Source organism: Micromonospora sp. RHAY321 (assembly GCF_023896955.1).
In the GTDB taxonomy this organism is placed as follows: Bacteria; Actinomycetota; Actinomycetes; order Mycobacteriales; family Micromonosporaceae; genus Micromonospora.
Map to the genome: position 1 here is coordinate 283,502 of NZ_JAMHIW010000001.1, position 115,343 is coordinate 398,844.

Here is a 115,343-nt window from a genome sequence, read left to right on the forward strand (position 1 = left end):
CCGCGACCGAGCTCGACCGTCGCGAGCTTGTCCCGCACGTCAAAAGATATCTTCGGCCCTCTATTGCTGCGCAGCCAGAACGAGTGGTAGGCAGTTCGGAGCAGGTTGATCACCAACCGACCCGGGAGGCGGCGATGATCGTTGCCGTACCCAGGCCGACCGGCCACCACCCCGCCACCAACCAGCCCTCCGACGGCGTCGCCGCGTCCAGCCACCCAGACGCACGGCGGTCGGCACCGCGACCACGTCTGTCCGGTAGGGATCGACCGGCCAGTGTTCGGATCCTGTGACCGGATCAGCGCACCGACGCATCGGGACACGGGTGGCGGGCGCCGCAGCCGCGACGGCGTTCCCGATCACTGGCCAGGGGTCGGGGCTTGCCCGTGGCGCCAGCGAGCGCTGGTGGGGCGCCCTTCGGGCGCGCCCCCCACCGCGCCGATCGCGCACGATCCCTTTGACCCCCCCGAGAAAGGTGGACCACCTCATGAACCACCACCAGACCGAAGGGCTGAGCCGGCGCCGCATGCTGGGCGGAGCAGCCGGCCTGGCCGCTGGAGCCGCGACCGTCGCGGCGGGGCTGCCGTCCGGCGCCGCCGCCGCTCCCGCTCAGACCGGGCGCGACGTCGCCCGCTGGCGCAAGCAAGCGGCGCACGTGACGATCACCCGCGATGACTGGGGTATCCCCCACGTGGTGGGCAAGGCCGACGCCGACGCGGTGTTCGGGATGATGTACGCCCAGGCCGAGGACGACTTCAACCGGATCGAAAGAAACTATCTGGTGAGCCTCGGCCGCCTCGCCGAGGCCGAGGGCGAGAGTGCGATCTGGCAGGACCTCCGCCAGCGGCTGTACGTCGACCCCGAGGTGCTGAAGAGGGACTACGCGTACAGCCCGTCCTGGCTGCGCAAGCTGATGCAGGCCTGGGCCGACGGGTTGAACTACTACCTCGCGACACACCCCGAGGTGCAGCCACGTGTGATCAGCCGGTTCGAGCCGTGGATGCCGCTGAGCTTCTCCGAAGGCAGCATCGGTGGCGACATCGAGCGGGTGCCGCTCACCCAGCTCGAAGCCTTCTACAGCAAGCGAACGGTGCCGATGACCGATGAGGAGCGGGGGCTGCTGTTCCGCGAGCCCAGCGGCTCGAATGGCATGGCGATCGCGCCGAGCCACACCCGGAACGGCCACGCTCTGCTGCTGATCAACCCGCACACCAGCTTCTTCTTCCGCTCGGAGCAGCACGTGACGAGCCGGGAAGGGCTCAACGCCTATGGCGCGGCCACCTGGGGGCAGTTCTTCATCTACCAGGGCTTCAACCCGAACACAGGGTGGATGCACACGTCGAGCGGCGTCGACAACGTCGACGAGTTCGCCGAGACGATCGTGACCAGGCCGGATGGCCGACACTCCTACCGCTACGGCAACGCCCTGCGGCCGGTGACGACGAAGACGATCATGCTGTCGTATCGCACGGCGGATGGCGGGCGGGCTCGCCGCAGCTTCACCACCTTCGCCACGCACCACGGTCCGATCGTCCGAGAGGCGGACGGCAAGTGGATCGCGTTCGCGCTGATGAACAAGCCCGTCGAGGCGCTGCAGCAGAGCTTCCTGCGCACCAAGACGCGGGACTACGCGGACTTCATGCAGGTAGCGGGCCTCAAGGCCAACAGCTCGAACAACACGCTCTTCGCGGACTCCAAGGGTGAGACCGCCTTCCTGGTGCCGCAGTTCATGCCGGTCCGCGACGATCGCTTCGACTACCGCAAGCCCGTCGATGGCAGCGACCCGGCGACCGACTGGCGCGGACTGCACAGCCTCAGGAGCCTCCCGCAGGCGGTGAATCCGAAAAACGGCTGGGCCTTCAACACGAACAACTGGCCCTGGACCGCGGCCGGCCCGGACAGCCCCGACGCCGACGACTATCCGCGCTACTTCGACCAGGCCGGTGAAAATCCACGGGGACCGCAGGCGATCCGGGTGCTCAGCGCGCGGAACGACTTCACCCCGCAGACGCTCATCGCGGCCGCCTTCGACACCTACCTCACCGCCTTCGCCCGGCTCGTGCCCGGGCTGATCGCAGCGTGGGACAAGCTGCCCGAGGGCAACGAGCAGAAGGCGACGCTCGCCGGCCCGGTCGGCGTGCTGCGCGGCTGGGACTACCGCTGGAGCGCGCAATCGACCGCGACGTCGCTGGCCGTGTTCTGGGGCGAGGCACTCTGGGCCCCCCTGGCGCAGGCGGCGCGAGACGCGGGCATGTCGATGTGGGACTACCTGGCCGAGCGCGCCACCGACGCGCAGCGGCTCACGGCGCTCGAAGCGGCAGCGGAGCGGCTGACGCAGGATTTCGGCAGCTGGCAGGTGCCCTGGGGCGAGATCAACCGCTTCCAGCGCAACGACGGCGCGATCGTCCAGACGTTCGACGACGCCAAGCCGAGCAGCCCGGTGCCCTTCACCTCCGCGCAGTGGGGCTCGCTCGCCTCGTTCGGGGCGAGGCGCTACCCGGGAACGAAGCGCTACTACGGCACCAGCGGCAACAGCTTCGTGGCGGTCGTGGAGTTTGGGCCGAGGCTGCGCGCCTGGGCCGTGACGGCGGGGGGCGCGAGCGGCCACCCAGACTCGCCGCACTTCAACGACCAGGTGGAACGCTACGCGAGCGGCAACCTCCGGCCCGTCTACTTCTATCCCGACGACCTCGAGGGCCATATCGAGCGAAGCTACAAACCGGGCAGGTGATGAGTCGCCGAAGGGGACCTCATCGGCGGGGCGCTCCTCGAGATCGGGAACGCTGACACCGACGTAGGACAGTTCGTCGGCGCCGTCGCGTGCCCAGGCCGGGCATCCGCTCGGTGCACGCCTCGGCGTCGGCGCTGGCCCTCGCCAGCCTGTCATCCCCCGATACGCCGTCTGGGGGGGAAACTTGTCCGCGGTCGCACGCCCTCGTGGACTCTACATTTCAGGTCACGGGCCCCCCATCCGCGGCCGGTCCGAGGGAGACCGCCGTCGCACCTACCTGCGCCTGCGACCGACGTAGCGCCGCTCCGGCCGGGCCCTCTGGGCGGGATGGCCGCCTGCGGCACCGGTCAGGCTAAGACGGGTATCCCCGTCGACATCTGCGTGTGGAGTGATCATCACACGCTCGGCATGGTGACCTTCATCGGTTTCGCGAAGACGGATGACCCGCATGGTGTGTTCGGCCAGATCCGCGCAGAGCTGGAGCAGCCAGCGCGGTGACTTGACCTCAAGCTCGAATGAGGTCCGAGTCTCCGCTATAGGAGGTAAGGCAGCTCATCCTGGTGGGGCGTGTTCGATCCAAGCTCCGGCGATCATCGACCAGACATGCATCAGGTCCAAGCCTCCATTAGGGGCGAAGGTGGAGAGCACCAACACCACGCAGCAATTGGCGGGCCGAGGCAACCATCTGCGACGGCACCGGTGACCATAAGGGTCACTATGGTGTCTACTGCGGCCTCAGCTCTGCGGGTTCCCTGACTCTATAGAGAAGCAGGGGGCCTGACGAGCGCAGCCAGGCGGATCCCAAACTAAGACGTGGTGCCGGCGCGGTCCTGGTCGGCCATCGCGGCGGCCAACGACGGACGTACCGGCAGGTAAAGATCCTTGCCGTCGTGCCGGACTATGAAAATCCGGTCGAGGTAGTCGCACTCGTCCGGCTCGGGCTCGTGCTCAGCAAACCACGCCGCGGCGTCGGTAATGGTTCCTGGAACCCAGAGCAGGTCGGCCGGGTAGCGGGTCACTTCGCTCCGGGAGTCGTAGTGGCGCAATTCGGGGTCACTCACGCACTCGTCGGGATTGAAGACAGCACGCAGGATGACACATTCCCACGGGCGGTCGTCGGGGTCGACGAATCCGGCGAAGGCGTCGGCGGCGATGACGGTGCACGACTCGCTCCCGTCGGTTGGCCAAGCCATCACGACGACCTCGCGGCGCAGCGGTGCCGGGTACAGCCGTCTGGGGTGGGTAAGCCCCATAGCTGGTTGATGATCTCGGCCAGATCGCGAAGTGTGCACGCTGCCTCCACGGGACCGGTGAGGGGCCATCCTCGCCTCAGCCGGCGTCTCCAGCGTCGGCGACGGCATGTTCCTCGCCGCCGTCCCGCTCACCGCCGCCGCCCTCACCCGCAACCCCACCGCCGTCGCAGCCGTCACCGCGATCGGCTACCTCCCGTGGGTGCTGATCGCACCGTTCGCCGGCGCCCTGGTCGAGCGGTGGCCATACCGGGCCACCGTGCTGACCGCCGACATCACCCGGGCGGTCGCCGTCGCCGGCCTCGCCGCTGCGGTGGCCCTGGACGTGGCCACCGTCTGGGTCCTCGCCGTCATCGCCGCCGTGGTCGTGACCGGGCAGGTGTTCCACGACATTGCCCTCCAGGCCGCCGTCGCCGAACTGGCTGATCGTGACCCCGAGACCCTCCATCAGGTCAACGGCCGCATGTTCTCGCTCGACACCGCCGGTAAGAGCCTGATCGGCCCGCCGGCCGGCGCCGCCGCGTTCACCGCCGCCCGGGTGGTCCCCTACGCGGTCGACGCGGCCAGCTTCGCCGCCAACGCTGCTCTGCTGACCCGGCTTCCCCGTGGCCTCCGAGCCAGCGGGGACCATACCGCGCCGATTGGCCGCGCCGTGAACGACGGCCTGCTGTGGCTGGCCCGGCACCGCAGGCTGCGAACCCTAGCCCTGCTGGCCGCCGCCGCGAACCTCGCCTACAACTGCGCGTGGGCGGTGTTCGTGCTCTACGCCACCGACCAGGACGGCCTGGCCGTGACCGACACGGGTTTCGGTCTGCTGATCGCGGCCCTCGCCACCGGCGGTGTCGTCATCGGCCCGCTCGCCGCCCGCATCACCCGCCGGGTCGGCGCCGAACGGGCCCTCGTCATCGGGGTGGCCGCGCACGCCGCCGCCTGGCCCATCATCGCTACCACCGGCAGCCCTTGGGTCGCCGCTCCGCTGCTCGCCGCGATCGGTGCGTGCCAGACCCTCATCACCACGGTCAACGCCGGCTTGCGGCAGCTGCTCGTACCCGCGGCCATGCTCGGTCGGGTCATCGCCGGATTCCGCACTGTCGCCAACAGCGCATCCCCCGCTGGCGCAGTCCTGGGCGGGCTCATCGCGGCCGGTGCCGGCCTGCGGGCGCCGATGGTCGCTGGAGGCGTCATCCTCGCCGTGGCGGTGGCATGCGCGCTTCCTGCCCTGCTCCGGAGCGCTGCCAACGACTGATCAACAACTGTTCGGACGGTGGGTACCGTGACGTAGGGATGGTCCCCCACATCGTCCTTTTGCCGGAAGTCCGGCGACTGTCTATAGTGCGCAGCACGGCCCTCAGATGAAGGTTCCTCCCTCAAGGGAGGGGTCTGATTCTTGGAGGAGTCCCGTATGTCGCCGACCACCCGCGCACTGTCGTTCGCCCTCGTCTTCGTGACCGCGCTGCTGGTCGCCAGCTGGACCGGGTTCCTCGTCTGGCTCAACACCCACAAGCCGGTCGACGCGATCCTCCAGTCCGGCGTTGCCTTCGCCGGCACCGTCGGCTTGAGCCTGGCCATCTGGGCGGCCTACCGGCAGAAGTGACCTCGCGCTGGGCCCTGCGCCGTAGCGGCGCGGGCAACCGTTGCTGCCCGCGCCTCCACCACCGGTCCTACTGGGCTGCGCGGGCCCGGTCGACATCGCGCTTACTCATCCCGAACAGCGCGTTGGGGCCGCTTGGACCCTTCCACGGGTACCCGGCCATCAGCGCAGCGGCGATCAACTCGCCGTTGGTGACGTACCGGCCCGTCGCGCTCTCCACCACGTGCTTCATGCCGTAGCTGCCGACCGTCGGGGTCTTCACCGGTGCGATGTTCGTCCGGAGCCACCCACGGATCCGCAGCACGATGTCCTCCCGCGCCCGCAGCTGCTCCCGCCCATCGGCCACCTCCTGCACCCGCTGCTCGACGGGAGTACCGAAGTACGCCCCGAACCCGAACCGCTGCAACGTCGGGTGAGCCTCCATCACCTCCGCCAGCGTCAACGCCGGGCCGAGCTCCACCGCCGGACGGGCGGCCGGAGTCGCCGGCACCGGACGGCGCTGGGCCGGCAGCGGCGGCTCACCGCGGCGTCGCCGGCAGGTGGCGTGGTCACAGTCCTGGCCGGTGGGCACCGAACGGACCGTCAACCGGCGCAACGCGCCGGCCCCGTCGAGCTTCGCGACTATGCCGTCCAGGTGCTCTGCCTTCGTGACGTAGAACGTGCCGAAGGCCAGCCACAACCCGCGCTGCTCGGGTGGCCCCTCCTGGAGGGCGCCCGCTACGGACCTGGCAAGGTCGTCCAGCGCCCACCACCGGTCGCCCTGGCTGATGTTGACGGCGATCAGCGGCCCATGCTCGGCCACGAGCTTCGCCCAAAATCGGCAGGTGATCGGCCGGTTCCAGCTGGCCATCGGCGGCAGCACCGTCACCTTGTCCGTCGCGGGCGGTAGCGGCTCGCTGGGTTGCGGCACCTGCCACCGGGCAGCGGTGTACGAGCCGCCCGTGGCGGCCTGCTGCAAACGGATCTCAACCTTGCGACGTCGGTTCCTGGTCATCGTGAGCTCCATCACGCGAGACGCCACGTCACATCTCGCCATGGGTGCAGTGACCTACGTCGAGTGAGATGCGCGATTCGGAGAACCTACGGCCTCGGCGCGCCGATGGGGACGTGGCCCACGACGCTCGGGTCTGGCAGGCGCTACTGCCGGCCATCACTCTACCCGTCGGGCGGCGAAGCCGACGCTCCACACAGGTCACCCTTGCAACGTCGAGTGCGCGGGTGCGGTATGTGGTCTGCGGTGATGGTGCGGTGGCTCGGCGTCTGGTCATCAAACTGGCGGGCCGCTTCGGTGTCGCGGGTACCGTGGTCGCACCGCGAAGGGGAAGCAGGTGCTGCACTTGGACGGGTTGCCCCGATCCTGTGTCCGTGCAGGACTACGCTTGGAGCGTTGGTCGATATCTGAGGCCAGTGTGACTTCGGTGCGATGCCTGCCAGAATGACACGATGGCTGACGACGCGGGTGTCGCGACGCTTCGTGAGGTCGTGACCCGGGCCGCCCGCGCGATCGCTGACGGAGGCACTCACGCCAAGCTCGACGAGGACCTGGCCGAGGCTGGACTCCCGCCATCGACAGGCGGCGAGACCAAAGCCCAGCGTGGCGCAAGCAGCGCCGCAGCGGTCCCGGACGAGCGACTCCGGGAGGTCGCCATCGGTCTGGTCGAACGGAACACCGGCCTACACATGATCGACCGCATGACGATCCAGGATCTCGTGTGGGCCGACGAGCATCCTCCTCCGATCCCGAAGCGGACACGACGTGACCTCGCCCGGGCCCTGCCGGGGCAGATCCTGGTCGATCACGCCCAGCGATTCCACAACCTCCTGGCCACGCTATTTGACCTTCGCCACAGCGGCATCTCTTTCGGCTTCGAGGACACCAGTCTCAGCGGGCACATCGAACGGCACTTCTACCGCAACGACGACTGGACCGTCGAGCAGCTGTTCGACGAGCTGGATGCGGTCGATCACGCATCTGACCGCAGATTCGCCCTCTTCCTCGAAGGCATGGTGTCCGGCGAGACCGTGCCGGACGAAGACGCCCAACGCCAACTGGTCGACACGATCAATCCGCGGCTGGCCGCCATCGGGCTGGAGCTTCGGGAGACAGGCAACACCGACCGCTACCCGACTTTCCACCTGGTGGCCACCGGATCCAGGACCGGCCGACCCAAGCAGCTCATCTTCGCGTCCCCGAAGAAGCCCGATCTACGGCTCATCGACGTCATCGACAGTGACGTCGAGGTCGTGGATCCCACCGGGGAGATTCTCGTCTACGACCGGCCCATCAGCCCTTCGGGCCTACGCTGGCGCGACCTGCAAAGTTGGTGGTCGGACACCCGCCGGATCAACAATGATCACCACGCCAAGCGGGAGCTGTACCAGCGGCTCGGCAGCAGCGTGCCCCGGGCTCCCCGCAACAGCTGCTCCTGTTCAAGCTCTACCACGACATCTACCGGGCCGCCCTCCAAGACCTTCCCGCCCTCCTACCCGAGGTGTGGCGCCACTGGGACCCGAGAACAATCAAGACCTGCGGCAAATACGCGCTGGTGCAGTTCCGCATGGACTTCCTGCTGCTAGCACCAGCCGGCGCCCGAATCGTGTTGGAAGTCGACGGCCAAACGCACTACGCAAGCGAACAAGCACCTCCCGACGGCCAGCGACGCTGGCTCCCAGATGGCAACGAGTACGCCCGTACCGTGGCCGCCAACCGCGACCTCACCCTCGCCGGCTACGAGGTCTATCGGTTCGGCACGACCGAACTCCACGACGAAGACCAGGCACGCCCCCTAGTCACGGCCTTCTTCAACAGTCTCTTCCGCAGGCACCACATCGCCCTACCGAGGTAGACGAAACAGGCCCGCGCGGGCCACTTGCAGAGATCCCGCCGGCCTTTCGCCCCAGAGGGCCGATCAACTCTTCACGTCGTGCTCGCCGCGTTCCGAAGCCGGATCGAGTACGGCTCGGGCACAGCGACCGGTTTACGCGTTGCCACCTCATGGGCAGAGGTCACTGACCCTCAGGCCCAGGCCACGGCATCAGGAGTCGAGCCGCAAGCGCTGCTGGATCTCGAGGACGGTGGCACCGTAGGGCGACATATACCTCTCCGGCGCCAACGAGCTCAAGCCGCAGGCGCGAAAGAAGGCTATGTGCTCGCTGACATCGTCCGCGCGGCGCTCCTGAGGCATGAGAACCAGGAACGACAGGCCCGCAGCGTGGGCACCCTCGGCAACGCGGCGCATAAGAGCGCGACCGGCGCCCTTGCGCTGACCCTCGGGCGCCACCGCGATGGCGAAGATGTAGGCGTGGTTGTCACCGTGGCCGGACGGCACAGTGGACCCGTAGTCGCCGTAGCTGAAGTCAGCGATGACACCGCCAATGACCTTGTGGACGCGATCGACGCCCGACTCCACGGCCACCCAGCACTGCCGACCCTCAGGGCCACAACCAAGTTCCGCAGCGCTCAGGATGTCCGCCAGCGCCTCCAGGTCGGCCGGGGTCGGCTGTCGCACCTCGATCACCCGGCCACCGTACCGAATCCCCCCGACTTTGCTCTTCGGCTGAAGCAGCTTGCCAGCTGGACCAGTCACCTTCCTGACACCCCGGCATCCGGTCAGCCGATCACCGCCGCCGATCAGCCCCGGCACACTCGCGTAGGTGAAGCCCCTGAAGCCCCTGAAGCCCCTGAAGCCCGCGCAGACGCTCGCACTCACCGCCGCCGCAGTCGTTGGCCTGGTCATCTGCGGGGCAAGCATCGGCGATGACAAACCGGCCGCCCAGAGTCAGCCTCAGCTGTCCGCGTCGGCTCAGGTGCAGCGCATCACCGCCACGAACGCCAGCACCAACAGCCCTGTGGCGATGCCGCAGCCCACCGCCGTCGCCATCGCGCCCACCAAGACGGCCTCGGCCCGCAAGCCGGCACCCGAGCCGCCGCGCGCCAGCAGCGCGCCCGAAACGCCGTACTACAACAGCTGCGACGCGGTACGAGACGCCGGAACCGAGCCCCTCTACCCGGGTGAGCCCGGCTTCCGACCCGAACTGGACCGGGACGGGGACGGGGAGGCGTGCGAACCGGACGGCGGCAACGGCGACACCGGCCCGGCCGCGGACGGCGACGTGTACTACGCCAACTGCACGGAGGTTCGGCAGGCAGGCGCCGACCCGATCCGCAAGGGCGACCCAGGCTGCTCGCGAAAACTGGACCGAGACGGCGACGGCATCGGCTGCGAGTAGCGCCAGGTCGCGACCAAGCCCCGACCTCACAGGATGTTGGGGCTGCCTTCTATCCGGCGCCCGTCGATCGACTAATTCCCAGCAACCGATCACAGCAACACGCCTGTACGACCGATTTTCGGGCTTCAGATCAAGGAACCCGCAGGTCAGCAGCCTGCGGTGGAAGGATACACCGTTTAGGAAGGCGAGTGAGCTAAGCCGCCTACTATGGCCCCTACCTGCGCGTTGGCGCAGCTGTACCCGTCTTGGCCGCTCAGGGTGAGCGCGGTGGTGTTGCGATCCTCGCCCGGTCCGGGGACCGGGCGCGGCAGCTCGTGAACAGCCGGCATTTAGGTCAATCACGGGACCTTGAACGCGCTGCTGCACGGCCTGCGCCTCCAGACCCCGAAGCTGGTCTGATCGACCCGAAGGTCGAGCTGAAGACGGCCCTGCACGCCGACTGATCGGCTCACGACGTGGCGCCGGGCAACTGAAACAGCAGTCGCAGGCTGTGCCCGGCCACCTGATAGTGGGTGAGGCCGCCCGGCGCCAGCGGGTTCGGCAGGACGTGGACCCGGTGCCGCTCGGGTTCGAGGGCGTGGGTGACGAAGAGGATCCAGTACTCCTCGTGCGGTTCGAGGCTCTGGGCGGTGCGTACCTCCGACTCACCGAGAGTGATCTGGGCGGCCGCCTCCTTGGTGGCCTTGACCTCGATCAGCAGCCGCCGGTCGCCTAGCGGGACCTCGAAGTCGTAGCCGAGCGTGTCGTCGGCCCGGCCGTCGGGGAAGCGGCTGCGGCGGTTAGCGGAGACCCAGGTGACCTCGGGTGGCAACCGGAAGTGGTGCTCGATCCACTCGCCGGCAATCAGCTCGCCGGCAAGCCCGATTCGGGCGGTCACCTCGGGTGGTGCCGAGGTGACCTGCCAACCGGAGCCGCCGCGGGCGCGGCCGGAGGATGGTGCGGGCAGCGGCATGGGCGGCAGGGCCGCGGGCAGCGGCTGGGTGTTCAAAACCTCGGGGGGTACGGAACCCCGCACCGCGTCGATGAAAGCCTGCGTCTCCTCGGCCTCCTGGCCGTACTTGCGGCCCCCGTAGACGGTGGTCACCGAGTTGCGGTGGCGCACTACCGAGGCCTGCTGCAATCGCTCCCCGGCTAGGGTCAGGTCCTGTTCGGAGAGCTTAAGCCGGGCGGGCGCGGTGGTAAGGGGCATCGCCGCCGGCCACTGCCCGTGCTCGGCGAGCCAGGTGATCACGTCGTCCTGGCCGATCCGTTTGAAGTCTAGCGCTCCGGCCTCGGCCATCTCCGACGCGACCGTCTCCGGGTTGCCCGGGCGGCCGGTGGCCGGCTCCGGCGATCGGTGCGACCACGCCTCCACCACCAGCCGGGCGCTGGTCACCGCCCGGACGGCGACCCGGCGGCCGTGCTCGCGCAGCGTGTCGACCGGCGGCAGCCCGCTCTCCTCCGCTGACGCGGGCGGCGCACCCTCGTCGAGCCAGGCATCGACCCGCTCGTGCATCACCTCCTCAGGCAGCTCCCAGTAGTGGTCGAGCCATCTCTCGTCGGCAGTCAGACCCCGTAGGTCGCGCAGGCTCAGGTAGCCGGTCAACGGCTCGCCCCGCCGGGCGACCGGGAGGAAGCGGTCCCTCAGCTGGTCCAAGATGGCCGCCCGGTACTGCTGCCGGAACGCCTCAAATTGCCGGGCGTGCCCGCCCCGGCGGTGCAGCGGCGGCAGTCCGCAGAGCCGGAAGGCCAGGTTGGCCTTCTCCAGCGAGACGCCAAGCTCGGTGATCGCGGCGAGCGGGTCGTTACGGTCGGCAAGGGCGAGCACCCGGTCGGCGTCCACTCCGGTAGCGGCGAGCCAGGCGCGCAACTCGTCGCGCCCGCCGAAGCCGTCACTGTGTTCCCGCAGTTCCTGGGCCACATCCAGATCGACGCAGGCGAGCACGGCAACGACGGCGGAATGGTCGGCGTACCGGGTGACGGCTCCGGCGACGGCCGCCTCCAGATCACATGGCGGCACCCGCAGGACGGCCGCGATGTCGGCGATCACCGGGGTCGCCTCGCCGCAGCGCTGGCGCAGGTCGACGAGCGCGAGCCGCAGCGACGGCTCCAACTGCGGGTCACCGGCCAGCTCGGCGAGGGCGCCGCTCGCCGCCTGGAGGACCGTCCACCGGTCCGGTTCGAGGGCGAGAACCACCATGCGCGGGTGGTCGCCGTTGTCGAGCAGGAAAGACAGGGCGCCGGAGTCACCGGCGGCGATCCGGTGCGGACCGATGTGCGCGACGACCGAGGTGGCGGTGGCGAGCCGACAGCGGGACAGTGCCCGGTCGACGTTAACCAGGCGCTGGACGGTGACGGCCCGGAACGAGCTCTGCTGAAGCTCCAGGCAGCCGAGCACAAGAGTGGGCAGCCAGTCGCCGCCGAAAGCACCGAGATCACGAAACGGCAGGTCCGCGGCGGGCACGCCGTCCCCGATGACGTCGACGGCGACCTCGGAGGTGGGCACGAGCCGGTTCGGGCCGGTCCCCAGGAGACGACGGCGGACCCGTTCGGCGAGCGGCCGGGACCGGATCGCCAGCATCGCGACCGGAGTCTGCTGGAGCAGGCGTTCCTTGGCGGCACCCTTCTCGTCGCAGACGTAGACCGGTTCGCCCTCGGCCCGCAGGTCCGCGACCTCCAGCCGGGACTGCCGGGTGACCAGCATGCTCCCGGGCGGCTCGGCGCCCTCGGCGATCTCGTTCCAGGCCTCCTCGTAGGCCTTGCGCACGCCCGGGTTCACCGCCGTGTGCCCGTCGACAAGGCCAGTCAGCTCGTCCAGGCGGCTGCGGGCGCTCGCCGGGTCGTCCCAGAAGCGGACTCCGGCCCTTCGCAGCCGCTCCAGCACGCGCGGGGTAGCCAGGCTCCGCAGCGCGTGCGGCTGGGCGCGCAGATAGTCGGGGGTCGCCTCGTCCCGGACCCACCACGCGTCCGCCGGGACGGCCAGGGTGACTTGGCTGCGCTGGCCGGGCGTGGTCTGCGGGATCCAGTCCGCAGTGGCCAGGAACGAGGAGACGAAAGTCGGCCAGGCCGCCCTGCTGCTGTCGGTGGCCCGTTCGAAAAAGATCTCCAGGACGGAGTCGGGCCAGACCTCAAGCCCGCGCAGGATCAACTCGGCGTAGATCCGCCGGGCCTCAGGGCTGAAGGACAGCCAATCGCCCTGTCCTGGTAGGACCGCGACATCGGTGGCGGGCCGGTAGCGGACCGTCCGTGATTGAGGCAGCCACCGTTTCCACCCGGCGGCCACCTCACGCCAGGTGCATTTGTCGGCGGCCGGAAGATCGACTCCGGGCAGGGGTGCCGCGGCCGGGTTCGCCACCTGTTCGCCGCGCAGTTCGAAGACCCGTTTCGGGTAGTACAGGGGTGTGAGCCCGTGGCTTACCCCGGCCGCTTCCAGGAATTCGCGCCACGCGTCCGGATCGCCGACTTTCAGGTGGGTCGGGGTCGTGCACGCCTCCGCGACTCGGGCGAGGTCGCCGGAGACCTCGGCGGCCGCGGCGAGCAGTCTGGCGAGCTGGGCGTCCGTGTCGGCGGTGGGGCCGCCCCAGCCGGCGCCGAAAGTGGCGGTCTGGGCTTTCCGCCAGCCGGCAGCAGTCGGAACCAGCAGGTTCGCGACGCGCACCACGCTCGGGCTGACCTCCCGGGTGGCCCGGTGCCAGACGTCGAAGGCGAAGGCCAGGCACTCCCGCAGGGCTCCGTGGTCGTCCGGCTCGAGGGCTCGCATGGCGGCGCCGATCACGTCGAGGACCGTCTCGGTGTGGTACTCGCGGACCAGTCTCCGGTTCTCCAACCACTCCCGGCCCGGGCGGCGTGGCCGTTCCGATACGCGCCAGATCCCAGGCAGCAGGAAGGCCAGGCGGGCATGGACGGCGGCGGGTGGTGCTGCGGCTTCGCCGTTCGGGCGTACGAAAACCCGCAGCTCGTCGGTGACCGGCAGCAACCGTCTCCGCTCGCCGATCAGGACCCGCCGCCCTCGCAGTTGTTCCGGGAAGTCGCGCAGCTCGGCGGCCAGGTCGTCGTAGAAGCCCGCCCACACCGCCGGGTTCGCGTCGTCCAGGGCCAGGTCGGCGGCCACCGCCTCGGCCCAGGCGGCGAGCTCCGCCGAGGTGGCCGTGAGCCGCAGGCCGAGGTGCCGGGCAAGCGTCTCGGCGCGCTTGGTCCGCACCGGGCCCAGGGAGCTGTCGGCGAGCGCGACACCGGTGGCCGCCACGGCCTCCGCGCTGATCGTGGTGCCCTTGCCGCGCCACAGCTTGACCCCGTCGAGCGGCACCCGCTCATCCACAACCCCTAGAGCCGGGACCAGCGGCACGCCGGTGAGCGGTACCTCGTCCTCGCCGAAGGCCGCCACCAGCCGGGGCAGCGCCGCTTGCTGCCAGCAGGCCAGGTCGAGCGAAACCCCACCAGGCAGCGCGGAACCGCCACGAACTGCGTCCGCGCACAGGGCCGCGACCTGGCTCAGCAGCATGTCGTTCAGCGGCACCGCCGCGTTCATGCTCTTGCGGTCGAGCTGGGCGAAGAAGGGCGCGTTGACGAAGGCCGGCAGCGGCGCCGCCTCCTCCATCGGCAGGAAGGTGTAGAACCGGCCCTGGTCCAGGGGTTCGCCGAGCGGGACGGCGACGCACACCTCGGCGTCGCCCTCCCAGCGGGCCCAGCGGGAGTTGAGGCGGCTGCTCTCGATCGCGGTCCGCATAGCGGCCTCTGAAACCGGGCGGCGCAGCAGCAGGAAGGTCCTGCCGTCCTGGAGCCGGATCTCCTCGGTCCTGTCGCCGACCGGCCGAGACGTCCTGGTCAGCGCCTCGACCGATTCGGCGCCGTCAGCGGCTCGCGTTCGCACCGTAATCCGCTCGACCCGTTCTAAGAAGAGGTTGAACGGAACCGCAGTCGACCAGACCTGCCTCAGCTGCTCGCGGGTCTGCTCCAGCGCGACGGCCGAGCGCAGGACCAAGCGGACCACGGTCGCGTACCCGGCCGTCTCGAACTCGCCGACCCGCTCCGGAAGGCCGTCCAGCGGTACGGTCACCGTCATCTGCGACACGTTGGCCCGCAGCTCATCGGCCAGGCCGGCACGTTCCGGGGCCACCCGAGCGGCGAGCTCGCCGAAGTCGGACGGCTGGGCGAAGCGAAAGCAAAAGCCGTCGAAGGAGGGCGATCCGGCGGTGGCTCGGCTGTAGACCTCGGGACTCTCCGACAGCTGGAGGACGCTCTTGAACCCGACGCCCTTGTTGCCGATGCCCTGGTCGGGCCGCTTGGGGCTCATCGCGATCCGGCACATGCCCCGAAAGTCCTGCGGCGCAACCGGGCCGCCGCCATTCGCGACGTAGAGCACCCCGTGCTCGGCCTCGTCCTCCGCCAGCAGGAACTCCAGCCGCCCGGTCCGGACCTCGCGCGGATGGGCGTCGTGGCCGTTCTGGAGCAGCTCAATGATCGTCCGGCCGTCGTAGTCGGCCGCGATAATCCCCTCAATGAACTCCTTCTGCTGCCGAGTCATCGGCTGATCCGCCCGTTCGCCGTCCAGATACATCTGGGCGACGCCGTCGGCCTGACGCCGGATCTGCTGCCGGAACTCATTCACTGGCACAGAGTGCCACGCGCTCATGTGTCGGCGTAGCGCCGACGGTTGCCACAGCCTGCCAGTGCGAGGGCCGGAGCAGCGGCGGCGCTGGTTGCCGCACGTCCCCCACGCCAGCTGGGGATGGCACACCGCCGCCGTGACAAAGGAGAGCGCCCGATGAGCCCCACGACGCTGACCTGGATCGAGACTTCAGGGCGGGCGGCGACCGCCGGGCGGCGCCTCCGAAACGTCCTGCGGCAAGGGCGCGCATTAGCCTCCGTCAGCGCCATGGGGCTGATTCGGCAGCACTGGAGAAGGTCTTCCTTGCGGCGTGTCCTGCCAGCCGTCGGACGCGATCGGCTCGTCGGCAGCGCTCGCGAGATGTCCCGGGTCAAGCCGTTCTGGTGCGGACGCCTGGATGCTGAGCCTGACCCGTTCCAGACTCGCCATGGCCGCAGCGACCTTAATCTGCGCAAGCCCGTCAAGCAGCCCTTGCTTCTGCCCTTCCGAGAGAGCCGGACTAGCGAGCGCGTCGTTCACGTCCTTTTCGAACTCGACCATTGCGCGCTGCCGCTGACGACGGTCCGCCCAAGCGTTCCATCGCATCAACCCGTAACCAATCAGGTAGCCCATGGCTGGTGACAGGTAAGTGATGACCGCGCCCCAGGTCCCCCCGATGGTCTGACCGACGAGGATCAGTCCCGTTCCGCCACTCACGCCGGCTGCGCGGGATAGGGTCGCGCCCGCACGGGAGTCGGAGGGCCTCATTGCACGACCTCGCCACGCTGGGCGGGGATCTCGTCGGCAGAGGCAGCGCGTTGCCGTGGCATTGAGGCGCGAGGTCCCCGATGCGGAGGCGACGGAAGCTCGGCAGCGAGCACGCGGACTGCCTCGGCGATCTCGGCTGGATCGCGACTGGCGAGTTCGATCCGCTCCGAGCCGACCGCGATGGTGACGTGGACAGATTCTCGCCGGGCAACTCGTGCCTTCATGATGGCCAAGACCCCGCTGGCGAAAGCGGGCACGAACGACACTGTGGCAAGGATCGTCACCCAGTCTCGCATATTGCCAGCTTAAGGCTCGGGATGAATGAGGACCAGATGTAGTTTTTGAGGCCCCCCGAACACCATCGAGGGGATTGGAGTTCGAAATCGCTGGTAGACGTGGCCGGCCCTTGCCGAGTTCCCTGGCGGGGTGGCCCACTCGTCGGGCGTGCAGCGACACGCGGGCGTTAACGGGCACGACCAGGTTGGGGAGTCACGGCTGCTAAGCGGGCTGACGGCGGCGACGAACGCTACGGCTTAGGGCTAGGGGTCGACGCAGTACTCCGCGACCGGGGGCGTCCAACGGTTCGCCGAGACCACCCTGCCGATCCACTGGAATGGACTGAGTTGCATCCCCCGGCGCCTGAGCTGGCAGATCCGGCCGCCTGCCAGCTCGCTCGGGGCCATGCTCTCCATCCTGGGTGGATAGCCGGTCGAGGCGACGATCGCGTAGCCGTCGTTGACGCTCACCACGAGCACGGATCGTTCCGTCTGCGCGTCGGCGTCTTCGAGGTTCATCCGCGTCAGACCGTCCACCACACGTCCGACCGCGATCCGGGACAAGCTGTAGCGGGGCCAACCGGACTCGGCGCGCCCTTCCTCGACGACCAGAGCCGCGAGCACCGGGCTCGGTGCAGCACCACGGCAGCATCCGCAACACACTGCTGGCGCTGCCCGGCATCACCGGCGTGGTCATGGTGTCCCGTCCCAGCTACCTACCCGTACCGCAACGGTCCTCACGGGCCCGCCGCCGGTCGTCGGGCGCGGCGACACCGTGAACCGGCCACTTCCCGAAAATGCTTTCCGAGAACGCACCCGGCATCCCGGGGCGCTGGCCGGACCGGTGGGTCTCCACCAAGCCCGCCGCCGGGTCGAAGGCCGAAAGACCGTCACGTGTACGACGGCAGGGCGGTGAAGAACACGGTCAGGACCGCCAGGAACGCTGTGCCGCCGACGGCCAGTGCCCGGTAACGGCTCTGACCGGCAACGGCGGCGATGATGCCCGCCGCCAAGGCGATGTTGAGGGCGCCCGACAAGGCGAGGGCCAGCACGAGAAATGTCATGCCGGGACGGTCGGTGAGCACCCGGGCGAGAAGCGACCATCTGGATGGATGAGCAGCTATGCCGTAGTGCTCACCATGGGGCGTCCACGCCTAGGGTGGACGGGTGGACGGCTACGCGGACCGAGTCAGCCAGCTCGCCGCCTTCAGGAGAACGGAGCTGGGCGGCGAGCCGTCGCAGCGCAGCATCGCGCGTGCCATGGGCGTCTCCGCCCAGTCGGTCAAGAACTGGCTCGACCGCGGTGTCAAACCTCAGCTGATCGAGCACATCGTCGGCCTGGTGCATGCGATCGCCGCGGAGGCCCGGGCCCAGGGCAAGCTGGACGACCGCGTCACCGAACTGCTCGACGAGGAGGGCTGGCGCATGGCGTTTCTGACCGAGAACCAGGTGCGGGCCGCGGGCGTCAGCACCGCGCGGATCGCCGCGGCTGCCCGTGCCAGTGATCGACTCGGCCGGCCGGCCCGGCAATGGGCGGAGAACCCGTTCGGCCTCGGCGTGCACGACGCGATCACGGTCAACGGTGCGGTTGACCTGCTGCCGCGCTACGTGAGGCGCCCCCACGACGATGTGCTGGCGGCCGCGGTGGCTCGCGCCGCCGCCGGGGAGACTGTCATCCAGGTTTTGGTGGGCGACTCGTCGACAGGAAAGACCCGCGCCTGCTGGGAAGCGGTTCGTGGTCTCGGCGACGACTGGCACATCTGGCGCCCACTCGACGCGGGCGAGCTGACCGGATCGCTGAGCGCGCTGGGGCCTCGCACCGTCCTCTGGCTCGACGAGATACAGCGGTTCCTGGACGAGGCCACAGCCCTACAGCTGCGCGCTATGGTCGATGACCACGTACGGCGCCCTTTGCTGCTGCTGGGCACTATCTGGTCAGAGAAGTGGGAGCGGTTCGCCGCACCGACGTCGCGGGACTTTGACGAGCCCCATTTCCAGGCGCGAGCGCTGCTCGCCAACGCCGCGATCCCGGTGCCTCCGACGTTCACCGGACCTGCGCTGCAAACGTTGCGGGACCTCGCCGACGCGGATCCACGCTTGCGACAAGCCTTGGAGCGGGCGGATCGCGGGGCGGTGACCCAGTACCTCGCGGGCGTGCCCGAGGTGCTACGGCGGTACCAGACCGCCACAGCGGGCGCCCGGGCGGTCGTGCACGCCGCCGTCGATGCCCGGCGCCTCGGCGCGCAGTCGGACATGTGCGCGGACTTCCTCGCTACCGCCGCCCTTGGCGAACTCACCGGTGCGCAACGGGACGGCCTACCCCCCGACTGGTTCGAGCGTGCCCTCACCTATCTCGGTACGCCGGTCCACGGTGTGCGAGGGCCGCTCACCCGTGCTGACGCCGTCGACGGCTATGTGCTGGCCGACCCATTGAAGCAGGCCGGCGCCGCGGAACGAGCCACCGTGCTCCCGCCGGATTCGTTCTGGCGGGCGGCGCGCACTCATCTGGATGCGCGAGATGTGGCCGCGCTGGCCGGGGCGGCTCGCGACCGGGGCCTGCTGCGCGAAGCGGCCGTGCTCTTCCGGCACGCAGCAGGCCACCGCACGGACCGGGCCGCTGTACAACTGCTTTCGATCCTAGACGAGGTCGACGCCGCTGGCGCGGCCGAAGCGGCGCGCTGGATCGTCGACGAGGTGCCCCGGTCCGATTTACGGCATGCTTCTGAGCTGATCCGCGCCGTCGAGCGACTCGGGCTGCAGGAGTTGGTCGGACGTGTTCGCCATCGGGCCGCCCTCAAAGGCTCCTTACATGATCCCTCGGCGGTTTACACCTTTCTGACAGATCTGCGCGAAGCCGGCGAGGAGGAATTACTGCGCGTCGTGCTGGCTCGTGATCCCGCAGCCCACGTGGCGATCAACAGATACACTTCACCTCTGCTGCGGCAGTTCCGAGACCTCGGCGAGGAGAGCCAGTTCCGTACTCTCGCCGTCCGGCTGGCCGGCAACGGTGACCGCTGGCTGGCACGTGATCTGGTCGCGCTGGGCGCAGGCGACCTCGCCCGCGGCGTTCTTGACGCGGCAATCGATCGGATGGATCCGGCGGACGGATTCGCGGCCGGAGCCCTACTAGGCGACGTCGCCGAGTTCGGGACCACGGATCAGCGTGAACGCCTTCTCGCTGCGGGCCCTGCAGGTCGCGTCGATCTCGGCGACCTCAGCGACACCGGATTCTTGTGGGGCTCTCTCGCCGACGCCGGCGCCACTGCGCAGCTCGACGAGCTGGCAGCGCGCTTGCACCGATATGGCAGTGATGCTTCAGCGGCATGGCATAGGGAAGCACGTAGCATAGCGGTCGAAATTGGACTCGACGCCGGTTGGGAAGCCGCACTGCCCGCACCGTGCCTGGAGGCGATCATCGCCGACCTGCAGGCGGGCCTGTGGCTTCTGCCTCTATGCGACGACACCGTCGTGACAGGCGTGATCGAGCGGATCCTCGCCGATCCGGCTCTCATCGCCGACGCGAAGACCTTCAGCATCCTGCAGCAGGTACTCCCCCAGGCCGACATTCAGGCCCAGCTGGCCGCGAACATTCCGGTGAACGATCCGGACCTCGTGGCCGCAGTGCTGGAGGAACTCGCCGACCGCCGCGACGACAACGCCGCACAGCGATTACTGAGCCGGAATCCCGCAACCACCGTATCGCTGAACGACGCGCGTGCGGTCGCGCGCCTTCTGCTCGCCATGGCCGCGTTCAGCCGAGCCGACGACATCCTCGCCCGTGAACCGTGGAACGTCGTAGCGGTGGACGACGTGAAGGCCGTCGTGCAGTTGGCCGACGCGTTGGGAGACTTGGAGCGGCCTGACGCCGCCGCCGTGCTCGACACCCGGGTCGCCACCGAGGCGAGCCTTACCGAGCCCAGCAATGTGCTGCGACTGCTGACCGAGCTACGCGGTGCGGGTCGTGACGAAGCCCTCGCCATCCTGCTGGCACGCTGCCCCGCGCGCATCGTCGACGTCCACGAGACCAAGCCGGGGCCGCCGCACATACCGCGGTTGTTGCAGGCACTTACCCACGTCGGTGCTGACGAACAGGTGATGACGCTGGCCGAGCGAGCCGTCGCCGCCGTGGACCTCGAACGGCCCAGCGCGGTCGAGATGTTGGTGTCGGCGCTCGACGAAGCCGGAGCTGGGGCGCCACTTCGGTCCTTGCTCGCCCGCCTCGCGGACACCGGCCATTTCACCTTCTACCTACGTCTGGAGTCCTACCTTCGGCTGGAACCGGGCACAGCCGCGCCTTTTCGCTATGGTCGCGATCCCGACGGCAACCCATCTGCCCCATGGAGCTGGGCGGATCTCGCCTGGCCCGGTCAGCCCTCAACCTGAGGTCAACTCGCTGGATCCTGCGACCGATCCAGTGGTTCAAGAAGTAGCTCAAGGCGACCAGCGAGACCCCCGGCCCCCACGCGCGGCGCGTCGCCATGGTTCGGCTCCGCGCGAAGCTGAGAAACAAGCGGCGGGGCGATTTGCATGAAACCAGGCGGCCCCTCATCGCGTGGTTGCGATCTCCCGGTCCGAAGCGGTGACCGGCGGTCGGGCAGGATCCCCGCGCGTGGCACTATGTACTGCCGGACGTCACGCTCAGGTATCGTCCGTATGCAGGGGCTCCGAAGGGATGCGGTGGGGTGGCAGCAGATTCCGCGCAGACCGCCCCGGTGGGAGCGGCCGGACCGGCTGGCGCGCGGGCCGGGATCAAGACGCGCCGTACCGCGCTCGGCACGCATGTGTTCGATCGCCGAACCGGGATGAACCTGTTCATCGATCAGCCGGGGACCGACGAGTCCGTCGCTCTCGCGCCGCGGCAGGTCTCGGTGGCCCTGACCAACGCGTGTGACCTGCGATGTTCCTACTGTTATGCGCCCAAGACCCCAGGCCGCCACGACACCGCCACCGTGGTGGCGTGGGCGAAGGAACTCGACGGGCACGGCTGTTTCGGGGTCGGGTTCGGCGGCGGCGAGCCGACACTGGTCACCGGCTTTCCCGAGATGTGCCAACTCGTCGCAGCGCAGACAGATCTCGCCGTCACTTTCACCAGTCACGGTCACCATCTCACGGCCTCCGTCTGTACCCGGCTCGCCGGCGCGGTGCACTTCATCCGGATCAGCATGGACGGCGTCGGGCAGACTTACGAACGGCTACGGGGACGACCCTTCGGCGCGTTGCTCGACCGCCTCGCGGATGTCCGGGACGTGGCGCCGTTCGGCATCAATGTCGTGGTCAACGAGCGGACGGTGCACGAGCTCGACCAGGTCGCCGACGTGGCGACGCAGGCCGCTGCGCGCGAACTCCTGCTTCTCCCGCAGCAACCCACAGCCCGCTGGCACGGCATCGACCAGGTCACCCTGTCAGAGATGCGGGCCTGGCTGAACCGCTATCGGGGACCGCTGGCGGTCACGATCGGCGCGACCGGCATCCAAGGGCTGCCGGTGACCGCGCCGGTCCCGGGAGAGCAGCCACTGGACGCCTACGCTCACATCACCGCCGACGGCGTCCTGAAGAGATCCTCGTACCAGGCCGGCGGATCGCCGATCGGAAAGGACGGATTGATGGCCGCCCTGTCGGTCCTGCGGACCACCGGAGCCACCCCGTGAGGATCTGGTGGGGTTACGGCTCCGAACACTCCATGAACCTCGTCATGGTCGGCAAGTTCGCCTCCGCGGGCGAGGCGGGCGCCGTGAAGGAGCTCATCGACCGGCTGGCCTCCGGCGTCCAGGGCGACCTCGACGCCGGCAGGATCGAGTACGGCCAGCCGCCGTCCCGGTTCAGTGATTCGATGCTCGCCCTGCTCCAAGCCCTCGAGGTGCACAGCCTCGGCCCGGCCGAGCTCGAACAGTTGGCGTACAGCGCCAATGTCGTGGCACGCGGGGACTCGGTGGTGATCCGTACCGACGAGACCGAAGTCCAGGCCTACATCAAGATCCTCCTCACAAAGGGCGCGCGCATCGAGATGTTCTCCGCCCACGACTTCCCGGAGGAGGGAAAGCGCCTCGACGACGACGGTGTGCGACGCAATGGGTAGCGTCGGCTGGGACACCTTCGGCCGGTTGCCGGGCGCCGCCACCTACAACTTCGAGATGCTCTGCCGCCATCTGATGCACCGCCACTACGGTGCGGGCGGGGATTTCAAGGCCACCGCCAATCAGGCTGGCATCGAGTTCCATCTCAGACTCGACCAGGACTGCGCGCTCGGCGAGGCGGGTCGGTGGTTCGGCTGGCAGTGCCGATGGTACGAGCTCCCGCCAGGGCGGGCGATCGGCACCACCCGGAGAGACAAGATCGAGAAGGCCGTCAAGGACACCGTCCGCGATCTGCCGGACCTGACCGACTGGGTGCTGTGGACACGCCATCCCCTCACCAAGAAGGACCAGGATTGGTTCTACGAGCTGAAGCCGCTCGCCGGCAACATGCGACTGACCCTGTGGACCAGCGCGAACGTCGAGGAGCATCTGGCCGGCCCGGGGCAGCTGTACCGAGAGACCTACTTCGGTGAACTCGTCCTGACCCGGGAAACCCTGCGGGAACTCCACGCACGCGCCGTCGCCCCGGTCCGTTTCCGCTGGCTACCCGAAGCTCACCAGCCGATCAACGCCGAACGGTCCATTCAGCGGATGCTCGGCGACCGCGGCGCGCGGACGCAGCTCAGCGCCGCCGCATCGACACTCGAGATCCCGGGCGCCGGGCTGGCCGCCGGGCTACCGGCCGACGTACCCGCTGCTCTGCGTGACGAGACCGAGGCGTTCGTCGCGACGCTCGCCGCCAGCCGCGACCAGTGCCTGGCGGTGGCCGCCGATCTCGAACGGGCAGACTGGCAGGCGCTCCGCAGCCGCTACGCCAATACTCCCCGGGTAAGTACGCAGCATCGCGTGTTGTTGCGCAAGCTGCGCAACGCCCGCAGCGCGGTGGCGCTGCCGGCGACCAATGCGCTGGACGACCTGAACAACGCGCACGCCCTAATCATGGCGATCGAGGACCATCTCGACGTCCGGCTGGTCGCGGTCGTCGCCGACGCGGGTAACGGCAAAACCCACCTCGCCGCCCAGCTCACCGCCGACGGCGGCGATCGCCCCGCGGGCATCTTCCTGCACGGCCGTCAGCTCGGCACCCGGGACACCCTCGACGATCTCGCGCAGACGCTGTCGATCGGTGGCCGGGCTTGTCCGACCATGGAGGCTCTGCTAGCCGCGCTCGATGCCGCCGGCGAACGCGCCCAGCGGCGGCTTCCGCTCGTGATCGACGGACTAAATGAGGCGGAGGACCCCCGCGGCTGGAAGTATCTGCTCGGCGCAGTCGAGCCGCTCCTGGCCCACTACCCGCACGTGCTGCTGGTCGTGACGCTGCGCAGGAGGTTCGTCGACGAATGCCTGCCGACCGGAACGCGGCAGCTGACGATCGACGGGTTCGGCAGCGACCGGCAGCCGGCGCTCGACCGCTATTTCGCCCACTACCGGATCGACACAACGGACGCGGACCTGCCGGAACAGGTCGTTGACAACCCGCTGACGCTGCGCCTGTTCTGCGAGGTGACCAACCCCGACCGGCGCGAGGTCGTTGGCCTGGAAGCCATGCCCGGCTCGCTCACCGCGGTCTTCGACCGATACCTGGACCAGGCCGCCGATCGCATCGCCCAGCTGGCTCCCGCACACCGCCGGGTCTACGCCGCCGACGTGCACGCAGCACTGGCGAAGATCGGAAGCCTGCTGTGGGATCGGCGCGCCCACGGCATCGAGTTCGAGCGGCTCCGGCAGCTGGTCGACCAGGATCCGCACTGGGACACCAGCATGGTCGGCCTGCTCGAGCAGGAAGGCATTCTGCTGCGCACGCCGATACGCGCGCGGCCCGGCAAATTCGGCATGATCATCAGTTTCGACGCGCTGGCCGGGCACATCATCGCGGACTCGCTGATCACGGCACGGAACCGTCCAGCCATCGAACAGTGGCTCGGCGACCCGGCCACCGTCGATGCGCTCACCACCGGCCACGATGCGGCACACCCGCTGGCCGAGGACATCGTCGCCGCCCTCGCAGGCCTGCTGCCACGGCGCCGGCACCAGCAACTGTGGACCCTGGTCCCGCAGCCGCTGCGCAGTCGTGCGCTCCCGCTGACCACGGCGCTCGAGGCCCGCTACCTCGACGCGGCCACCGTCGACGCACTGGGTGATCTCCTGCGCGATCCCGGCGCCGATCACAGCCGGCTGTTCACCAGCTGGCAACTGCTGCGGGGCGCTCTCTCCCATCCGCTCAACGCGACCTTCCTGCACGACACGCTGAGCGGGATGGAACTCGCGCACCGCGACCTCGTCTGGACGGAATGGACCCGGTCACGATGGCAGGACCTGGCCAAGGACCTGCGCGATCTGCAGCAGCGCTGGAGCACGGCCGAGACGACCGACCAGCGGGACCACCTGCGCGCCCGGTGGGTGATGTGGCTACTGACCAGTACCCAGCGCACGTTGCGGGAGCAGGCCACCCGGACGCTGTACTGGTTCGGCCGGCGCTGCCCGGACGAGTTGTTCGCACTCACCCTCGAAGCTCTGGAGATCAATGACCGGTACGTCGGCCAGGGCACCGTCGCGGCGGCCTACGGCGTGGTACTGGCCCACCAGCGCAACGCCACCGACCTCACGGCTCTTCCTGAACTACTCACCGGGCTGCGCGACACGCTGCTCGGGCCCGCCGCGACCCGACCCACCGATGACTGGCTCATCAGGCTCTACGTCCGCGGGATCATCCAGTTTGCGCACCAGTTCCGGCCGGACGCCCTGCCCGCGGGCATCCCGACACCGGACGACGCCGTGTTCGGCCTTCCCGCGACCGCCGAGCCGCTGCCGGCCGGCGACCCACGCAGCGACGAAGTCAGCGCGGTCCTACAACCCGACTTCGAGAACTACACCATCGGCAGCCTGCTCGAGGACCGAGCCAACTACGACCGCGACCATCCCCGCTACGTGCAGTTGCTCGCCGATATCCGAGGCATCATCTGGGCGCTGGGCTGGCGGGAGGCCACCTTCGGCCCGATCGACGAACAAGTCCAAAACGCAACCTACGCCGCCCGGTCCCGCGGCACCGGTAACACCGAGCGCTACGGGAAGAAGTACAGCTGGATCGGCTTCTACGCCACGGCGGGGCGGATGGAAGCCGGCCGCGAGCGCTCCCCGGATCAGGAACGCATCTCCGACCTGCCGGTCGATCCGTCGTTCCCCGACCGTCTCGCGCTGCTGCCGGCGACGGTGCCCGACTGGGCGCGAACCAGTCCGCCGCGCGTCGAGGACTGGGTGGTCGACGGCGCCGTCGACCTAGCCCCAGAACTGGTCGAAGCTCCACGGCTCGGCGAGCATGAAGGACCGTGGATCGCCGTCGGCGGGCATCTGGAGACCAGCGCACAGGCATCCGGCCGAAGCGTGTGGGGCATGCTGTTCGCGCTGCTGGCGACCGAGGCAGACGCCGACGCGATCACCGAAGCGGTCACCGAGGCGGACTACCCCGGGCGTCACTGGTTCCCGGAGCCGCCGCAGGACTACTACACGTTCGCGGGAGAGGTCCCGTGGCATCCAGACTTCGCACGCAACGCCCACGAGGTGTGGCCGGGCAACCCATACGGCAGGTCAATGAATATCGGCGGTACCGAGGTCGAGGTGGAGGTGCTCGCGCACCGCATCACCTGGCAAGGCTACGACCCGTCCGAGACCGGCATCGGGACGGTTCTCGTCCCGTCGAAGTCGCTGTCGCAGGCGATGCGGCTACGCGCCGGGCCACAGGCGTTCCACCAGTTCGATCAGGCGGGCGCACCCGCGAGCCTGTCCTACGGTCCCCCGCCACGGATGACCGGCCACCTGCTTTACCTGCGGCGCGATGTGCTCCAGCAGTACGCCCGGGGACGGCATCTGGTCCTGCTGTGGTGGGGTGAACGGCACCCCCGCCCGTTCCCTTCCCGACGTCCACCATGGATCGCACAGGCATGGAAGGCCAACAAGCAGGTATGGCGCGAGGTCCGGCACCTCGACCTTTCGTAGCATCCGGCGCCCGCGCACCGCAGCACGGCGCCCGGACTAAGCATCTACATCAACCCGATCCGCCGAAGTCCCGTACAGGTGCGGCATCCCGCTAACGGCGCTTGCCGAATCAGAGGCGCCGAGATATCCACAGATGGCACCGCTGCGGGTTGATCGGCCGAACTCTGCCGGCTGAAGTACCTCCGCAGGGACGACGAGACGTCCCTGCGACTGGTGGGGAGAGCAGCCACGACCCGGGGTGGACGCAGCCGATTACGACGCAGGCACTGGCAGACGGCACCAGTCGACCTCGCCGGTGTTACTGGTCTCGTCGGCACGGTGGCGGCTCTCATTGCGGCCGTCGCGGGGCTGCTGACGGCCGCCGCCACGCTGCTGGTGTATCGCTGATGCCCGCGTTCGAGGCATGGCTGCTCGGTGGACCTGCCGACGGCCGCATCACCCCGATCGAGGTCGACGAGAACGGGTTCCTCCCGCAGGTCATCATCCTGCCGCAGAGCGGCGCCTATCTCGGCGCCCGCGAGCACCCCAGCCCACCCGAGCAGTACCGCTGTGTTCGTTGTGACGGCGAGGCTGATCCGCCAACCTTCGAGTACGACGGGCCGCTCCCCCACGACGAGTGACATCGGCGCGGGCGGCCAGCAGGCCGAAGGGTGCGGCCGTTTCGGACCACAGAACGGTCGGCACAGCCGCATACGGGTCAACGGGCCACCAAACACCGGCCATGATTCGAACGTTTGCACGATGCGGTGGTGGAGGACGTGGCGGGGCGCTGGTGGAACGGGATTTGGGGGCGTCTGGGCCGCCGGGATGTGTAGTTGACCCGGAGGTCAGGTAGAAGATCACCGCCCTTGCCGGAGATAGCGAGACCGGCCGGGTGCTGCGACCGATGACCACATGCGGATCACACCGGGCCGGTCCGCCACCATGATCGTTGACCCCGGTTGACCTGGAGTGGCACGGATTGCCCGGGGGTGGCCCTCCGCTGGAGACCACACGGCGAGGCCACATCCGGGAAGGATGAGACCGCTAGCGCGACCACCGGAAGCTCGAATACCGGCCCGAGAGACCACAGCAGGAAGCCCATGCGACTCCTACCGCCCTTACCAGTCAGCGCAGACGACTCCAATCGGTCCCCCGTCCAACCGATGGCCGGCCGCCCGCAGAGGACGACAGACCAACCACTCTCCGTGGCACGCCAGCCTGCCGTACCCGATCGACCTCATGCAACCCCATCAGTTAGGCCAGCTTCGAACTAGGACGCGCCCTGGTCGCGGTGATCGACGTCGCACGTCCACAGCGCGGGACACGCCGGTCGATCTCGCCAGCCTGGTCTGGCTACCCATCAATTCCCAATAGGCGCCGCCCGCCCAAGCCGACGCGCGGCGCGCACTGCCGCAGTAGCTAGGCCTAGGGGCGGGTGGGTCTCTTCGCTCTGATTGAGCGCCGCATCGGCTCAACCGACGTCTCGCCGACGATCAGGCCCTCACCGCGTGCAGCGGCGAGAGCTGTACGACGATCCTGGAGCCTGGCAGGCACTGGTAGTGGGCCTTGACGGGTGCTTTGGTTCGGGCTGCGACGCGCATCTCACCGATGTTGATCAGAGCCACGTGTGGTGCCCGGATGGCGACCGGGCCGAGTTTCATCCGGTGCGTGCCGCAGGTGACGGAGTAGCCGGCTCCCAGCATGCGTAGCTCGCCGGGCTGGTCTTTGTGCTGGCCTTGCAGGAAGGCGTCAATCGCTTCGGGCTTAACGGTGATGGTGAGCACGTCGTCGGTGAGCGTGATTGCCTGGCCGTCGAGCAGCCGTGCGGCCAGCAGCAGGTCGGCGCGCTCCGCTGCGGTGATTTCTTCGGGGACAGGGAACCGTTGTCCGGTGTGGGCCTGGATCCGGTCAAGCGCGGCTATTAGCTCGCCGTCGTAGCGAAGCGCCAGCAGGATCTGACCCATCTGCTCGGCGTCGTTGTCGACGGGCGTGCCTAGAGAACAGTCGTTGAGGCGGACCTCAAGCCGGTCGGTGGGCTCGGCGTCGCGGAACAGGCGCAGGGCGGCAAGGAGCCTGTAGGGGTAGCGCCCTGCCATGCGTTCGCTGGTGAGGTCAATGGTGATGGATCCGCCGCTGTCCGGGTGTTCTGCCTGCAAGCGGGCAGTGAACAGGCCGGAGTCGTCGCACAGGACCATACGGGCGCCGCGTTGGCCGGAGGTGATCGGGTTCGCATGCAGTGGGAGACGATCGCGGACCGTGCCGTCGGCGGTGACTAGAGTCAGCTGGAAGGTGGTGGCCGGGTCGAGCTGCGTGCCCACGGCAGCGATTAGGACGTGATCATCTGGCCCCGTTAGCCCCAGCACCTCCGCAATCGAGGGAGTGTCGTTGTCGGTGGGCGGAATCAGATAGCGGGCGTCGATGACGACCGCTTGACCGTAGTCGCGAACCTCTCTGAGGCCGCGTTCTACGGCGGCGGTCGCGGCGTCGCCAGCGGACAGGTCGAACAGCGGCGGTAGTCCAGGCGCGGCCTGGGCGGCAATCTTGGGGGTGTAGAGCAGGGCGACCCCGTCCGTGGTGGTGGCGATGTCCTGTCGCCAGGTTTCGGAGAAGGCTTGGACCCGTTCGGTGAGCATCCGGACCCGAGCGAGGACCTCGGCCGGCGAGCGCAGAGCCTGGTCCGCCGCCACCGCTTGCGCCGAGCGCTGGTTGGCGGCGGCAAAGGCCAGCACTCGATGAATCACTCGGTCCTGCTTCTTAGCGGCCCGTGCGAGCTTGCCACTCACCAGGGTGCCGGCGAACCTGTTGTTGCTCTTCTCGCGGTTGCACCGACCACAGATCGGCGCCAGATTGGCCGGTGCGTGCACGTCGAAGTCGGCGGGCAGGTCATGCTGGCTGATCAGATCCGTCAGATGGGCGGCGGTAACCGTGTGCGGCAGGATGTGGTCGATCTCGACGGTGGCGAACAACATCGGCGTCTCGCACCAGTAGCACCGTGACTGCCATTCCTCGAACAGGACGTGACGCAAAAGTCCGTTGTCCCCACCCGGCCGGTACCGGACGTCATCCACGATGCTGTAGATGGTCACTACTGCCTCCCCAGGTTTGTCCGACGGCTACCCTCTCTCTTCGGCGGGCTGAAGGTCCCATGCGATGATGGGCTGATGGCGCGCGTGGAGTGGTCGGCGCTCAGTGGCGACGAGGTCGAGACCGTCCTGTCGAATCTGATGTACAACAGGGACGAACGTACGCTACGTATCCGACCGTCCCAGGGTGACTTCGGCATCGACCTCATCGTGCCTGCCAACACTGACGCCACGCGCTGGGACGTCTACCAGGTCAAGAAGTTCGCTCAGAACCTCGACTCAAGTCAGAAGCGCCAGATTGAGAAGTCGTTCGAACGGATCTTGGTGGCGCTGATACGCCGCAGGGTGCCCGTCAATGACTGGTACTTAGTAACTCCGCTGGACCCCACGCTAGACAACCTCCTCGATTGGTTCAACGACGTTCCTGAGAAGGCACTTGAGACACTGGCCAGAGATACCACACTCGAGCTCGCAGAGATAGAACTGCAGCAGATGAGGGCGTGGCTTGAGACACCGGGACGCGAGATCGCGTGGAAGGGCCTGAACTTCTGCGAGAACCTCGCCGCCGACTACGGCCATGTCATCGACTACTACCTCCATGGCGGGGAAGCGCGTTTACGCGCCGCGGTCGCCGACCTCAGCAAGTTGCTCGGTACCGACATGAGGCTACGGGGCCCGGAGAGGGCCATCGTTGCGGCAGTTGGAGAGGGATCGGCCGCGCTATTGGAGCCCGTCGAGGTCCGTGAGCATCTAGTACGGCTCGACAAAGTGCTCGATACCGACCCGCACTTCCGCTACGGCTACAGCCTCGATCTGCACCGTCCCGAGGTGGGGCCCGAGCCCCGGCTCATAGCGGCAACCCAAGAAAGCATCGCAAATGGCCGCTGGCTGACCTTCAAAATTTACGCGCGCTCGCCGCAATCAGTCGATGAGCGACCCATTCCGCTCGAACTCACGTTCAGCTTCGAGGGCACTTCACCTTCGCCTGATCGCGAAGCCTTCGATCTTTGGCGGAAGTATGGCAAGCCGGTCGAGGTCAAGGCCTCCTTCAAGGCAGATTTTCCAGGTGGCCTACTCAGCGAAGGCGCAGTCGGGCGCGTGCGGCTGTCACCGGCTGAGGGCGAGGAAGCTAAGTTCCGCAACAGGCTTCGCATCGTTGACCGCGACGGAGTTGCCCTAGCAGAACTCGGCTTCGCGATGTCATCGACTAGCGGCCTTGACCGGACGGGCTCCTGGGCTCATGGCACGGACGACTCTGGCATCCTCGACACGGAATCCTTGATCGATGCCACTGCCATGGGTGGAACTATTTCATGGGCGATTCGATCGCTCGTGGGGCACCAAGCAAGTAGGGCCCTTGCTGCGGTGAATTTCGCTAGTCACCTCGCCAGCCCCAATGTCCTGCAGGTCGCCGGCGAGTATGGGCCCTTTGCCGACCTCACGCCTATCGCACCGGGCGATCCGCTCGTGGACCCTGCGCTCGCGCGCTTCGTACGCGCGCTAGCCCTCATTCAAACCGCCACCTCCACACCTATCGTGATCCCCGATGTCACGTCGCTGACTGCCGAAGAAATAAGCACGATCGGCCGGGCCGCTACTCTCATCGGCGGTCATACCCTGGTCGGCACATGGAAGCCCTTCACAATAGAGAACACCTTAGGTGCCGAGATTGCGCCGGGTGGCCACTACCAGTTCGCCATCCTCGAGCCCCTCATCGTTCCGGTCAACGGCGAGCAACTAACACTGGGTTGCATCGCGAAGCAGACACTTTCGGGCACCGTCGACTCGGTAACTGACGACGTGATTCGAGTCAAACCGCATCTCAACGACACCGTCCACCTCAACTTCGTTACCGATCAGCCCAGCATGCCGGCTGGACGGCAGCTCGTCCGTTTTCGGCCAGCAGGCGAACTCGACAGATTTGCGTGATGTCAGTTCGGACGGAGGCCCTGCTTAAAGCCCACCCGGCTTGCTCTCAAGATCAGCCGCCGTAGCAATTCAGGGCCGGGGCGTCGGACAGCTCTGACTGCCGATGGCCGTCCAGCGCATGGCCGTCCTCGCCCGGCTGCCCCATTGAGCCGCCGCGCCGCCGCCTCTTGGATGAAGTGACCAGACCAGGGGGCTGTCCTGAGCTGAGCAGGCCGGATGGCGCGGTGCAGCCCGTTGCCTTGAACCCCTAACCCACAAGACGACGGCAGATCCGCCCAAAAGCGGACGGTCTGACCTCTGGCCTGGCTGGCGATCGTCATCGTCTCTCGCTGTTTCGCAAGCGCTTCCGCTGCGGCCTGGGCCGGTGGAAGCGAGTGTCGACTATGGATCCGCTGGTAGAGTGGTAGGCCTCTTGGCGGCATCTCCCGCCCGCCGGTGATCTACAGGGAGTGAGCATGAGCCTGCCGACACCGCAGGGTCGTCAGCACGACGTGGTCTACATGGCTGGGCGAGGGCACCACGTCATCCTCGGCACCGCCGGCACGGGCAAGACCGTGATGGCCGTGCACCGTGCGGCGCATCTGGCCGACCCGCGAACCCGCAACAACGGCCCCACGCTATTGCTGACCTACACCAACTCGCTGGTTGTCTACTTGCGACACTTCGCTGCCGGCCTGCCGGGGGTCACGGTCGAGACGTACGGTCGGTTCGGTCGCGGATATCTGGCCGCCCGCGGCCTGATGGGCAACCACCAGATCGCGACCCCGAATCAGCGGCGCTACTTCGTCGAGCAGGCGGTCAAGGCCACGGCCACCACCTACCGCCCGAGCACGTTTTTCGACCGGGCGACCGACTTCTTCCTCGACGAGCTGGAGTGGATCGACGGTAACGGCTTGGCCACGCTGGAGGACTACCTCGCGGTGCGACGCGTTGGCCGTATGGAACCACTGCAGCCCTCGCAGCGCCAGGCGGTCTGGGCGATCCGCACGCACTACCTCGCCGCACGCACCGGGTCCGGACTGCCCTACGACTGGGCCGGCGTGCCGTCCGCGGTGCGCGCAGCGCTCGCCGACGACGTGCAGCCGCGCCGGTACAAGCACATCGTGGTCGACGAGGCGCAGGACCTGTCGCCGGAGGCAATCCGCTCCCTCGCCGCGGCTATCTCAGCTGATGGCAGCCTGACCTTGTTCGCTGACTATGCCCAGCAAATCTACGGGCAGCGGGTGTCCTGGCGGTCCTGCGGACTGACAGTGACCAAGACCGAGGAGTTCCTCGACAACTACCGCAACAGCCCGGAGATCGCCCGGCTGGCCATCGGCATGAGCCAGATGCCCCACTTCCAGGACTCCGCCGACCTGGTCGAGCCGAGGGCGCCGCAGCGAGCGGCCGGCGCAAAACCCACGCTGGTCCAATACTCCTCGGCCGAGGTCGAGGCCGCAGCCGTCGCGACGAACGCGGCCAGCTTCGGCAAAGTATCTCGGGTCGGCATTCTGACCCGCACCCGCGCTGAAGCCCGCAGGGCCTCGCGAGGCATCCCCGGAGTCCGCGCGCTGCACGACGGCCTCGACCAGTGGGAGATCACCGCAGGGGTATACGCCGGCACCTACCACTCCGCGAAGGGCCTGGAATTCGACGTGGTGTTCCTACCGTTCTGCGGCGCCGACCGGTGCCCCGACCCCGAGACGGTCGCCGCGTTCGGCTACGACGAGGCCGCCGCCCGGGAGAGCAGACTGCTCTACGTCGGCGTGACCCGCGCCCGCGACGAACTCATCATCACCCACACCGGCGCGCCGACCCCGTTGCTCCCGCCGACCAACTCGGGTCACTACCAAGTGACGGTCGCCCGATGACCACGCCGCTCGACCTCGCAGTCGCCGCCGAGTTGACGACAATGAAACTTGCCCGACTGGCCCACTTCACACCCGCCCGCAACTTGCCTCACATCATCCGCGACGGCCTCCTGCGCAGTGTCGCCGACCTGGCCCAGGACGTGCGCGCCTGCTACAGCGCCACCGACCTCGAACGGTTCGACGGCCAACGCGACCGAGTGTGCTGCAGCCTGCAATACCCGAACGGGTTCTACTTCGCCAAGGCCACAGGCAAGGCGACCATGATGAACTATCCCGACTGGGTCTGCCTGCTCCTGAACAAGAGGGTCGCCGCAGCCCCCGGCACCCTGTTCTGCCCGCGCAACGCCGCCGCGTCAGCCGGCATCGCCCGATCCGGCGTCGCGGGCCTGCGCGCCTGTTACGCGGACAGGGTCGTTGGACAACAGGTGTACACCCGGGGCCCGAACCACGACCCCGGCAGCCCGACCGACGTACAAGCCGAAGTCCTGGTCGTTGCGCCGGTCCAAATGTCGGCCATTCGTGCAATCGTGTTCCCCAGCGAGGCAGCAGCAGAAGAGGAATACGGACGTTTGGAACGTTTTGGTTTGGCATCACCCGGCCACGTGAGCTACGTGATCTCACCCGGCATGTTCGACAAGTGGAAGATCACCAACGCTGTTCGAAACAGCGAATACTTCAGCGAGACCCCCTGGTCTCCCAAGGCGGCATGATGACTGGAAACACCCGCCTGAGCCCGCAGGTCGCAACAGGCATGTTCCTGGGCGCCGCGGTCGGCGACGCGCTCGGCTGGCCGCAGGAACCCCGCGGCGGCCTGGTCGGCGGCCAGAAGGAACGCGACCGCGCTAAACCACACATGACCTTCCGCAGCTGGACCCGCCACGCCGGCCACTACTCCAGCCGCTACCGCGACCCCGTCCAGCCGGGCGAATACAGCGACGACACCCAACTGCTACTCGCCACTGCCCGCGCCTGCCTGGCCGGTGACCGCTGGTGGCAGCGGCTCACCGAGGCCGAACTCCCGACCTGGTTGCTCTACCAGCGCGGCGGCGGCGGAGCAGTGCTGCGCGCAGCCGGCGCATGGGCCTCCGGCCGCCCACCCTGGGACGCTGGAAAGTCCGCCCGCGCCCAAGACGCACTGGCCAGATACCGCAACGCAGGCGCCAACGGCATCGCCATGCGCATCGCCCCCCACGTGCTATGGGCCGACACCCCGCGCGCCCTCATTCAACGTGTCGTGCGCGACGGCATCACCACTCACGGCCACCCCCGAGCCCTGGTCGGCGCACTCGTCTACGCATTCGCCCTACGACACGCCGCCCAGACACAAGCCACCCACGGGTTCGGCGACAGCATCGAAGCCGCAGCCGGCGGCCTAATCGACGCCGAGCAGATCCTTTCGGAACTGCCCGCCGGCTGGGCTACCAGCAGCGAGCTCGATCATTTCGCCGACACCTGGCGCGACACCAACAAGGAAACGCAGCAACTGTTGGAGATCATCGCGGATTCGCTGCAGCACGGCGCGATGAGCAACCCCGAGCAAACCCTCGAACGAATCGGCTGCACCGACCCCAAGACCAACGGATCCGGGACCGTCACCGCGACAGCCGCGATCTACCTAGCAAGTCGATTCGCTGCCCGCCCACAGGGCGGGCTGCTCACCGCGGCATTCCTGCGTAAAGCTGACACCGACACGCTCGCTTCAATGACCGCTGCGATACTCGGAGCTCTGCACGGCATCAACTGGCTCGGCGATCTCGCACTCACCGTCCAGGACGCCGCCTACCTCGTCAAGATCGCCGAACACAGCCAAGCGCGGCATGTGGACCCTCATCACGGGCCGAGCTTCCCGCCACGGCACCTACACGGACAGCTGAAGCACACGCTACTCGACGCCTCAGCCAACAACGCCTCTTTGAAGCTCCACGAGTTCCCCGACGGGCGCGGTTTCCGCATTGCCCAGCTCGAGGCCCCTGACGACCGCGTGCTTCGCACACGACTGCAGCTGAGTGACGGTCAGACCGTCCTCATCGATGCGCCGGTACCTGATTCCCCGCCCCCGCCCCCGCGCGCCGACCATCCCAGCAGAGACCACGACCAGTCGAGCGCGCCCACGGCGGGCAGCCGCAGGAGCGCCACGGCCGCAGCGAATGAAGACGTACCGCCGGAAGCAGCCGTCATCCTCGCCGCCCGAAGCCTCACCCGGTCAGCCGCGTTCTACGCCCAACTCACCGGCCGCGACATCCCTGTCCGTTCCGGCACAGCCCGCATCGGTCCAGGGCTTCTACTCCAGCAACACGCCGCAGACACTCCGATCGACACCGCATCGGTCAGCGTGCAGATCACGGTCAGCCTACTTTCCGACGTGGCACGACGGCTCGGACTGGACACCCACCACAGTACAAAAAGCCCTCAGGGCGTCCTCGAAGTCACGGACCCGGATGGACGTACCGTACGGGTCAGCCAACACCGCGCCCGTACTCAAAGGGACATGAAGTTAGAACGTCGAGAAGCCCAGCCAACTAGTGATGTTGTAACAGTGGAGCCCAAGGAGTGGCCTGCAACCCGAAAGCGATAGTCCCGAGACCAGCATCGCAACTAGGTTCGCCAACGCGAGCAGCCACACCGCGGGCCGCTCGGCGGAAACGGGCATCGGTTGGATGGGCCCGATGCAGAGTGGCAGGGAGTGGACCATGTTCACCCACGTCACCCGCACCCTCGTTCCCCAGCCCAGGACGAACCCCAGTATGCGACCGGCGGTCGTCCACGGGGACCCGCGTTGGCACCGGTTGACCCCGGTTGTCATCCGCTGGAGAGCACACACCGCGCACACCATTGAAAATCAACGACATTCCGTCGCTTACCACCGTAGGCGGCCCAACACGATGAGGCATTAGTTCAGACGGCAGACAGAGCGATCTCGTCTGCTGGGGTCGTGGATCCACGAACAACCTTCTCGATCCGGCCGGCCGCATCAACGGGGCTCTCGTGTTCCCAGATTCGGATCACCGTCCAGCCGGCGCCGGCGAGTAACTGATCGGTCTCCCGGTCACGTGCGCGGTTCCGGTCGATCTTCTCTCGCCAGAACTGTTCGTTGGCGCGGGCGGGGCGATAGTGCTCGGGGCATCCGTGCCAGTAGCAGCCGTCAACGAACACCGCGACGCGGGCGGTGGGGAAAACCAAGTCAGCTGTGCGCCGCAGTGCGGCCAGTGGGCGAGCGTTGACCCGATATCGCAAACCCGCTTTATGTACGAGCGAGCGTATCCGACGTTCGGGGCCGGTGTCGCGAGCCTTGTTGGCACGCATCACGGCTCGCACGGCCGGACTCTTCGCCCATGAGGTCTGGGCGGTGTCCAACGTAGCGAGAAGTCCCAGGCCCCAGGCGAGGCGCCACCCCTCGGCCAGATTCTCGCGCCGGGTGGCATGCTCGACCTCCCCGAGGTAGCGGGCGGGTGAGCGGCCACGATCTGACCATCGCAGATAGGCGCGGATTCGTCGCGTTCGTGGTAGCAGTTTGAGTTCGACGGAGGCGCGTGCCTGGCGTCCATCGCCCAGATCGACCCAGCGGCGGTCGGGTCCGCCGGCGGCCCGGTCCTGCTCGGTCGAAGCCGCTTGTCGGCTGCGACCCTTTCGTCCCTTCCAGGCCCTCGGATCTGGTGGCTTGTCCGCCCAACGCTGGTCGGACCGCGCCGATGATGTCACGGCTGGCTCTCGGCCTTATCGAGCGCGGCGGCGATGGCTCGGGCGAAAAACTCGCCAAGCATGACGGGAACGGCGTTACCGAGTTGGCGCATCTGCTCACCGCGAGGGCCGACGAGCTTCCAGTTGTCGGGGAAGGTCATGACTCGCGCTGTCTCGCGCACCGTCATGTATCGGTGCCGGTAAGCGTACGGCGATCCGTCGATGGGTTCGGGAAGCAGGTCGTCGGTCAACAGCACCGACTCCCCGCCGGGTACGCCGTGCACTCCGGCTTTGACTGTCTTCGCTGGTCGGTCGAGCTCGTTCGGGGTGTGGCCCGCGTAGATGCGTGCGTCCGGCCAGCCGATGTGGTCGGTGAATCCACCGAGCCGGTACTCCCGTCGGTCGAGTCGATCCCAAGGCACCGGGGGGAGGGGGCGCTGGTCATCAAGACCTTTAGTGGCGTCCCGGAGGGTGCGCCATGGAAGCGTGTTGTCAGTCTTGGGAGGGGTGATCGGTAGTCGCGACATGACACGTTGACGCACGTGGCCAGGGACGTCCGGATGCCGCTCCCAGTAGGAGCCGTCCAGCATCGACCGGATCAACGCGGCTTCCGAGTATGGCGGGCGCACGGCCTTCTGGAAGCCCTTGATGTCGACGCCGAGGTCTGATCTGAACGCCACGATGATGATTCGGTTACGGATCTGTGGGACGCCGTAGTCGGCCGCGTTCACCGTCGTGGTTACGACCTCGTACCGTCGCTTCGGGTCTGACGGCTCCTCATCCAGTCGCTTCCGCAGCACCTCGTCGTGCTCCCGCCACGTGGTGCCGTCGTCGCGTTCCTCAAACGGCAGACGCAACTCCCGCTCGATGTAGTCGAAGTACGGTTTGAAGGAGGGTCGCAGCAGGCCTCGGACGTTCTCGCATATGACCGCCTTGGGCTGGATCTGGCGGATGGCGCGGAACATCTCCGGGAACATGTTGCGCTTGTCCTCGTCACCCTTGGCGACGCCGCCCAAGCTGAAGGGCTGGCAGGGCGGCCCCCCAGCGAGTAGGTCAACGCGATCCCACAAGTAGTCGAACTTGATGTCGCGCACGTCCCCCTCGACGATGGGCCATCGCTCGCCGGGGGCAGGGATGCGCTCGGTCTCGCCGCGTGAGCTCGCGGCGTTGGCCTTGAGGGTCTCGCACGCGTACTTGACGAGCTCGTTGACCAAGAGGGGCCGGAAGCCCGCTCGATGGACGGCCATCGCGAGGCCACCGCCACCGGCGAAAAGCTCCACCGAGGTGCGGTCCCTGATCGGGTCTGCTGGCGGCTCAGACATGGCAGGAGCATACCGCGGAGTTATGGATCTTGAAAAGAGGCTCTCCGGAGCGCCACCGCTCGCGAGAGGGCGCCCGGGACCGGGTCGGCAACTGGAGCCCGCTCGCAGGCGACGTCGTGGATGTGCTTTGGTTACGCCAGCGAAGGAGGGGCGATGGCGACCTGGCAGGTCGGTCCGTTCGACAACGACGAGGCGGTCGAGTGGTGCGGAGTCCTGGAGGCGATCGCACCTGATCGGCGCACCGATCTGGCGCGCCGCGCACTCGAGGCGGCCGTGCCAGCCGGACGCGCCCCCACCGTGGGCGAGGCCGCTCGAGCGGTCGCGGCGGCCGCGACGATACTGCAGTCGCTCACCGGCGCGTCGGTCTCGGACTCGGCCTACGCTCCGCGGTTCCTCCTCGGCCGACGGGACATTCGGGTCAACGCATCGCTGCGGGACTTGGCCACGCGCGCACTCGACGGAGTGCTCGAAGACGGCTCGACCTGGCGCCTCGGGTGGGCTGGTGACGTCGAGGAGGAAGATGCGCTAGCCGTTATCGAGGAGCTTCGAGCAAACCTCGCATCAGCGGTGGTGCTGTAGGCGGCCAAGCTGGTCCCCGTCAGCGTGACATAACGTTGACGCGAGCCACTGGTGCTCAGAACAACCCGCCCGCCGCCACGCCGTCATCCGGCGCGTCCGCGACGACAGCGTCAGCCTCGACAGACGCTTTGTCGTTCTCAGCGGTAGTGAAGCTACCAGCCGCGAGCTGACCTAGGTCGCTGAGGAAGTCCGCCAGGATCGCCTCAAGCGTCGCGTGCGGCGGCACCCGCTTGAGATGGCCCTCGATCTCACTCCTGATCTGGCTTTCCGGCTTCTGATCCTCCGCGAGGCCACTGGCCCATTGCCTGCCAGGGTGCAGAGTGTCCCAGGGGGATCGCTTGTTCGCGCGGGTGGTGGCACTGTCCCCGTGCTTGCCCAGGCCGTAGCAGATCCTGATCTCGTTGTTCCAGATGGGCTTGAAGAAGTTGATGAGGTACTCCTCAGCCGCACGCTGGTATCCCGTCTGCACGATTAGGAAACGGCAATCGAAGTCCTCGTCGCGCAGCGTCGAGGTGGCCTTGGCGATGTTCTTCTTATGCTCGTTGAGGCGATCGAACAGGCTCGTTCCCTGGCTGACCGCGTCCTTCGCCGCGACGTCCTTGGGGTCGGCCTTGCCGACGTATATCGGTTGTTCCGTGCCAGAGAGCAGTGAGTAAGCGTCGAAGGGACCCTTGTAGTAAAGCGCGTAGACGCCGGCACCGTAGAAGGGCTGAAGGGAGACCAATGGATGCCGCTGCTGAGCGATCGTTGTTAGCGCGACGATGCGACCAGTGGTGGCCGGAGCGCTGGGGTCGAAGAGGCTGGTGGGTCTCAAAACTGGATCAAGGTGACTCACTGCCCGTTCGAGCCGGCTCACCTCGGCCGTTAGCGCCTTGCGCAGCGCGTTACGTGCGGAGGTTCGGCTCGGAGGAGTAACCGACTCCAAGTCGTCTACCAGGGCCGCGAGCTGCTTGACGACATGTGTGGCGGGGTCACCGTGGGGAGTCGGCAAAGACACTCTGCGAGGCTACACGAGCCCTGCGTGCCGCTTGCGTCGCGCGATGTAGTCGGCGACATGACCAGCACCGCACCCAACTTCATTGACTCACGAGACCCAGACCGATAGGGCGCGATCGATCAGGGTGACAACGCAGCCGAGCCGCCGCCCGGAGCCGCGACCGTCGTGAGGCAGCGTCGCTCCAGCAGGATGTCGGAGCCGTCGTCTAGCCTCAGCCGACACCCGTGGCGCGGGGTTTCGTGATATCAAGCGACTTGCCATCTGGTCGCCCAGCGGCGCGACACAACTGGAGACACCACATATGAAGATCACGCCCTCCGCCCGGATCCTGAGCATGCTAGGTGAGATCGACTTCGATCCTTGGCAGTGCGTCGCGGAGTTGATCGACAACTCGTTCGACGACTTCACCGAGATCGTGCGGGCGGACCAGCCGTGGGCGGGCGGATTCAAGGTCCGGGTCAGCCTCCCGGGACCCACGAAGTCCTCCGACGCGCGCCTGGAGATCGCCGACACAGGCCGAGGTATGAGCCGTGACATCCTCGAGATGGCCGTGCGCGCGGGATGGTCCAGCAACGACCGCTACGACAAGCTAGGCCTCTTTGGCATGGGCTTCAACGTGGCCACCGCGCGCCTGGGTCGCCGCACCCGCATCCTCACCACCCGTCCCGGCGATGCCGAATGGATCGGCGTTGAGATCGACCTTGACGAGATCGGTGACGACTTCGAGGCCACTGACATCACTGAACCCAAACTCGACCCGCACGACCACGGTACTCGGATCGAGATCAGCAAGCTTGACGGGGACCGAGCCGACTGGTTGCGGCGCAACGCCAACAACCTCCGCAAGACCCTAGGCAGCGTCTACGCCTGGCTCCTGGAGAACCGACCCTTCGAACTGTATGTGCAGGGTGTGCGGGTCAAGCCCCGTCGCCACTGTCGGTGGGGCGAGGATCGATCGATCACCTACGGCGCGGGCGCCAAGGCCGAAACCATCCCCGCCTACATCGCGATCAACGAGAAGTACGCCGACGCTGACGCCTGCGCCGACTGCGGTAACTGGCAGGAGCCCGACCGCGGTGCTTGCCAGCGGTGCGGTGGTGGCCGTCTAACCCGACGCGAGCGGCGCCTACATGGCTGGCTTGGTGTGCAGCGGCACCTGGACAAGCGCGAGTTCGGATTCGACTTCCTCCGTAACGGCCGCAAGATCCTTCAATGGGACAAGCGAGTCTTCGACTGGCAGAACCCGAACGATCCGCTGAGCCTGGTCGACACGGAGTATCCCATCGAGCTCGCCAACCAGGGCGGTCGGCTCATTGGCGAGATCCACCTCGACCACGTGCCGGTCGTATACCAGAAGAACGCCTTCGACTATGGAGATCGTGGCTGGCGGGCGGCGATCGACTATATCCGGGGGTCGGGCCCCCTACAGCCGGAGAAGGCCAAGCGCCTCGGGTATCCGGAGAACGACAGTCCGCTGGGCCTGTTGTACAAGGGCTTCCGACGTAACGCTGTCGGCAAGCGACACCTGATTCCCGGCGACGGCCACGGGCCCATCCACGATGAGACCCGTCGCTGGGCGCAGCGGTTCCACGACGGCGACCAGCGCTATCAGAACGACGACCTGTGGTGGGAAGCCGTCGAGAGTCATGAAGCGCGGGCCAAACGCGGCAAGCTCGACACCGCCCAGCAGGACAATCCCGCCACCCACGACGAGGCGGCCGTCCTGGAGGCGCTCGGCCTGTCCAGTGGGTCGGGATCGACCGGCGGACCCACGGGGTCGGATGCGACCACGACGCTCACGGCGAAGAATCGGCCCGTCACCGTGCCGACGCCGAGGAGGGAGACCAGCCAGGAGCGCATCGAGCGCCTTCGCGCGGACTCCGAAGTCATGCCGGAACTGTCACGCGACTTCGGCCTCGCCCGCCTTGGTCACTTGACCGTCGAAACGCGACGTCTGTCCAGTGCCCGGCTGGTCGATGAGGACGGCCAGACGACCCCGGTGTTGCTGGTCCAGGGTCCAGGTGGCAGTGCCACCGCCTTCGTCGATCCGGTCCATGAGGCGTTCGCGAAGCTCGGTGCTGACGTGACCGAGCCTTTGTTGATTGAGATCGCCGCCGTGCTGAGAGTGCGGGCAGACAGCTCGACGAGCCTGTCCCAGTTGGTCGCGTCGCTGCGGGCGGAGTGCCTTCCCCACACCGCCCTCAACGCCCACGCCGTCGTCGGTGAGGCGCGAGAGCTGCTCAGCGTCATTCGCGCGCGCATGGCCGCCTGCGTCCAAGACGAACCTCGTCGCGCCTTTCAGTACTTGAGCCCCGACGAGGTCAGCAGCGTCGAGAACGACATGATCGCCAACGGCATGGTCTCCCGCACCGCCACCCTCGGCGAGGACGGCGACTTCGTCCTGCACGCTCCGCCTCTCTACCTGGTGACACTTTTGGAGTCTTGGCCCGAGGCGTTCATGGACGGCAAGACGTTCAGCAACCCCTACGCCACGTTGACCTCCCGCGCTGCCGCCCGGTTGAGCCTCGCCCGCACGGCCGGTCCGCTCGGTGACGTCGCGATGCTGGTGGAGCACCCGAACGCGGACAACCCGCTGATCTTGCAGCGAACTCGTCTAAGTGTGCGGATGCTCGACGACCAACTCGCGGTCGGAGCATGAGCGATGGATTCCTCTCGGCCGAGGAACTCCTCGAGGGTGGTCCACGGGGGCTTACTCATGCCGTGGAGCGAGCGTTGTGGCACATGGGCTTCTCCGACGTGCGGATCGTCGATGGCGCTGGCGACGAGGGCGCCGACCTTCTGGCCGTCCGTGATCGCGAGCAGTGGGTGTTGCAATGCAAGTGGTCCAGCCGGGGGGCGATTGGCCGGGAAGGCGTCGATGACCTCGAACGGGCCCGCACTCGCTATCGGGCCGACAAGTGCGTCCTTGTCACCAACGCCGCTGTCAACGCACCCGCCATCCAACGGCTGGAGGCATTGAGGTCCGTCGGCGTGGGCATCCGGGTGTGGGATGGCCCGACCCTCGCTCAGCTGTGGCAGCGCATGCCGGACCGGGTTCCGGGCCGCTACGCTCTGCGCGATTACCAGTCTGCTGCCGCCGACGCCATCGAGGCCGATCTCGCCGCGAATGGCACCGCCTTGTTGATCCTCGCCACAGGGCTGGGCAAGACGGTGGTAGGCGGGGAGACCATTGATCGCCTTCTTCGGAGACGCCCTCAAGCTCGAGTTCTCGTCGTCGCGCACATGAAGGACCTGGTCGAGCAATTGGAGCGCGCGATGTGGCGGCACCTCGACAAGCGTGTCCCCACCCGGCTACTCACCGGCGACACCAGGCCCCGCACCTACGACGGGGTCCTCGTCGGCACCGTCGAGTCGGTTCTTGGTGCCGTCAGGTCCGGCTGGCGCCCCGATCTGGTCATGGTCGACGAGACGCACCACGTCGCCGAGCAGGGTAGGTTTGCGGAACTGCTCGACCTGTGCGGTGATGCGCTGACGTTCGGCGTCACCGCTACCCCCTGGCGGGGCGACAAATTCGACATCACCGCCCGGTTCGGGCCGCCGAGCTTCTCCATGGGGATCGCCGAAGGCATGCGCGCGGGCTTTCTGTCGGCCGTGGACTACCGGCTCTTCGTTGACAACGTCGATTGGGACACAGTCAAGGAGGCCAGTCAGCACGGGTACTCCATTAAAGAACTTAACCGCAAGCTGTTCCTACCTCAGCGCGACGAGGAAATCATCGAACGACTCCGAGACGCCTGGCGTCTGACCCCCGACCCACGGGCCATCTTGTTCTGTCAGACCATCGAACACGCCGAACGCATGGCCTCCCGGCTCGCCAGCGCCGATCGGGAGTGGCGGTCGGCGTCATTCCTGCACAGCGGCCTGTCGCGACAGCGCCGCCAAGTCCTGCTCAACGAATTTCGGCTCGGCCGTGTCCCCATCATCACCTGCGTGGACGTATTCAACGAGGGCGTCGACGTCCCCGACGTCAATCTCATCGCGTTCCTACGCGTCACCCACAGCAGACGCATCTTCGTCCAGCAACTCGGCCGCGGTTTGCGGCTGAGCCCGGGCAAGGAGGCGCTCAAGGTGCTCGACTTCGTCACCGACATCCGCCGGGTCGCCGCGACCCTCGACCTTCGGCGATCATTGGACGCCGCTGAGAGCGAGAGCTTGACCCTGTCCCGGCGACACGGCTCGCGGATCATGTTCAGCGACGAGACCATCGGCGACCTACTCGATCACTGGATCAAGGACGCCGCCAGCCTGGAGACCGCAGCCGATGAGGTGCGCCTGCAGTTCCCCGCCGACGGAGGAGTCGACTAAAGATATGGTTATGCCCAAGGAAGTCGAGCTAGACATCGTCCGGTTCCTCTACGCCGACGCGCAAGAGCTGGACTGGGAGCACCTGAGTGACACCGAGAAGAGCTCCAGCTACGACCAATGGGCGCAGGATCCCCGCTTCACCGACCGTCTGTCGCTGTGGATCAAGACGCCCCAAGAACGCAGGGTTTGGATCAAGGACGGACCCATGAAGGAGTACGCCCGAGCCCGCAACGGTGTGGGCAAGTACGCGGCCGTCCTGGACAGCCCTACCGCCGAGGTCAGCGACCACGTCCGCATGGCCCTTGGGACCGGCTGGGAGGTCGACCCGGCCACCCTGCAAATCAAGCCATTGAGGGTCCTCGCCCGGCGGGCTGATGAGACCGTCCGCTTCGCCTGGGCACCCGCCAAAGACTTCAAACATCTGGTCTGGGCCGCCATTAAGGCCCAAGCGTACGGTGACATCGATCCCTGGGTTCTTTGCGTGGTCAGCTCGTTCGCGAAACCCGTCAAACGGGAGGACCGACTCTTCCACGAGAAGATCGGTGAGCGGTGTGGGCTACGCGTGGCCCACATTACGAGCCGCGAATGACCGACGAGCCACCCATGACCGCCTCCTCGGCGCACATGACCGATCATCGGATGGCCTGTGCCTCACCGAGCCCGCCGCCACGGCGCGGGTCACCCCACCCAACCGTGGCGGGATCCTCGAATTCGACCCGCCGCGTTCGTGACCTCCACCGACGTGCTGTACCTGCTCTCCGAGGACGGCCCCGGCTCCCCCGCCCCTCTGGTCGCCGCCCTCACCGACGCCGTCCTGCGCGCCGGCGAGCTGCGCGCCCGCGCCTCAGCCGAACGCCGCCTGGACCAGCCGCTGCTGAGCGTCCTCGACGAGGCCGCGAACATCTGCCGCCTGCGGTAACTGCTCAACCTCTACTCTTACTACGGCTCCCACCGCCTGCCGATCATCACCATCCTGCATTCCTACCCGCAGGGCGTCGACGTGTGGGGACGCGAGGGCATGCGCAACCTGTCGTCGGCGGCGAACGTCTGCACCTACGGCGGCGGCGTCGCCGATCCGGACTGGCTCGAAGAGCTGTCGAAGCTGATCGGCGAGCACGACGTCACCACCCGGTCGACACACGCCCACGACCGGCGCGGCCGCCGACGCCGTCGCCGACCTCAGCGCGCTCCTCGGCCAGCTCGCCGGCGACCCGGGCGCAGCACCGCCGGCCCCCGAGGCGCCGGTGGCGGGACCGACTGGCGCGGAACCGGTCTACCGCAACACGGAGGCGTTCGTCGGCGATCGACTCGCCCACGTCGTCGAGCGTCGCCTCGCCTCCGGGCCGACCAGCGGGATCAACTGGTGCCCCGGGGTGGGCGCACCCCGAGGCGATCTCCCGCCTCTACGCGCTCTGGCGGACCTGAGAGACACTGCGGTTCAGCGATCCCCAGACCGGCATGAGCACCTGGTGGCGCGATCACCTCGACCCACACCTCGCCGCACTGGCCGCCGAGTACGGGCCGTTTAGCCGGTGCGGCCCGGACAGACACACCGAACCCCGACCGCTGCCGGTCGACCCTGCGCCATCGGAGGTCCTCGTTCAACTCCCCGACGCAACCGGCGTTTGATTCCTCGGCATCAGCCCGTCCGCCCAGTACAGGGACGGCTTCTGCCCTGCCCGTGGCCATCTCGGTGATCGCCGCCGCTCTCAGGAAGCACACTCCGGCGTCAACTCAGGAAGCACGTTGCGGGGTTGGTGACGGAGATTTACGGCCGGCGGTACGGTCTGCGTTACCGGAGGGAATTAATCAACACACCATCGGGCGGTACTTGAACCCAACCTCATCCGTCATATTGTTGGGTGACGTAGTAAAGAGAACGGGCGGGAAGCTCTCGCTCCCCGCCCGCTCCCTCAGTAGGACGTCATCGGTGAGTTCTGGCTACCAACCACTCCACCGTCGACTGTCCCAGTACCGCGAGGGCCTTCGCCGCCACGGCAAGGCCCTCGCGCTGTTGGTAGGCCGCCACCAAGGCGACCAACTCCAGCGCGGGCCTCGCCATCCGCCACACCCGCTCGCTACGGGAGGTGGCCCGTGGAGGGTCCTGCCCCTGCTGCTCCGCCACCGTGCTTTCTCCCATCCGCCCCGAGTTTCGGAGCACCGCGCGGTAACGCTCCGAAAAGCAGCCCGGGCGCGCGGGAGCAACCACAGCAAGTCACAGCAGCGGTACGAGATCGACGGTAACCGAGCGACCCGATACGGCGCGTCTTCCCACGGCCGACACGCCGAGTCCACCCGAGACGTTCGGAGAAATTCTCGGCCTGTCGGCATACCGAGCCGCCGCTCGCGGCTCTTGAGTCCGGGACATCGCTCGCCGGTCAGGTCACCACCGGCCGGGGATGGTATGTCGCAGCGCCCTCAGTGAGACAGGTCCAGACGATCGTTGACGAGAGGCATTCCCGGCCCCTCACGAACGGGTGCGTTGGTGGACCACTACTTCGACAGGGCGCTCCGGGGGCGCCGCGCAGGTCGAAAGGGAAGAACACAATGGACACCTCCATCCGCAACCCCACGCCACCGTCGCGCCGGCCCGGCGGAGGCTGGAGTGCTGGGCGGCTCGTCACCCTGATCAATGCGGTACTCGCCGGGGTCGGCGGGGTGTACCTGGTCACCGAATCGGTGACGATCACCATCGTGGCCGCCGGGATGGCGGTCATCGTCGTGGCGCTGGTCCTGCGGGCCCAACGTTGATCTGGCTGTCACCGGCCCGAACACAGGTCGTCAAAATCTTGAGCCCACGCCCTCACGCTGCGGTCCTCCTGGACCAGTACCGCGAGGGAAGGTTCGTACGGTTGCTGCTTGTCCTTGAACGACGATCGGAGGTAGGCCCGGGTGGATGCCGACAAGGGCCTGGCGCAGACCAAGCCCACACCGCGGGTCGTACGCCACGCCCAGGTTAGGGAGGAAATCTCGGCCTTCTACCGCGCCGGGTACCGCAAGCTGCTCGTGACGGTGATGTACGCCGGCGCCACCCGGCACGAGGCAGATGAGGCGGTCGCGACGACGGTCAAGGAGATGCTGGCGCGCTGGGACACCATCGACGACCACGTCGCCTTCGCCCGCCGGGCGGTGATCAGCAATTTTCTGAAGGAGAAGACTCGCAACCTCGATCGGATTCGCCGGCGGCAGGTCGAGAAGCGGGCCGGCACCGCCGAGAGCCGCGAGGACCCCGGAATGACCGTCTGGGAAGACCGCGAGTGGGTCATGCAGATGTTGAACTCGCTCTCACCCGGACAGCGCAGCGTGATGGCCCATATGGTCGACGGCTTCACTCCGACCGAGATCGCCACGGCACTCGGCCGCTCACCGGACGCGATCCGCCAGAGCCTGAAAGAGGCACGGGCACGACTCAAGGAGGCGTGTCAGCGCGAATGGGCTGCTGAGCAGCCACCTTCGCCCCATCACAACCCGGCCCGGAAGGAGGGACAATGACCATCAACGACGCCGCGCCGGACCCGATGGAAGATCCCGAGCAGATTGGCCAGGCGTTCGACGAGGTCTTCGACCTGGTCGACGAGATCGTTGGGCGTGTCACCGATGATGAGATCGAGCAGCGACTGCGTCACCTACTCGCCGACACGGCCACGCTGGCTGACGAGGCCGGCCCGAGCAATCTAGACCGCATGCTCCGAGGCCCCGGCTGGGATATCCGCAGCCGTCTGGATTTGGCCGACTCGATTGGCCCGGATCCGATGGCGCTGCCCGGCCTAATCGGCCCGGAGGTGTGGGATGAGATGCACCGCGCCCTCAGGGTCGCCCGGGAGCAACTAGTAGACGTGCGAGCGGCCGTCGACGCCGCTCGACGAGAGGCGACCGAACAGCTCGCCGTGGCCGCCGCCGCGAAGCGGCAGGCAGAAGAGGTGACCGCCGGAGTCAATGCGTACGTCGACGCCGCGCTGGACCGGGCCAGGAGCGTGCTCGCCGAGGCTCGGGCAGAAGCCGCACGGCTCATCACGGAGGCGAAACTGGGGGCTCAAGAGACGCTTGCTGCTGCCCAGTCCCTCGCCGAGGCGACCAACGTACAGCCCGACGCGTCTGGGTGGTCGAGAGCCCGCCACCTCGTGCTGGTCGGATCCGCGGGCAGCGGCAAGACGGCATTTCTCGCGACGGTCACGCAGGCGCTCATGAGAGGGCTGGACAACGGCGCGTATGTTGGGCCGTTGCTGCCTTTAAAGGTAGATGTCCAACGTCCCCCGATACATTGGCACCGACGGCCCATTCCTATCGAGCCGCTGATGCTCCCACCTGGAACGCATGGGTTCCCTCACAAAGGCCTCAACCGGATTGCCTTCTCCGACCTAGTCAGCTGCACCGATGTCGTCGACCTGGTGTACGACGACGAGCAAGTCGACGTCCTCATCAATGTCGACGGTCGCGGCGAGGACGACCCCAGCAAGTTGGGTGCGGGCCATCATTCGGCTGGATCTCTGAGGTTTGCGTCCACGTCATGGCGCACACCAGAGATGCGGGCTGGAGATGGGGGAACGCCGAAGCTGCCTCTGCTGGTGCTGGTACTCAGCCATCGGTGGTCAGATTTCGGGCAGCCGGCGATACCAGGATTCGACGTCGACGAGTTGATTGACTGTGAGCGCCGCCAGAGAGAAGCCACTGCCTTGACTCACGAAGGCAGCACAACTACGAGGGATAAGCCAGTTGAGGTCTACGGTTACACGACGAAGAAGTAGGCCCCGCGCGGTCGGCACGCAACGCCCGGAGATCAGGGCACAATCACGTAGCTCGGGTGGTGCTTCAACACCGCAGACTTCCGACTGGTGACCTGCTCCCACTGGCGGCGGTAGACTCACAAACCGAGGCCTGGAAGACGGTCGCGCACGAACAGATACATGCGCAGATAGTCTTCTGCGCCGAACAGCGCGATCGCCGGGCTAATCCCGTTTGACCCGCTTAGCCCAGGACCTGACGACGGCTTTGCGCCATTGCCGGCTGGCTCGACCTCGAACAGGGTCGCGGTAATGGCCACGTCCGCTCTCCCCACGGGCAGCACCACCTCGGGGACGCCTCTGACCTGTCGGGCGAGAGCGGCGATGTAAGACCCCTCGCCGGTCGTGGGCATGCTCTGCGGCCACCGGCCGTAAAGCACACGGTAGGCGCGAATGCAGGCACCGGTATCGGGGCGGCCGCATCTATAGCATCCCGAATCATCCAATCTGCGACGCCCGTGGCGCATTGCCTCAGCTCCGGCTGCCGTCCGTCTTGATGCCGTTGACGAACGCGCCCCAGGCGGCCAGCTCGAAGCTCAGCATCCCGGCAGCCGGAGCTTTGGAGTCGCGTACGTCGACCTGAACGCCCCGGTCGCGCACCTCGACGCACTGGCCGTTATTGCCCGAACGGCTCGACTTACGCCAGGCGTTACGCTCCATGCTTGCTCAGCTCCTTGATGAACTTTGCGGACTCGGCCGGCGACCGTGCCAGCGTCCTCAGATTGTCGTACGCGGCCGAGAGTCGCGCCAGGTCGCGGCTCGATTCGAGGAACAGCTCGCCGGCGAGGGTCTCGATATAACCCAGCGGCGGCTCATCTTGCTCGAAGGCGAGCAGGGCAAAGCCGCTGGTGATTGCCAGGTGAGCGCCGGCTTCGAACCGGAGGACCTGGATCGTGACGTTGGGCATTCGGCTCAGCGTGGCCAGGTGGTCGAGTTGTTCGCGCAGGATTTCCGGGCCGCCGACCTCTGTCCGCACGGCCGCCTCGGAGAGGATTGCGTGCATCCGTAGCGGCGTCGGCTGCCGGTGTAGCACCTCTTGCCGTGTCATCCGGGCGGCGACTCGTTGGTTGATGGTATCCGTATCGGACTCGCGCCCGATGGTGTTGACTTCGCGGGCGTAGCGCTCGGTCTGCAGCAGTCCCGGCACCAGCATCGGCTCGAAGTTCTTGAGCTCGACGGCCTCGCTCTCGTAGGCGATGTATGTCGCGTAACGGCCACCGAGGCGCTGCCACCATCCGTCCTCGCGCAGATCGCGTGCCTGTTGCAGCAGCGACGTGGCGGGCTCCTCGTTGAGGCTGACGCCGTACGTGACCAACAACTCCATGACATCGCCGGCGCGGGGTTTGATTTCGCCCGATTCGATCCGGCTGATCCGAGACGACGAGCAGCGGACGAGCTTCGCTGTCTCCTCACCGGTCAGGCCCTTGGTCTCGCGGAGTTTGCGTAGCTCTCGGCCGAGCCGCCGAGAGCGCGGTGTCGCTGGCGTGAATCGAGGCATGTCGTGATTCTGCACCAGATCCATGCGCTCGCGTGCATCGCATCGCGTGCGGACGCAGGCGTTGATCATATGCACGTGCTTGCTTTGCATCACATGATGCGGCAGTCTGCTTATCGGGCACCACCGATGTGATCCCCAGCCAGAGAGGTGGGAAGTACTTCGTGATTACCGAGGTCGTAGGGGTCGTGTTTGGTGCTCTGGTGCCGGGATTCCTGCTCGGGCTGCTGGCGTTTCGGGTGAAGTCCCGGTGGTGTCCGCGGTGCGGGGGGCCCACCGAGGCCAGGCGGCCGGCGGGGCGGGAGCCGTGACCGGGCCGGGCCGGCGGCACCGTAACGACCTGCCGATCGGGCGGCGGGTGGCCGAGTTGCGGGTACGCCGGGGCATGACGCAGCAGGTCTTCGCCGACCGGGTCGGCAAGTCGAAGAGTTGGGTGGACAAGGTCGAGCGAGGTGTCCGTAACCTGGACCGGCTCTCGGCGATCGAGGCGGTCGCCCGCGCCCTGGGCGTTGCCCCGAGCGTCCTGCTTCGCGGAAAGGCCCGGCCGGAACCGGCCACCGATGTCGGCGGCGCCGTGGAGCGGGTGCGGGAGGCGTTGGCTCGCCACGACGTTCACGGCTCCGGCAGCGACGGCCCGCAGACGCCGTCGTCAGTGCGGGACCTTGACCACCAGGTGGGGTACGCGTGGACGGCGTACCGGAACGGCCACTATCTCCAGGTGCTGCGGATGCTGCCCGACCTGCTCGGCGACAGCCGTCGGGTTTGCCACGCGCAGGTGGCGGAGGCGTCCGCCGCCGACCTGCTGGTGCGGGTGCACCGGCTCGCCGCCCAGGTGCTCGTTAAGCTCGGCGAGTCCAGCCTGGCCTGGCTGGCGGCCGACCGGGCGATGACCGCCGCCGCTGGTGACCCACGCCGGGTCGGCCTCGCGGCGATCTCCCTCGCCCAGGCACTCCGGGCTCTGCGGCGGGGCCGGCTGGCGATGACGGCCGCCCTCGCCGCCGTACACCAGCTCGACCCGGCGCCGTCGCGCGAACGCCCACCGGAGGAGGTGGCTCTGACCGGGACGCTGCTGATCGAAGCGGCTCTCGCGGCGGCCGCCTGCGGAGATCCCGCCGCGGCCGACCTCACCGTACGAGCGGCCCACCTGGCCTCGGTGTACGGCGATCAGCACCATCGTGACGACGACGGCATCGGGTTCGGCCCCACGGCCGTGGAACTCGCCCGCGCCATAACCGTCATGAGTGTCGGAGACCACCATCGGGCCATCGCCATTCACCGGTGCGCTACCAGCGCCGAGGTCTGGCAGCGGCTCCCCGCCGAGCACCGGGCGGCGCACCTGATCGACATCACCCGTGCCCACCTCGACCTCGGCGATGCCCGCGCCGCCGGCCGCGCCCTGGTCACCGCCGACGGGATCGCTCCCGCGGAGGTGCGCATCCGCCCCGCAGCGCGTGCCGCTCTGACCGCCGTCCTGCATGCCGGCCCCACCCCGGCCGATGTGGCCCGCTTGGCCGCCACTGTCGGACTGACCCAGCAGTGACCGCACCACAGGCCGCACGCTTCCGCGGTGGTCGAGTCAAGCAGCGCTGTCCCCGAGCGCCGACTCGACGCGCCGTCGCAGTCGTTCCGCGCGCGTGTCCGGGAAGTTACTCAACAGCGTGACCGCTTCGCGCCACCACCGGCGTGCCTCCTCGGCGCGCCCGACGTCGATCAGCGCCGTTGCGAGGTGGTCCAGCGTCAGGGCGAGCTGCCAGTCGTCCCCTAGCTGCCGGTGAACCGCCGCCGCCCGCAGGTGGAAGGCGATCGCCTGCTCCGGCTGCCCCAGCTCCCGGTACGCCTCGCCGGCCCCGTCCAGTGCCATCGCCTCCCGGCTGCGGTCACCCAACTGGCGCTGGATCGTGGCCGCCCGCTGCGTCGCCTCCAGCGCCTCGGCGGACCGGCCGGCGGCACGCTGCACGCGCGCATATTCGACCAGCCAGTGCGCCAACCACACCGGGCTTCCGTGTTCGGCGATGGCCAGTGCCCGCTCGATCGCGGCCAGGGCGTCCTCGGTGCGTCCGAGTTCGCGCAGCGTCATGCTGAGGAAGAAGAGCGAGTTGCCCTCCTGCCCCCGGTCGTCGATGTCCCGCTGCACTCCAAGCGCTTGATTCAGCAGCATCACGGCGTCGGCGAGGTCACCCAGTTCGTAGCGGGTTTCCGCAAGGTTGCTCAGCAGCAGGGCCTGCCAGCGTTGGTCCTGACGGCGGGTGAAGATGTCGAGGCTCCCGCCGAAGTGCGTGAGGGCGTCGGTGAGGCGGCGGTGGCGCAGCGCCAGTAGTCCCAGCGCGTTGATGGACACTGCCGTGCCGTTCTCGTCGCCGATCTCCCGCCGGATCGCCAGCGCAGCGTGGTGGTGCTCCGCCGCGTCCGTGAGCTCGCGGGCCTGGAAGTGGGCCTTACCGAGGCTTTCCAGCGCCTCCGCCTCAGCGCCTCGGTCGCCCAACGATCGCGCAGCGGACAACCCGATCCCCGCGGTGGCGAACCATGCGTCGAAGGCGTTGCGGTGCATGAATACGCTGCGCAGCAGGACAGCCAGGTGCCAAGCAATCCGCGGCAGCGCTGCCTCGAACGCGGCGCGGGTGGCGGCGACGAGGTTGTCCTGCTCGGCGGTGAACCAGGCGTCAGCCTCTTCGGCGGTGGCGAAGCTCAGCGGCGTGACCTCGGTCGGTGGTGCCAACGGCATCGTCCGGCTGAACGGGAGTGTGCGGGTCAGCGCGGCGTCCGCCGTGTGCAGGTACCAGGTGAGTATGCGACGCAGCGCCGCCTGGCGATCCTCGCCGCTCTCAAGGTGCTTGACCTGGTCCACCGCGTACGCGCGTAACAGGTCGTGCAGTTGGTAGCGGCCGGGTGCGCTCTGTTCCAGCAGGTGCGCACCGACGAGCGCGTCGAGCGGCGGCCGAACCTGCGACACCGGCCAGCCGGCGAGCGCGGCGGCAGCCGGGGCGCCGAGGTCCGGGCCGGTATGCAAGCCGAGCAGGCGGAACAGCCGGGCCGCCGATGTGTTCAGCGCCCGATAGGACCAGGCGAAGACGGACCGAACGGCGTCGGCCTCCTCACCGTCCTCCGCGGTCAGCGCGTCCCACAGGGCCGACTCGTCACGCAGGTCCTGGATCAACTCGGACAGCGGCATGAACGGCCGGCTCGCCGCCCGTTCGGCGGCGATTCGCAGGGCCAGTGGCAGCCTGGCGCACAACCGTGCCAGTTCGGCGAGCTCGACCGCGTCATCGCCGGTGCGATACTCGACGGTCACGTCGTGCAGCAGCGTCACCGCGTCCTCCTCGGCCAACATGCGCAGGGTCAGCCGCCGGCCGCCGTCGCGGCTCACCAGTCCCGACAACATGCTTCGGCTGGTGACGATCACCAGGCAGCTGCTGGTGCCCGGCAGCAGTGGACGCACCTGCCGGACCGTTGCGGCGTTGTCCAGGACCACCAGGACGCGCCGGTCAGCCAGCCGGGAGCGGTACAACGTCTCGCGGTCCTCGAGATCAGCGGGAATCGCGGATGCGGGGACGCCCAGCGCCCGCAGGAATCGGTCGAGCACCTGCTCCGGTTGACTGGGTTGGCCCGGGTCGTAGCCACGGAGGTTCGCGTAGAGCTGGCCATCCGGGAACCGGTGCCGCACGGCGTGCGCCCAGCGCAGCGCGAGAGCGGTCTTGCCGACGCCGGCGGTGCCGGTGACGACGACGAGGTTGGCGTCGGCGGCCTCATCGCCGAGAAGCCGGTCCAACGCTCGCAGCTCCTCGACCCGGTTGACAAAGCCGCGTACATCACCGGGGAGCTGACGGGGAGGCGGGTCGGCGAGGGAGGGGTCGCCGGAATAGAAGTGCACCCCGCCGTACACGTCGCGCGCCTGCACCAGGTCGGCGGGACCGGACAGCTCCGACCGGTTGACGTGCTCCGGTCGTCCTTGCTCCGCCGCTCCGTTAGCCGCCATCTGTCAGTCCGGGTGGGGAGGCTCCGATGGTGCCACCGCTCGGGCGAAGAACTCGTCTAGCGGCTCGCCGGCGTCGTAGAGCGACTCGATGAACTCTTGGCACCGCGTCACCACGTCCGGGTTCCGCCAGCGCCGCGCCGCCTCGAGTACGCCGTCGGCGTCGTAGACCGCCTCGTACATGATGTCCGTGCCGAGGGTGTAGATCTCCGGCAGCGGACCATCCACTTCCGCGGCGACGACCTGATCCGGCGTCACCACTCGGGTCAGCCCCCCGTACTCGTGGCGTTGCCGCAACACGTGCAGCTCCCACTGCAGGTAGGGCGTCAGTGGCTCCTGCACCACCCGCACCCGGCGGGTAGCGAACCCGCTGTCGGCGATGCGCCGATAGTAGTCTGCGAACTCGGAACGTCTCGCGTCGAGAATTCGCAGCGACTCCTCCCATCGACCGGCGGCGAACGCCTGCCAGCCCGCATCCTGCGGCTCCTTGAACGTCTGTTGCCGTTCCAGTTTCCAGAAGCCCGGCGGGCCGGTCTTCCAGAACCGTTGTCCGAAGTCGGCCCAGTAGTCCTCCAGGGCCAGCAGCTCGCCGGGGTCTCCGCCCAGGAGTTCACGCATCAGGGATGTCCACCTTCGCCGCGATCATGGTCGATCGGGGAATGATGATAAGCCGCTCACCGGGGTCGACGGAGACTCCTTCGGGCAGCCGGTCCTCGTAGGTCTCGGTGAGATCCTGCCCGATCACCGCGACGTCGCCGTTGCTCAGCTCCCAGATGTCGGGACAGCTGCCGTCACCCGAGGTATTGCCCAATTCGTGCGACGACTTGCCCCAACGGCGATTGAGCTCGGCGGACGGGTCCGCCTCCCACCGGTGCGCACTCATGCCGACCTCCCTGGGTCCGTCACGAATTGAGCACGGATAGTAACATCGAGAGAGCTGGATTACAGTCATGCGTGCCGGCTCCGGCCCGGATGGTGATCCTTCGGGGGTGAAGGGTGTGGATGACCCGCTGATGCTCGCGGCGGCGACGACGCTGGTCGCCTGGACGACCACCGAACTCGCCCAGGGAGCCCGGTCGGCCGTGTCCGGGCTGACCGAGTTCCTCCGGCACCGATTCCGTCACGAGCAGGCAGCCGAGCAGACTGTGGAGGTCGCTCTACGTCACCCGACTGCGGACACGGTTCAGCACCTCGCCGCACTCCTCGAACAGGAGACGCTCCGTGATCCCGTGTTCGATGCCGAATTCCTCGCACGCTTCGCGAAGGTCCAGGCGATCGTCGCGGCCAACCAGGGCGATGTGACCAACACCGTCTCCGGCGACGTCAGCGGATCGGTGGCGCAGGCGCGTGATGTCCACGGCGGCATCTCCTTCGGCGGACACAGCGGTGCCTGATCAGCCGCTGTCCACTGGTGACCCGCGGCCCGCAAGCACCGCCTGCGCGCCGGCCCCAACCCGGCCGACGTGACCCGGCTGGCCGCCCACGTCGGCCCAACTCGGCAGTTGACCCACCGGAGGCACTGCCGGCGGCACCATTTGGCGCGCCGAGAATCGATGCGAGTTCGAGAGGATTCCTGCGGCGTCTGCGTCGATCTAAGGCCTTGCCCGTTATAGACCGACTTCGTTCCCAGCACTGGTAGCGCAGCTTGCCGACGCCCAGCTCGGACTCGACCCGCTGTAATTGGACGGCGCAGGCCTGGACCCCTCCTTCAATAAGGCGGGTGCGACGAGCACCCCCGCACCGACAAGCACCGCGATCAAATTGAAGGCCAAGGGGCGTAAGCGGTAGCGGGCCGCTAACCTCGCCTACTACGCGTTCACTGCCGCAGGGTAGACCGGCGGGCGGTTTTCCGCCTGAGCCCGGCCCGGACGCTGGACCAGCTGTTGCACGCGCGGCAGTGCGCCCACAGGTGGTAGGGCGCACTGCCGGCGACGATCTACCGGTTGCCGCCCTGGTCGTGTGGGACGGTGACGGTGACGGTGCAGCCGACCGGCCGTCCGATCTCGTCGTGGCCGGTGTACGTGAGGTGGTAGACCCGGTCCCCCGCGTTGCCGGCTCGTTCGGCCCGTAGCTTGCCACTCGTGTCCGGCGTGCCGATGGCGAATCCGCTGACGTCCGCGGCGTCACCCCCGGTCACGCTTGTCAGGGTGAACGCGTTCGGGCCGAGCACCCCGTCGTGCAGGTCCACGGTGACGTTGACGTCGACCAGCTCGTGGTTCGGCGGCCACAGGACCGGTCGGTCCACGGCACAGTCCAGCTGCCGTACCGGCAACGGGTTTGCCAGGGAGGCCGTGGCGTGTCCGATGGTCGCGGTGAGCCGGCTGCCGGCTTCGTAGTACATGTGCGCGGTCTGCCCGTCGAAGTAGAACGTCGGCGCGGCCGAGCGGCCGAGGTCGGGCGCGGCGGACATCGAGTCGTGCACGATGCCGAGGTGGACCTCCTGGTCGAAGTCCTGCCCGACGTCCACCGCGTGCATGTTGCCGTCGGCGGCGTGGAAGATCACCAGGTTGCGGTCGTTCCAGCGCAGGTAGGACGGTCCGGAGGCGTTCGGGCCTTCGATGCCCTGCGGGGTCACGATCGGTTCGGGCTGCATGCTCCAGGTTCGCGCGTCGTTGGAGACCGCCCAGCGGATCCGCCGGGACACGGGCCCCGTCGGTCCGGGCGCCCCCGCCGTGGGATTGTCCATGAAGAGCATCAGGTACCGGGTGCCCAGGCGGGGCACGGACTGCTCGAACACCCGGGCGTAGGAGGTCTCGCCACCGGTCGTGTCGTTCCGGCTGACCGCGGTCCCGCCGTAGCTGAAGTGGATGCCGTCGTCGGAGGTCGCGTACCGGGTGATGGAGTTCTCGCCGTGGAAGTAGAGGAAGAGCTTGCCCTCGCCCTCGATCCACACCGCGTGCGGCGAGGAGACGTGGCTGACCGTGGAGTAGTGCGGCAGCCAGGTGTTGCTGATCAGGGGGTTGGCGACGTATTCGGTCCACGGGCCGTTGATCGAGTCGGAGTACGCGAGGGCGATCCCGCCGGGACGCTCGTGCGGCGCGTAGTACAGGTAGTAGGTGCCGAGCGGGTTGGGGAAGTAGTCGGCGGCCCGGATGACGCTGGGGAAGATGAACTCGTTCGTCGGGTTGAAGGCGAGCGTGCCCTTGTCGAACGCGGTGCCCTGGTAGGTGAACTGGGGGAAGTCGAGCTCGGGTTCGGCGGCTGCTGGCCCGGTGCCGGCCACGGCGGCAACGAGCAGGCCGGCACTGGCGGCCGCCAGGACAGCGCGTCGGGACGGGGCGGATGGTCTCGTCATGCGGCTTCCTCTTCGGTCGGTCGGTTCGCGGCAGGAGCAGTGCGGAGTAACGCTCAGTAAGAACACAGGGGACATCGATCGGCGGTTGCCCCTTGGCGGCGCCGAGCTAATACGTATTAGCATTGATGTTTCTCGAATGTTGCGCGTTCGGCGGCGCTTCTGTCAAGAGGCGGTTCGACGACCCACCGATCCACCCGGGCGCGGACCAGACCGCTGAGGGCCCGACCGCTAATGCGCATTACTCCAGGAAGTTCATCGCGCCGAAATCTTGCGGCCCGCCCCTTGACATGCACCGGTCGGCCCGCCAAGCTCCTTCCCAACACGAGGGCTAATACGCATTAGCCGCACCGGAAGGACCCGACGTGACCACTCCCCCCAGACGTGTCACCCAACGTGACATCGCGCGGATGGCCGGTGTCAGTCAGGCGACGGTGTCGCTGGTGCTCAACAACCGGACCGACGCCGAGGTCCGCATCGCCCCGGAGACCCGGGACCGGGTGTTGCGGGTCATCGCCGAGACCGGGTACGCCGCCGACCCCGTGGCCCGCCGCCTCGCCTCGCGGTTCAACCGGATCATCGGCGTCTTCACCTACGAGCCCGCCTTCCCCAGCGGCAGCCGGGACTTCTTCCACCCGTTCCTGCTCGGTATCGAGGAGTACGCCGAGCGGTTCGGCTGCGACCTGCTGCTGTTCACCAGCGCGCCGGTGGTGGACGGCCGGCGACGCATCTTCCACCAGGACAACCGGCTGCGTCTGGCCGACGGGTGCATCCTGCTCGGGCGCGAGATCGACGGCGCGGAGCTGCACCGGCTCAACCGTGACGGATATCCGTACGTCGCCGTCGGGCGCCGCGACGACGCCGGCGGTCCGGTCCCCTACGTCGGCGCGGACTACGCCTCGGCGGTGGCCCAACTCGTCGAGGTGGCACTGCGGCGCGGCCACCGCCGCCTGATGTACCTGAATATGGGCACCAACGCGGAATCCTCCGAGGACCGGCGCCGTGGGTTCCGCGCCGCCGCGACGACCGCAGAGGCCGCCGGGGAGATGTCAGCGCTGGCCGGGGAAGCCGACACGACCGTCGACACCCTGCTGGCCGACGGGACCACCGTCGTCTTCGTGGAGGACTTCGCCACGGCGGTCGCGCTGGAGTCGGCCGCCCGTCGGCGCGGCCTGACCGTGCCCGGCGACCTGTCGATCGTGACCCTCGGCGACCCGACGGTCCCGGTCCCCACCGACATCGCGTTCACCGGGTTCCGCATCCCTCGCGAGGAGATGGGCCGACAGTCGGTCGAGGTGTTGACGGGCGTCATCGATGGCAGCGCTGCCGGCCCCCAGCAACGACTTCTCGCCTGCGAACTCGTCGAGGGCAACACCCTCGGCACCCCTGATCCGGCGGTCGACCGGCGCTAAGCGGTCGGCCGCGCAACTGGAAGGAAGCACGTGGTACTCATGCGTACGGACGTCCTCGTCGTCGGAGGCGGACTGGGCGGCGTCGCCGCGGCGCTCGCCGCGGCCCGGTCCGGCCGGTCCGTCATCCTGACCGAGGAGTTCGACTGGCTCGGCGGGCAACTCACCAGCCAAGCCGTCCCGCCGGACGAACACTCCTGGATCGAGCAGTTCGGCGCCACCGCCAGCTACCGGGCGCTGCGCAACGGCATCCGCGACTACTACCGTCGCCACTACCCGTTGACCGAACGGTCCCGGGCCTGGACCGACCTCAACCCCGGTGCGGGTTGGGTGAGCCGACTCTGCCATGAGCCGCGGGTGGCCGTCGCCGTCCTCGAACAGATGCTCGCCCCGTACCTCGGTTCCGGCCGGCTGCGGGTGCTGCAGCCGTACCGGCCGGTCGCCGCGGAGACCGACGGGGACCGGGTGACCGGCGTGACGCTGGCGCACCGCGACCGGGACGAGCGGATCGACGTGGTCGCGCCGTACGTCCTGGACGCCACCGAGACCGGCGAGTTGCTACCGCTGACGGGCACCGAGTACGTCACCGGGTTCGAGTCGCAGGCGCAGACCGGTGAGCCGAGCGCCCCGGCCGAGGCCCAGCCGATGAACATGCAGGCGGTGTCCGTCTGCTTCGCCCTCGACCACGTCGACGGCGACCACACCATCGACCGCCCCGCGGGGTACGACTTCTGGCGCGACTACAAGCCCGACTTCTGGGGTGACCGGCTGCTGTCCTGGAAGTCACCGCACCCGCGCACGCTGGAGATCGTCGAGCGCAGCTTCACCCCCAACCCGGACGACGATCCGCTGAGCGTCAACGCCGATCAACGCGTCAATCCCGGTGACGGCAACCTGTGGACGTTCCGGCGGATCGCCGCGCGGCGCAACTTCACCGACGGCGCGTACGGCAGCGACATCACGCTGGTCAACTGGCCGATGATCGACTACTTCGAGGGTCCGGTCATCGACGTGCCGAACGCGTCGTGGCACCTGTCCAAGGCCCGCGAGCTGTCGTACTCGGTGCTCTACTGGCTGCAGACCGAGGCGCCCCGGCCGGACGGCGGCACCGGCTTCCCCGGCCTACGACTGCGCGGCGACGTGACCGGCAGCTCCGACGGCCTGGCCCAGGCCCCGTACATCCGCGAGTCCCGCCGGATCCAGGCCGAGTACACCGTGGCCGAGCAGGACCTGTCCCTGGCGGTGCGGGGCGAGCACGGCGCGGTCAGCTACCCGGACGCGGTGGGCGTGGGCATGTACCGGATCGACCTGCACCCGTCGACCGGCGGCGACAACTACATCGACGTCGGCTCCTGCCCGTTCGAGATCCCCCTCGGCGCGCTGATCCCACGGCGGATGGAGAACCTGCTGCCGGCCGGCAAGAACATTGGCACCACCCACGTCACCAACGGCAGCTACCGGCTGCACCCGGTCGAGTGGAACGTCGGCGAGGTCGCCGGTCTGCTCGCCGACTTCTGTCTGGCGCGGGGCGAGTCCCCGCGTGCGGTCCGCAACACCCCCCGTCTGCTGGCCGACTTCCAGGACCGCCTCACCGCGGCCGGCGTGGAACAGCGCTGGCCGCGGATCGCGGGCTACTGAACACACACCCCCGGTGAGGAGAACATTGTGAGAGCAGGAAAGGCCCTGCGCGGCGTCGCCGTGGCATTGACCGGCGCGCTCGCCCTGACCGCCTGCGGCGGCGGTGGCGAGGCCGCCGACAGCGGCCCGGCGAAGCTGCGGATGACCGTCTGGTCGGCCAACGAGGCGCACCTCAAGCTGTTCAACGAGATCGCCGACGAGTACCGCAAGAGCCACCCCGACGTGGCGGAGATCAAGTTCGACCCGCTGCCGTTCGACACCTACACCACGACCCTGACCACCCAGATCGCGGGCGGGAACGCGCCCGACCTCGCGTGGGTGTTCGAGAACTCCGCCCCGGACTTCGTCGCCTCGGGCGCGCTGCTGCCTCTCGACGACACGCTCAAGAAGGCCGAGGGTTATCAGTACGAGGACATCTCCCCCGCCACCCTCAAGCTCTGGCAGAACGACGGGAAGCTGTACGCGTACCCCTTCTCCACCTCGCCGTTCGGGGTCTTCGTCAACACCGACATGGTCAAGAAGGCCGGGCAGAAGACCCCGGCCGAGCTGATCGCGGCCGGTCAGTGGACCTGGGACAACGCCCTGACCACCGCCGCGGCGACGGCGGCGAACTCCGGCAAGGCCGGCCTGGTCATTCGGGATTTCGACTACAAGGGCTGGGACAACCTGTCCACCTTCTGGACCGGGTGGGGAGCCCAGGCATGGAGCGAGGACGGCAAGACCTGCGGCTTCAACAGCCCGGAGATGGTCGAGGCGATGACCGCCCTGCACGAGGCCACCTTCACCCAGAAGGCGCTGCCCGGCCCGGGCACGACCGCCGACTTCTTCGCCGGTGACTCGGCCATGACGATCACCCAGATCTCCCGCGCCTCGCTGCTGAAGGACGGCGGCTTCGGGTGGGACCTGGTGCCGCTTCCGGCCGGGCCGAAGGGGGACTACGCGGTGGTCGGCCAGGCTGGCCTCGGGGTGATGAAGAAGAGCCCGCACGCCAAGCAGGCGGCAGACTTCCTGGCCTTCTTCACCAACCCCACGAACTCGGCCAAGCTCGCCCAGTTCTTCCCGGCGCCCCGACAGTCGCAGCTGACCGCCGAGACGCTCGCCAAGACGAACCCGAAGCTCAAGCCGGAGCAGCTGCAGAAGGTCGTCATCGACGGCATCACCAACGGCGTGGTCAAGCCCAACCACTCCGGGCAGGCCGAGCTGAGCCAACAGGTCCGTGCCGGCCTCGACCCGCTGTGGCAGCCGAACGCGGACGTCAAGGCCGTGCTCGACGGCGTCTGCGCCAAGATCCAGCCTCTGCTGGCGAAGTAGGGCAACGATCATGACCCAGACGGACACCAGGGTGGGCTCGGCTTCGGCCGGGCCCGCCCCGGGCCCGGCCCGGCCGTTCTGGACCAGCCGACGCCGGGACCAGCTCACCGGTTTTGTGTTCATCGCCCCGCAACTGCTCGGCAGCGTCGTCTTCGTGATCCTGCCGCTGATCCTCGTGTTCTGGTACAGCCTGCACGAGTGGAACGTCCTCGCCGGGACCTTCGACTTCGTCGGCACCGAGAACTACCAGGGCCTCGCCGACGACCCCAATCTCGGCGCGGTGCTGCGCGCCACCGGGCTGTTCTCGATCGGCCTGGTGGTGTTCAACCTCGGCTTGGCCCTGCTGCTGGCCGTCCTGCTCAACCAGAGGCTGCGGGGCACGATCGTGTTCCGCACACTGTTCTTCTCACCCGTGGTGGTTTCGCTGGTGGCCTGGACCATCGTCTGGGGCTTCCTGCTTCAGGACAACGGCGGGATCAACGGGTTGCTCGACACCATTGGCGTGGACGGGCCGAACTGGCTGCGCGGCGAGGGCACCGCGATGGTGTCCGTGATCGTCGTGCAGGTGTTCAAGAACGTCGGCCTGAACATGGTGCTGTTCCTGGCCGCCCTGCAGGGCGTGCCGGCCGATCTGTACGAGGCCGCGGAGGTGGACGGGGCGAGCCGGATGCGCCAGTTCTGGCGGATCACCGTACCGCTGATCAGCCCGACGATCCTGCTGACCTCGATCATCACCGTGGTCGGGTCGCTGCAGGTCTTCGCGCAGATCGCGGTGCTCACCCAGGGCGGACCCGGCACCTCGACGACGGTGCTCGTCTACTACCTGTACCAGCAGGCCTTCCAATTCCATCACTTCGGCTACGGCGCCACGCTGTCGATCCTGCTGTTCGTCATCGTGCTCGCCCTCACCGTGCTGCAGTGGCAGATGCGCAAGAGGTGGGTCTTCCATGAATCGTGACCTGTCCCGGCGGACCAAGCTGGTGCTCTACGGGGTGCTGCTGGTCCTGGCGATCCCGTTCGTCTTCCCGACCTGGTGGATGGTCACCTCGTCGCTGAAGCCGGTGTCGGACATCTTCGCCTTCCCGCCCAAGCTGCTGCCGACCAACCCGCAGATCGACGCCTACCAGCGGGTGTTCGAGTTGCAGCCGTTCGGGCAGCAGTACCTGAACAGCCTCTACATCGCGCTGGTCGTCACAGTCGGCACCATGGCCGTGGCGGCGCTGGCCGGGTACGCCTTCGCGCGCATCCGGTTCCGGGGCCAGAACGTGTTGTTCCTGGTCGTCCTCGCGGGCCTGCTCATTCCCAGCGAGGTGACGATCGTGCCGCTGTTCCAGATGTTCTTCAAACTCGGCCTGGTCAACACCCACTGGCCGCTGATCCTGGTGCCGATCTTCGGCGCGCCGAGCGTCCTGGCGACGTTCATCATGCGGCAGTTCTTCATCAGCCTCCCCGATGAGCTGGAGGAGGCGGCCCGGGTCGACGGGTTGGGACGCTTCGCCACCTTCTGGCGGATCGCCCTGCCGCTGTCGCGGCCGGCACTGGGCGCGGTGGCGATCTTCACCTTCCTGCACAGCTGGAACCTCTACCTGGAACCGATCGTGTTCCTCTCCTCTCCGGAGAAGTTCACCCTGCCCCAGGCGCTCACCCAGTTCGTCGACGCCTACGGCGGTCCCATGTGGGACGTCCAGATGGCCGCGGCGTCGATGACCGCGCTGCCGGTCCTGGTGGTCTTCGTCATCGCGCAGAAGCAGTTCGTCGAGGGGCTCGCGCACACCGGTCTCAAGGGATGACGGCACCGGTTGTCGGCATCGACATCGGCGGCACCAAGACGGCGGCCGCGCTGGTCGACCGGGTCGGGCAGGTGCTGGAGCGCCGCGAGGTGCCCACGCCTGCCCGGTCCGGGCCCGGGGCCGTGCTGGACGCCGCCGCCCGGCTGGCCACCGACCTGCTCGGCGCGGCCGCCGAGCCGGTGGGGGTGGGCACGGCCGGCACGGTCGACCCCGCAACCGGCGGCATCCGGTACGCCACCGACAGCCTGCCCGGCTGGGCTGGCACTCCGGTCGCCGACGCGTTGGCCGCCCGGCTGGGTCGACCCGTGCGGGTCACCAACGACGTGAACGCCGCCGCGCTGGGCGAATGCTGGGCCGGCGCCGGACGGGACCGAACCCATGTGCTGCTGGTGGCCGTCGGCACCGGGCTGGGCGGGGCGGTCGTCCGCAACGGCCGCGTCGAGGCCGGTGCCCGCGGCGCCGCCGGCGAGGTCGGGCATCTGCCGGCCCCGGGTGCCGAGCGGCTGCGGTGCGGGTGCGGCCGGTACGGGCATCTGGAGGCGATCGCCTCTGGCAGCGGGCTGGCCGCCGCGTACTCCATCGAGACCGGTACCCGCGTCACCGGGCGGAGCGTGGCGGACCGCGCCGCGGCCGGAGACGGGGTCGCCCAACGGGTCGTGGAGCGGGCCGGAACGGCTCTCGGCGCGGCCCTGGCGGGGTTGGCGGCCCTGCTCGATCCGGAAGCGGTCCTGGTGACCGGCGGGGCGGCCGGCGCCCTGCTGCCCGCCGCGTCGGTCGCCTACTCGGCCGAGGTGCCCGCGGGCTGGGCCGACGTTCCGCTGCTGCCCGCCACGCTGGGCGCGGACGCCGTCGTGGTCGGCGCCGCCCGACTGGCCATCGACAGACCCGACATCGGAAGGACCAACGGGTGAACGTGCTCGACGATCTGGCCGGCGGGCTGGTGGTGTCCTGCCAACCGCTGCCCGACGACCCTGACGACCCGATGCGCGATCCGTACGTCCAGGCCCGGGTGGCGGCCGCGGTGGTACGCGGCGGCGCGGTGGGGGTCCGAATCAACGGCCCGGACGACGTCCGAGCGGTGCGCCCCGTCGTCGACGTTCCGGTGATCGGGCTGTACAAGCACGGCACCGAGGACGTCTTCATCACCCCGACCGCGGCCCACGCGCTCGAGGTGGCGCTGGCCGGGGCCGACATCGTCGCGATCGACGCCACCGACCGCCCCCGACCGGACAGACGCCCCTTCGCCGAAACGGTCCGCCTGCTCCGCCAACGGACCGACGCGCTGATCCTGGCCGACGTTTCCACCACGGCCGAGGGCGTCGCCGCCGTCGAGGCCGGCGCGGACGCCGTCGCCACCACACTGTCCGGCTACACCCCGGCCAGTCCACCGACTGGCGGGCCCGACCTCGGGCTCGTGGAGCGACTCGTCGCACTGCTGCCCGTGCCGGTGATCGCCGAAGGGCGGTACCGCACCACGGAACAGATCGGCCGAGCCTTCGAGGCGGGTGCGCACGCCGTGGTGATGGGCAACGCCGTCACCTCACCACTGTGGATCACCCGCCGGCTCGTACCGGCCACCCCCCGCGCGGCGAGCGCCCCGACACAGAGGGAGTGAACATGAGAAGACGTACCCTCCTGGCCACCGGCATGGCCGGGCTGACCACCGTGGCCGTCGGCCGACCCGCATTCGCCGGGCCCGACAACCGGCGGCTGACCGTGGCACTGGTCCCGTTGGACGACCGGCCGGTCAACACCTACGCCCCGCAAATGACCGCGGCGAGCGCCGGCGCCCAGGTGCAACTGCCGCCGCGGGATCTGCTGGGCCGCTTCTTCACCCCCGGCGACGGAGCCGCCATCGCCCGCTGGATCGGCTCCACCGACGCGGTCGACGGGTACGTGATCTCAGTCAGCATGCTCGCCTACGGCGGCCTGATCGCCTCCCGCACCGCCGCCCCGACCCTGGCGGCCGCCCTGGAGAACCTGGCGGCGATCCGAAACCTGCGCTCGACCCGGCCGGGTGCGGTGATCGAGGTGCACGACACCATCCAGCGCCTCGCCATCACCAGCACGGGCACCGAACTGGACACGTACCGCGACCTGCTGGTCACCTGGGCGAAGCTCTACGACCAGGTGACGAACCTCGGGCAGGAGGAGCTGCGGGCCCAGCTCGATGCCACCCGGGCGCGGATCCCCGACCAGGTCGTCGAGGACTATCTCGCCACGCGGGCCCGCAACCACCAGGTCAACCGGCTGATGGTGGAGTGGGTCGCCGACGGCACCATCAGCCACCTTGTGCTCTCCGAGGACGACACCGCGCCAGTCGGCCTGGCCCGAGCCGAGCGGGTGGAGTTGGAGTCGCTGGTCGCCCAACTCGGCGTCGGCGAGCGGGTGGAAATCTTCCCCGGCGCCGACGAGGTCGACGCGCTGCTGGTCGCGCGGGTGATCGCGGCCCGTACGGCGCCCGCCTACCGCGTGGAGTACGCCGGCGTCTCCGGCGAGGACTGGACCGCTCAACTGGAGGGCATCCCGTTCGCGGAGAACATCCGCCGGCACGTGGCCGCCGTGGGGGGCCGGGTCGTCAGCGGCGACGCGGACATCGTGCTCGCCGTGAACACCCCCTCATCGGCACCCGGGCAGCGGGCCGCCGACCTGGACGCCTTCGTCGGGCGGATCGGCAGGCTGCTGGCTGCCGGCAGCCCGGTCATCGTGGTGGACCCGCTCATCGTGAACAAGGCGGACCACGACCTGGTCGCGCGGATGGAGAGCGGCCTGGATCTTGCGGCGCTGCTGTCGTACTCGGGGTGGAACACCGGCGGCAACGCACTCGGCCTGGCGCTCAGCCACGGCACCGCCCGGTGGGCGTACCTCCGCTCCTCCGGCAGCGGGTTCGGCGTGCCCGACCTGCGCGGGCCCGGCCAGGCGCACGCCGAGTACCTGCTCTACCGGTTCGTCAAGGACGACCCGTGGAAGAACATCGTGCAGGTCGAGGCGTACGCGCACGCACGGGCGCAGGGCTGGGACCCGCTCGCGCTCACCCCCGAGCAGAAGAGCTACTTCGACGGCTGGGTTAGCGATCGGCTGGTGCCGCTGACCGAGCGGTACTTCGCCGACCACTTCGCCGGGCACCGCATCGTGCTGGGCCAGCGAGGCGCGAAGACGTTCACGGCGACCCTGGCTCGCTTCGAGGCGGCGCGTGTCGAGCTGCCGTGGGACCGGCTCTTCGAGGTGATCCTCGAGCCTCGGTTGCAACTGTCCTGACAAGCCCGCAACGAGCACCAGGCGCTGCACACCGGCGACCGCGTCGAGGAGCGCGGCCAACCGCTCTTCGGTGAGCATCGATGAATTACCCAGCACGACCGAGGGGCCGTCTCGAATTTCCGAGATGGCCCCTCACCTGTGTCGGGACGGCCGGATTCGAACCGACGACCCCTTGTTACCGACCGCAGCCATCCCGACCTTGTCATTGACTGTCAGAAGTAGGCGCTGAGCTGCCCAGACACGCCTCAGCGATGATCGCTTCTTGTCACTGGTTGTCAACCACAGGCGGGGGTTTTCGGGGGGTAAACGGGGGCAGGCCGACAGACCGACGCCAGAATCCCGCGCACCCCGCAGCCGCCATGGGACCTACCGTCACCCAAGAGAACGACGTGCGCCTACCCATCCCGACCCGCCTACCGCAGGCACGGGGTTCGTATCGGTGGGGCGACACGACCCATTGCCCCACCGCCGATGATGCTCGGCGCGTCTCTGAAGCTCACGCGAGTCTAGCTGGAGGTGACCTCTTCGGTGACGACGACGAGGTCACCACGACGGACGCGCTAGTCATGGCGCTGCGGGTGGGATTCGAGTCTCGGCCGACGGACCAGCTACCGGCTCCGCGTGGCGAGACAAAGCGGTCCGCGTCGATGCAGGGCAGGCCGCTGACGGAGCCCTCGCCGCGCCGATCGCCGCCAGGACCATCAGCAACGGTCAGTCGACCTCGACCTCGACCGAGGGCGTGATCTTGTGGTTCGTCCGTTTCTCGACCCTCCTTCAGCGCCCGCGGCGTGCTGGTGAGCGCGCACGATGGTCGAGTCGACCGACACCAGCCAGTCGATGTCCCCGGCGGCGTCAGCGTCGACCTGGACCCGGCGCGCATCCGCTCGAACGTGCCGTCCAGGGCCCACCTGCGGAAACGGGTATAGATCGACTGCCAGGAACCGTAGCGGGCCGGAACATCGCGCCACGCCGCCCCGGCCCGCACCTTCTACACGATCCCGTTGAGCACCCGCCGATCATCGACCCGTGGCCGACCACCGGTCACCACCGACGGCAGATACCTCGACAGCGCGTCCCACTCGACGTCAGATAACTCATAGCGACGACCCACGCGCTTCATCATCCGACATAAAGATCCTTTGATGGCACTCCCCAGTTCGCCTGGGTCCTGTCAGCCCTCTACCCGCATCAACCCTCCGATGGTCCGCGAACGAAGCGCCCCAGCCTTCCAGGCAGCTTGCACATCCCCAGGGCAGAGGCAGGCACCTTGGCGGCTTGCAGCCCAAAAAACTCGGCGTGCGACGGCTGGCTTCTTTGCCGCCCTTCTATTCGGCACACAAGGCACGGACGAGGCCCCTGGCCGGCGGTGATGCCGGTCAGGGGCCCCGTCGACGCGGTCAGCGTGCGTCAGCCGTCGGACTCCGGCGACGGGATGTAGGCGCCCGGCACGTCGTCCGGCGCGAAGAATTTGTCCTCGCCGGGGTATGGCTTCTTCCAGTCGTGAGCCTGGTACCACGTGAAGTGGTTCATCTGCGCGGGGTTCGCGAAGTCGGGCTTGGCGTCGGGGCCAGTCAGCCGCTGGTGCGACTTCCACTCGTCCCACTGCGCAGCGACCTGCTGCTTGTCCGCCGGCACCGTCGCCGACGGTGCGGCCGCGGCGAGAGGGTTCTGCGGCGCGGGGGTGTCCACGCCGCAGGCAGGCGGTGTGGCCAGACCTGCGGTCAGCGAGGTCCGGTTGGGCACCGCGGTGAACGGCGTGAGGTCCGGCTTCATGGTGAACGCCTGACGCATCGGGCTGGCGGCGCTGTCCTTCTGGTTCATCGGGTGGACCCCAAGGATCTGCTCGATGGTCCGGATCATTGTGATCTGCGTGTAGTAGTGACTGTCGACGACGCCGCGCTGGGCCCAGGGGCTGATGATCTGGATCGGGGCGCGGTGGCCGTCGACGTGGTCGAGACCGGCCTGGGAGTCGTCCTCGACAACGAAGATCGCCGAGTCCTTCCAGTACGGGCTGTGCGAGATCGTGTCAACGATCTTGCCGACCGCGAGATCATTGTCCGCAACCTGAGCCGCCGCATTCGGCGGGCCACCGGTGTGGTCGCTGGACAGCCAGAACATGTTCAGGTTCGCCGGCCCGTTCTTTTCGAAATCACGCTTCCAAATCTCGTACCGGTAGATGTCCGGAACGCTCGTGTCGTACTTCGGGAAGCCCGGCACCGACACGCTGTTGAGCGACGGGATCGGCGAGGACGAGACCATGCGGTAGGCGGTGTCCTGCCCCGTCGCAGCCATGTTCTTGGTGTCGCAGTACAGGTTCTGCCAACTCGAGCCGGGCGGCTTGCTCAGGAACTGGTGGAATTCGCCGAAGTCCCGCACGGTCTTGCCGGCCGCCTGCGCCCCGGTCCAGATGAAGCCGGTGCGCTGGTGGCCGAGAGCGTCGTCCTCGGTATCGTAGCTGCGGATGTACTCACCGGCCGTGGACTCGGTGTACTCCGGGTTGTCGGCTTGCATCAGCCAGTTGTGGCCCTCGGCCGAGTTCGTGCCGATGTCGTAGGTGTTGTCGTACAGCCCGAACTGCTTTGCCAACGCATGCTGGTTCGGCGTCACGTTCTCGCCGAACTGCGCCAGCGACGGGTCGCCGTTGCCGCGCGGGTCGTCACCGAGGACCTGGTCGTAGGTCCGGTTCTCCTTGACGATCATGAAGACGTGCTTGATCGTCGAGGGGTCGCCGAGCCGCTGCGGGACGGGCACGGGCTTGGCCTTGCTGCCCTTGGCCAGCTTGACCGAGCCGCCGGTCCAGCCGTTCTGGCTGAAGACCTTGCCGGTCTCGGACTTGATGACCTTGTCACTCGGCAGCCTGAACCGCTGCAGGCTCGAGGTCGTGTCGTGGGTGCCGTGCCCGGCGCTGTTGGTGGGGCGGCGGGCATCGATACCACGGGTGTTGGAGACGAGCACCTGGTTCCCGGTGGCGGTGATCTCCGCGGGGAAGTAGTCGGTCGGGAGCAGGCCGACGTAGCTGACCGGCTCCAGTGGGGTCGTGTACCGGTAGACGGCGACCGCGTTGGCGCGGCCGAGCGTCACCAGCAGGTGACCGTCGTCGGTGAGCGTCACCGCGTTGGGCTGGTAGCCCACCGTCGCCTCCGGCCACGGCTGGGTGGCGATGGTCTGGACGACCTTGTTGCTCGCGGTGTCGATGACCGACACGTCGTCGCTGTTGGTGTTGGTGACGAACAGCGCCCCGTTCTTGGCGTATAGGGCGGTCGGGTGCAGGCCGACGTCGATGCTCGCGACGGCGGCAGCCGGGTTCGCCACGTCGATGACGCTGACCGTGCCGGTGGTGGTGGAAGCTGTCGAAGGGTCGGCCGGCACCTGGGTGTTGTAGGAGTTGATCGTGCTCTCGCCGGGCAACGCCGGACGCCCGCCCTCGTTGCTGACGTAGAGCTTGCTGCCGACCATGATCATGTCACGCGGCGCATTGCCCACGGCCCAGCTCTGCTGGATGGCCCCGGTCGCCGCGTTGATGGCGACCACCCGGTTCTGGCCGTTGGCGGCGGAGTACACGGTGGAGCCGTCGGGCGAGAACACCGCCTCAGCCGCCAGCGCGCGCTTGGGCCCGTCCTGCGGGATCCGGATGAACGTCGGGTTGGCAAGTGTGCCGTCGGGGTTCACGGTGAATTTGGTGTAGCCGTCGGCCTGGCCCAGCCACAGCTGTGAACCGTCGGGCGAGTAGGTGGGGCCTTCCTGGCCCACGTCGTTGCCGCTGATCCGCAGGTTCGCCGCCGCGTTGTTGCCGACGAACTGCTGCACCTTCCAGGTCTTCAGGTCCAAGATGCCCAGCGCCATCCCACCGTCGGTGACCGAGGCCGCCAGGTGGGTGCCGTCCGGGCTGACCGAAGACGACATGATCTTGCCGGCGTTGATGACGAGACGCTCGCCGATCGGGTTGATGTACTGGTCGTCGGAAACGACCAGGCCCTTGTCGGTCACCTGGCCGACCTGGTCGGTGCCGAACTGGTGCGTCTGGGCGAAAGCGATGCCCGTGCCGGCGGCGACGACGACAGCGGTGGTGCCTGCCGTCGCCAGGGGTAGCCGGCGGGCGATGCGTCGACGGAGAGGGCCGGATTGGTCCTTCTCCACACGCCGACGGCGGCGTGTTACCTGCATGGAGTCATCCCTTCGTGGTGTGGAGCAGTTCGACGTTGCCGTCGAACTGCCAAAGCGGGTTCGGTGCGTCCCCGGTTGAGGTCCGCACCAGGAAGTAGCCGTTCACTTCCTTCGGTCCGTCGCCATCGGCTACGAACCGCCCGTCTGGGGTGACGTCGAGCTGGTAGATGGCCGACCCTGCGGCCTCGACGTCAGGGAGATGCCAGGAGACGACGCAACGCCAGTCGTTGCCCGGCCCTTCGGCGGCGAGCTTCCCGCCGCCCTTGTTGCACGTCGCCGTTGCCTGAAGCTGCCCTTCGGTGACATCGGGGCGGTTGAGCTGCTTGGTCTGCATGCGGTAAAGGTGGGCGAATGCCGTGGCCACCGAGCGCTGCACCTTGTCCTGCTCGATCCCGGTGCCCGTGGCCGGCGTCGCTACGGCGACGACCCCGACCGTCACGGCGAGCAACCCGACCAGCGGCAAGGCTCCGACGGTGACCGCGCGGCGCGCCGAGCCGTCGTCGGTGAGGTTGGTGAAGTCGCGACGCAGGAACAGCATGTACGCCAGCGCTGTCGCGGTCACGGCCCACACCAGGCTGACCACGATGCCGATCAGGAGCGGGCCGAGCTGCGCAGAGCTGGTGAACAGACCGCTCCAGGCGATGAAGGCATAACCGGGCAGCGCGAGTCGCACGGCAACGGGCAGCGGCAGCATCTGGGCGAGCTGCATCGTGAGCGCGACGAGCGCGGGCAGCAGCAGCCCCATGGGAGATCGCCCCAGCGCGACGGACCCGAGCAGTCCGATAGCGGCGAGTGCCAGGGTCGGGGCGAGCACGCAGACCCAGGCGAGCAGAATCTTCCCGGCGGCGTCACCCGGCGTCAGCAGGTGGCCGTCGAGGCCGACCAGCGGCTGGTTGCCGACCGCGATGACCCCACCGACCGCGCTGGAACAGGCCAGCCCGGCCACGAGCAGCAGGATGACAGTGAGGCTGGACAGTGCCTTTGCGGCGAAGATCCGTCGAGGCGACCGGACCGCCACGAGCAGGTGGCGCCAGGTGCCGAGCCGGTCCTCGGAGGCGAACACGTCGCCAGCGACAACCGAGGTCAGCAACGGCAGTGCCCAGGTGCCCGCGAAACCGAGCGTCACAAGCGGTCCCGCCCACCCCGTAGCGTGCATCCAGCGGCCGAAGAGGGTGTCGACGGGCAGCGAGCTCTGCTGGCTCACCGCGGCGACGAACAGCGCCGGCGCGATCCAGCAGGCGAGGACCAGCAGCCGGATCCGCCATTGGGAGACCAGCTTGACCAGCTCAAAGCGATAGCCGCGCGCCACCGAGACGCGGCGCGCCCGGACAATGCTGTCGGCGGCGATGGTCGCGGTCACTGAATGACCTCCTGCTGTTCGGTGAGGGCGAGGAACGCGGCCTCGAGCGGCGACACCACGGGTGCGAGCTCACGCACCGCAATGCCAGCGTTCACGAGCCGCACGACCAGCTCGTCGAGGGCGGGTGCCAGCGCGCGCACGACGAGCACCTCGGCGTCCCGTGCGCCGGCGTCGTCGACGTGGATCCCGGCTGTGTCGGCAGCCAGCTGCCGGGCGGCTTGGCGGTCGGAGGTGCGCAGCCGGTAGTCGAGTTCGCGGTTCTCGGCGGCCAGCTTGCTGAGCGGGCCGGAGAAGACGACCCGTCCGGTGGCGAGGATGGTGACCTCGGAGCACAGCGCCTCCAGGTCGTCCATGCGGTGGCTGGAGAGAACGACGGTGGTTCCTTCCGCCGCGAGCCGGGTGAGGACACGGTGTACGTGCTTCTTGCCGGCCGGGTCGAGGCCGTTGGAAGGTTCGTCGAGCACCAGCAGCCGGGGCTTGCTGAGCAGGGCCGCGGCGAGCCCGAGCCGCTGACGCATGCCGAGGGAGAAACCGCTCGCCCGGTCGTCGGTGACGTCGGTGAGCCCGACCTGGTCGAGTACGTCGTCGATCCCCGTTGTCCGCGCGTCCTGGCCGCGGAGAGCGGCCAGGGCGGCGAGGTTCTGCCGGGCGGTGAGCGAGGGGTAGAGGCCGGGCCCGTCCACGAAGCCCGCGACGCCGTCGGGGGCGGCGAGCGCCCGAGCGATCGGCGTACCGAGGATCTCGAGGCGGCCGCTGTCGGCGACGGCCAGGCCCAACAGGAGACCAAGCAATGTGGTCTTGCCGGCGCCGTTCGGACCGACCAAACCGTGGATCTGCCCCTGGGTCACATCCAGCTCGATGCCGTCGAGTGCGACGACATCGCTGAAACACTTGGTGATTCCTCGAGCCCGGATTGCTAGTGGTGCGTCCATGAGCCCCTTCTTTCGTCGCCTCAGGCAACTTAGAGACGACAAGCGGCGCAGGCACGGACAACTGGCTGAACGTTCATGGAACGGAAGACGACCGGCTTCCAAGGACGGAGGCAGCTCCGTGGGACCTCGAGTCAGCGCCGGTCCAACTAGGAGTCGGTCGGGCGGCTTGTCGGACGAGCCTGCCAGCACCGCGGAGCGACCGTCGGATCGGTACGCGCCATAGGCCAAGACGTGCCATCCACCGCAAGGACAAGGTGCGTGACAAGTTCTTCGTGGCCTACGGCAAGTGCGGCATTGCCTACCCGTACCGCGTCTACACCGGCTCCCAGAACTGGACGCAGGACGCCCTCAACGAGAACGACGAAATCTTCGTCAAGATGGCGCCGGAGAGCGGCGCCGCGCACCCGCTCTACGACGCCTACTACACCCACTTCAACGACGCAAACAACTTTGGGGTGACCTGCTCTAGGAGCAGCTTCCCGTGCCGATCCTGACCACGGGGCAACCGGCCTCGACCATCGGGATCGCCGGTCGGGCATGCAGGGACCGGACAGTCTCGATGTCTGCGGACGCGTCCGCTTGCGGTCTTCGTGCGGCCACCCGCCGGCAATCTCGGTCCCAAGAATCGGTGGTGATCTTCTACTTCTCTGAAAGGGACTGTCGCATGCCCTCTCATAACCGGCGTGTATTCCTCGGGCTGACGGGCGCGGTCGGCGCGGGTGCCGCCGCCGCCATCGCCGGCTTCTCCTCGGCACCGGCGTGGGCCGACCCCAGTTTCGCCGACAACCCGTTCACGCTCGGTGTCGCCTCCGGCGACCCGTCTCCCGACGGGGTGGTTCTGTGGACCCGGCTGGCGCCGGACCCGCTCGCCGTGGACGGTTCGGGCGGGATGCAGCCGCGGGTCGTTCCGGTGGCCTGGCAGATCGCCGAGGACGAGGGCTTCCAGAGGGTGGTCCGCGCCGGTGCGGAGCGGGCCACACCGGAGCTCGGACACTCGGTGCACGCGGAGGTGACCGGTCTGCGCCCCGATCGCGAGTACTACTACCGGTTCCGGGTGGGCACGCAACTCAGCCCGGTCGGTCGGACCCGCACGGCACCCGCGTACGACGCGGATCGGCGGCGGCTCGCCTTCGGCTTCGTGTCCTGCCAGAACCTGCCGGCCGGGCACTTCACCGCCTACCGGCACCTAGCCGAGGAGGACCTGGATTTGGTCCTGCATCTCGGCGACTACATCTACGAAGGTCCGGGCGCCAGCGCGGTCGGCCGCCCGCACCTGCCCGCCACCGAGATCTTCTCGCTCAGCGACTACCGGATCCGCCACGCCCAGTACAAGACCGACCCTGACCTGCAGCTGGCACACGCCCGGTTCCCGTGGGCAGTGACCTGGGACGACCACGAGGTGGAGAACAACTACGCGGACGGCACCTCCGAAGATCCGAAGCAGTCGCAGGAGGACTTCCACAAGCGCCGGGCCGCCGCGTACCAGGTGTACTACGAGCACATGCCGCTGCGCCGGATGAGCATCCCGCAGGGGCCGGACATGCGGCTGTACCGGCGGCTCCGTTACGGCAACCTCGCCGAGTTCAACATTCTCGACGGCCGGCAGTACCGCTCGGACCAGGTCCCGTCCGGGATGGACAACCCGTCCCGAACCATGCTCGGCAGCGCCCAGGAGCAGTGGCTGCTCGACGGCCTGGCCGCCTCGACGGCACGGTGGAACGTGCTGGGCAACCAGACCGTCATCGCCGAAGCCGACCGGGACCCCGGCCCTGGCAAGCGGCTGTCGGACGACAACTGGAACGGTTACGCGGCGGCCCGGCAACGCCTGTTCGACGGGGTGGTCGAGCGCGGCGTCGAGAACATGGTCGTCGTCACCGGCGACGCGCACTGCAGCATGGTCGCCGACCTGAAGCAGAGCTTCGACGACCAATCGTCCCGTACCGTCGGGGTCGAGTTCCTGGGTACCTCGATCACGTCGGGCGGCAACGGTTCGGACATGGACGTGCGGGGCACCGAGTGGCTGGCCAGCAACCCGCACATGCAGTTCTACAACGGCCGGCGCGGCTACGTCCGCTGCCAGCTCGACCAGCAGCAGTGGCGCACCGACTACCGGGTCCTGCCGTACGTCACTGAGCCGGGCGCCCCGGTGTCCACCCGGGCAAGCTTCGTGGTGGAGAGCGGCCGTCCGGGCGCCCAGGTGGACGTCGCCTGACCGGCGCCGCTGCCGGGCGGCGCTGTCGTGGTGCGGCCGTCGCGCTGTTCGCCGGACCACACGGAGCGCCGCTCGGCGGGCGGACTCGTGCTCGGCCCGAAGGTGCAGCACAAGGCAGTGCTGGAGCTGCTGTCGCGCTGCGGCGGCCCGGCCGGGCTACGCAAGGCCGGCCGCCGCAAGCTCGTCGTCGCTACGTCGCATGCCCCTCAGCCGGTTCATCCGTATGCCGGGGTGCTGCCCCGGCAGGGCCCGGGTCAACCGTCGCCCATGACTGGATCTGCCGCTGGCCGGCACCCGAGAGCTCGGGTGCCGGCCACGACTGTCGTCCAGGCTATGTCTACCTTGCCCTCTCGGCTCCGACATCACGCAGGTCAGGCCGAGGGCAATCCTGGCCAAGCAGGCCTAGGGTCGGGCGGGTTTCCGTATGCTGCGGTGAGTGAAATGGGCACGTTCCTTCGTCGCGCTGGCGGCGACCCTGACTGTTACGGCGTGCGATGCCGCCCGGACCCCGCCGGCCGGTGCGCCCACCCGCTCCGCACCTGCAGGCTCCCCGTCGCACCCCGCCGAAATCACCTTGGCCTTCGCGGGCGATGTGCACTTCGCCGGCCGTACGGCCGACCTGTTGGGCGACCCGGCGACCGCGTTCGGGTCGATCTCGTCGACCCTGTCGGCCGCAGACCTGGCGATGGTCAACCTGGAAACGGCGGTCACCACACGCGGCGCTCCGGAGCCGAAGGAGTTCCATTTCCAGGCGCCAGCAAGCGCGTATGACGCGGTAAAGGCCGCCGGCATCGACGTCGTGTCGATCGCGAACAACCACGCGTTGGACTACGGGCGGACGGGGCTGGCCGACACCGTGGACGCAGCCAGGACCGTCGGGTTGCCGGCCGTCGGGGCGGGCGCCGACGCGGCGGCGGCGTACAGGCCGTGGATCACCGAGATACGCGGTACCAGAATCGCTGTCCTCGGCTTCAGCCAGGTCTCCGAGCTGTGGTCGGAGTGGAAAGCCACCGACACCCGGGCCGGCATCGCGATGACCCGGGATCTGCCGCGCGCCGTCGCGGCGGTGCGCGCCGCCCGGCGCCAGGCCAGCGTGGTCGTCGTCTACGTCCACTGGGGCACGGAGGGCGAGGCGTGTCCACCGGCCGAGGCTCGCGCGTTCGCTGACGAGATGGCCGAGGCGGGCGCCACGATCGTGGTCGGCACCCACGCCCACCTACTGCTCGGCGACGGGTGGCTCGGCAAGACCTTCGTCCAGTACGGACTCGGCAACTTTGTGTGGTGGCGTGACGACGCGTACAGCAACGACACGGGCGTGCTGCGGGTGACCCTCGACGGTTCGGCGATCTCGAAGACGGAACTGGTACCCGCGACGATCTCGCGACGCACCGGTCGACCCGAACTCGCTCACGGCGAGGACACGGCCCGGATCCGCCAGAAGTACGCGGACTTGCACGCCTGCACCGGACTCGCCGCGAGCCCCGCCCAGTAGTCGGGCACAGCACAGTCCGGCGGCAATGTGGTGCCCGCTGGAGTGAATCTCAGACGACGTTGAGACGCGCAGCTGGAACCGCGCCGACCCACAGCTCCGTGAGCACCGCCGAGTGCAGCTCCTGCAGCCCTCGGTCTCATGCCACTCCCTTAGGCGCCAGCAATAGGTGGGCCGTCAGGCATGCCTGGCGGGCGGCGACCGCACCGAGTGCACCAGCTCAAGCTGTGCGGGTCGATGAGCCCTACCGGTGGACCATCGACGGAGCCACCTACCACGACGCCGCGTCACTGCGGGCGCGGCTGGGTGACCTTCGCCGTGGCCGGTGGCGGCGTCCGCAAGGACACCGTGATCGTCGTTCCCGGCCGAACGGTCACCGCCGACTTCGACGCTGATAATCCGGGCCGCTGGATGGCCCACTGCCACGACGCCTACCACGCCGAGGCCGGCATGATGGCCACCCTCGGCTACCGGGACTGAGGCTGCGCTTCCAGCGCGACACTCCCGGCTACGTCGTGGTCTACAAGCAGGAGGCCCGGGTCACGGCCGACGTCCTGGCGGCGAAGCTGGCTGCCGCGAAGCGTTACCGCGACCCGTAGCCACCGCGAGGTAGCCGTCCTCCAGACCGGGCTCCAGGGGAAGCGCCCCGGGGCTCGGCGCGGACGGCGCCACGATCCGGTAGCGCATGCCGTCGTCGTGCGGCAGCGCGGACACCACCGTCCCCTCGGTCGGTGCCGGTCCGTCCGTGACGACCGACCAGACCTGCCCCTGGGCGCGGCGGGTCAACTCCTCGACCGTGCCACGGAAGATGAGCCGCCCCTTGGCGAGCACCGCCACCTCCCGGCAGGTCTGCCCGATGTCGTCGACGATGTGCGTGCTCAGCAGGACCGTGCGCCGGCCGGCGAACTGGGACAGCAGCGTGCGGAAACGGATCCGCTCCTCCGGGTCGAGGCCCGCGGTCGGCTCGTCCACGATCAGCAGCTGCGGGTCGGCGAGCAGGGCCTGGGCGATGCCGACCCGCTGCCGCATGCCGCCGGAGAAGCCGCGCAGCCGCCGGTCCGCGTGCTCGGTCAGCGCCACCACCTCCAGCAGCTCGCCCACCCGCCGGCGCCGGACGGTCCGGTCGTCCATGCCCTTGAGCAGCGCCACGTAGTCGAGGAACTGCCGGGCGGTCAGGTCGGGGTAGACGCCGAGGTCCTGCGGCAGGTAGCCGAGGTCACGCTGCACGGCGGTCCGCCCGGCGCCGGTGCCGAGGTCGTGCTCGCCCACGGTGACCCGGCCGGACGTCGGACGGACGATGCCGGCCAGGATGCGCATCAGCGTGGTCTTGCCGGCGCCGTTCGCGCCGAGCAGGCCGAACATCCCGGTGGGCACCGCCAGGTCGAGGCCGTCGATGGCGGCCACCCCACCGCGGTACGTCTTCGTCAGGCCGGAGATCTCGATTCGCATGGGAGTTCCTTCTCGTTGTCGGACGCAGGCTCGTTATCGGACGCGGCGCGCGCGCAGGGCGTGGCCGCCCGCGAGCACGGCGGCGGCGATGATCAACAGCAGGGCGATGGACAGCCAGGCCAGCGCCGGCGTCGGGTCGGGCCGCAGGGCGTTGAGCGTCGCGCCGGGTATCGGGCCGGCCCAGGCCTCCTGGCCGTCGATGCCGTGGAAGTCGAACAGCGCGGCGAGCGGATAACCGCCCAGGGGGTGGACCAGGGTCCGCGCGAGCGTCGGCATCATGTCCGGCGAGACCACGTTGCCCCACAGCCAGTAGCCGACGAACAGGACACGGAACAGCGGCGCAGGCATGACCAGCGGCGCGGCCAGCGCGAAGGCGGCCACGAACAGCAGGCCGGGGACGAACACCGCCCCGAAGGCGGCCAGCGCCCAGCCCAGCGCCCGGGGCTCCCCGGTGTCCACCGCGTACGCCGCGGCGAAGCCGAAGTACGCCACCGCGACCGGGATGGCCGTCGCGGCGCCGGCGCCCACGTACTTGCCGAGCAGGCGCGCCCTCGGCGAGGCGGGCGTCGCGTCCAGGATCGACGCCACCCGCAGCCGGTCGTCGCGGATCAGCCGGTCGGCGAGCAGGCAGCCGAACCCGATCGACAGCAGCGCGTGGAGCTGGACCGCCAGGCCGACCACGGCGGTCCGCGGATCGACCGGCCGTTCGCCCGGATCGAACAGATCCCGCAGCAGGCTGCCCCCGATCAGCACGAACAGCACCAGGGTCAGCGCCGGCACGATCCACACCGTCCGCTTGCGGACCTGCATCCGGAACTCGTACCGCAGGCTGGCAACAAAGGTGGTCATTCGTCCTCCTCGCCGATGAGGCGTTCCGAGCGGCCCAGCAGGACCAGGGCGAACACGATGAGCGCGGCGCCCGCGCCGAGCAACGTCAGGCGGTTCGCGGTCCAGTCGCCGGGCGCCGCGCCCCGGGTCGTCGCGAACAGGTAGAGCAGCCGGCCCGGCAGGTGCGCCTGCGCCGAGCCGGCAAAGAACTGCTGGATCGCCCACACCGAGGTGACCAGCGCGCCGGCCGCGCCCGGGCTGCGGAAGACGGCGCCCGCGGCGAAGGCCAGGCCGCTCAGGCCCACGGTCGGCGCCAGCCAGGTGAGCTGACCGGCGAACGCGCCGTGGTTCTCCGGCCAGCGGGCCCACCAGCCCGTCGCGATCAGCACGACCGCCGCCGGCACGGCGACCGCCGCGGTCCAGCCGAGCGTCACGATCATCCGGCGCAGCAGCGTGACGCGGTACGGCGTCGGCGAGGCGAGCTGGAGCTCGCGGGCCGGATCCCGGCCGACGAGGGAGGAACAGGCGACCGCGGCGGCGAGCGGTATCGCCATCTCCAGGGCGCCGAGCAGGATGCGGGCGGTGGTCGGGTCGCTCGGTTGCGGATTCGCGAGCGCGGCCATGATGCCGAGGACGAGGGCGATGGGCGGGCCGAGGAAGGCCGCCCAGCCCGCCCTGCGCATCTCGTACCGCCAGAGGGTCAGTGGTCTCACATCGGGTGGGTAGCGCGTCCGCCGCCGTGAGGTTCACCGCGGCCGGAAATCGCCACCGCGACGGTCGCGAGGACGGCGCTGGCCACGAGCACCGGCGCGTTCGTCGACCAGACCCCGATGATGGACCAGGCCAGCCAGTCGTCGGGGATCAGCACGCCGCCCGCCAGCACCCGCACCGCCCACAACCCGACGGCCGCGCCCAGCGCCGCGTCCGGCCCGAGGAAGACGGCGATCAACAGGCTGATCGAGGACAGCAGCGCCATCGGCCCGAGCCAGGCGCCGACGAGCTCGTTCAGGCCGTCCGCGCCCGCCGCGCCGGTGGCGGTCAGCACCGCGGAGGCGCCCAGGGCGAGCACCAGGTCGTAGCCGAACACCAGCGCGATGCGGACGAGCAGCAGCAGCCGGCCGGAGGTGGGTGTGGCGGCGAGCAGCTCGGCGGCCGGGTCGCGGCGGGAACGGTAGGTGCCCGCGACGCCCGCGGCGGCGACGATAGGCGCGATCAGGGAGAGCATCAGGTCCGCGCCGGCCGTGGTCCGCAGGAGCACGAGTCCCGCGCCGAGGGCCATCACCAGCGCCGAGGCGATCGGCGCGGCCGGCCGGATCAGCCGCGCCTCGGCCGCGACCAGCGCGACGAGGTGCCGCACCCGCCGCGGGGGCCGGCGGACGATGGGTTCGATGGTGCTGCGGCTCAGCACCGTCCGCACCAGCGACGCCGGGTCCGGCGGCGCCGCGGCCGGCGCGGCGGCCACCGCGATAGCCTGCCAGGAAGCCAGGTCGGCGCGGCAGCGCGGGCAGTCGGCGAGATGCGCGCGGACCCGGTCGCGGTCCGGTCCGGAGAGCGAGCCGGCGGCGTACGCGGGCAACAGGTCCTTCATTCGGGCACCTCCTGAGCGGTGAGCGCCGCGGCGACGGCGGCCCGAGCGTGATACAGCCGGCTCTTGACCGTGCCGACCGGGATCGCGAGCACCTCGGCGACGTCGGCGAGTGGCAGGCCGGCCACGAACACCAGCGCGATCACGTCCCGGTGATGCGCGGGGAGCAGGTTGATGGCGGCGGCCACCGGGGTCCCGCCGGCCGCCGCGATCGCGAGGTCCTCCGGGCCGGCGCCCTGATCGGGCCGGTCGGGCAGGTTGGCGCCGGCGGGCTCGGGCGCGGACCGGCCGCGTAACCGGTTGTGCGCCTGGCGGCGGGCGACGCCGAACAGCCACGTCGTCACCTTCGACCGCCCCGCGAAGGCGCCGGCCGACCGCCAGACCGCGAGCATCGTGTCCTGCAGGATCTCCTCGGCGGTCATCCGGTCGCCGGCCAGCCGATGCAGATAGCCGAAGAGCGCGCCGGAGTACCGCTCGTAGAGCCGGGACAGCGCGGCGGCGTCACCGGCCGCGATCGACCGCAGCAACACTTCGTCACTGCCCGGATCCATCCGCTCACCCCCTACTCCAGGTGGGTAGCAGCGGACGGGGCGGAAGGTTCAGACGAGTATGCGCGCGGGCGAGCCGATCTCGAGCACCGGGCCGGTTGGCTCCGGTGCGCGGCCGGCCGTCAAGGTCACCACGCTGTGCGAGTTGTGGTTGGCCGCGTGCAGCCGACCGGCGTCGACGGCCAGGTCACGCGGCCACTCGTCGCCGCACCGGACCTCGGCGATCCGGCGCGGTTCCGGCGTCACCTCGAAGACCGTGATGGTGACCCGGTGGATCTTGTTTCGATGGACCAGTGACCGCGGATCCAGGCGGCCAGGTGGTGCGGTTTGGCCTGGTGGACCTGTAGGTCGGTGATGACGGAGACGGTGCCGCCACGGTTGCCGCCCTCCACTACCCGGCTCGGCGGAATGCGTAGCTCGGCGGTCCGGCCGCCGCAAAGAGCACCTCGGGTGATCCGCGTGCCGCAAGAGTTCGCCGCCGTGGGCGTGGCCGGCCGGCGTCGCCCGGCCTCCGGACCGGGGTGGTCTGCCCGCCGCCGTGGGCCGAGAATCGCTGCCGCGACGTGGTTTGCCACCGGAGCACGTGGTCCCGGCGCCGGTCGATTCATGCGCCACCTTCCAACGGAGCTGCGGACCATCACCTGTTATCCGCAGGTCGAAGGAGAAGGTTCATGGCCAGCCCGCGGGCCGGGTGCAGTGCCGTAGCCAGCCGGCCGAGGCCGAGCTGTCCACGGTGTACGGGTCCGGCCGTTGTCGCCTGGCGCGCTGACGCCGGGACGTTCGCCCTCGACGTGCCGGTGCCGGTGAACACCATCGCCGAGGTGTCGGTGCCGGACGCCGATCCGGCGGACGTCCCCGAGGGCGGGGTGGCCGCCCCCGGCACCGACGGCGTACGCGGCAGCCACCGTGCCGACGACGGCTCGGCGGGTCTTCACGGTCGGCTCCGGCACGTACCGGTTCCGCCGGGGTTGACCGGCCGCCGAGCGCCTGGGCGTCGGTGGGTCGACCCGATCGGCCCGACCCAGCGGGACCTGGGTCTGCGGAATCACCAGGCGGTGGTTGTGGTCCGGAACCGGCGCTGGTAGACCGACGGCGGGATGCCGTACGACGCGGTGAAGGCCCGCCGCAGCGTTTCGTCGCTGCCGAACCCACTGCGCCGGGCCGCCTCGGTGACCGTGCCGCCCCGCTCCAGCAGCGCGCGGGCCGCCTCGACCCGGGCAAGTTCCAGGTAGCGCGCCGGGGTGAGCCCGAACTCCTGTTGGAAGAGCCGGCGCAGGTGGCGGGGGGTCATCGTCGCGTCGTGCGCCATCGCCTCGATCGGGTACGCCCGGGCCGGGTCGGTGGCGACCCGGTCGGCGACCCGGCGTAGCCGCTGGTCGAGGGTCGGCGGCAGGTCCTGCCGGACGGAGAACTGGGACTGCCCACCCGGCCGCTGCATGAACACCACGAGTTCCCGGGCGACCTCGCGGGCCAGGTCGGCACCGTGGTCCTCCTCGACCAGTGCGAGGGCGAGGTCGATCCCGGCGGTGACCCCGGCGCTGGTGGCGAACCGGTCGGAGCGGACGTGGATGGCGTCCGGTCGGACCTCGATCTCCGGGAATTCGGCCTGTAGGCGGCCGGCGTGCCGCCAGTGGGTGGTGGCCGGGTGGCCGGCGAGCCAACCGGTCCGGGCCAGCACGAACGCGCCGGTGCAGACCGCGGCGAGCCGGGTCGGCGGCCCGATCAGTGGACCCAATCGGGCACGTAGGTCCTCGGCGTCGGGCAGCGCGGTCAGGTCTTCGGCTCCGGTCAGCACGAGCGTGTCCAGCGGCGTGGACTCGGCCACGGTGGTGTCGGCGGACAAGCGGACCCCGGACGCAGTACGCACCGAATCCGACCGCCAGCCGAGCAGGGCCACCGCATAGTCGGCGCCGCGCCGGGTAGCCGCGGTGAAGACGTCCACCGGTCCGGAGACGTCGAGTAGCTGCACCCCGTCGAAGACGAGCACGCCGACGCGGTGTGACCGCCCTCGGCTCATCCGACCCGCTCCCTCCAGCCGATCCGATGTCCGCATCTGTGGGATGGCTGTCCGTCTGGACATGGTCCGGCCGAGTCTAGCCCGGCAGCATCGGTGGCGAACCTCAGCACCAGTAGGAACCTCCGTAGGAACAGGATGAGCACACCATGACCGAAACCATCGCCGGGATCACCATCCCGGACACCCCGCTCGTGGCTGCCGCGACCGACCTCGTCCGGGCAGCCACCAACGACCTGTTGTTCCGGCACAGCCGCCGGGTGTTCCTGTTCGGCGCGCTCCAGGGTGAGCGGCGTGGTCTGAGCCCCGACCTCGAACTGCTGTACGTCGGTGCCATGTTCCACGATCTCGGCCTGACCGAGCGGTACGGCAGCACCGACCTGCGGTTCGAGGTCGATGGAGCACACGCCGCCGAGCGGTTCCTGCTCGACCATGGCCGACCTGCTACGCAGGCCCGCAAGGTCTGGCTGGCCATCGCGTTGCACACCACGCCGGGGGTGCCAGAGTTCCTCGACCCGGAGATCGCACTGGTCACCGCGGGAGTGGAGACCGACGTGCTGGGCATCGGTTACCGCGACCTCGATCCGGAACGGATCGCGGAGGTCACCGCCGCCCATCCGCGCCCCGACTTCAAGCGGCAGATCCTGGCCGCCTTCAACCAGGGCAACAGGCACCGCCCGCAGACGACGTTCGGCAACGTCAACGCGGACGTGCTCGCCCACTTCGACCCGAACTTCGTCCGGGACGACTTCGTGGAGATCATCCTGCGCAACGACTGGCCGGAGTGACGCTCCGCTCGCAGGGAACGTCCGCTCGGGGTGGCCGACCTGTCCGGTGCCGGACGTTCGGCGACCGCCGGGGCCTTCCGGCCCGAGCCGGCCCGATTCGCGGCTCGGGCCGGCTTCCCATAGGTCCAGCGTGCGGGCCGGTCAGCTGTACTTGGCGACCGCGTCCTTGACGCTCTCGGCGTTCTTACGCAGCTCCTCGGCCACCGCCGAGAAGACCCGCTAGGCCGGCTGGTTGTCGGCGTCGAACTTCTGCAACCCCGGGGTAGATGGCCTTGTTCGTGTTCGGCACCAGCAGCCGGACCTGGTCCTGCGCCTGGGTCTTCACAACTGCTCAACGGCAATCGTGTAACCGGGCCGCTCGGTGAAGAGCTTCTGCAACTCCGGGGTCTGCTGCGCCGCCTTGGTGGACGGCAGGTAACCGGTGTCGACTGACCACTGCGCGACGTTCTCCGGCTTGGCGGCGAACCGGACGAACTCGAACGCCGCGTCCTTACGCTTCGGCGGGCCAGCCAGCATCGCCAACCCGCCGCCGGCGCATACCTTCGGCGCCCGCGACCACCCGAGTCCGCCTGTGCAACACCGCTATCTCCGCTGCGGCGGCGAGGTCGATCCGCCGACATTCCGGTACGACGGTCCCCTCCCCCGCGGCAAGTGACCTCACCAAGGGCGGGCATCAGGCCGGATGTATGTGGTTCTCGACGCCAGCGGCCGGACAGGCTCTGGGCGAAGTAACCGCTGGAACGACGGTCTGACGTGGAATCTGGCATTCCAGTGTAAACCGGAGCATTAGGTGCGTAACCTGCCGGACATGGTCTCTCGCACGTGGCGTAACCTATTGCTCACAGCGCTCGGGATGGGCGTGCTCGCCGGTGCCGCTCAGCTCGGCATCGCGTTCAGCTTCGGCATCGTCCAGCTCACCGGCGCCTCCACCGACGCCGCCGTCAACCAGTGGCCTGCCCAGCTCGTCTGGGTGGGCTGGTTCGCGGCACACGCCGCTGTAGCCGGCACCGTCGTCACCGCACGCCTTGCCCGCCGGTACGGGGTGCTGGACAGCCCGGGCAGATTGGTGGCCGTCGCCGCCGCTGCCGCGCTGGGCGCCACCGTCGTGGCGCCGCTCTGCGTCCGGCCGGCTCAGGCCGCCGAGCGCTTCTCTGTGGATCCGATGTTGGCCGTCGCCATCTGTGCGACCCTCGGCGCGCTGGTCGGCGCGGGTGCCGCGATCGCCGTCCTGGTGAAGCCGCCGCTGGGCTGGAACATGGCGGCGATGGGCGGCGTGGTCTGGCTGCTGGCGCTCGTCTCGATCGTTCCGTCGCTCGCAACCGCCGGGCCGGTGCCCGCCGTACGGCTCGGTGTGCTGGAGCCGGCCGGGCTCGACGTCGGCGCGGCACACCGGCAGGCGATCCTGATTCTGCCGGCGGTGGCCCTGCTCATCGGCGCGGCGACCGGCGCGCTGGCCCGCTGGCGCGGGCATCCGCCGCTGGTCAACGGCGCGACCGGCGCGGCGGGAACTGTGCTGGTCGCGTTCGTCTACCTGACCGCCGGTCCCGGCGACGCCGTCGACCGGTACCAGATCACGCCGTACTACAGCGCGCTGCTCGCCGTCGCCGCCGGTGTGCTCGGTTCGGCCGCCGCCGCGTTGTTCCGCTGGCCGATCCTGCAGCGCGCCGCCGAAGCGCGGGCCGTCGAGCCGACCGACATCCTCCGTCCGCGGTCCGCCGGCCCCGCCGTGGCGCAGACTATGACGCTGGCCGCTGGTGGTACGACCGACGAGCCGGAGCCCGTCGACCTGGCCGGCACCGGGCCGGTCGTCGGCGCGACAGCAGCGCAGCTTTCGACCGCAGCCGAACCACTGGGCTTCGGTGGGCCGACTGGCGGCCGGGATGCCAGCGCCGTTCCGGCCGACTCCGCGACGCGGACCGCCGCACCGGCCGTTACCGCCGCATCGGCCGCACCCGCCGCACGGGCTGACCTCGACCGCACCCTGGAGAGATCGGAGCCGGTCCCCGCGACGGCAGCCCACCTTCCCGCGGGACCCGCCGGGGACGGCTCCGGGACGGCGGAGGCTGAGGCTGACAACACCGAACCCGACGGAGTCCGACCCGACGGGGCACTCGTCGCTCCGGGGACCCGCCGCATGTACCAGCCGCCCAAGACCGACCGGACGCTGACGCAGGCGACCTGGCCGGTCGTCCCGGCGCGGCGGGTGCCGCCCTCGACCGAGCCTGCTCCAGGTGCCGAGGCAACCCACTCGGCCGGAACCCAAGAGAGGCCCGAACCGGCGCTCCCATCTCGACTCCGGCCGCCCCTGCCCAACCTGAACCAGGCCGCGAACTGGGACGCCCTCGCGACCGCCCAGCGCGCCGGACCTCCGCACACCACAGGCGCCGCGCCTGCCGCCCCAGCACCCGTCGTCCAGGCAGGACGGGCCAGCGGTCGGCTGGGCCTGTTCCGGCGCAACAAGTCCCAGGCCGACAGGGACGGCGCGGGCACCGCGGTGGATGGCGAGCCGCTGCCGAGGCAGGATGCGGAGTTCGTCGACTGGGTGACCCGGCTGGGCAAGTCGGTGGCGGACAACGAGCTGGATCAGGCGAGCCGTCGCCGGTAACTCCAACTCCGCCGGCCGGCGCTGCAGCGGCTGTGTCAGGTCCGCCGATGCACCAGCCGCCGCCACCGGCACGCCGCACCCGCACCCGCACTCAGGCTCGTCAGGGTCCGCCGCCGCAGTTCGCCGGGGATGCTACTCGCCAGATTCGCGGATGGGTCGTCTTCGCTCGCCACCCATGACCCAGAGCTCCCTGTGCGCCCCGCAACCATGAGAGCGGAGGTGGGCAGAATTCGAGTTCCATGTCGTGGGTCGGTCCGGCGGTGACTCCAGCCAGCCGGTCAGTCGCCACCACCGAAGGGCTGCGTCCGACGATCGCCTGGCCGAGCAGCTTGCCTTTGGCGCTCAGGCCGTCGGAGTTGCGCCAGCGCGCTTGAGGAAGTCGTCGAAGAAACCGACCGCGCCGCAGAAGACGAACAGCCCGAGCAGCACCAGGGCCGTCATGGTGGGCCTCTCCTGCGCGATCTGCCGCTCGGGCAGGGTGGTCAGGGCGATATGCCCGGCGACCTGGGCGAAGACGGTCGCCACGATGAAGACGACGCCGCCCATCGTGAGGGCGTGCCCTTCTTGCCCTGGTTGCTGGCGAGCCCGATGGATCGGATCGGCTGGCCGGCCTTGAGCGCGGTGAAGACGCGAATCGCCACCGGCGTGCCGAACAGGGAGATGATGACCGCGACGATGAGCGCCCTCACGGGCGAACCTCCACGAGATCCGGATTTCTCACGGCGCAGTCCCCACCGCGCGACGCGTGCCGGACAGGTCGGCATGATGCGCGCCGCCGGCCGCTTCCAGCGCAGCCCGCTCGATCTTCGCCCAGTACGCCTCCCGGGCCGCCGTGTCGATCTGCTCCTCGTACTCAGCCCTTAGCCCGGTCCGGCCATCGAGCTGCTCCCGCAGGATGTCAGCGTGTCCGGCATGCCGGGCGGTCTCCTGAAGGACGTGGACCATGATGTTGAACAGCTTGACGTCCGGCCGCGACCACCACGGCACGTGGCCCGGCGCGTCGATGGGAAGCTCTTCGATCGTCGCGTCCGCATGCCCCCGGGCACGCTGATAGAAGTCGATGATCTGCTCGCGGCTCTCGCCCGGGGCCACCCACAGGTCGCTGCCGTCCGCGTCCTGCCATCGCCCCAGCGGCTCCGGGAACGGGCGGCCGAAGACCTCACCGAAATACCAGGCCTCCAAGGTCGCCAAGTGCTTCACCAGGCCAAGGAGGTTGGTCCCCGTCGCTGTCAAAGGACGCCTGACGTCGTACTCGGACACGCCATCGAGCTTCCAGACCAGCGCCTGACGTGTCCGCCTGAGCTGGCCGTGCAGATCGTCCTTAGCGAAGTCATCGATCATGAGGCACGATCTTGCCATTCCGACGGCAAGCGGAGCAGCCCTGGACCTCACAGCGCCGTGGTTTGTAACTCGCCGACCCGAATCCGACGACGATCTTGCAGCGCCAGGCCCGGAGGTTCACAGCGGTGATCAAGATCGAGCCGGACGGCGACGGCACGAGGTACACCGCGATCGCGATCCACGCCGACGCGTCGGCGAAGAAGTCGCACGAGGAGATGGGCTTCCTCGATGGTTGGGGCGCGGCCCTGGACCAGTTGGTCGACGTCATGAAGGCCCGCTGACCGCGGACACCGGCTGGCGGCGTAGAACCGCCGCCAGGACCGGTGCACGGAGCTACGGAACGCTCGGGGGACAGCCGCCGACCTGAATTTGCCCTAGATCGACTCTGATTGTGAGGTACGGGCACGCGTCAGCGTGGCGGCGAGGCCTGCTCTAGTGGGCGTCCGTGGGCTCGGATCGTGTCGGAGACGGCGACGCCGAGCAGGACGGCGACAGCTGCTGCAGCGACCCCGAGTGGCGGCAGGCCGACCATCACCGGCGCCATGGCAGCGAGGACGAGGATCCCGATCGGCCGTGGCCGGGACACCCGGGCGAAGGCCACATACTCGAATACTGAGCGCCCGGCGAGGTAGAGCGCGGGCCCGCCGAGGATGGCGCCGACCCAGGCGGGTTTGGCGTCTCCGGTCGGATTTATGAGGACGATTTCGGAGCCGGCTGAGGTTGCGAGGATGCCGGCCACCATGAGCAGGTGTGAGAACTCGGCCGACCGACCGAGCCGGCCGGGGTCGGTGGATGCCGCGATAGCCTCGCCCAAGATCTGGCCGGCTCGGTAGAAGTAGATCCGCCACAGCAACACCGTGGTGAGGAACGACAATGTAAGGGCCAATGTTCGTTCAGCCACGATCGGACCGCGTAGAAGACTCGACCCGGAGGTCAGAATCGTCTCACCAAGCGCGACGATGACGAGCTGCCAGTAGCGTTCGGCCAGGTGCTCGCCCGCGACGGCCCACGGGGACACCTGCGAGCGACCCAGCCCCGGTACCGGCCAGCCGAGTCTGCCCCCCAGGTAGTCGATCACCAGGGCCAACGTCCACAGTGTATTGCGCGTCACCTCGGGTGCGAAGGCTCCGGCGAGCCACGGCACGGCAGACGCGCCGAACCAGACGAGCGCCAGCATGTTGATGCGACGCAGATCATGACCCCGCACGATGAGTACGAAGAAGAGGGTGCGGCCCACCTGGATCGCGACGTACGTGCTCGCGAAGAGCAGGCCAGTCTCGGCGAGAGCCCCCGATATCGCGACCGCCAGGAACAGGCTCCCAAGCATCGTCGCGAGGACAACGAACTGGATCGCCGGCTGGAACGGATCGAACCTGCTGGTCATCCATGCCGTCTGGGTCCAGATCCACCAGACAGCCAGGAGCAGCAGCAGAGTCTCGCCGTTCTCCGCAAGGGAAGTGGTCAACCTCTCCGCGACGTGACCCCTGGTGTAGTCCAGCACCAACTCGTGCACGATCCGGGTGAGCGCGAAGACGTACACGAGATCGAAGAACAGTTCCAGGAAGGTCGGCCGCTGCGGACTCTCACGCCTGCGCAGCAGATTGGCCACTCTATTCGTCGTCACCGGCCCGCCCGCTTCGTCGGCTTTCGCTGACGCAGTCGTACCACGTCGCCGCGCCGCCCACGGATAAGACGCACCCTAATGACTAGAGCCCTGACGGCCGACGAGGGCTGCCACCACGCCGAGCCCTGTCCTCTCTGATTAAAGGCAACGGCCATCTGACCGACGTGCTATGCGGGTTCCACGCAGGGCTGACACGCCGCGGGCGACGACGGCGTCGAGGAGCTCGCTGACCGCGCCAGCGGGACCCCCGCCTCGGCGAGGCTCCGGATCCGGGTGAGTCGCACGACGGCTGCGGCGTCGTAGCTGCGGTAGCCGGAGGCGTCACGCCAGGCTCCCGCAGCAGCCCGATCTGCTGGTAGTGCCGCACCGCGCGAATGGTCACCCCGGCGTAGGAGGCCAGCTGTCTGATGGTCAGTATGGCTTCAGCCTGCACGAAGATGGCCCGTCGGGCGCGATTGCGACATACCGCCTAGGCGGTTGCGTTTGGGTTGGTATGCCTGTGGGGTGGCGGAGCTAGCGGACGACGAACAACCCAGCCTGAACCAGGGGCCGGCGAAGAGTGGCGGGCCGGCGTCCCGGACAGCGCCCGCGGGCCGTCGGACGGCGCGGCTCGGGCTGACCCTGGGCGCGTTGGGCGTGGTGTATGGCGATATCGGAACAAGCCCGCTGTACGCGCTGAAGACGGTGTTCACCCTCGACCGTGGTCTGGTGCCGACCGCGCCGGACGTGTTCGGCGTGATCTCGCTGGTGTTCTGGTCGATCATCCTGATCGTGTCGGTCAAGTACGTCATCTTCATTCTGCGGGCCGACAACGAGGGCGAGGGCGGGGTGATGGCCTTGGCCGCGCTTGCCGGGAGAGTGCTGGTCAAGGGCAGCGAAAGGCGCGCCGCCACGGTGCTGGCGCTGGGGGCTCTGGGTGCTGCGCTGTTCTACGGCGACAGCGTGATCACTCCGGCGATCTCGGTGCTCTCCGCGGTGGAGGGCCTTGAGGTCATCTCACCGGCGTGGGCGGTGGTGGTGCTCCCGGTGTCCGCGGTGATCCTCACCCTGCTGTTCGCCATCCAGCGTTGGGGCACCGGACGGGTCGGGGCGGTGTTCGGGCCGATCATGCTGCTCTGGTTCGCCAGTTTGGGCGTCGCCGGCGCGGCCGAGGTAATCCGTCATCCGGGTGTGCTGGCCGGGCTGTCCCCCAGCTACGCGGTGCTGTTCTTCGTGGACCACCCCGTCGTCGCGTTCATCGCGATGGGGGCCGTGGTGCTGGCGATCACCGGCGCGGAGGCGCTCTACGCCGACATGGGACACTTCGGTCGCGCCCCGATCCGCCGGGCCTGGTTCGCGATCGTGTTTCCCGCCCTGACGTTGAACTACCTCGGCCAGGGCGCGTTGATCCTGCGCGCACCCGCCAGCCGGGAGAACCCATTCTTCCTGCTCCTACCAGACTGGGCGCAACTGCCGATGGTCGTCCTGGCCACCGTGGCCACTGTCATCGCGTCCCAGTCGGTGATCTCCGGAGCGTTCTCGGTGTCCCGGGAGGCCATGCGGCTGGGCTTCCTGCCGCGACTGCGCATCCGGCAGACCTCCGCCCACCAGTACGGGCAGATCTACGCCCCCGGGGTGAACTGGGCACTGTTCGCGGCAGTCCTGCTGGTGGTGTTCGCGTTCGGCTCGTCCACGAACCTCGCCGCCGCGTACGGGGTAGCAGTCACCGGCACATTCCTGATCACCACGACCCTGTTCCTCGTCGTCGCGCGGGTCCAGTGGCACTGGCCCTTCCGGCGACTGGTGCTGTTCGGGGTCATCTTCGGCAGCCTCGAGCTGACCTTCTTCACCGCGAACCTCGCCAAGGTCACCCACGGCGGTTGGCTGACGCTGCTCATTGCGATCGTCCTGTTCACGCTCCTGCTGACCTGGCGGCGCGGAGCCAAACTGGTCACCGCCCGGCGGATCGAGCGCGAAGGCCCCCTGCGCGACTTCATCGACGACCTGCACGCCGCCAACACGCCGCGGGTGCCGGGCACCGCCGTGTTCCCCCACCCGAACAAGGAAACCACTCCCCTGGCGCTGCGGGCGAACGTCGCGCACAACCACGTACGCCACGAGAAGATCCTCATCGTCACCGGTAACACCGCCAACGTCCCCCATATCCCTTGGGACCAGCGCCTGACCATCGACGATCTCGGCAACCCAGACGACGGCATCATCCACATCACCGCCGTCTTCGGCTTCCAGGACCCCACCGACTTCCCCGAGGTCCTGCGCCGCTGCGCCACCCACCCCCTCGCCGAAGGAATCGACAGCGGACAGGTCTCCTACTTCGTCTCGCGGATCACGCTGCGCTGCACCCGGAGCCCGGGAATGGCCACCTGGCGTAAACGGCTGTTCATCGCCCTCGCCCACAACGCCGCCAGCCACGCCGAGTTCCTGCACCTGCCTGAGGAACTCACCATCGTCCTCAGCGCCGAAGTCCCCGTCTAGACTCCGCCTCGGCACGAGCCCTAATGACACCCAATCAACAGGTCATCCCGTCGAAGCCGTCGTCTCAGATCCTCGGGGCCGGGCTGGCATGGTCGGTGCTTCCGCCACCGACCTGGATGCCCGGGCCGGTGAGCAGGGTCGGGTTCCACCTTGCGGATGATCTCCCGGACGACAGGTGGGTTGACCAAGACGGTCCTGGAGCCCGCGCTCAACGAGGATCGGTCCTCGCCGGAACGTCGCCCCTGCTCTCTTTGGGGTGCGAGCGTGATCACGGCCGGCACCACCGACCCGGGTGCGGGGTGACGGAGGTCGAGGTGGTGCCGGAGACGGCACCACGCCTACCCGGGGGTCGGTCAGCGAGGGGAACGGCCCCATCTGACGTACCTCTGCCCGCTGTCGGGGCATCGGCCGGCTTCTTAACCGAAACTAATAGTTCCCTTAGCGAAGCCGCTGTATCCGACGCCTTACCGTCGGACGGTCATATCCACAAGGGATAGCAGACCGAGGAGTACATCCAGTGGTCAGACGCCATGCCGCACGACTCGTCGTCGCTCTCGTAGGAGTGATCGCTCTGCTCGCCGCGGGGCAGACTGCGGCCTTCGCCGCGCCGAGCAACGACGACTACTCCGCCGCCATCGCGGTGGAGACCCTTCCTTTCACCACCACCATCGACACCAGCGGCGCCACGACAGGCCCGAACGACCCGACCACCTGCTCCAACAAGGGGTCGGTCTGGTTCACCGTCACGCCAGAGCGGGACGGCCGCCTGCAGGCCGACACGATCGGCAGCGACTACGACACCGTGCTCTCCGCCTGGACCGGCGAGCCGGGGGCGTTCACTCAGCTGGCCTGCAACGACGACTACCAGGCGCAGCAGTCGAGGGTCGCCTTCCCGGTCACCGCCGGGACCACTTACCGCTTCATCGTCGGTGTCTGCTGCGGCAACGGCGGGGTGGGCGGCGGGTCGCTCCGGTTCTCGGTCGGCTACGTCCCGCCGCCGCCGAACGACAACTTCGCCGACGCGACCGCGGTCACCGGGCTGCCCTACTCGAACACCCAGCCTTATGAAGGTGCCACCCGGGAGGCGGGCGAGAGGTCGGTCTGCGCTTCCTCACAGCACACCACCTGGTACTCGTACACGCCGACGACCACCGTGTCGGTCGTCGCCCAGACGAACCCGATGTACGCCGGCATCAACGTGTACCTCGGCTCCTCGCTCGGCGGCCTGTCCTCCGTCCGGTGCACCGGTCTCTACGACTACCGCTCGCTGACCTTCGTGGCGCAAGCCGGCCGGACGTACCTGTTCCAGGTCAGCGGCGACGGCATCGCCTCGCACGCCTTCCAGTTGGCGGAGGCGCCCGCTCCCGTCGCCAACTTCGCCTACTACCGGAGCGATCCCAATTCGTTCGACATCGTCGCGTTTTCCAACACCGCCCACGATCCGGCCGGCGCGGGCCTCGAGTCCTTCGCCTGGGACTTCGGCGACGGTACGACCTCGACGGAGCCGAACGCGAACCACCGTTTCCCCCGCGACGGTGACTACCCGGTCAGGCTGACGGTGGAAACGTCGGACGGGCGCAGCGACTCGATCACCCGGGTGGTCCAGGTGCGTACCCACGACGTGGCGATCGTGCGGGTGAAGGTGCCGACGAGCGCCAAGGTGGGGCAGACCGTCACGGTTGAGGTCCACGTCCAGAACACCCGGTACGAGGAGAGCGTCCAGGTGGACCTCTACAAGAGCGTCGCGGGAGACTACTCCCACCTCGGGGCGCTGAACCAGATTGTTCCGGTCAGGGAGACCGGAAAGACCACTCGCTTTGCGTTCACCTATACGGTGACAGCCGACGACCTGGCCCTCGGGAAGCTCACCTTCCGGGCTGCCGCGGACCTGAGTCCGAACCGGGACGCGATCCCGGCGGACAACGAACTGCTCTCCACTCCCGTCAAGATCGTCTGAGTGCTCGACTCCCCCGGGTCCCGGACCCGGGGGTTCTCAGCAGAGGGCTCTCAGCAGCGCGATCACGTCATCTCGTGACGCCGGGTCGCCGGCGAGCAGCCTTCGCGGGCCGATCGACGAGTTCGTCTTGATGATCAGGCCATGAAGGTTCATCTGAGGGCGTTGAACGTCTCGTTGGCCCTAACGGCGCGGGAAAGTCGAGCTTCCTCGACGTCATCGCGTTCTTGGGCTATGCGACCCGCGATGACTTGGCGCCGGCGCTTGACCGCCGCGCGGCTTCGATCGGGTGGTGTTTCGGGCTGCGAAGGTAGTCGTTTGCCGAGCCACCCTGTACCGGGTCGACGGAGAGGAATCGGCCGGTGTTCGGGCTGTGCAGGCGACACCCATCAGGATGACGTCGTCGAGCCCGTCAGCAGAGCGTCGCTTGCCGCTCGGCGGCCATGCCGCCAGCGGTGGCGGTCAGGGCGCCGGTGGCGTCGACGATCAGAGCCCGGTAGCCGGTCAGGTCGGCGAGCCACCGGATCCCGCCGGCGCCGCGGGCGACCGCAGCCGTGGCGTACACGTCCGCCCAGGTCAGCGAGGGACCAACCACCGTCACCGAAGCCACCTCGACCGGAGACCGACCGGTGTACGGATCGAGGATGTGTGCGCCGCGACGGCCGGTGCCCGAGGTGGCGACGGCGCCGGTTCGGATCGGCAGCGCCGCTAGCAGGTGGTCCGGCGCGGCGGGATCCTCCACCCCGACCCGCCAGTCCGGCTGGTCGGAGCCGGTTCGTAGGAGGATGTCCCCACCCGCATTGAGGCTGAAGTCCGTCACCTCGCGCTCGGCGAGCAGCCGGCCCGCTCGCTCCACCGCCCACCCTTTCACCAGCCCGGACGGGTCGAACCGCAGCCGACCCTCGGGCCCCGGCAGCATCGCGTCGAAATAGCCGTCGGTCCGCCGCCGCGCCTCCTCGCACAGTTTCAGCACCTCGCGCACCAGCGGATCACTGTCAGCGATGCTCAACCGCCCTCGGTTCAATTCGCTGACCTGGCTGTCCGGCCGGTAGGTGCTGAACAACCGGTCAACCGCACGTAACTCGTCGAACACCACGGCCACCGCGCTGGCCACAGCCGGCGTGTGTGCCTCTGCTCGCACCTGCACCGAGATCGGCATGCCCATGATCTGCTCGACCCACGACCGTCGTGGTGTGCTCACCGATCCTTGGGTCATCACGAGCCCCCGCCGAGATGGGCCGCGTCCAGCGCGGCCTGCAACGACTGGGTGTACGCCTCGCTCGTGGCGGTTGCTCCGCTGACCGTGTCAACATGGGCGCTTTGCGCGCTGAGCACCTCCTGGCGTAGCTGTGGCACCGCGTAGGAGTTGATCCGCTGCGAATGGCCGTCGGGGGGCAGCGCCAGCGTGGTCGTGTCGGTGATCTTGCCTCCTGAGATTTTCACCTGGACCTGAACCGGGCCGAAGCCGTTGTCCACGACGGTCCCGTTGACCGTCGTCGTGCCGCTGGCAGGTGCCGAGGTCGCGCCGCCCGGCGGGGAGGTTCCTGCCGCCCCGGTCCCGGCCGCCCCGGTCCCGGCCACGCCGGTCTGGGGCGCCGCGCCGGGGACGGCTGGTCCGACGATGCCGGGTGGCGCCGTGCTGGCCCCTCCGGGTAGGCCGGCCGTGCTGGTCCGGTAGCTGAAGAGCAGGACCAGTACGGCAATGGTGCTCACCAGGGCCAGGGTGATTCGTCGCATGTCGTCCTCCTCTTCCGTCTCACCAGGCGAAGGCTTCGCAGTGAATTTGCCTGCTCGGCACCTGCGCGGCCTGCAGCGCGGTCCGTACCGCGTCCATCCAGGGCGGCGGCCCGCACAGGTACACGTCGCGGTCCACCACGTTCGGGGCTATCCGCAGCAGCACGTCCCGGTCGGGCAGGTGCGCCAGCGATGCCGGCAGCCAGGACCCGCGGGCGGGCGACGGGCCGTCGAGGTAGTGAACCTGCGCGCCACGATGTCGGGCGATGGCATCCAACTCCGAGCGCAGGGCGAAGTCACTCGGGGCGTTGGCCCGGTACACCAGGGCTGCCTCGCCCGGCCGGTAGGGCAGTTCCTCCAGCAACGCGCGGAGCGGCGTGATCCCGATCCCGGCGCCGAGCAGCAGGATCTGCCGCTGGGTGCGGACCCTGCCGGTAAGTCGCCCGTACGGACCCTCGATCAGCACGCGGGTGCCCGGGCGAGCGCCGGCGACCCGGTCCGCGTCGTCTCCGTTGGCGCGTACGGTGATGCGGAGCAGGTCGCCGCGCGGTGGCGCGGACAGCGAGTACGGGTGGGCCCGGGTCCAGCCCGTACCGGTCAGGAACCGCCAGTTGAGGAACTGCCCGGCTCGGGCCGGCAGCCGGTGCAGGTCACGGCCGGAGATGTGTATCGAGAACACGCCCGGCGCCTCCCATGTCACCTTTCGCACGCGCAACCGGTGCCGGTGACTGCGCCACAGCGGCAGTCCCAGCCGGAACACCAGTACGCTGCCGGCGCACAGGATGTAGGCGGACCACCAGTAGGCCCGGGCGGCCGGCGAGGCGACAAACTCGGTACCCGTCCACAGTTGGTGGGGCAGGGCCAGTCCCACGCCCAGGTAGGCGTACAGGTGCAGGAGGTGCCAGGACTCGTAGCGCAGCTGTCGCCGAGCCGCCCGGATGGACAGCACCACCACCCCGATCAGCAGAGCCGTACCGGCCGCCGCGAGCAGCATCCCCGGATAGGTGGTGGTTAGCTGCCAACTCTCGGACACAACGTTGGTGTGGCCGCTGGCGGCGTATCCGACGACGATCAGCACGATGTGGCCGAGCATCAGCCAGAACGAGGTGAACCCGGTGTACCGGTGCCAGCGGGTCAGCCGGTCCTGGCCGAATCTGCCCTCGACCCACGGCACCCGGGCCATCAGGAAGACCTGTATCAGCAGCAGATCGCTGGCGAGCAGGCCGGTCAGCCGGCCCAGTGACGTGGCCGCCGAGGTTCCGCTTACGGTCAGCGCCTGCAGGCCGGTGTCGTGCAGCCACAGCGCGACCACTACGACCATGCTGGCGATCGCGACCGTACCTACCGCGTCCGCCCACCATCGGGCCGGCTCTCGCGGCTGTTTCGCCGTGTGTCGACCGATCATGCGGCAAGTTTGGCGGCAGAACCTAAGAGACCGATGAAAGGCTTTGGTTAGCGTCGAGCGCCGGTAGGCGCACCGTGAAGACTGCGCCACCGGTCTCCGACCGGCCTGCCGTCACGGTGCCGTCGTGCAGTTCCACCGCCTGCGCCACGATCGCCAGTCCCAGCCCTGAACCGGGCATGGCCCGCGCTGCCGTTGCCCGGTAGAAGCGTTCGAAGATCAGCGGCAGGTCTGCCTCGTCGATGCCCGGTCCGGAGTCCGAGATCGTCAGCTCCGCCCACCGCCGGGAGTCGGCGGGTTCGTCATCGAGAGGGCGGGCGACCGCCCGCAGACGTACCCGCACCGGACTCTGCTCGGGGCTCCACTTGGCCGCGTTGTCGAGCAGATTGATGACCATGCGCTCCAGTGACGCCGGCCGGCCAGGCACCGCGACCGGGTCCAGTTCAGTTGCGAACCTCACCTGCGGCCAGCGCTGGCGGATCCGCTCGGTGGACAGCTCCAAAAGGTCGGCCAGGTCCACCCTCTCCACCGGTTCGGCGCCGGTCTCCTCGCGGGCGAGTTCCACCAGTTCGCCCACCAACTGGGTCAACTCACCTGTCTGCGCGTCCAGGTCGCGCAGCAACGCGGCGCGATCCTCGGCGGTCAGGACCCGATTTGTTCCGGCCTGCTCGTCCGTCCGGATCAGCAGTTCGATGTTGGCCCGCAGGCTGGTCAGCGGAGTCCGCAGTTCATGGCCGGCGTCCTCCACCAGCAGCCGCTGCGCGGCGCGCGACGACTGCAGCGCGGCCAGCATGGCGTTGAATGCCTGGGCCAGCCGGGCAATCTCGTCTTGGCCGCTGACCGTTATGCGACTGCTCAGGTCGTTGGTGGCGGCGACGTGCTCGACCGCCCTGGTGAGCCGGTGCACCGGTGCCAGTCCGGTACGAGCCACCAGGAAACCGAGCACGGTGGCGATCGTCACTCCACAGGTGCTCACCGCCACGAGGATCAGCCCGATCCGGGCGAGCGGGCGCTCGACGCCGTCGGTGCTCGCGGCAACCTGCACCGTGCCGCCGTGTTCGGCGGCAATGGTGAGCATCCGGTACTCCTCGCCGTCGATGTGGACGTTCTCGAAGCCCTCTGCGCGCTCGCCGTTGACCACCGTCATCGCCGTAGGGGTGACCGGCAGCGGTGGCGACACGTCGGTCGCGAGCGCTGGCCGGCCCGACTCGTCGAGCACCTGCACCCGTGGACCCAGATCATGATCATGGTCGCGGTCGGGATCGCTCCCGGCACCCCACCGGTCTCCGGGTCGCTCGGCGACCGTGTGGGCGTCGGACCTGAGCTGTTGGTCGAGTTGGTGGCGCAGTTGGGTGGCGACCACGACGAACAGGACCGCGGACACCGCGACCACGGCGACCGCCACGGCAATGGCGGACATCAGCGCGATGCGGGACCGCAGCGACAGCCGACGCCAGCCCAGCCGTCCCGGCAGACCGGCGATACGACCCCGATCCCGCTCGGTCACGATGTGCCGGAACGTAGGGCATAGCCAACACCCCGGACCGTCTGCAGCAGCCGTGGCTCGCCTTCGTACTCCAACTTCCGACGCAGATAGCCGATGTAGACGTCCAGGCTGTTCGAGGCGACACCGAAGTCGTACCCCCACACGTGCTCGAGCAACAGCGCGCGGGTGAGCACTTGGCGGGGGTGACGCAGAAACACCTCCAGGATCGCGAACTCGGTGCGGGTCAGCTGGATGTCCCGCGAGCCCCGGCGCACCTCCCGGGTCAGTGGGTGCAGCGACATGTCCTCGAAGCGCAGCCACGGGCCAGCGTCGCGGGCGACGTCGGACCCGGCGGATACCGACCGGCGTAGCAGCGCCCTGATCCGGGCCAGCAGCTCCTGCGACGCGAACGGTTTCACCAGGTAGTCGTCCGCCCCTGCGTCGAGCCCGGCGACCCGGTCGCCAACGCTTTCCCGCGCGGTCAGCATCAATACCGGAACCAGGTTTCCGTCACCCCGCAGAGCCCGGCACACGGAGAGCCCATCCTGCCCCGGCATCGCGACATCGAGAATCACCGCGTCCGGTTTCCGGTCACGTACCTCCGCCAGACCGGATGCCCCATCAGCGGCCAAGCAGACCTCGTAGCCCTCAAACCGCAGCAGGCGGGACAGAGCATCGCGCACCGCCGCCTCGTCATCGACGACCAGAATTCGCACCGAAGTCCCGCCTTCCGTGAAGGTCCCTCATAACCGTCATAGCCCACGGCGGTGAGAATCCGATGAGAATCTGCGCAGCGCCCGCAGCAGCAGGTCACCCTTCACGCTTGCCGGTTCGCCGGCTGTGCCCGGGCTGAGATCGCCGGGCGACTCCGGGCCACGCGGAATACCCACACCCGCAGGAGAAGGAACCGCAGGACCGTGGCAGTCAGGTTCGCAACAACGAGAACCGTCACCAGCACGTCGCGGTCGTGCCGCCCGAGGGTCGGCTTGTCTGACCCGCAGTTGATGGGCGCCGGCCAAGTACGCCAGGATCGCCGGCCGAGGTCAACGCCGCGACGCAGGGGTCCAGAAACAGGTGTCACGGCTTTCCTAGTCCCGCCGATCCTGAGGCTGGCACGGTCGAGCGGGGCAAAGAACGCAGAGTGCTCTGCGGGGCGGAAAGGGTGCGAATGAACGCGTCACAAGCTACCAATTTGCTTGCTTTGGCAACTCAATGCTCGCCCATAGGGCACTCACAGAATTGGCCGCCACTCTTGCCTGACTGACCGATCGAGAGGAGCGCCACCATGAACGAGTACGACCCGGAAACTTCTGATCAGACCCTTTCCGCCGACTCGGTTTCGAGCGCGACGTCAGGGCCGTCGGTTGCCGAAAGTCCAGGCGGCGGCGGTGCTGCGCCGCCGTTCCCGCTGGCGTCTTCGCCAGACATGTCCGCGTCGGTAGGCACGGCCGAGCAGGCACACCGATCGGGGGTACGACGATTGCTGTCGAACAAGAAGCGGGGCTGGATCGCGGCCGCTGCGCTGGGATGTGCGGGGATCGCAGTTTCGGTCGGTCTGGCTGGTTCCCCCTCGGCGACAGCCACGGCTTCCCAGGCGACAGCCCCCTCGACGGCAGCCTCCGCCCCCTCGACAACGGCAGGACATGGCGCGCCCGGCGGGGGCTTCCCTGGCGGTGACGGATCCGGCGGCGGGGGATCGAATGCTCGATCCGGGCCTGCCGAAGGAGGATCGATCGGCAAGGTCGACAGCGTGTCGACGTCGAGCTTCACCATGTCGACCTCTGGGGGTCAGAAGGTGACCGTCAACGAGACGTCCTCCACCACGTACGAGAACGGGACGAGCTCGACCTCGAGTGCCGTCACCGCCGGCGAACCCGTCCTCGTCCTTGGGACGACCAGCGGGACGACCATTACGGCCACCCAGGTCATCGTGCAACCGACCGACGGCGGATCGGCGAGTTCCTCTGCCGCCCAGGTGGTTCCCTTCCAGCGTGGTGCTCCAAGCGAGGCTAAGCAGGTCGGTCAGATCCCGGGGAGCTACAGCGAGGGGTCGGGCGCGGTCGTCAGCGGACCCACGGCGGACAAGGCGACGAAGGCTGCCCTGGCCGCGTACCCCGGCGGCGTCGTCGACCGTGTGGTGCAGCTGAGCAGCGGCGAGTACGAAGTGCACAACATCGGTGTCAACTGGCCGCACCACATTTTCGTCAACCAGGACTTCCAGGTCATCGGGGCCGAGTAGCCGCCCCGGCAGAGCGCACACGACTGCAGTCGACGCGCGGGCCGTACGCCGAAAGGGGGTGCGGCCCGTGCCGCCGTGGCGGGCCGGGTTGTAGACCGAGTGGGTCACCCGGGCGCGGAAGGTGGGCGAGCCAAGCCAGTGCCAGCGGCATTGAACTCGTTGTGGTCGCCGAGTTGCCCGGCGACGCCCCTACGGAGGTCGCCGTCGAGCGCCGACATCAGGCGCCGCGGGATAGGCACGATCTTGGCCATCAGGGGTGCTCGTCGAACCGTCCGGTGTCGCCCTGCTCGTGGAACGGCTAGGCGGCTTCGGCGCCGAGTGCTGGTAGGTCGCTGATGCACTGATGGCCGGTGCCACCGTCCAGGCCGGTGCCGCGCACGCCTGCAGCATCTTGCCGGCTTCGTTCCAACCACTGATCGGCCAGGAAGGAGGTGGTGGCACTCCACGAGATAGATCGTGGAGACCTCTCCGCCGCTGGGCGGAGAAGTTCCACCATCTCTCAACGCCGCGCTACTTCGGCTGACCGATGACGCTCGTCGCGGTGACCGTACCGGCGGAGTCGGCTCCCTCGACGGTGACGGTGTCACCGGCCTTGAGGTCCTTGAGTGAGCCGTCCTTCGCGATCTTTACGGCGGTGCCGTCGCCGGTCTTCACCGTGAGCACGCTGCCGTCGTCGGTCTGCATGTAGACGGTGGTCCCGTCTACCAGCTTCACGGTACCGGTGGTGGCCTTGCCCGCCGCGCTACCGGCCGCACTGGCGTCACCGGGGGTGGCCGCGCCCCCGGGTTGCCCGCCCGGCTGGCCCGCGCTTCCCTGGGCACTGCCGCGTGCCCCGGCGAATCCGGCGCCACCCTGCGCCTGGCCTCCTCGGGCACCGGCGCCCGGACTGGCCGGTGTCGACGTCGCCTGCGACTTCTGCACCTGAGCGCCGATCAAGAAGCCCCCCACCAGCAGGACGACCGCCCCGAGGTAGACCGTCCAGGTGTTCCAATAGCGTCGGTGTCCCGCTGCGGCGAGTTCGCGCATCAGTCCGTCGTCGTCAGGTGGGCCGCCAGTGTGGCCGTTCGGCCGGCCGCCGTCCTGGCCCGGCAGTGCGGCAGCGGTGTCGTCGGTCTGCCTCTGCTGGGGACGTTGGGTCGCGACAAGGCCCTGGGTCGGGGTTCCGCGATGCATCCCGGCTCCCTGGCGTCCCCGCTCAACTGAATCCGTCATGGGTATTCTCCGAGATCACTCGTAGCGAAGTGCGTCGATCGGCCGAAGGCCTGCGGCGCGGCTGGCCGGAACGCTGCCGAAGAAGAGTCCGATCGCGACGGAGACACCCAGCGCCAGCACGATCGAGCTCGGAACGATCACCGGCTTCACGCCGACGATGGTGAACTGGCTGCCGATGAGCGCCATCGCGACGCCCAGCCCGCCGCCGATCAGGCTCAGCATGGTCGCCTCGACGAGAAACTGGGTGAGGATGACCCGACGTGGGGCACCCAGCGCCTTGCGGATTCCGATCTCCCGGGTCCGCTCGGTCACCGTGACGAGCATGATGTTGGTGATCCCGATGCCGCCGACCAGGAGGCTGATGCCCGCCACCGCACCAAGCAGCACGGTGAAGGTACTTGCCGTCTGGGTCTGGGTCTCCAGCAGCTGAGCGGCGTTCTGGATCCGGTACGGCGTTGAACTCGCACTGTTGCCCGTGGTCGTCGGCGTGACCTTGAGTCGCTGGTCAAGAATCGTGGCGACCTCCGCCTGGGCGTCGGTCACCTTCGCCGCGCTGGTCGCCTCGACGATGACTGAGTTCACCGGGCCGTACCCGGTCAACACCTGTTGCACTGCGGTCAGCGGCGCCACGACCACGTCGTTCGCGTCCTGGAATCCGGACGAGGAGCTCTTCTCGTCGAGCACACCGATCACGGTGAACAGTGCGCCGCTGACGGTCACCTCCGCGCCGACCGGATTGGTGCCGGGGAACAGGGTCTCGGCGACGGTCTGCCCGATGACGACCAGCCGACGACCCTGGGCGAGGTCCTCATCGGTGAACGCCGTTCCGCTGCCGACCGGGGTGTTGGAAGCCGCGAAATAGCTGGGGTAGGTGCCGATGAACTGGGGTACCGCGTGGTCGGAGCCCTGGTACGTCATCGTCGACGAGGTGGCATTGATCACCGGCGAGACGGTCTTGACGTTCGGTGCGAGGACCGGATCCTTCAACGCCTTGGCCGTCTCCAGTGTGATCCCACCGGTGGTCCCGCGTGACGTGCTCTGCACGGTGACGGTGCTGCTGCCCATGGCCGCGATCCGGTCGGTGATCTGCTTGGCCGAGCCGTTACCGACCGCTACCAGCAGGATCACCGCGCCGACGCCGATCAGAATGCCGAGCATGGTGAGCGCCGAGCGCAGCTTGTTGGCGGTCACGCCGCCCACGGCGAACCGCAGAATCTCGAAGAAGCTCATCGGAGGCGCTCCATGAGGATGGTCTGCTGGTCCTCCAATCGGCCGCCGTGCGGCGCGCCGTCCTGGCGGACGTCGGAGGAGATCTGTCCGTCGAAAAGCTTGATCAGGCGCTTCGCCCGGTCACCCACCTCCGGCTCGTGGGTGATCAGCACGATGGTGCGACCCGCCTCGCTCAGCTGGTCGAAGACTGCCAGCACGTCGTCGGTGGACCGGCTGTCGAGGTTTCCCGTCGGCTCGTCCGCCAGCACCAGCGCGGGCTCGGTCACGAGCGCGCGAGCCACCGCGACCCGCTGCTGTTGGCCGCCGGAGAGTTGGTTGGGCTGGTGGTCGGCCCGATCGGCAAGCCCGACCCGGTCCAGCGCGGCCATCGCCCGGCGGCGCCGTTCGGCTGACTTCACCCCGGCGTAGGCCAGCGGCAGTTCGACGTTGGCCATCGCGCTCGTTCGGGGAATCAGGTTGAAGGACTGGAAGACGAAGCCGATCCGACGGTTACGGATAAGGGCGAGCTGATTCTCGTTGAGCCGGCTGACGTCCACCCCGTCGAGCAGATACTGGCCGCGGCTCGGCACGTCGAGACAGCCCAGGATGTTCATCAGTGTGGACTTGCCGGAGCCGGACGAACCCATGATCGCCACATAGTCGCCCTGCGTGACAAGGAGCGAGACGCCACGCAGCGCCTGAACGATCGCCTCCCCCTCGCCGTACACCTTGGTCAGTTCCCGTACGTCGAGGACCGGCTTGGGCCCGGTCAGCGCGCTCATCGTCCACCACCTGCCGGTGCGGCGCCGCCACCCCGAACGCCGCCACCGGCGGGGGCGCCGCCACCACCTGGGAAGCCACCGCCGCCCGGGAGGCCGCCGCCGGGACCGCCGTTGCCGCTGGTGCCTGACGAGGATGTCTTCAGGACCACCTGCTCACCGACCTGCAGGCCTGATGTGATTTCTACGCCCTGGTCGCCGGTCAGCCCGATCTCCACAGACCGGGTTTCCTGCTGGCCGTTTCTCACCGCGATCACGGTCTGCCGGGCACCGACCGTGGTCAACGCGGCCGGGTTGACGTAGATGACGTTGTCCGCCTCTCCGACCGTGACCGAGACGTTCACGGTCTGCCCGGCTCGGACCCCGTCGGGAAGGTCGTCCAGCGTGAAGATCACACCGTAGGTGACCACATTGTTCGAGGTCGTCGCGTTGGGGTCGATCGAGCCGAGTTTCGCGGTGGCGGTCGCACCGGCTAGTGCGTTCCAGCTAACCGAGGCCGTCTGACCGGCCTTCAGCTTCGTGGCGTCGGTCTCGGCAACCGCTGCCGACACCTCGAGCTTGGACAGATCGGCCAGCTGAATGAAGCCGGCCGATGAGCTGGTCGAGCCGCCCGTCGAGCTGGAGCTACCGCCCGTCGAACCGGAGGTCGTTGCACCGGATGTCGGACCGCCCGAGGTGGAGCCGCCGGAGCTCGATGCGCCGGACGAGCTGCCGACACTGCCGTTGACGGCGACGACGGTCCCGGCGATCGGGGCCTTCAGGGTGGTGCCGTCGACCGCCTCCTGGGCCTTTTCCACCTCGAGTTCCGCGCTGGTCACCTGCGCCTCGGCGTCGCTGGTGTCCGAACCGGCGTCCTCGGCTCGGTTCAGCGCCGCAGTGGCCGCGTCGAGGTCGGCCTGGGCCGCGGTGAGCTGCCGTTTGGCGGCGGTAGCGTCAACCTTGGCCAGGACCGCCCCCTTGGCAACCACGTCGCCGACCTTGACACGGACCTCGCTCACTGTGCCGTTGGTGGCGAAAGCTGGGTCCGCTGTTGTCGCACTCTGCACGGTTCCGGAGGCGGAGACGGTTGATGTCACCTTTCCCTGCGCCACCGCGACGGTACGGATCCCCCCGTTGGCCGCCGCCAAGCTCGGATCGGGTTTGACGAAGGTCATATAGGCCCACATCGCACCCCCGGCGATCGCGACGCCGAGCACGGCGTTGACGAGCACCCATGGGCGGCGTGCGAAGGGCAGACGTCGCACAGGCATGGAGACAGGTTGACCGGGCTACCTCGAAGCGGACCCGGGACTAGCTCGGAACGGGCTGAGAGCCGAGGCCCTCGTCGTCCGCGGCCGGTAGGAGCACCCGGAATGTGGCGCCCGACCCCTCGGCGGTGGTCAGGTCAACCCGGCCACCATGGCCCTGCACGATCGCCGCCACGATGGACAGACCGAGACCGGAGCCCCCGACTCCCGAGCTGCGGGTCCGGCTGGAGTCGACCCGGTAGAGACGCTCGAAGATTCGCTCCGCGTGTTGCGCCGGAATGCCCGAGCCGTTATCCGCGACCTCCAGGACCGCCAGCCCGCCGGAAACACTCCCCGAGGACGACGATCCGCCGGAGGTCAACCGGCCCACCCGTACCGTGATCTGGGTTCCGGGTGGAGTGTGCTTCAGGGCGTTGCCGACGAGGTTGGTCGCCACCTGGCGCAGGCGATGCTCGTCGCCGAGGACGGTGACCGCGTCGAATCCACCCTCCTCCGCCCCCAGTGCGGCCAGCCGGATCGGCCGGTCGGGCAGCCTGGCGTGCGCGTCGCGGATCGTGTCGGCGGCGATCGCGAGCAGGTCGACCGGTTGTCGTCGCATCGGGCGGTGCAGATCCAGCCGAGCGAGTAGCAGCAGGTCCTCGACGAGGACGCCCATCCGGTCGGCCTCGCCCTCGATGCGGCCCATCGTTTCGTCCAGCATCGGCCCGGGTGGCGCGCCACCGCGGCGATACAGCTCAGCGAAGCCGCGGATCGAGGTCAGCGGCGTACGCAGTTCGTGTGACGCGTCCGCGAGGAACTGCCGAAGGCGCTGATCGGAGGCGACTCGTGCGGCCATCTCGGACCCGATGCGGTCGAGCATGGTGTTCAGCGCGATACCGAGGCGGCCGGGCTCGGTATGTGGATCGGTCTGGTCGACCCGGCGCGACAGGTCGCCTGCGGTGATCTCCGTGGAGATCGCCTCCATCCGGGTGAGCGGACGCAGCCCGATGCGCACCACCAGCGCCGCGGCAAGCCCGAGGGCGAGCACCACCAGTAGCAGCACGACCCCGTCGATCAGCAGCAGACGGTCGGCTGTGGCGTCGACGTCCTGCAGAGAGAGCGCCACCAAGGCGAGCCCGCCGCTGCTGGTGTGAGCGACGAGCACTCGCCAGGAACCGTTGTCGTCCTCGGCGTTCACCGTGTATGGCTGGTTGTTGTCGGCCCGTCGTGTCAGGTCGGCGAAGTCAGTCAACCGGGGTGGGGAAACTGCTTCGGAGGAGAGGTATCCCGGCAGCGGGGTTCCATCTGCCCGAAAGCTCAGCGTCGCCTGTTCCGGGCCGCCGCCGGGTATGCGCAACGCACGTGGAGGGCCCGGTGACATCTGCTGGGCCGAACCGTTGGTCAGCGGTCGGATTGCCACTTTGAGCTGCTCGTCGACCCGGTCGGTGAGGTACGAGCGGAGCAGTACCAGCCCGGCCATGTTGGCCACGATCAACGCGACTGCGGCGAGCGCGACCACGACCACGACCAGCCTCGATCGCAGCATCCAGTGCCCCCAGCGGCGGGGCGGGGGCAATCGCCGTCGGCTCGCCCTCTGGGGCAGCTCACGCAGGCGCCGCCACCATCGATGAGTGAGGGTGATCGCCCGCCGGTGGAACGACCTGCCCGGCTCCGGTGACGCCACGCCCCGCCCGGCCGGTGGAATCGGCCCGCCTGGTGGTGGTGCGGCGGAATTGCCTGGCGGCATGCCGCGGCCGGGCGGCGTCGTCATTCGCCGGCCGCCCTGGGAAGCCGAAGCGCGTAGCCGAAACCGCGCACAGTGTGGATCAGGGGCGGACCTGAGCAATCGATCTTCTTGCGCAGGTAGTAGACGTACGACTCGACGATGCGCCCATCACCACCGAAGTCGTACTTCCACACCCGGTCCAGAATCTGTGCCTTGCTGACCACCCGTCCCGGGTTGACCAGCAAGTATCGCAACAGGTTGAACTCGGTGGGTGACAGGTCGATCACCCGGCCGCCCCGGCGTACCTCGTGGGCGTCCTCATCCAGTTCCAGGTCGGCGTAGCTGAGCACGGCACTGGCTGGCTCGACCCGGCTGCGGCGGAGGATGGCGCGGATCCGAAGGACCACCTCTTCGAGGCTGAAGGGCTTGGTCACGTAGTCGTCGGCGCCGACGGTCAGGCCAGAAATTCGGTCCTCGACCGTGTCGCGCGCGGTGAGGAACAGCACCGGTACGGCTTGGCCGCTCGCCGTGTCCCGCAGCCGTTGCGCCACCTGGAACCCGTCGAGGTCGGGCATCATCACGTCGAGCACGACGAGATCCGGCTCGAACTCAGCCGCGACAGCGAGAGCCTCCCGCCCGCCACGCGCCACCCGTACGTCGAAGTCGATCAGTCGCAGGGTCGCCGAGAGCAACGCACAGATGTTGGGCTCGTCGTCCACCACCAGCACCCTGGACAACCGCCGAGTCGACTCCCCTGCCTGTTGGCGCACTCGCCAGCCCTCCTCATCGTGAACGTCCGCGCCACATCCCTATCGGGGCAGCCTGGGAGCCAGCTAGGAATGCGGTAGGGGCTCGCTGGACTGATCATCAGTTGGTCAGGACCTTGTCACCCTCCACGAGACCGGAAACGATCTCGATGTACTGATCGCCGCGTACGCCGATCACCACCTGCCGCTCGTCACGGCCGTTCGCGCTCGGGACGAGCACGGACCCGGATGTACCGCTGACGGTGCGCACCGCCGAGGAAGGCACCCGGAGCACATTCGTCACGGACTGGACCTTGACCCGGGCATTGGCACTCTGACCGACCAGGGCGTCGACCGGCACCTTGGTGAAGTCGAGCACCACCCCGTAGGTGACCATCTGGCCGTTCGTTGTGCCAACCGGGTCGACCTGGCTCACCTTGGCAGCGAATTCCTGCCCCGGCCGGTCAGCGAGCGTCACGGTCGCATCGAGACCATTGACAAGCCGCCCCGCGTCCGCCTCTGGGAAGCTCGCCGCGACCTCCATCCCGGCGACGTCGCCGAGGGTGACGATGGTCGCGCCGCCGTTGACCTCGCCGCCGACCGCACCGCTGACGGTGAGCACTTTGCCCGGGACCGGCGCAGTGATCTTCGTGCCGGCCAGCGCGTCCTTCGCCTCGCCGAGGGTCAGCTCAGCGCTGTTCACGCGCTCCTGGGCGCGCAGGAGCGGGTCGGTTCCACCGCTGCTGGCGCCATCGGACTGACCGGCACCGCCCGAGCAGTTCTCGTCGCCGCTGCCATTTCCACTGCTGTTGCCACTTCCGCTGCCGGTGCCCTGGCTGCTACCGCCACCCGGTGTGCTGCCGCCACGACTCGGGGACGCGGACGGGCTCGGGGACGCGGACGGGCTGGGCGATGAGGACGGGCTCGGGGTGGCCGTCGCGGTCGGGGTAGCCGTGGCAGTGAAGGATCGGGTAGCCACAACCCGAGCCGAGGTCGTCGGTGCCGGCGTGGGCGAAACCGGCGTGGGCGAAACCGTCGTGGTCGCAGACGGCGTCGTCTGCGACAGCGTGGGCGACACCGAAGTCGTGGGAGACGGGGTGGGCGGGTCGGTGGCCGTTGGGGGCGGCGCCCAGTTGAGCAAGGTGACCGACCTGGACCCGCTCGAACTCCCGCCGGTGCTCGTGGCTGCCGCCGGCGCGATCACCGCGCCGCCCCCGCCGCCGCAGATGCTGCCCGTCTGGCTCTGCGTACTCGGGCTCTGCTCGGCCGCGTCGCGGTCCGCCTCGGCCTGATCAAGCGCATCCTGGGCGGAGTCGACCCGCTCCTGGGCGTCTGTGTCGTCGATCTCTGCCAGCACCTGGCCCGACTCCACCTGGTCGCCCGGCCGCACGTTGACCACCGTGACCGTGCCGGACGTACCGAAGCTGAGGCTGCGGTCCTGCGCTGGCCGCAACGAACCCGTCGTCGCGACAGCCAGCGAGACCTCACCCCGATCCACGCTACTGGTCGCGGCCAGTTCGACGCCGTTCGGCGCGTCGCTGGTGAAGGCGTATGCCGCCGCCGAGGCCGCCACTAGGACCATTGAGGTCGCGGCAGTCGCCGTCCATCGTGCCCGCCGACTCCGTACGGTCCTGCGCAGCGCATTCAGGCCAATACCCATGGGGCGCGAGTGTCATGGTCCCGGCTCGCAGTTCACTCGGCCGGACCTCAGAGTCTCCTCAAAGTCGCCAGGGGTCGGTGATTCCGAGCCGGCTCCCAGTTTCGTCCGACCTCACCTGGAGGTGACCCGGGTGGCATAGGTCGTCGCCCGGGTGCCCCCTCATCCCGGGCGACACCCAAGCAAAGGGGACCACCCCACGCTGGGGCGAGATCCAGGAGGAGATTTCGGTGACGGTACGCAACCGGCGGGTGCGCTGGGGACTAGCTCTGGCGGCGGGCTCGGCGGTGCTGACCCTGACCGCGGCCTGCGGAGGTTCAGGATCGGGGAGCACCGACAACAGTAGCGGTGGTGGGCAGGACACGGCAGGACAGAACTCCACGATGGCCGCGTACACGGACTGCCTGGAGCACCAGGGAATCACCATGCCGACCGGACGTCCGTCCGGACGTCCGTCCGGGCGACCCTCGGGCGCCCCGTCGCCTGGCGCATCCGGTCGCCCTGGCGGCGGGGGCCCGGGCGCATTGAAGCCCGCAGGAGTCGACGACGCGACCTGGCAGAAGGCGCAGGAGGCGTGCGCGTCGGTGCGGCCCACCGGCGGCGCCGGCCGTGGCCAGGGTACAAACCCCGCCTACGCGAACTGCCTGTCCGACCACGGCGTTCTGGCCGGGACGACCCCGGACTCCAGCGACCCGAAGGTCAGTGCGGCACTGGAGGCGTGCAAGGCGGTCAGCCCGGCGCCGAGCTGATCTCCCCGCGCCGTCCCTTGGTGTACAAGGCCGCCCCGTTTCCCCTCGGCAGGGCGACCGCCCGGCACTCACGCGAGCAGTCGGTTGTTCGCGTGAGTGCCACGAGCGAATTATCTGGTGTGGTGAATCGGTATCCCTCTCTGCGTCGGCCGGTAAGCGTCCCCGTCGTTCGGGGCTATCGTGCGGGGAAGCGCAGGATGCGGTCGTCACCATCGCGTACATCGTGGCCGTCGGTGTTGGACGTGGTCATCCACAGTGCCCCGTCAGGGGCGATCTGTACCGTCCGTAGGCGGCCGTAGCGTCCTACCAGCTGTGCGGAGGGGACACCTGCCGCGTCGCCGTCGAGGGGGATCGTCCACAGCCGCTGGCCTCGCAACGCCGCCACGTAGGCCGTGTCTCCGGCGATGGCGATGCCCGACGGCGAGGCGTCGCTGACCGGCCAGGTAACGACCGGGTTCGTGTACCGCCCGCCGTCGGTGTCGCCGCTTCCTTCCACCTGAGGCCAGCCGTAGTTGTGTCCCGGCTCGATGCGGTTGACCTCGTCCAGATTGTTCTGCCCCAACTCGGCGGCGAACAGCCGGCCGTCGGAGTCCCAGGCGAGTCCTTGCACGTTGCGGTGCCCGAGGCTGTACACCGGCGATCCGGCGGTCGGGTTTCCCGGCGCCGGCGTGCCGTCGGGTGTCAGGCGCAGGATCTTGCCGTTGGGGCTCACCGGATTCTGGGAGCGCTCGGACTCGCCGGCGTCTCCGGTGCCGACGTACAGCATGCCGTCGGGGCCGAACGCGATGCGTCCGCCGTTGTGGTTTCCGCCCTTGGCGATGCCGTCGAAGATCACCTCGGGCTGTCCGCCGTCAAGGTGGAAGCGGACCACCCGGTTGTCCTGCTCGGACGTGTAGTACGCGTAGACCAGGTTGTCGTCGGCGAAGTGGGGCGACATGGCAAGGCCGAGTAGACCGCCCTCACCGCCCGCCACCACACCGGGCATCTGGTAGACCTGTCGGGGGGCGCCGCCGCCGGGAGTCAGCTGCAGCACCAAGCCGGTGTTCCGTTCGGCGATCAAGGCGTCGCCGTCCGGCAGGAACGTCAGACCCCACGGGACGTCGAAGCCCTGCGCGATCTCTTCCCCGGCGTCCAGATCCGGTGTTCCGGACGGGGCACTCGCCGCGATACTGCTGGCGACCGCAGTTGGCGATTGAGCTCGAGCGCCGACAGCATCGCACCCGGCGACGGCGCTCAACACCAGTAGCGCTGCGCATGCGTGCCGCCACCACTTGCCTACCGCAATGACTGCCATGCTGATCCTCCGAAGCTGTGGAAGGCGGCTCGTCCGTGGCCCCGAAGCGTCTGCCGGAACCAGGAGACCAGAAGCCGCGCGGCCGTCTGCTGGCGTCAAGCGAGACAGCAGCGAGGTCGTGGAGCTGTTAGCTACACGCGAGAGTTGGTGGTGTGCGTCGGGGAGGGCGTTGGTGCGGACCGCAGGTAGTCCTGGACCGTGTCGTGGGCGACCGCCTGGTAGAGCGCCTTTGCCTTTGCGGTATCCGGAAGGACGACACTCTGGCCGCTCTTCATGCCGGTCCCCGCGCTCGGGCTGCCCAGGAAGGTCAGGTCGTCGCTGCGCAGGTCCCGCAGCTCCAAGGCGATATCGACCAGGTGGAAGTCCTCGTCCACGGTGACCGACCCGGTGACGGCCTGGAGGAAGGCGTTGAGCTTGACCGGGTTCGACAGCGTGCCGATGCCCGCCGCGCGGTCGAGCAGCGCCTGCAGGAACTCGCGCTGGTGCCGTTCCCGGCTGAAGTCGCCGTCGGCGAACTGGTAGCGCTGGCGGACGTAGTCCAGCGCCGCCGCGCCGTCCAGGTGTCGGGTGCCCTTCTGGAAGGTCCGGTGCGGCGCGTGGATGGAGGTGATGGTCTTCTCGATCTTCAGGTCCACGCCGCCGAGGGCGTCGACGACCTGCGCGAAACCGGCGAAGTCGACCAGGGCCACGTGATCGATGTGTACGCCGGTGAAGGTCTCCACGGTCTGCACGGTCAGCGGGGTTCCACCCCAGGCATACGCGGAATTGATCTTGGCCATGGTGTTGCCGTGCTGCCCGTCGGCCGACTTCGGGACGAAGACCCAGGTGTCGCGGGGGATCGAGACGACCTCCGCCTTCTGGTGGTCGGCATCGAGGTGCAGCAGCATGATGGTGTCGGTACGGGACTCAGCCGTCTTGTCCGGGTCCCGGGAGTCGCTGCCGAGCAATAGCACGTTCATCGCGCCGGTGACCGCCTGAGTGGGGCGAGCGCTCTCCGGAAGCCCGGCGAAGGCGTCGGTGCGCGCGAGATTGCGGTCGAGTGAGCGTCCGTACGCCCCGATGGCGATCGTCGCTCCGCCGCCGAGCAGCAGCAGTGCCGCCAGCACCGTGATCAGAATCCGTCGTGATCGTCGTTGCATCCGCCCCAGCCCTTCACGCTCCAGCCGGACATCACCCAACGCCGGTCGTCACCCAAAGTAATGAGCAAAGCTGGGAGACGGCTTGGAGTGACTACGGGCGGACAACTCCCACCTGCCTCAAGCTGATCTCAGGGTTGCCGCAAACCGAAACCCTGGGCGAATTCGGTCAGACCGCCTGGCTGGGTCATCGCGCGCAACGCCGACCGGTACACGTCGCCCCCTGACGCCGAGGGCTCGTCACGGCTGCGGCGAGCGACCTGATCAAAACGTTTCGGGCAGGCGTTGTTGTCGCTCGCCGGGCGGACAGAGCGATCTGCGGGACCGATTGGTGGGAGCGCGGCTGGGATTGGACGATGACATTGCGGCAGCCGCCAGGCGTGTGGGACCCGCGGCGCTGGGTAGGCGCGCCCATGGACGGGACGGCGGTGCCAGTGAACACGACCGAGTTGCGGGTGCCTGGCATTGGCCGCTGGAGCGCGGAAGACATTCTTCGTCAGCCGATCGTGAAAAAGGTGGCCGGCGATGAGGACGCGGCGTTCTGCAGTCCGGCGGAGGCCGGCTTGCGCGCGCCCGGTCCCGCCGAGGTGTCGCTTGAGGCATACCACTGGGGCAGCCTGAGCGGCGGCAAGGCCACCCGGACGCTGTCGCTGGTGCTTTTGCTGCCGTTCATGCTGAGCAACACTGCAATCTGGATGCTGCCGCCAGCGCCCGCCACGTCCGCGGCCCTCGCTCGTGCGATTTGCCGGCTGCTGGCGGCCACGCTGACGGTCATGTACGTGCTGTCAGTGGTCGGAGTTGCGGTGGATCTCGTTGCCTGGCAGTGCGCCGGCGATCCCCGCTGCACCGCGAACCGGTGGGCAATGTCCTGGCTCGCTGACGTACAGCCGGGACAGCGTGCCGCGCTGGCGGCCCTAGTGCCGATTGCCGCCGTCGGCGCAGTGTGGTGGCTCGGGCGGCACAGTTGGCAGATGCCCGGGCACGCCTCGGCCACGCCGGCACCTGAGGGCGCTGATGCTTCCCGGCTCGATGCCGCAGAATTCTGGGACAATCGTGCTCTACTACGGCGACTGACGCTGCTGCACGTGGCGATTGCTTTAGGCACTGTTGACGTCGTCCTGCTTCGTGTGGTCGCTCCGCATGACGGCCGGACCCTCGGTTTTGGCCTGCTCGCCCTCACGGTCATCGTGTTGGGTGCCGCCGTGGCGCTGCTTTGCCGCCCAGAACATCCTCATGATGGAGCGGACCGGCGCATCGCGTCTGCTGTCCGCGCGGTATGGGTGGCAATGCTGGCGGTAACAGCATCCACGCTCGGCTATGCCGCCCTACCGCGATCCCAGTGGCACCCCGGGGCGGAACTGCCCGGCTACGAGTCCCTGGCAGCCTGGCTTTACGTGACTCAGGCCGTGCTGATGCTACTTCTGGCCGTGATCGTGGTACGGCAACGATCGCGGCTCACGAGCCCGGCCTTCCTCGGCGGGCTCGGCGCCCCTGTGGTCGTGGCGTTCGCCGTCGGCTTCGGGGTGGCGTTCTCGTCCGCGCTGCTGTACGCAGCCTCGTACCACCTTGACAGGAATCTCGAGCCCCGCCCACGTCGACTGCTACCGACGGGAGTCCCGCCACTGCTACCGCCGGTGGCGTACCGGTGGGCGGCGTTGGGGTTCTTCCTGGCCGTGGCGGTGACCACGCTCGCCGTCCTGCTCGACAGCCAGTTGACGTTGCGGCGCCGCCGTCGGTCCGCGGCGGAGATTCTGCGCCGTGACTTCCCGGACGCGCCGCCGGAACGGCAGCCGCGGGTGCGCAAGACGCGCGACGCCATTGTGCGAGCCCAGCTGACCGACCGGAGCTGGCCGCTACTGTCGCGTACGCCGTCGTATTCGTGCTGATCCTCGGCTCGGCCGGGCTGTCGGCGGCCGGCATCGGGCCCAGGGACCTTGCCCTGCGCGTCGGCGGAGAGCCCGCAGCCCGGTCGGTGGTGTTCCTCAGCCGCTTGGGAACGAACCTCACCGGACTGTTCGCCGTGGCGATGGCCGTAGCCGCCTTGCTGACCCACCGCTCCAGGGGCATCCGCCGCATCGGGGTTTTGTGGGATCTCGCGACGTTCTGGCCGCGCACGGGCCATCCGCTCGCCCCGCCGTGCTACGCGGAACGCGCGGTGCCGGAGCTGACCCGACGGGTTGAGGACCTGACACGCCAGGGCGGTGCCGTGGTGCTG

The 115,343-nt window shown here is 68.7% G+C and carries 99 protein-coding genes and 5 pseudogenes (1 of these 104 cut by a window edge); 54 read left to right on the top strand and 50 right to left on the bottom strand.

The window, feature by feature from the left end:
• Nucleotides 1-484: 484 nt before the first annotated feature.
• Together M8C17_RS01365 and M8C17_RS01370 are read left to right on the top strand one after the other, a co-directional pair.
• Nucleotides 485-2,728, top strand: a complete 2,244-nt coding sequence (locus M8C17_RS01365) for a penicillin acylase family protein (RefSeq protein ID WP_252414273.1) — start codon at nucleotides 485-487, stop codon at nucleotides 2,726-2,728.
• Nucleotides 2,729-3,055: 327 nt separating this feature from the next.
• Nucleotides 3,056-3,226, top strand: a complete 171-nt coding sequence (locus M8C17_RS01370) for a hypothetical protein (RefSeq protein WP_252414274.1) — start codon at nucleotides 3,056-3,058, stop codon at nucleotides 3,224-3,226.
• Nucleotides 3,227-3,534: 308 nt separating this feature from the next.
• On the opposite strand, the gene M8C17_RS01375 is transcribed toward M8C17_RS01370, so the two are convergent.
• Nucleotides 3,535-3,981, bottom strand: coding sequence for a hypothetical protein (locus tag M8C17_RS01375; protein WP_252414276.1), 447 nt, complete (start codon nucleotides 3,979-3,981; stop codon nucleotides 3,535-3,537).
• 67 nt (nucleotides 3,982-4,048) lie between these two features.
• Here M8C17_RS01375 and M8C17_RS01380 point away from each other — a divergent pair, with 67 nt between their 5' ends.
• On the top strand, nucleotides 4,049-5,224 hold the full coding sequence (locus tag M8C17_RS01380) for an MFS transporter (protein WP_308209357.1): 1,176 nt from the start codon (nucleotides 4,049-4,051) through the stop codon (nucleotides 5,222-5,224).
• A gap of 156 nt (nucleotides 5,225-5,380) precedes the next feature.
• The gene (locus M8C17_RS01385; protein ID WP_145796000.1) at nucleotides 5,381-5,572 is read left to right on the top strand and encodes a hypothetical protein; all 192 of its coding nucleotides are present in this window, start codon (nucleotides 5,381-5,383) and stop codon (nucleotides 5,570-5,572) included.
• A 67-nt stretch (nucleotides 5,573-5,639) separates the two neighbouring features.
• On the opposite strand, the gene M8C17_RS01390 is transcribed toward M8C17_RS01385, so the two are convergent.
• Nucleotides 5,640-6,563, bottom strand: a complete 924-nt coding sequence (locus M8C17_RS01390) for a hypothetical protein (protein ID WP_252414280.1) — start codon at nucleotides 6,561-6,563, stop codon at nucleotides 5,640-5,642.
• Between the two features lie 449 nt (nucleotides 6,564-7,012).
• Here M8C17_RS01390 and M8C17_RS01395 point away from each other — a divergent pair, with 449 nt between their 5' ends.
• Both M8C17_RS01395 and M8C17_RS01400 read left to right on the top strand, forming a co-directional pair.
• Nucleotides 7,013-8,146, top strand: a complete 1,134-nt coding sequence (locus M8C17_RS01395; protein ID WP_252414281.1) for a hypothetical protein — start codon at nucleotides 7,013-7,015, stop codon at nucleotides 8,144-8,146.
• Entirely contained in the window at nucleotides 8,128-8,415 is a 288-nt protein-coding gene (locus M8C17_RS01400) for a hypothetical protein (RefSeq protein WP_252414283.1), read from the top strand. The genes M8C17_RS01395 and M8C17_RS01400 overlap by 19 nt, the downstream gene beginning before the upstream one ends.
• Nucleotides 8,416-8,604: 189 nt before the next feature.
• Here the strand turns inward: M8C17_RS01400 and M8C17_RS01405 are convergent, their stop codons facing one another.
• On the bottom strand, nucleotides 8,605-9,087 hold the full coding sequence (locus tag M8C17_RS01405) for a GNAT family N-acetyltransferase (protein ID WP_252414285.1): 483 nt from the start codon (nucleotides 9,085-9,087) through the stop codon (nucleotides 8,605-8,607).
• Nucleotides 9,088-9,223: 136 nt separating this feature from the next.
• Between M8C17_RS01405 and M8C17_RS01410 the strand changes: the two genes are divergently transcribed.
• Nucleotides 9,224-9,799, top strand: a complete 576-nt coding sequence (locus tag M8C17_RS01410; RefSeq protein ID WP_252414287.1) for an excalibur calcium-binding domain-containing protein — start codon at nucleotides 9,224-9,226, stop codon at nucleotides 9,797-9,799.
• A gap of 448 nt (nucleotides 9,800-10,247) precedes the next feature.
• Here M8C17_RS01410 and M8C17_RS32085 read toward each other — a convergent pair whose 3' ends face one another.
• From M8C17_RS32085 to M8C17_RS01430, 4 genes are all read right to left on the bottom strand, one after another.
• Nucleotides 10,248-15,386 (bottom strand): sacsin N-terminal ATP-binding-like domain-containing protein, encoded by a 5,139-nt coding sequence (locus tag M8C17_RS32085; protein ID WP_252414288.1) that lies wholly within the window; start codon nucleotides 15,384-15,386, stop codon nucleotides 10,248-10,250.
• 249 nt (nucleotides 15,387-15,635) lie between these two features.
• Nucleotides 15,636-16,082, bottom strand: coding sequence for a hypothetical protein (locus M8C17_RS01420; RefSeq protein ID WP_252414290.1), 447 nt, complete (start codon nucleotides 16,080-16,082; stop codon nucleotides 15,636-15,638).
• A gap of 47 nt (nucleotides 16,083-16,129) precedes the next feature.
• Nucleotides 16,130-16,417, bottom strand: coding sequence for a hypothetical protein (locus M8C17_RS01425; RefSeq protein ID WP_252414291.1), 288 nt, complete (start codon nucleotides 16,415-16,417; stop codon nucleotides 16,130-16,132).
• Between the two features lie 255 nt (nucleotides 16,418-16,672).
• Nucleotides 16,673-16,927 (bottom strand): hypothetical protein, encoded by a 255-nt coding sequence (locus M8C17_RS01430; protein ID WP_252414293.1) that lies wholly within the window; start codon nucleotides 16,925-16,927, stop codon nucleotides 16,673-16,675.
• A 113-nt stretch (nucleotides 16,928-17,040) separates the two neighbouring features.
• Between M8C17_RS01430 and M8C17_RS01435 the strand changes: the two genes are divergently transcribed.
• Nucleotides 17,041-17,187 carry a hypothetical protein gene (locus M8C17_RS01435; RefSeq protein WP_252414294.1) on the top strand — a complete coding sequence of 49 codons (147 nt, stop codon included), beginning with the start codon at nucleotides 17,041-17,043 and terminating at the stop codon, nucleotides 17,185-17,187.
• 111 nt (nucleotides 17,188-17,298) lie between these two features.
• On the opposite strand, the gene M8C17_RS01440 is transcribed toward M8C17_RS01435, so the two are convergent.
• On the bottom strand, nucleotides 17,299-17,472 hold the full coding sequence (locus M8C17_RS01440; RefSeq protein WP_161801643.1) for a hypothetical protein: 174 nt from the start codon (nucleotides 17,470-17,472) through the stop codon (nucleotides 17,299-17,301).
• Between the two features lie 103 nt (nucleotides 17,473-17,575).
• Here M8C17_RS01440 and M8C17_RS01445 point away from each other — a divergent pair, with 103 nt between their 5' ends.
• The 5 genes from M8C17_RS01445 to M8C17_RS01465 all read left to right on the top strand — a co-directional run bounded on the left by M8C17_RS01445 (nucleotide 17,576) and on the right by M8C17_RS01465 (nucleotide 27,095).
• Entirely contained in the window at nucleotides 17,576-20,791 is a 3,216-nt protein-coding gene (locus M8C17_RS01445; protein WP_252414295.1) for a hypothetical protein, read from the top strand.
• 329 nt (nucleotides 20,792-21,120) lie between these two features.
• Entirely contained in the window at nucleotides 21,121-22,056 is a 936-nt protein-coding gene (locus M8C17_RS32090; RefSeq protein WP_252414296.1) for a radical SAM protein, read from the top strand.
• On the top strand, nucleotides 22,053-22,484 hold the full coding sequence (locus M8C17_RS31775; protein WP_308209336.1) for a DUF6375 family protein: 432 nt from the start codon (nucleotides 22,053-22,055) through the stop codon (nucleotides 22,482-22,484). Before M8C17_RS32090 ends, M8C17_RS31775 begins: the two co-directional genes overlap by 4 nt.
• Nucleotides 22,477-26,475 (top strand): hypothetical protein, encoded by a 3,999-nt coding sequence (locus M8C17_RS01460; RefSeq protein ID WP_252414299.1) that lies wholly within the window; start codon nucleotides 22,477-22,479, stop codon nucleotides 26,473-26,475. Before M8C17_RS31775 ends, M8C17_RS01460 begins: the two co-directional genes overlap by 8 nt.
• Before the next feature lie 386 nt (nucleotides 26,476-26,861).
• Nucleotides 26,862-27,095 carry a hypothetical protein gene (locus M8C17_RS01465; protein ID WP_252414300.1) on the top strand — a complete coding sequence of 78 codons (234 nt, stop codon included), beginning with the start codon at nucleotides 26,862-26,864 and terminating at the stop codon, nucleotides 27,093-27,095.
• Between the two features lie 855 nt (nucleotides 27,096-27,950).
• On the opposite strand, the gene M8C17_RS01470 is transcribed toward M8C17_RS01465, so the two are convergent.
• A complete protein-coding gene (locus M8C17_RS01470; RefSeq protein WP_252414301.1) occupies nucleotides 27,951-29,543 on the bottom strand; it encodes an HNH endonuclease in 1,593 nt (530 codons plus the stop codon).
• 75 nt (nucleotides 29,544-29,618) lie between these two features.
• Between M8C17_RS01470 and M8C17_RS01475 the strand changes: the two genes are divergently transcribed.
• The 4 genes from M8C17_RS01475 to M8C17_RS01490 all read left to right on the top strand — a co-directional run bounded on the left by M8C17_RS01475 (nucleotide 29,619) and on the right by M8C17_RS01490 (nucleotide 35,894).
• Nucleotides 29,619-31,469 (top strand): hypothetical protein, encoded by a 1,851-nt coding sequence (locus tag M8C17_RS01475; RefSeq protein ID WP_252414303.1) that lies wholly within the window; start codon nucleotides 29,619-29,621, stop codon nucleotides 31,467-31,469.
• 500 nt (nucleotides 31,470-31,969) lie between these two features.
• Entirely contained in the window at nucleotides 31,970-33,319 is a 1,350-nt protein-coding gene (locus M8C17_RS01480; RefSeq protein WP_256482005.1) for a 3'-5' exonuclease, read from the top strand.
• Nucleotides 33,316-34,029: a DarT ssDNA thymidine ADP-ribosyltransferase family protein gene (locus M8C17_RS01485; protein ID WP_252414304.1), complete on the top strand. Its 714-nt coding sequence runs from the start codon at nucleotides 33,316-33,318 to the stop codon at nucleotides 34,027-34,029. Before M8C17_RS01480 ends, M8C17_RS01485 begins: the two co-directional genes overlap by 4 nt.
• On the top strand, nucleotides 34,029-35,894 hold the full coding sequence (locus tag M8C17_RS01490) for an ADP-ribosylglycohydrolase family protein (protein ID WP_252414305.1): 1,866 nt from the start codon (nucleotides 34,029-34,031) through the stop codon (nucleotides 35,892-35,894). Before M8C17_RS01485 ends, M8C17_RS01490 begins: the two co-directional genes overlap by 1 nt.
• Before the next feature lie 320 nt (nucleotides 35,895-36,214).
• Here M8C17_RS01490 and M8C17_RS01495 read toward each other — a convergent pair whose 3' ends face one another.
• Entirely contained in the window at nucleotides 36,215-36,634 is a 420-nt protein-coding gene (locus M8C17_RS01495; protein ID WP_252414306.1) for a very short patch repair endonuclease, read from the bottom strand.
• Between the two features lie 380 nt (nucleotides 36,635-37,014).
• Complete coding sequence (locus M8C17_RS01500) at nucleotides 37,015-38,319, bottom strand: DNA cytosine methyltransferase (protein WP_252414307.1); 1,305 nt, start codon at nucleotides 38,317-38,319, stop codon at nucleotides 37,015-37,017.
• 153 nt (nucleotides 38,320-38,472) lie between these two features.
• Between M8C17_RS01500 and M8C17_RS01505 the strand changes: the two genes are divergently transcribed.
• A complete protein-coding gene (locus tag M8C17_RS01505) occupies nucleotides 38,473-38,898 on the top strand; it encodes a DUF4259 domain-containing protein (RefSeq protein ID WP_252414309.1) in 426 nt (141 codons plus the stop codon).
• Nucleotides 38,899-38,953: 55 nt separating this feature from the next.
• On the opposite strand, the gene M8C17_RS01510 is transcribed toward M8C17_RS01505, so the two are convergent.
• On the bottom strand, nucleotides 38,954-39,895 hold the full coding sequence (locus tag M8C17_RS01510; protein WP_252414310.1) for an Eco29kI family restriction endonuclease: 942 nt from the start codon (nucleotides 39,893-39,895) through the stop codon (nucleotides 38,954-38,956).
• Nucleotides 39,896-40,196: 301 nt separating this feature from the next.
• On the opposite strand from M8C17_RS01510, the gene M8C17_RS01515 reads away from it, so the two are divergent.
• The 9 genes from M8C17_RS01515 to M8C17_RS01555 all read left to right on the top strand — a co-directional run bounded on the left by M8C17_RS01515 (nucleotide 40,197) and on the right by M8C17_RS01555 (nucleotide 48,966).
• Nucleotides 40,197-42,554 (top strand): ATP-binding protein, encoded by a 2,358-nt coding sequence (locus tag M8C17_RS01515; RefSeq protein ID WP_252414312.1) that lies wholly within the window; start codon nucleotides 40,197-40,199, stop codon nucleotides 42,552-42,554.
• On the top strand, nucleotides 42,551-44,221 hold the full coding sequence (locus M8C17_RS01520; protein ID WP_256481919.1) for a DEAD/DEAH box helicase family protein: 1,671 nt from the start codon (nucleotides 42,551-42,553) through the stop codon (nucleotides 44,219-44,221). Before M8C17_RS01515 ends, M8C17_RS01520 begins: the two co-directional genes overlap by 4 nt.
• Nucleotides 44,222-44,231: 10 nt before the next feature.
• Nucleotides 44,232-44,810, top strand: coding sequence for a hypothetical protein (locus M8C17_RS01525; protein WP_252414315.1), 579 nt, complete (start codon nucleotides 44,232-44,234; stop codon nucleotides 44,808-44,810).
• A gap of 138 nt (nucleotides 44,811-44,948) precedes the next feature.
• Entirely contained in the window at nucleotides 44,949-45,140 is a 192-nt protein-coding gene (locus M8C17_RS01530) for a type IV secretory system conjugative DNA transfer family protein (protein ID WP_252414316.1), read from the top strand.
• 54 nt (nucleotides 45,141-45,194) lie between these two features.
• A complete protein-coding gene (locus tag M8C17_RS01535) occupies nucleotides 45,195-45,683 on the top strand; it encodes a TraM recognition domain-containing protein (protein ID WP_252415053.1) in 489 nt (162 codons plus the stop codon).
• A complete protein-coding gene (locus tag M8C17_RS01540; RefSeq protein WP_252414317.1) occupies nucleotides 45,680-45,850 on the top strand; it encodes a DUF4913 domain-containing protein in 171 nt (56 codons plus the stop codon). Before M8C17_RS01535 ends, M8C17_RS01540 begins: the two co-directional genes overlap by 4 nt.
• Before the next feature lie 918 nt (nucleotides 45,851-46,768).
• Nucleotides 46,769-46,972: a hypothetical protein gene (locus M8C17_RS01545; RefSeq protein WP_252414319.1), complete on the top strand. Its 204-nt coding sequence runs from the start codon at nucleotides 46,769-46,771 to the stop codon at nucleotides 46,970-46,972.
• 141 nt (nucleotides 46,973-47,113) lie between these two features.
• Nucleotides 47,114-47,713 (top strand): RNA polymerase sigma factor, encoded by a 600-nt coding sequence (locus M8C17_RS01550; RefSeq protein ID WP_252414320.1) that lies wholly within the window; start codon nucleotides 47,114-47,116, stop codon nucleotides 47,711-47,713.
• Nucleotides 47,710-48,966, top strand: a complete 1,257-nt coding sequence (locus M8C17_RS01555) for a hypothetical protein (RefSeq protein ID WP_252414321.1) — start codon at nucleotides 47,710-47,712, stop codon at nucleotides 48,964-48,966. The genes M8C17_RS01550 and M8C17_RS01555 overlap by 4 nt, the downstream gene beginning before the upstream one ends.
• A 116-nt stretch (nucleotides 48,967-49,082) precedes the next feature.
• Here M8C17_RS01555 and M8C17_RS01560 read toward each other — a convergent pair whose 3' ends face one another.
• The 3 genes from M8C17_RS01560 to M8C17_RS01570 all read right to left on the bottom strand — a co-directional run bounded on the left by M8C17_RS01560 (nucleotide 49,083) and on the right by M8C17_RS01570 (nucleotide 50,590).
• Nucleotides 49,083-49,262 (bottom strand): hypothetical protein, encoded by a 180-nt coding sequence (locus M8C17_RS01560; protein ID WP_252414323.1) that lies wholly within the window; start codon nucleotides 49,260-49,262, stop codon nucleotides 49,083-49,085.
• Nucleotides 49,263-49,473: 211 nt separating this feature from the next.
• Nucleotides 49,474-49,662, bottom strand: a complete 189-nt coding sequence (locus M8C17_RS01565) for a DUF397 domain-containing protein (RefSeq protein ID WP_210918213.1) — start codon at nucleotides 49,660-49,662, stop codon at nucleotides 49,474-49,476.
• Entirely contained in the window at nucleotides 49,652-50,590 is a 939-nt protein-coding gene (locus M8C17_RS01570) for a DUF5753 domain-containing protein (protein ID WP_252414324.1), read from the bottom strand. Before M8C17_RS01570 ends, M8C17_RS01565 begins: the two co-directional genes overlap by 11 nt.
• A gap of 214 nt (nucleotides 50,591-50,804) precedes the next feature.
• Between M8C17_RS01570 and M8C17_RS01575 the strand changes: the two genes are divergently transcribed.
• On the top strand, nucleotides 50,805-52,037 hold the full coding sequence (locus M8C17_RS01575) for a helix-turn-helix domain-containing protein (RefSeq protein ID WP_252414325.1): 1,233 nt from the start codon (nucleotides 50,805-50,807) through the stop codon (nucleotides 52,035-52,037).
• Between the two features lie 36 nt (nucleotides 52,038-52,073).
• On the opposite strand, the gene M8C17_RS01580 is transcribed toward M8C17_RS01575, so the two are convergent.
• From M8C17_RS01580 to M8C17_RS01590, 3 genes are read right to left on the bottom strand one after another with little or no spacing between them, the layout of a single operon-like run.
• Nucleotides 52,074-54,470, bottom strand: a complete 2,397-nt coding sequence (locus M8C17_RS01580; protein WP_252414326.1) for a tetratricopeptide repeat protein — start codon at nucleotides 54,468-54,470, stop codon at nucleotides 52,074-52,076.
• 3 nt (nucleotides 54,471-54,473) lie between these two features.
• Nucleotides 54,474-55,085 carry a DUF6879 family protein gene (locus M8C17_RS01585; protein WP_252414327.1) on the bottom strand — a complete coding sequence of 204 codons (612 nt, stop codon included), beginning with the start codon at nucleotides 55,083-55,085 and terminating at the stop codon, nucleotides 54,474-54,476.
• Nucleotides 55,078-55,350, bottom strand: coding sequence for a hypothetical protein (locus M8C17_RS01590; protein WP_252414328.1), 273 nt, complete (start codon nucleotides 55,348-55,350; stop codon nucleotides 55,078-55,080). The genes M8C17_RS01585 and M8C17_RS01590 overlap by 8 nt, the downstream gene beginning before the upstream one ends.
• Nucleotides 55,351-55,465: 115 nt before the next feature.
• Here M8C17_RS01590 and M8C17_RS01595 point away from each other — a divergent pair, with 115 nt between their 5' ends.
• Entirely contained in the window at nucleotides 55,466-55,861 is a 396-nt protein-coding gene (locus M8C17_RS01595; RefSeq protein WP_252414329.1) for a hypothetical protein, read from the top strand.
• A 542-nt stretch (nucleotides 55,862-56,403) separates the two neighbouring features.
• Here M8C17_RS01595 and M8C17_RS01600 read toward each other — a convergent pair.
• Complete coding sequence (locus tag M8C17_RS01600; RefSeq protein WP_252414330.1) at nucleotides 56,404-57,762, bottom strand: hypothetical protein; 1,359 nt, start codon at nucleotides 57,760-57,762, stop codon at nucleotides 56,404-56,406.
• A gap of 362 nt (nucleotides 57,763-58,124) precedes the next feature.
• Here M8C17_RS01600 and M8C17_RS01605 point away from each other — a divergent pair, with 362 nt between their 5' ends.
• Genes M8C17_RS01605 through M8C17_RS01640 form a run of 8 tightly spaced genes read left to right on the top strand, consistent with a single transcriptional unit; the run spans nucleotide 58,125 to nucleotide 67,165 of the window.
• Nucleotides 58,125-59,171, top strand: coding sequence for a LacI family DNA-binding transcriptional regulator (locus M8C17_RS01605; protein WP_252414332.1), 1,047 nt, complete (start codon nucleotides 58,125-58,127; stop codon nucleotides 59,169-59,171).
• Between the two features lie 39 nt (nucleotides 59,172-59,210).
• Nucleotides 59,211-60,806, top strand: a complete 1,596-nt coding sequence (locus M8C17_RS01610) for an FAD-dependent oxidoreductase (protein WP_252414333.1) — start codon at nucleotides 59,211-59,213, stop codon at nucleotides 60,804-60,806.
• A 27-nt stretch (nucleotides 60,807-60,833) separates the two neighbouring features.
• Nucleotides 60,834-62,117: an extracellular solute-binding protein gene (locus tag M8C17_RS01615; protein ID WP_252414335.1), complete on the top strand. Its 1,284-nt coding sequence runs from the start codon at nucleotides 60,834-60,836 to the stop codon at nucleotides 62,115-62,117.
• 10 nt (nucleotides 62,118-62,127) lie between these two features.
• A complete protein-coding gene (locus M8C17_RS01620) occupies nucleotides 62,128-63,075 on the top strand; it encodes a carbohydrate ABC transporter permease (RefSeq protein ID WP_252414336.1) in 948 nt (315 codons plus the stop codon).
• Nucleotides 63,065-63,907 (top strand): carbohydrate ABC transporter permease, encoded by an 843-nt coding sequence (locus M8C17_RS01625; protein WP_252414337.1) that lies wholly within the window; start codon nucleotides 63,065-63,067, stop codon nucleotides 63,905-63,907. Before M8C17_RS01620 ends, M8C17_RS01625 begins: the two co-directional genes overlap by 11 nt.
• Nucleotides 63,904-64,818, top strand: a complete 915-nt coding sequence (locus M8C17_RS01630; protein WP_252414339.1) for an ROK family protein — start codon at nucleotides 63,904-63,906, stop codon at nucleotides 64,816-64,818. The genes M8C17_RS01625 and M8C17_RS01630 overlap by 4 nt, the downstream gene beginning before the upstream one ends.
• Complete coding sequence (locus M8C17_RS01635) at nucleotides 64,815-65,522, top strand: N-acetylmannosamine-6-phosphate 2-epimerase (protein ID WP_252414340.1); 708 nt, start codon at nucleotides 64,815-64,817, stop codon at nucleotides 65,520-65,522. The genes M8C17_RS01630 and M8C17_RS01635 overlap by 4 nt, the downstream gene beginning before the upstream one ends.
• A 2-nt stretch (nucleotides 65,523-65,524) precedes the next feature.
• Nucleotides 65,525-67,165 carry a DUF4127 family protein gene (locus M8C17_RS01640; RefSeq protein ID WP_252414342.1) on the top strand — a complete coding sequence of 547 codons (1,641 nt, stop codon included), beginning with the start codon at nucleotides 65,525-65,527 and terminating at the stop codon, nucleotides 67,163-67,165.
• A gap of 496 nt (nucleotides 67,166-67,661) precedes the next feature.
• On the opposite strand, the gene M8C17_RS32250 is transcribed toward M8C17_RS01640, so the two are convergent.
• The 4 genes from M8C17_RS32250 to M8C17_RS01655 form a co-directional block, all read right to left on the bottom strand.
• Nucleotides 67,662-68,150 (bottom strand): transposase, encoded by a 489-nt coding sequence (locus M8C17_RS32250; RefSeq protein ID WP_374556710.1) that lies wholly within the window; start codon nucleotides 68,148-68,150, stop codon nucleotides 67,662-67,664.
• A gap of 422 nt (nucleotides 68,151-68,572) precedes the next feature.
• Nucleotides 68,573-71,329, bottom strand: a complete 2,757-nt coding sequence (locus tag M8C17_RS01645; RefSeq protein WP_252414343.1) for an alkaline phosphatase family protein — start codon at nucleotides 71,327-71,329, stop codon at nucleotides 68,573-68,575.
• Nucleotides 71,330-71,333: 4 nt separating this feature from the next.
• Nucleotides 71,334-72,689 carry an ABC transporter permease gene (locus M8C17_RS01650; RefSeq protein ID WP_252414344.1) on the bottom strand — a complete coding sequence of 452 codons (1,356 nt, stop codon included), beginning with the start codon at nucleotides 72,687-72,689 and terminating at the stop codon, nucleotides 71,334-71,336.
• The gene (locus tag M8C17_RS01655; RefSeq protein WP_252414346.1) at nucleotides 72,686-73,621 is read right to left on the bottom strand and encodes an ABC transporter ATP-binding protein; all 936 of its coding nucleotides are present in this window, start codon (nucleotides 73,619-73,621) and stop codon (nucleotides 72,686-72,688) included. The genes M8C17_RS01650 and M8C17_RS01655 overlap by 4 nt, the downstream gene beginning before the upstream one ends.
• Before the next feature lie 254 nt (nucleotides 73,622-73,875).
• On the opposite strand from M8C17_RS01655, the gene M8C17_RS01660 reads away from it, so the two are divergent.
• The 5 genes and pseudogenes from M8C17_RS01660 to M8C17_RS01680 all read left to right on the top strand — a co-directional run bounded on the left by M8C17_RS01660 (nucleotide 73,876) and on the right by M8C17_RS01680 (nucleotide 77,802).
• Nucleotides 73,876-74,115 carry a hypothetical protein gene (locus M8C17_RS01660; protein WP_252414347.1) on the top strand — a complete coding sequence of 80 codons (240 nt, stop codon included), beginning with the start codon at nucleotides 73,876-73,878 and terminating at the stop codon, nucleotides 74,113-74,115.
• Between the two features lie 170 nt (nucleotides 74,116-74,285).
• Nucleotides 74,286-75,833, top strand: coding sequence for an alkaline phosphatase (locus tag M8C17_RS01665; protein WP_252414349.1), 1,548 nt, complete (start codon nucleotides 74,286-74,288; stop codon nucleotides 75,831-75,833).
• An 87-nt stretch (nucleotides 75,834-75,920) separates the two neighbouring features.
• A pseudogene (locus tag M8C17_RS01670) lies at nucleotides 75,921-76,043 on the top strand (IS110 family transposase); the annotation flags it as partial.
• 226 nt (nucleotides 76,044-76,269) lie between these two features.
• On the top strand, nucleotides 76,270-77,325 hold the full coding sequence (locus M8C17_RS01675) for a CapA family protein (RefSeq protein WP_252414350.1): 1,056 nt from the start codon (nucleotides 76,270-76,272) through the stop codon (nucleotides 77,323-77,325).
• A gap of 303 nt (nucleotides 77,326-77,628) precedes the next feature.
• Nucleotides 77,629-77,802: a multicopper oxidase domain-containing protein gene (locus tag M8C17_RS01680; RefSeq protein WP_374556717.1), complete on the top strand. Its 174-nt coding sequence runs from the start codon at nucleotides 77,629-77,631 to the stop codon at nucleotides 77,800-77,802.
• 60 nt (nucleotides 77,803-77,862) lie between these two features.
• On the opposite strand, the gene M8C17_RS01685 is transcribed toward M8C17_RS01680, so the two are convergent.
• The 6 genes from M8C17_RS01685 to M8C17_RS01710 are packed head-to-tail and all read right to left on the bottom strand — an operon-like array spanning nucleotide 77,863 to nucleotide 81,978.
• Nucleotides 77,863-78,771 carry an ATP-binding cassette domain-containing protein gene (locus tag M8C17_RS01685; protein WP_252414351.1) on the bottom strand — a complete coding sequence of 303 codons (909 nt, stop codon included), beginning with the start codon at nucleotides 78,769-78,771 and terminating at the stop codon, nucleotides 77,863-77,865.
• A gap of 33 nt (nucleotides 78,772-78,804) precedes the next feature.
• The gene (locus tag M8C17_RS01690) at nucleotides 78,805-79,620 is read right to left on the bottom strand and encodes a hypothetical protein (protein ID WP_252414352.1); all 816 of its coding nucleotides are present in this window, start codon (nucleotides 79,618-79,620) and stop codon (nucleotides 78,805-78,807) included.
• Nucleotides 79,617-80,312, bottom strand: a complete 696-nt coding sequence (locus tag M8C17_RS01695) for a hypothetical protein (protein WP_252414353.1) — start codon at nucleotides 80,310-80,312, stop codon at nucleotides 79,617-79,619. Before M8C17_RS01695 ends, M8C17_RS01690 begins: the two co-directional genes overlap by 4 nt.
• Entirely contained in the window at nucleotides 80,309-81,187 is an 879-nt protein-coding gene (locus tag M8C17_RS01700; protein ID WP_252414354.1) for a zf-HC2 domain-containing protein, read from the bottom strand. The genes M8C17_RS01695 and M8C17_RS01700 overlap by 4 nt, the downstream gene beginning before the upstream one ends.
• Nucleotides 81,184-81,735 carry an RNA polymerase sigma factor gene (locus M8C17_RS01705; protein ID WP_252414355.1) on the bottom strand — a complete coding sequence of 184 codons (552 nt, stop codon included), beginning with the start codon at nucleotides 81,733-81,735 and terminating at the stop codon, nucleotides 81,184-81,186. Before M8C17_RS01705 ends, M8C17_RS01700 begins: the two co-directional genes overlap by 4 nt.
• Before the next feature lie 48 nt (nucleotides 81,736-81,783).
• A complete protein-coding gene (locus M8C17_RS01710) occupies nucleotides 81,784-81,978 on the bottom strand; it encodes a lactonase family protein (RefSeq protein ID WP_252414356.1) in 195 nt (64 codons plus the stop codon).
• Between the two features lie 425 nt (nucleotides 81,979-82,403).
• Here M8C17_RS01710 and M8C17_RS01715 point away from each other — a divergent pair, with 425 nt between their 5' ends.
• Nucleotides 82,404-82,817 (top strand): alpha-L-rhamnosidase C-terminal domain-containing protein, encoded by a 414-nt coding sequence (locus M8C17_RS01715; RefSeq protein ID WP_252414357.1) that lies wholly within the window; start codon nucleotides 82,404-82,406, stop codon nucleotides 82,815-82,817.
• Here the strand turns inward: M8C17_RS01715 and M8C17_RS01720 are convergent.
• Entirely contained in the window at nucleotides 82,778-83,749 is a 972-nt protein-coding gene (locus M8C17_RS01720) for a GlxA family transcriptional regulator (RefSeq protein WP_252414358.1), read from the bottom strand. The genes M8C17_RS01715 and M8C17_RS01720 overlap by 40 nt on opposite strands.
• Nucleotides 83,750-83,895: 146 nt before the next feature.
• Here M8C17_RS01720 and M8C17_RS01725 point away from each other — a divergent pair, with 146 nt between their 5' ends.
• Nucleotides 83,896-84,534 (top strand): HD domain-containing protein, encoded by a 639-nt coding sequence (locus M8C17_RS01725; RefSeq protein WP_252414359.1) that lies wholly within the window; start codon nucleotides 83,896-83,898, stop codon nucleotides 84,532-84,534.
• Between the two features lie 321 nt (nucleotides 84,535-84,855).
• On the opposite strand, the gene M8C17_RS01730 is transcribed toward M8C17_RS01725, so the two are convergent.
• Nucleotides 84,856-85,056 (bottom strand): extracellular solute-binding protein, encoded by a 201-nt coding sequence (locus tag M8C17_RS01730; protein ID WP_256481922.1) that lies wholly within the window; start codon nucleotides 85,054-85,056, stop codon nucleotides 84,856-84,858.
• A gap of 286 nt (nucleotides 85,057-85,342) precedes the next feature.
• Here M8C17_RS01730 and M8C17_RS01735 point away from each other — a divergent pair, with 286 nt between their 5' ends.
• Nucleotides 85,343-87,139 (top strand): hypothetical protein, encoded by a 1,797-nt coding sequence (locus M8C17_RS01735; protein WP_252414361.1) that lies wholly within the window; start codon nucleotides 85,343-85,345, stop codon nucleotides 87,137-87,139.
• Nucleotides 87,140-87,422: 283 nt separating this feature from the next.
• Here M8C17_RS01735 and M8C17_RS01740 read toward each other — a convergent pair.
• Nucleotides 87,423-87,828 (bottom strand): annotated as a pseudogene (locus tag M8C17_RS01740) (phospho-N-acetylmuramoyl-pentapeptide-transferase); the annotation flags it as partial.
• A 28-nt stretch (nucleotides 87,829-87,856) separates the two neighbouring features.
• Nucleotides 87,857-88,480, bottom strand: a complete 624-nt coding sequence (locus M8C17_RS01745; RefSeq protein WP_252414362.1) for a DinB family protein — start codon at nucleotides 88,478-88,480, stop codon at nucleotides 87,857-87,859.
• A 95-nt stretch (nucleotides 88,481-88,575) separates the two neighbouring features.
• On the opposite strand from M8C17_RS01745, the gene M8C17_RS01750 reads away from it, so the two are divergent.
• Complete coding sequence (locus M8C17_RS01750) at nucleotides 88,576-88,761, top strand: SRPBCC domain-containing protein (protein ID WP_256481923.1); 186 nt, start codon at nucleotides 88,576-88,578, stop codon at nucleotides 88,759-88,761.
• Between the two features lie 128 nt (nucleotides 88,762-88,889).
• Here M8C17_RS01750 and M8C17_RS01755 read toward each other — a convergent pair whose 3' ends face one another.
• Entirely contained in the window at nucleotides 88,890-90,089 is a 1,200-nt protein-coding gene (locus M8C17_RS01755) for a low temperature requirement protein A (protein WP_252414365.1), read from the bottom strand.
• Between the two features lie 245 nt (nucleotides 90,090-90,334).
• Nucleotides 90,335-90,522: pseudogene (locus tag M8C17_RS01760) on the bottom strand (MerR family transcriptional regulator); the annotation flags it as partial.
• Between the two features lie 86 nt (nucleotides 90,523-90,608).
• Between M8C17_RS01760 and M8C17_RS01765 the strand changes: the two are divergent.
• From M8C17_RS01765 to M8C17_RS32255, 3 genes and pseudogenes are all read left to right on the top strand, one after another.
• Nucleotides 90,609-92,579 (top strand): potassium transporter Kup, encoded by a 1,971-nt coding sequence (locus M8C17_RS01765; protein ID WP_252414366.1) that lies wholly within the window; start codon nucleotides 90,609-90,611, stop codon nucleotides 92,577-92,579.
• A 517-nt stretch (nucleotides 92,580-93,096) separates the two neighbouring features.
• A complete protein-coding gene (locus M8C17_RS32095; protein WP_252414367.1) occupies nucleotides 93,097-94,536 on the top strand; it encodes a PKD domain-containing protein in 1,440 nt (479 codons plus the stop codon).
• Nucleotides 94,537-94,718: 182 nt separating this feature from the next.
• Nucleotides 94,719-94,847, top strand: a pseudogene (locus M8C17_RS32255) (hypothetical protein); the annotation flags it as partial.
• A gap of 98 nt (nucleotides 94,848-94,945) precedes the next feature.
• On the opposite strand, the gene M8C17_RS01775 reads toward M8C17_RS32255, so the two are convergent.
• From M8C17_RS01775 to M8C17_RS01795, 5 genes are read right to left on the bottom strand one after another with little or no spacing between them, the layout of a single operon-like run.
• Complete coding sequence (locus M8C17_RS01775) at nucleotides 94,946-95,734, bottom strand: FAD:protein FMN transferase (RefSeq protein ID WP_252414368.1); 789 nt, start codon at nucleotides 95,732-95,734, stop codon at nucleotides 94,946-94,948.
• A 14-nt stretch (nucleotides 95,735-95,748) separates the two neighbouring features.
• Nucleotides 95,749-96,270: an FMN-binding protein gene (locus M8C17_RS01780; protein WP_252414370.1), complete on the bottom strand. Its 522-nt coding sequence runs from the start codon at nucleotides 96,268-96,270 to the stop codon at nucleotides 95,749-95,751.
• Nucleotides 96,271-96,289: 19 nt separating this feature from the next.
• Complete coding sequence (locus M8C17_RS01785; protein ID WP_252414371.1) at nucleotides 96,290-97,672, bottom strand: ferric reductase-like transmembrane domain-containing protein; 1,383 nt, start codon at nucleotides 97,670-97,672, stop codon at nucleotides 96,290-96,292.
• Nucleotides 97,673-97,694: 22 nt separating this feature from the next.
• A complete protein-coding gene (locus M8C17_RS01790) occupies nucleotides 97,695-99,176 on the bottom strand; it encodes an ATP-binding protein (protein WP_252414373.1) in 1,482 nt (493 codons plus the stop codon).
• Nucleotides 99,173-99,871, bottom strand: a complete 699-nt coding sequence (locus tag M8C17_RS01795) for a response regulator transcription factor (protein ID WP_252414374.1) — start codon at nucleotides 99,869-99,871, stop codon at nucleotides 99,173-99,175. The genes M8C17_RS01790 and M8C17_RS01795 overlap by 4 nt, the downstream gene beginning before the upstream one ends.
• 569 nt (nucleotides 99,872-100,440) lie before the next feature.
• Between M8C17_RS01795 and M8C17_RS01800 the strand changes: the two genes are divergently transcribed.
• The gene (locus tag M8C17_RS01800; protein ID WP_252414376.1) at nucleotides 100,441-101,394 is read left to right on the top strand and encodes a hypothetical protein; all 954 of its coding nucleotides are present in this window, start codon (nucleotides 100,441-100,443) and stop codon (nucleotides 101,392-101,394) included.
• 510 nt (nucleotides 101,395-101,904) lie between these two features.
• On the opposite strand, the gene M8C17_RS01805 is transcribed toward M8C17_RS01800, so the two are convergent.
• The 7 genes from M8C17_RS01805 to M8C17_RS01835 form a co-directional block, all read right to left on the bottom strand.
• On the bottom strand, nucleotides 101,905-102,567 hold the full coding sequence (locus tag M8C17_RS01805; RefSeq protein ID WP_252414377.1) for a hypothetical protein: 663 nt from the start codon (nucleotides 102,565-102,567) through the stop codon (nucleotides 101,905-101,907).
• Between the two features lie 54 nt (nucleotides 102,568-102,621).
• On the bottom strand, nucleotides 102,622-103,836 hold the full coding sequence (locus tag M8C17_RS01810; protein ID WP_252414379.1) for an ABC transporter permease: 1,215 nt from the start codon (nucleotides 103,834-103,836) through the stop codon (nucleotides 102,622-102,624).
• A complete protein-coding gene (locus M8C17_RS01815) occupies nucleotides 103,833-104,597 on the bottom strand; it encodes an ABC transporter ATP-binding protein (RefSeq protein WP_252414380.1) in 765 nt (254 codons plus the stop codon). The genes M8C17_RS01810 and M8C17_RS01815 overlap by 4 nt, the downstream gene beginning before the upstream one ends.
• Nucleotides 104,594-105,844 (bottom strand): efflux RND transporter periplasmic adaptor subunit, encoded by a 1,251-nt coding sequence (locus M8C17_RS01820; RefSeq protein ID WP_252414382.1) that lies wholly within the window; start codon nucleotides 105,842-105,844, stop codon nucleotides 104,594-104,596. The genes M8C17_RS01815 and M8C17_RS01820 overlap by 4 nt, the downstream gene beginning before the upstream one ends.
• Before the next feature lie 40 nt (nucleotides 105,845-105,884).
• Complete coding sequence (locus tag M8C17_RS01825; protein WP_374556739.1) at nucleotides 105,885-107,366, bottom strand: sensor histidine kinase; 1,482 nt, start codon at nucleotides 107,364-107,366, stop codon at nucleotides 105,885-105,887.
• Between the two features lie 221 nt (nucleotides 107,367-107,587).
• Entirely contained in the window at nucleotides 107,588-108,283 is a 696-nt protein-coding gene (locus M8C17_RS01830; RefSeq protein WP_252414384.1) for a response regulator transcription factor, read from the bottom strand.
• A gap of 130 nt (nucleotides 108,284-108,413) precedes the next feature.
• Nucleotides 108,414-108,995, bottom strand: a complete 582-nt coding sequence (locus M8C17_RS01835) for an efflux RND transporter periplasmic adaptor subunit (protein ID WP_252414386.1) — start codon at nucleotides 108,993-108,995, stop codon at nucleotides 108,414-108,416.
• 106 nt (nucleotides 108,996-109,101) lie between these two features.
• Between M8C17_RS01835 and M8C17_RS01840 the strand changes: the two genes are divergently transcribed.
• Complete coding sequence (locus M8C17_RS01840) at nucleotides 109,102-109,584, top strand: hypothetical protein (RefSeq protein WP_252414387.1); 483 nt, start codon at nucleotides 109,102-109,104, stop codon at nucleotides 109,582-109,584.
• Nucleotides 109,585-109,601: 17 nt separating this feature from the next.
• Here the strand turns inward: M8C17_RS01840 and M8C17_RS32260 are convergent.
• Nucleotides 109,602-109,952, bottom strand: a pseudogene (locus tag M8C17_RS32260) (biotin/lipoyl-binding protein); the annotation flags it as partial.
• Nucleotides 109,953-110,473: 521 nt separating this feature from the next.
• Between M8C17_RS32260 and M8C17_RS01845 the strand changes: the two are divergent.
• A complete protein-coding gene (locus tag M8C17_RS01845) occupies nucleotides 110,474-110,698 on the top strand; it encodes a hypothetical protein (RefSeq protein ID WP_252414389.1) in 225 nt (74 codons plus the stop codon).
• A 175-nt stretch (nucleotides 110,699-110,873) separates the two neighbouring features.
• Here the strand turns inward: M8C17_RS01845 and M8C17_RS01850 are convergent, their stop codons facing one another.
• Nucleotides 110,874-111,992 carry a sorbosone dehydrogenase family protein gene (locus tag M8C17_RS01850; protein ID WP_252414390.1) on the bottom strand — a complete coding sequence of 373 codons (1,119 nt, stop codon included), beginning with the start codon at nucleotides 111,990-111,992 and terminating at the stop codon, nucleotides 110,874-110,876.
• A gap of 131 nt (nucleotides 111,993-112,123) precedes the next feature.
• Nucleotides 112,124-113,131 carry an LCP family protein gene (locus M8C17_RS01855; protein WP_252414391.1) on the bottom strand — a complete coding sequence of 336 codons (1,008 nt, stop codon included), beginning with the start codon at nucleotides 113,129-113,131 and terminating at the stop codon, nucleotides 112,124-112,126.
• Nucleotides 113,132-113,562: 431 nt separating this feature from the next.
• Here M8C17_RS01855 and M8C17_RS01860 point away from each other — a divergent pair, with 431 nt between their 5' ends.
• A complete protein-coding gene (locus tag M8C17_RS01860; protein WP_252414393.1) occupies nucleotides 113,563-115,014 on the top strand; it encodes a hypothetical protein in 1,452 nt (483 codons plus the stop codon).
• On the top strand, nucleotides 115,008-115,343 hold the 5' end (the start) of the coding sequence (locus M8C17_RS01865) for a hypothetical protein (RefSeq protein WP_252414394.1). It continues 462 nt past the right edge of the window; only the first 336 of its 798 coding nucleotides appear in the window; its start codon is at nucleotides 115,008-115,010; the stop codon falls past the right edge of the window. The genes M8C17_RS01860 and M8C17_RS01865 overlap by 7 nt, the downstream gene beginning before the upstream one ends.

Excerpts from the sequence above, each read along its gene's own strand:
- M8C17_RS01365 (WP_252414273.1), top strand. The coding sequence starts at position 485 with ATGAACCACCACCAGACCGAAGGGCTGAGCCGGCGCCGCATGCTGGGC.
- M8C17_RS01370 (WP_252414274.1), top strand. The coding sequence starts at position 3,056 with ATGGCCGCCTGCGGCACCGGTCAGGCTAAGACGGGTATCCCCGTCGAC.
- M8C17_RS01375 (WP_252414276.1), bottom strand. The coding sequence starts at position 3,981 with ATGGGGCTTACCCACCCCAGACGGCTGTACCCGGCACCGCTGCGCCGC.
- M8C17_RS01385 (WP_145796000.1), top strand. The coding sequence starts at position 5,381 with ATGTCGCCGACCACCCGCGCACTGTCGTTCGCCCTCGTCTTCGTGACC.
- M8C17_RS01390 (WP_252414280.1), bottom strand. The coding sequence starts at position 6,563 with ATGACCAGGAACCGACGTCGCAAGGTTGAGATCCGTTTGCAGCAGGCC.
- M8C17_RS01395 (WP_252414281.1), top strand. The coding sequence starts at position 7,013 with ATGGCTGACGACGCGGGTGTCGCGACGCTTCGTGAGGTCGTGACCCGG.
- M8C17_RS01400 (WP_252414283.1), top strand. The coding sequence starts at position 8,128 with ATGGACTTCCTGCTGCTAGCACCAGCCGGCGCCCGAATCGTGTTGGAA.
- M8C17_RS01430 (WP_252414293.1), bottom strand. The coding sequence starts at position 16,927 with ATGAACCTCGAAGACGCCGACGCGCAGACGGAACGATCCGTGCTCGTG.
- M8C17_RS01440 (WP_161801643.1), bottom strand. The coding sequence starts at position 17,472 with ATGACATTTCTCGTGCTGGCCCTCGCCTTGTCGGGCGCCCTCAACATC.
- M8C17_RS01460 (WP_252414299.1), top strand. The coding sequence starts at position 22,477 with ATGGGTAGCGTCGGCTGGGACACCTTCGGCCGGTTGCCGGGCGCCGCC.
- M8C17_RS01465 (WP_252414300.1), top strand. The coding sequence starts at position 26,862 with ATGCCCGCGTTCGAGGCATGGCTGCTCGGTGGACCTGCCGACGGCCGC.
- M8C17_RS01475 (WP_252414303.1), top strand. The coding sequence starts at position 29,619 with ATGGCGCGCGTGGAGTGGTCGGCGCTCAGTGGCGACGAGGTCGAGACC.
- M8C17_RS01480 (WP_256482005.1), top strand. The coding sequence starts at position 31,970 with ATGGCTGGGCGAGGGCACCACGTCATCCTCGGCACCGCCGGCACGGGC.
- M8C17_RS01485 (WP_252414304.1), top strand. The coding sequence starts at position 33,316 with ATGACCACGCCGCTCGACCTCGCAGTCGCCGCCGAGTTGACGACAATG.
- M8C17_RS01490 (WP_252414305.1), top strand. The coding sequence starts at position 34,029 with ATGACTGGAAACACCCGCCTGAGCCCGCAGGTCGCAACAGGCATGTTC.
- M8C17_RS01500 (WP_252414307.1), bottom strand. The coding sequence starts at position 38,319 with ATGTCTGAGCCGCCAGCAGACCCGATCAGGGACCGCACCTCGGTGGAG.
- M8C17_RS01505 (WP_252414309.1), top strand. The coding sequence starts at position 38,473 with ATGGCGACCTGGCAGGTCGGTCCGTTCGACAACGACGAGGCGGTCGAG.
- M8C17_RS01515 (WP_252414312.1), top strand. The coding sequence starts at position 40,197 with ATGAAGATCACGCCCTCCGCCCGGATCCTGAGCATGCTAGGTGAGATC.
- M8C17_RS01520 (WP_256481919.1), top strand. The coding sequence starts at position 42,551 with ATGAGCGATGGATTCCTCTCGGCCGAGGAACTCCTCGAGGGTGGTCCA.
- M8C17_RS01525 (WP_252414315.1), top strand. The coding sequence starts at position 44,232 with ATGCCCAAGGAAGTCGAGCTAGACATCGTCCGGTTCCTCTACGCCGAC.
- M8C17_RS01540 (WP_252414317.1), top strand. The coding sequence starts at position 45,680 with ATGAGCACCTGGTGGCGCGATCACCTCGACCCACACCTCGCCGCACTG.
- M8C17_RS01545 (WP_252414319.1), top strand. The coding sequence starts at position 46,769 with ATGGACACCTCCATCCGCAACCCCACGCCACCGTCGCGCCGGCCCGGC.
- M8C17_RS01555 (WP_252414321.1), top strand. The coding sequence starts at position 47,710 with ATGACCATCAACGACGCCGCGCCGGACCCGATGGAAGATCCCGAGCAG.
- M8C17_RS01565 (WP_210918213.1), bottom strand. The coding sequence starts at position 49,662 with ATGGAGCGTAACGCCTGGCGTAAGTCGAGCCGTTCGGGCAATAACGGC.
- M8C17_RS01570 (WP_252414324.1), bottom strand. The coding sequence starts at position 50,590 with ATGCAAAGCAAGCACGTGCATATGATCAACGCCTGCGTCCGCACGCGA.
- M8C17_RS01580 (WP_252414326.1), bottom strand. The coding sequence starts at position 54,470 with ATGGCGGCTAACGGAGCGGCGGAGCAAGGACGACCGGAGCACGTCAAC.
- M8C17_RS01585 (WP_252414327.1), bottom strand. The coding sequence starts at position 55,085 with ATGCGTGAACTCCTGGGCGGAGACCCCGGCGAGCTGCTGGCCCTGGAG.
- M8C17_RS01590 (WP_252414328.1), bottom strand. The coding sequence starts at position 55,350 with ATGAGTGCGCACCGGTGGGAGGCGGACCCGTCCGCCGAGCTCAATCGC.
- M8C17_RS01600 (WP_252414330.1), bottom strand. The coding sequence starts at position 57,762 with ATGACGAGACCATCCGCCCCGTCCCGACGCGCTGTCCTGGCGGCCGCC.
- M8C17_RS01610 (WP_252414333.1), top strand. The coding sequence starts at position 59,211 with ATGCGTACGGACGTCCTCGTCGTCGGAGGCGGACTGGGCGGCGTCGCC.
- M8C17_RS01620 (WP_252414336.1), top strand. The coding sequence starts at position 62,128 with ATGACCCAGACGGACACCAGGGTGGGCTCGGCTTCGGCCGGGCCCGCC.
- M8C17_RS01625 (WP_252414337.1), top strand. The coding sequence starts at position 63,065 with ATGAATCGTGACCTGTCCCGGCGGACCAAGCTGGTGCTCTACGGGGTG.
- M8C17_RS01630 (WP_252414339.1), top strand. The coding sequence starts at position 63,904 with ATGACGGCACCGGTTGTCGGCATCGACATCGGCGGCACCAAGACGGCG.
- M8C17_RS01640 (WP_252414342.1), top strand. The coding sequence starts at position 65,525 with ATGAGAAGACGTACCCTCCTGGCCACCGGCATGGCCGGGCTGACCACC.
- M8C17_RS01645 (WP_252414343.1), bottom strand. The coding sequence starts at position 71,329 with ATGCAGGTAACACGCCGCCGTCGGCGTGTGGAGAAGGACCAATCCGGC.
- M8C17_RS01655 (WP_252414346.1), bottom strand. The coding sequence starts at position 73,621 with ATGGACGCACCACTAGCAATCCGGGCTCGAGGAATCACCAAGTGTTTC.
- M8C17_RS01665 (WP_252414349.1), top strand. The coding sequence starts at position 74,286 with ATGCCCTCTCATAACCGGCGTGTATTCCTCGGGCTGACGGGCGCGGTC.
- M8C17_RS01685 (WP_252414351.1), bottom strand. The coding sequence starts at position 78,771 with ATGCGAATCGAGATCTCCGGCCTGACGAAGACGTACCGCGGTGGGGTG.
- M8C17_RS01690 (WP_252414352.1), bottom strand. The coding sequence starts at position 79,620 with ATGACCACCTTTGTTGCCAGCCTGCGGTACGAGTTCCGGATGCAGGTC.
- M8C17_RS01700 (WP_252414354.1), bottom strand. The coding sequence starts at position 81,187 with ATGAAGGACCTGTTGCCCGCGTACGCCGCCGGCTCGCTCTCCGGACCG.
- M8C17_RS01705 (WP_252414355.1), bottom strand. The coding sequence starts at position 81,735 with ATGGATCCGGGCAGTGACGAAGTGTTGCTGCGGTCGATCGCGGCCGGT.
- M8C17_RS01715 (WP_252414357.1), top strand. The coding sequence starts at position 82,404 with ATGGCCAGCCCGCGGGCCGGGTGCAGTGCCGTAGCCAGCCGGCCGAGG.
- M8C17_RS01720 (WP_252414358.1), bottom strand. The coding sequence starts at position 83,749 with ATGAGCCGAGGGCGGTCACACCGCGTCGGCGTGCTCGTCTTCGACGGG.
- M8C17_RS01725 (WP_252414359.1), top strand. The coding sequence starts at position 83,896 with ATGACCGAAACCATCGCCGGGATCACCATCCCGGACACCCCGCTCGTG.
- M8C17_RS01735 (WP_252414361.1), top strand. The coding sequence starts at position 85,343 with ATGGTCTCTCGCACGTGGCGTAACCTATTGCTCACAGCGCTCGGGATG.
- M8C17_RS01745 (WP_252414362.1), bottom strand. The coding sequence starts at position 88,480 with ATGATCGATGACTTCGCTAAGGACGATCTGCACGGCCAGCTCAGGCGG.
- M8C17_RS01780 (WP_252414370.1), bottom strand. The coding sequence starts at position 96,270 with ATGCGACGAATCACCCTGGCCCTGGTGAGCACCATTGCCGTACTGGTC.
- M8C17_RS01785 (WP_252414371.1), bottom strand. The coding sequence starts at position 97,672 with ATGATCGGTCGACACACGGCGAAACAGCCGCGAGAGCCGGCCCGATGG.
- M8C17_RS01800 (WP_252414376.1), top strand. The coding sequence starts at position 100,441 with ATGAACGAGTACGACCCGGAAACTTCTGATCAGACCCTTTCCGCCGAC.
- M8C17_RS01805 (WP_252414377.1), bottom strand. The coding sequence starts at position 102,567 with ATGCATCGCGGAACCCCGACCCAGGGCCTTGTCGCGACCCAACGTCCC.
- M8C17_RS01810 (WP_252414379.1), bottom strand. The coding sequence starts at position 103,836 with ATGAGCTTCTTCGAGATTCTGCGGTTCGCCGTGGGCGGCGTGACCGCC.
- M8C17_RS01815 (WP_252414380.1), bottom strand. The coding sequence starts at position 104,597 with ATGAGCGCGCTGACCGGGCCCAAGCCGGTCCTCGACGTACGGGAACTG.
- M8C17_RS01820 (WP_252414382.1), bottom strand. The coding sequence starts at position 105,844 with ATGCCTGTGCGACGTCTGCCCTTCGCACGCCGCCCATGGGTGCTCGTC.
- M8C17_RS01825 (WP_374556739.1), bottom strand. The coding sequence starts at position 107,366 with ATGCTGCGATCGAGGCTGGTCGTGGTCGTGGTCGCGCTCGCCGCAGTC.
- M8C17_RS01850 (WP_252414390.1), bottom strand. The coding sequence starts at position 111,992 with ATGGCAGTCATTGCGGTAGGCAAGTGGTGGCGGCACGCATGCGCAGCG.
- M8C17_RS01855 (WP_252414391.1), bottom strand. The coding sequence starts at position 113,131 with ATGCAACGACGATCACGACGGATTCTGATCACGGTGCTGGCGGCACTG.